At 70.4% G+C, this 112041-nt stretch carries 105 protein-coding genes and 7 tRNA genes (1 of these 112 only partly in view); 34 read left to right on the top strand and 78 right to left on the bottom strand.

What is annotated here, in order from left to right; translation table 11 throughout:
* From secD to pgsA, 12 genes are all read right to left on the bottom strand, one after another.
* Positions 1 to 421, bottom strand: partial view of a protein translocase subunit SecD gene (gene secD, locus ACFYXF_RS45915; protein ID WP_389359203.1) — the 5' portion only. 1340 nt of this gene lie to the left of the window's left edge; only the first 421 of its 1761 coding nucleotides appear in the window; it begins with the start codon at positions 419 to 421; its stop codon lies off the left edge, out of view.
* A 149-nt stretch (positions 422 to 570) separates the two neighbouring features.
* The gene (yajC, locus tag ACFYXF_RS45910) at positions 571 to 1074 is read right to left on the bottom strand and encodes a preprotein translocase subunit YajC (RefSeq protein ID WP_389359201.1); all 504 of its coding nucleotides are present in this window, start codon (positions 1072 to 1074) and stop codon (positions 571 to 573) included.
* A gap of 211 nt (positions 1075 to 1285) precedes the next feature.
* The gene (gene ruvB, locus ACFYXF_RS45905) at positions 1286 to 2359 is read right to left on the bottom strand and encodes a Holliday junction branch migration DNA helicase RuvB (protein ID WP_389359199.1); all 1074 of its coding nucleotides are present in this window, start codon (positions 2357 to 2359) and stop codon (positions 1286 to 1288) included.
* Positions 2360 to 2419: 60 nt separating this feature from the next.
* The gene (gene ruvA / locus ACFYXF_RS45900; RefSeq protein ID WP_389359197.1) at positions 2420 to 3025 is read right to left on the bottom strand and encodes a Holliday junction branch migration protein RuvA; all 606 of its coding nucleotides are present in this window, start codon (positions 3023 to 3025) and stop codon (positions 2420 to 2422) included.
* Positions 3022 to 3570 (bottom strand): crossover junction endodeoxyribonuclease RuvC, encoded by a 549-nt coding sequence (gene ruvC, locus ACFYXF_RS45895; RefSeq protein WP_389359195.1) that lies wholly within the window; start codon positions 3568 to 3570, stop codon positions 3022 to 3024. Before ruvC ends, ruvA begins: the two co-directional genes overlap by 4 nt.
* A 130-nt stretch (positions 3571 to 3700) precedes the next feature.
* Complete coding sequence (locus ACFYXF_RS45890) at positions 3701 to 4453, bottom strand: YebC/PmpR family DNA-binding transcriptional regulator (RefSeq protein ID WP_389359193.1); 753 nt, start codon at positions 4451 to 4453, stop codon at positions 3701 to 3703.
* A 48-nt stretch (positions 4454 to 4501) separates the two neighbouring features.
* A complete protein-coding gene (gene pdxT / locus ACFYXF_RS45885) occupies positions 4502 to 5152 on the bottom strand; it encodes a pyridoxal 5'-phosphate synthase glutaminase subunit PdxT (protein WP_389359191.1) in 651 nt (216 codons plus the stop codon).
* A 5-nt stretch (positions 5153 to 5157) separates the two neighbouring features.
* Positions 5158 to 6006 carry a pyridoxal 5'-phosphate synthase lyase subunit PdxS gene (pdxS, locus tag ACFYXF_RS45880; protein WP_241827248.1) on the bottom strand — a complete coding sequence of 283 codons (849 nt, stop codon included), beginning with the start codon at positions 6004 to 6006 and terminating at the stop codon, positions 5158 to 5160.
* A 346-nt stretch (positions 6007 to 6352) separates the two neighbouring features.
* Positions 6353 to 6898 carry a hypothetical protein gene (locus tag ACFYXF_RS45875; RefSeq protein WP_389359189.1) on the bottom strand — a complete coding sequence of 182 codons (546 nt, stop codon included), beginning with the start codon at positions 6896 to 6898 and terminating at the stop codon, positions 6353 to 6355.
* Between the two features lie 152 nt (positions 6899 to 7050).
* Positions 7051 to 8220: a glycosyltransferase family 4 protein gene (locus ACFYXF_RS45870; RefSeq protein WP_389359187.1), complete on the bottom strand. Its 1170-nt coding sequence runs from the start codon at positions 8218 to 8220 to the stop codon at positions 7051 to 7053.
* Positions 8217 to 9152: a phosphatidylinositol mannoside acyltransferase gene (locus ACFYXF_RS45865; RefSeq protein ID WP_389359185.1), complete on the bottom strand. Its 936-nt coding sequence runs from the start codon at positions 9150 to 9152 to the stop codon at positions 8217 to 8219. The genes ACFYXF_RS45870 and ACFYXF_RS45865 overlap by 4 nt, the downstream gene beginning before the upstream one ends.
* On the bottom strand, positions 9149 to 9883 hold the full coding sequence (gene pgsA, locus ACFYXF_RS45860; RefSeq protein WP_389359315.1) for a phosphatidylinositol phosphate synthase: 735 nt from the start codon (positions 9881 to 9883) through the stop codon (positions 9149 to 9151). Before pgsA ends, ACFYXF_RS45865 begins: the two co-directional genes overlap by 4 nt.
* Positions 9884 to 10148: 265 nt before the next feature.
* Here pgsA and ACFYXF_RS45855 point away from each other — a divergent pair, with 265 nt between their 5' ends.
* Positions 10149 to 12347, top strand: a complete 2199-nt coding sequence (locus tag ACFYXF_RS45855; RefSeq protein WP_389359183.1) for an elongation factor G-like protein EF-G2 — start codon at positions 10149 to 10151, stop codon at positions 12345 to 12347.
* Between the two features lie 220 nt (positions 12348 to 12567).
* Complete coding sequence (locus ACFYXF_RS45850; protein ID WP_389359181.1) at positions 12568 to 14235, top strand: hypothetical protein; 1668 nt, start codon at positions 12568 to 12570, stop codon at positions 14233 to 14235.
* A gap of 36 nt (positions 14236 to 14271) precedes the next feature.
* On the opposite strand, the gene ACFYXF_RS45845 is transcribed toward ACFYXF_RS45850, so the two are convergent.
* Complete coding sequence (locus ACFYXF_RS45845) at positions 14272 to 14844, bottom strand: HIT domain-containing protein (protein ID WP_369037458.1); 573 nt, start codon at positions 14842 to 14844, stop codon at positions 14272 to 14274.
* Between the two features lie 67 nt (positions 14845 to 14911).
* Between ACFYXF_RS45845 and ACFYXF_RS45840 the strand changes: the two genes are divergently transcribed.
* Positions 14912 to 15568: a potassium channel family protein gene (locus ACFYXF_RS45840; RefSeq protein WP_389359178.1), complete on the top strand. Its 657-nt coding sequence runs from the start codon at positions 14912 to 14914 to the stop codon at positions 15566 to 15568.
* Between the two features lie 29 nt (positions 15569 to 15597).
* Here ACFYXF_RS45840 and thrS read toward each other — a convergent pair whose 3' ends face one another.
* The 3 genes from thrS to ACFYXF_RS45825 all read right to left on the bottom strand — a co-directional run bounded on the left by thrS (position 15598) and on the right by ACFYXF_RS45825 (position 19481).
* Complete coding sequence (gene thrS / locus ACFYXF_RS45835) at positions 15598 to 17574, bottom strand: threonine--tRNA ligase (protein WP_389359176.1); 1977 nt, start codon at positions 17572 to 17574, stop codon at positions 15598 to 15600.
* A gap of 120 nt (positions 17575 to 17694) precedes the next feature.
* Positions 17695 to 18918, bottom strand: coding sequence for a hypothetical protein (locus tag ACFYXF_RS45830; RefSeq protein WP_389359174.1), 1224 nt, complete (start codon positions 18916 to 18918; stop codon positions 17695 to 17697).
* Positions 18915 to 19481 (bottom strand): DUF4365 domain-containing protein, encoded by a 567-nt coding sequence (locus tag ACFYXF_RS45825; RefSeq protein ID WP_389359172.1) that lies wholly within the window; start codon positions 19479 to 19481, stop codon positions 18915 to 18917. Before ACFYXF_RS45825 ends, ACFYXF_RS45830 begins: the two co-directional genes overlap by 4 nt.
* 167 nt (positions 19482 to 19648) lie before the next feature.
* Here ACFYXF_RS45825 and ACFYXF_RS45820 point away from each other — a divergent pair, with 167 nt between their 5' ends.
* Positions 19649 to 20374, top strand: coding sequence for a 3'-5' exonuclease (locus ACFYXF_RS45820; RefSeq protein ID WP_389359170.1), 726 nt, complete (start codon positions 19649 to 19651; stop codon positions 20372 to 20374).
* Positions 20375 to 20426: 52 nt separating this feature from the next.
* Here ACFYXF_RS45820 and ACFYXF_RS45815 read toward each other — a convergent pair.
* Both ACFYXF_RS45815 and ACFYXF_RS45810 read right to left on the bottom strand, forming a co-directional pair.
* Positions 20427 to 20498, bottom strand: a tRNA-Val gene (locus ACFYXF_RS45815).
* Positions 20499 to 20551: 53 nt separating this feature from the next.
* Positions 20552 to 20998, bottom strand: coding sequence for an SRPBCC family protein (locus ACFYXF_RS45810; protein WP_389359168.1), 447 nt, complete (start codon positions 20996 to 20998; stop codon positions 20552 to 20554).
* Positions 20999 to 21064: 66 nt separating this feature from the next.
* Between ACFYXF_RS45810 and ACFYXF_RS45805 the strand changes: the two genes are divergently transcribed.
* Positions 21065 to 23467, top strand: a complete 2403-nt coding sequence (locus ACFYXF_RS45805) for an SCO7613 C-terminal domain-containing membrane protein (protein WP_389359166.1) — start codon at positions 21065 to 21067, stop codon at positions 23465 to 23467.
* Between the two features lie 66 nt (positions 23468 to 23533).
* Here ACFYXF_RS45805 and ACFYXF_RS45800 read toward each other — a convergent pair whose 3' ends face one another.
* The 9 genes from ACFYXF_RS45800 to ACFYXF_RS45760 all read right to left on the bottom strand — a co-directional run bounded on the left by ACFYXF_RS45800 (position 23534) and on the right by ACFYXF_RS45760 (position 32497).
* On the bottom strand, positions 23534 to 26272 hold the full coding sequence (locus ACFYXF_RS45800) for a Tat pathway signal sequence domain protein (protein ID WP_389359164.1): 2739 nt from the start codon (positions 26270 to 26272) through the stop codon (positions 23534 to 23536).
* A gap of 122 nt (positions 26273 to 26394) precedes the next feature.
* Positions 26395 to 26994: a hypothetical protein gene (locus ACFYXF_RS45795; protein WP_389359162.1), complete on the bottom strand. Its 600-nt coding sequence runs from the start codon at positions 26992 to 26994 to the stop codon at positions 26395 to 26397.
* Between the two features lie 42 nt (positions 26995 to 27036).
* On the bottom strand, positions 27037 to 27909 hold the full coding sequence (locus ACFYXF_RS45790) for a carbohydrate ABC transporter permease (RefSeq protein WP_389359160.1): 873 nt from the start codon (positions 27907 to 27909) through the stop codon (positions 27037 to 27039).
* Entirely contained in the window at positions 27906 to 28862 is a 957-nt protein-coding gene (locus ACFYXF_RS45785) for a carbohydrate ABC transporter permease (protein WP_389359158.1), read from the bottom strand. The genes ACFYXF_RS45790 and ACFYXF_RS45785 overlap by 4 nt, the downstream gene beginning before the upstream one ends.
* Positions 28863 to 28876: 14 nt before the next feature.
* Entirely contained in the window at positions 28877 to 30163 is a 1287-nt protein-coding gene (locus tag ACFYXF_RS45780) for an ABC transporter substrate-binding protein (protein ID WP_389359156.1), read from the bottom strand.
* A 999-nt stretch (positions 30164 to 31162) separates the two neighbouring features.
* Positions 31163 to 31519, bottom strand: coding sequence for a hypothetical protein (locus ACFYXF_RS45775; protein ID WP_389359154.1), 357 nt, complete (start codon positions 31517 to 31519; stop codon positions 31163 to 31165).
* Positions 31506 to 31694, bottom strand: coding sequence for a hypothetical protein (locus tag ACFYXF_RS45770; protein ID WP_389359152.1), 189 nt, complete (start codon positions 31692 to 31694; stop codon positions 31506 to 31508). Before ACFYXF_RS45770 ends, ACFYXF_RS45775 begins: the two co-directional genes overlap by 14 nt.
* A 223-nt stretch (positions 31695 to 31917) precedes the next feature.
* Positions 31918 to 31989 (bottom strand) — tRNA-Val (locus ACFYXF_RS45765).
* Positions 31990 to 32044: 55 nt separating this feature from the next.
* Positions 32045 to 32497 carry a TIGR02611 family protein gene (locus ACFYXF_RS45760; protein WP_369034340.1) on the bottom strand — a complete coding sequence of 151 codons (453 nt, stop codon included), beginning with the start codon at positions 32495 to 32497 and terminating at the stop codon, positions 32045 to 32047.
* Positions 32498 to 32688: 191 nt separating this feature from the next.
* Between ACFYXF_RS45760 and ACFYXF_RS45755 the strand changes: the two genes are divergently transcribed.
* Positions 32689 to 33102: an SsgA family sporulation/cell division regulator gene (locus ACFYXF_RS45755; RefSeq protein WP_004002642.1), complete on the top strand. Its 414-nt coding sequence runs from the start codon at positions 32689 to 32691 to the stop codon at positions 33100 to 33102.
* A gap of 291 nt (positions 33103 to 33393) precedes the next feature.
* Positions 33394 to 33951 (top strand): CGNR zinc finger domain-containing protein, encoded by a 558-nt coding sequence (locus ACFYXF_RS45750; RefSeq protein WP_389359150.1) that lies wholly within the window; start codon positions 33394 to 33396, stop codon positions 33949 to 33951.
* Positions 33952 to 34031: 80 nt separating this feature from the next.
* Here the strand turns inward: ACFYXF_RS45750 and ACFYXF_RS45745 are convergent, their stop codons facing one another.
* Positions 34032 to 34184, bottom strand: a complete 153-nt coding sequence (locus ACFYXF_RS45745) for a hypothetical protein (RefSeq protein WP_369034270.1) — start codon at positions 34182 to 34184, stop codon at positions 34032 to 34034.
* A 181-nt stretch (positions 34185 to 34365) separates the two neighbouring features.
* Positions 34366 to 34821, bottom strand: a complete 456-nt coding sequence (locus ACFYXF_RS45740) for a hypothetical protein (RefSeq protein ID WP_389359148.1) — start codon at positions 34819 to 34821, stop codon at positions 34366 to 34368.
* Between the two features lie 199 nt (positions 34822 to 35020).
* Here ACFYXF_RS45740 and ACFYXF_RS45735 point away from each other — a divergent pair, with 199 nt between their 5' ends.
* On the top strand, positions 35021 to 35566 hold the full coding sequence (locus tag ACFYXF_RS45735; protein ID WP_389359146.1) for a DsbA family protein: 546 nt from the start codon (positions 35021 to 35023) through the stop codon (positions 35564 to 35566).
* A gap of 39 nt (positions 35567 to 35605) precedes the next feature.
* Here the strand turns inward: ACFYXF_RS45735 and ACFYXF_RS45730 are convergent, their stop codons facing one another.
* From ACFYXF_RS45730 to ACFYXF_RS45720, 3 genes are all read right to left on the bottom strand, one after another.
* The gene (locus ACFYXF_RS45730) at positions 35606 to 36430 is read right to left on the bottom strand and encodes a GNAT family N-acetyltransferase (RefSeq protein WP_389359144.1); all 825 of its coding nucleotides are present in this window, start codon (positions 36428 to 36430) and stop codon (positions 35606 to 35608) included.
* 74 nt (positions 36431 to 36504) lie between these two features.
* Positions 36505 to 37326, bottom strand: a complete 822-nt coding sequence (locus ACFYXF_RS45725) for an aminotransferase class IV (protein WP_389359142.1) — start codon at positions 37324 to 37326, stop codon at positions 36505 to 36507.
* On the bottom strand, positions 37323 to 38387 hold the full coding sequence (locus ACFYXF_RS45720) for a chorismate-binding protein (protein ID WP_389359140.1): 1065 nt from the start codon (positions 38385 to 38387) through the stop codon (positions 37323 to 37325). The genes ACFYXF_RS45725 and ACFYXF_RS45720 overlap by 4 nt, the downstream gene beginning before the upstream one ends.
* Positions 38388 to 38542: 155 nt before the next feature.
* On the opposite strand from ACFYXF_RS45720, the gene ACFYXF_RS45715 reads away from it, so the two are divergent.
* The 5 genes from ACFYXF_RS45715 (at position 38543) to ACFYXF_RS45695 (ending at position 39014) form a co-directional block, all read left to right on the top strand.
* A tRNA-Gly gene (locus ACFYXF_RS45715) sits at positions 38543 to 38615 on the top strand.
* A 39-nt stretch (positions 38616 to 38654) separates the two neighbouring features.
* Positions 38655 to 38728, top strand: a tRNA-Cys gene (locus ACFYXF_RS45710).
* 1 nt (position 38729) lies between these two features.
* A tRNA-Val gene (locus ACFYXF_RS45705) sits at positions 38730 to 38801 on the top strand.
* 35 nt (positions 38802 to 38836) lie between these two features.
* Positions 38837 to 38908 (top strand) — tRNA-Val (locus ACFYXF_RS45700).
* Between the two features lie 34 nt (positions 38909 to 38942).
* Positions 38943 to 39014, top strand: a tRNA-Val gene (locus ACFYXF_RS45695).
* A gap of 68 nt (positions 39015 to 39082) precedes the next feature.
* Here ACFYXF_RS45695 and ACFYXF_RS45690 read toward each other — a convergent pair.
* The 4 genes from ACFYXF_RS45690 to ACFYXF_RS45675 form a co-directional block, all read right to left on the bottom strand.
* Positions 39083 to 39382 (bottom strand): zf-TFIIB domain-containing protein, encoded by a 300-nt coding sequence (locus ACFYXF_RS45690; protein WP_389359138.1) that lies wholly within the window; start codon positions 39380 to 39382, stop codon positions 39083 to 39085.
* A gap of 129 nt (positions 39383 to 39511) precedes the next feature.
* Positions 39512 to 40474, bottom strand: coding sequence for an aminoglycoside phosphotransferase family protein (locus ACFYXF_RS45685; protein WP_389359136.1), 963 nt, complete (start codon positions 40472 to 40474; stop codon positions 39512 to 39514).
* A 328-nt stretch (positions 40475 to 40802) separates the two neighbouring features.
* A complete protein-coding gene (locus tag ACFYXF_RS45680; protein WP_053740242.1) occupies positions 40803 to 41012 on the bottom strand; it encodes a hypothetical protein in 210 nt (69 codons plus the stop codon).
* Positions 41013 to 41252: 240 nt separating this feature from the next.
* Positions 41253 to 41486, bottom strand: a complete 234-nt coding sequence (locus ACFYXF_RS45675; RefSeq protein WP_081223398.1) for a hypothetical protein — start codon at positions 41484 to 41486, stop codon at positions 41253 to 41255.
* Positions 41487 to 41682: 196 nt separating this feature from the next.
* Between ACFYXF_RS45675 and ACFYXF_RS45670 the strand changes: the two genes are divergently transcribed.
* Entirely contained in the window at positions 41683 to 43086 is a 1404-nt protein-coding gene (locus ACFYXF_RS45670) for a serine/threonine-protein kinase (RefSeq protein ID WP_389359133.1), read from the top strand.
* 71 nt (positions 43087 to 43157) lie between these two features.
* Here the strand turns inward: ACFYXF_RS45670 and ACFYXF_RS45665 are convergent, their stop codons facing one another.
* From ACFYXF_RS45665 to ACFYXF_RS45630, 8 genes are all read right to left on the bottom strand, one after another.
* Positions 43158 to 43976, bottom strand: a complete 819-nt coding sequence (locus ACFYXF_RS45665) for a TrmH family RNA methyltransferase (protein WP_369034278.1) — start codon at positions 43974 to 43976, stop codon at positions 43158 to 43160.
* A gap of 65 nt (positions 43977 to 44041) precedes the next feature.
* A complete protein-coding gene (gene cobA, locus ACFYXF_RS45660) occupies positions 44042 to 45274 on the bottom strand; it encodes a uroporphyrinogen-III C-methyltransferase (protein ID WP_389359131.1) in 1233 nt (410 codons plus the stop codon).
* Between the two features lie 199 nt (positions 45275 to 45473).
* Positions 45474 to 49142: a nicotinate-nucleotide--dimethylbenzimidazole phosphoribosyltransferase gene (gene cobT, locus ACFYXF_RS45655; RefSeq protein WP_389359129.1), complete on the bottom strand. Its 3669-nt coding sequence runs from the start codon at positions 49140 to 49142 to the stop codon at positions 45474 to 45476.
* Between the two features lie 386 nt (positions 49143 to 49528).
* Positions 49529 to 50746 carry a precorrin-6y C5,15-methyltransferase (decarboxylating) subunit CbiE gene (gene cbiE / locus ACFYXF_RS45650; RefSeq protein WP_389359127.1) on the bottom strand — a complete coding sequence of 406 codons (1218 nt, stop codon included), beginning with the start codon at positions 50744 to 50746 and terminating at the stop codon, positions 49529 to 49531.
* 130 nt (positions 50747 to 50876) lie between these two features.
* Positions 50877 to 51515 (bottom strand): GNAT family N-acetyltransferase, encoded by a 639-nt coding sequence (locus ACFYXF_RS45645; RefSeq protein ID WP_389359125.1) that lies wholly within the window; start codon positions 51513 to 51515, stop codon positions 50877 to 50879.
* A gap of 160 nt (positions 51516 to 51675) precedes the next feature.
* Positions 51676 to 52506: a MetQ/NlpA family ABC transporter substrate-binding protein gene (locus tag ACFYXF_RS45640; RefSeq protein ID WP_389359123.1), complete on the bottom strand. Its 831-nt coding sequence runs from the start codon at positions 52504 to 52506 to the stop codon at positions 51676 to 51678.
* 102 nt (positions 52507 to 52608) lie between these two features.
* Complete coding sequence (locus tag ACFYXF_RS45635; protein WP_389359121.1) at positions 52609 to 53334, bottom strand: methionine ABC transporter permease; 726 nt, start codon at positions 53332 to 53334, stop codon at positions 52609 to 52611.
* On the bottom strand, positions 53331 to 54362 hold the full coding sequence (locus tag ACFYXF_RS45630; RefSeq protein ID WP_389359119.1) for a methionine ABC transporter ATP-binding protein: 1032 nt from the start codon (positions 54360 to 54362) through the stop codon (positions 53331 to 53333). Before ACFYXF_RS45630 ends, ACFYXF_RS45635 begins: the two co-directional genes overlap by 4 nt.
* 548 nt (positions 54363 to 54910) lie before the next feature.
* Here ACFYXF_RS45630 and ACFYXF_RS45625 point away from each other — a divergent pair.
* Entirely contained in the window at positions 54911 to 55270 is a 360-nt protein-coding gene (locus ACFYXF_RS45625) for a hypothetical protein (RefSeq protein ID WP_389359117.1), read from the top strand.
* Entirely contained in the window at positions 55251 to 55691 is a 441-nt protein-coding gene (locus ACFYXF_RS45620) for a hypothetical protein (RefSeq protein ID WP_389359114.1), read from the top strand. Before ACFYXF_RS45625 ends, ACFYXF_RS45620 begins: the two co-directional genes overlap by 20 nt.
* 81 nt (positions 55692 to 55772) lie before the next feature.
* Here the strand turns inward: ACFYXF_RS45620 and ACFYXF_RS45615 are convergent, their stop codons facing one another.
* The 3 genes from ACFYXF_RS45615 to ACFYXF_RS45605 form a co-directional block, all read right to left on the bottom strand.
* Positions 55773 to 56270, bottom strand: a complete 498-nt coding sequence (locus ACFYXF_RS45615; protein ID WP_389359112.1) for a GNAT family N-acetyltransferase — start codon at positions 56268 to 56270, stop codon at positions 55773 to 55775.
* Between the two features lie 46 nt (positions 56271 to 56316).
* On the bottom strand, positions 56317 to 56823 hold the full coding sequence (locus ACFYXF_RS45610; protein WP_389359312.1) for a sigma-70 family RNA polymerase sigma factor: 507 nt from the start codon (positions 56821 to 56823) through the stop codon (positions 56317 to 56319).
* 96 nt (positions 56824 to 56919) lie between these two features.
* Complete coding sequence (locus tag ACFYXF_RS45605; RefSeq protein WP_389359110.1) at positions 56920 to 58116, bottom strand: glycerophosphodiester phosphodiesterase; 1197 nt, start codon at positions 58114 to 58116, stop codon at positions 56920 to 56922.
* Between the two features lie 353 nt (positions 58117 to 58469).
* Here ACFYXF_RS45605 and ACFYXF_RS45600 point away from each other — a divergent pair, with 353 nt between their 5' ends.
* Positions 58470 to 59141, top strand: a complete 672-nt coding sequence (locus tag ACFYXF_RS45600; RefSeq protein ID WP_389359310.1) for a lysophospholipid acyltransferase family protein — start codon at positions 58470 to 58472, stop codon at positions 59139 to 59141.
* Between the two features lie 90 nt (positions 59142 to 59231).
* Here ACFYXF_RS45600 and ACFYXF_RS45595 read toward each other — a convergent pair whose 3' ends face one another.
* From ACFYXF_RS45595 to ACFYXF_RS45575, 5 genes are all read right to left on the bottom strand, one after another.
* Positions 59232 to 60752, bottom strand: a complete 1521-nt coding sequence (locus ACFYXF_RS45595; RefSeq protein WP_389359108.1) for an MFS transporter — start codon at positions 60750 to 60752, stop codon at positions 59232 to 59234.
* Positions 60749 to 61300 carry a TetR/AcrR family transcriptional regulator gene (locus ACFYXF_RS45590; protein ID WP_389359106.1) on the bottom strand — a complete coding sequence of 184 codons (552 nt, stop codon included), beginning with the start codon at positions 61298 to 61300 and terminating at the stop codon, positions 60749 to 60751. The genes ACFYXF_RS45595 and ACFYXF_RS45590 overlap by 4 nt, the downstream gene beginning before the upstream one ends.
* Positions 61301 to 61386: 86 nt before the next feature.
* Positions 61387 to 62364 (bottom strand): aldo/keto reductase, encoded by a 978-nt coding sequence (locus ACFYXF_RS45585; protein ID WP_389359104.1) that lies wholly within the window; start codon positions 62362 to 62364, stop codon positions 61387 to 61389.
* 102 nt (positions 62365 to 62466) lie between these two features.
* A complete protein-coding gene (argH, locus tag ACFYXF_RS45580) occupies positions 62467 to 63897 on the bottom strand; it encodes an argininosuccinate lyase (RefSeq protein ID WP_389359102.1) in 1431 nt (476 codons plus the stop codon).
* Positions 63898 to 64003: 106 nt separating this feature from the next.
* A complete protein-coding gene (locus ACFYXF_RS45575) occupies positions 64004 to 65197 on the bottom strand; it encodes an argininosuccinate synthase (RefSeq protein ID WP_369034295.1) in 1194 nt (397 codons plus the stop codon).
* 208 nt (positions 65198 to 65405) lie between these two features.
* On the opposite strand from ACFYXF_RS45575, the gene ACFYXF_RS45570 reads away from it, so the two are divergent.
* The 6 genes from ACFYXF_RS45570 to ACFYXF_RS45545 all read left to right on the top strand — a co-directional run bounded on the left by ACFYXF_RS45570 (position 65406) and on the right by ACFYXF_RS45545 (position 71155).
* A complete protein-coding gene (locus ACFYXF_RS45570) occupies positions 65406 to 66263 on the top strand; it encodes a hypothetical protein (RefSeq protein WP_389359099.1) in 858 nt (285 codons plus the stop codon).
* 125 nt (positions 66264 to 66388) lie between these two features.
* Positions 66389 to 66976 (top strand): pyridoxamine 5'-phosphate oxidase family protein, encoded by a 588-nt coding sequence (locus tag ACFYXF_RS45565; protein ID WP_389359097.1) that lies wholly within the window; start codon positions 66389 to 66391, stop codon positions 66974 to 66976.
* A 3-nt stretch (positions 66977 to 66979) separates the two neighbouring features.
* Positions 66980 to 67684 (top strand): L,D-transpeptidase, encoded by a 705-nt coding sequence (locus tag ACFYXF_RS45560; protein WP_389359095.1) that lies wholly within the window; start codon positions 66980 to 66982, stop codon positions 67682 to 67684.
* Between the two features lie 151 nt (positions 67685 to 67835).
* The gene (locus ACFYXF_RS45555) at positions 67836 to 69218 is read left to right on the top strand and encodes a ferric reductase-like transmembrane domain-containing protein (RefSeq protein WP_389359093.1); all 1383 of its coding nucleotides are present in this window, start codon (positions 67836 to 67838) and stop codon (positions 69216 to 69218) included.
* A gap of 19 nt (positions 69219 to 69237) precedes the next feature.
* A complete protein-coding gene (locus ACFYXF_RS45550) occupies positions 69238 to 70374 on the top strand; it encodes an FMN-binding protein (protein WP_389359091.1) in 1137 nt (378 codons plus the stop codon).
* A 43-nt stretch (positions 70375 to 70417) separates the two neighbouring features.
* Positions 70418 to 71155 carry an FAD:protein FMN transferase gene (locus ACFYXF_RS45545; protein ID WP_389359089.1) on the top strand — a complete coding sequence of 246 codons (738 nt, stop codon included), beginning with the start codon at positions 70418 to 70420 and terminating at the stop codon, positions 71153 to 71155.
* 72 nt (positions 71156 to 71227) lie between these two features.
* Here the strand turns inward: ACFYXF_RS45545 and ACFYXF_RS45540 are convergent, their stop codons facing one another.
* Genes ACFYXF_RS45540 through argC form a run of 5 tightly spaced genes read right to left on the bottom strand, consistent with a single transcriptional unit; the run spans position 71228 to position 76078 of the window.
* Entirely contained in the window at positions 71228 to 71764 is a 537-nt protein-coding gene (locus tag ACFYXF_RS45540; protein WP_389359087.1) for an arginine repressor, read from the bottom strand.
* 21 nt (positions 71765 to 71785) lie between these two features.
* Positions 71786 to 72997 (bottom strand): acetylornithine transaminase, encoded by a 1212-nt coding sequence (locus ACFYXF_RS45535; RefSeq protein WP_389359085.1) that lies wholly within the window; start codon positions 72995 to 72997, stop codon positions 71786 to 71788.
* Entirely contained in the window at positions 72994 to 73905 is a 912-nt protein-coding gene (gene argB / locus ACFYXF_RS45530; RefSeq protein WP_389359083.1) for an acetylglutamate kinase, read from the bottom strand. The genes ACFYXF_RS45535 and argB overlap by 4 nt, the downstream gene beginning before the upstream one ends.
* Positions 73902 to 75053 carry a bifunctional glutamate N-acetyltransferase/amino-acid acetyltransferase ArgJ gene (argJ, locus tag ACFYXF_RS45525; RefSeq protein WP_389359081.1) on the bottom strand — a complete coding sequence of 384 codons (1152 nt, stop codon included), beginning with the start codon at positions 75051 to 75053 and terminating at the stop codon, positions 73902 to 73904. The genes argB and argJ overlap by 4 nt, the downstream gene beginning before the upstream one ends.
* Positions 75050 to 76078 carry an N-acetyl-gamma-glutamyl-phosphate reductase gene (gene argC / locus ACFYXF_RS45520; RefSeq protein WP_389359080.1) on the bottom strand — a complete coding sequence of 343 codons (1029 nt, stop codon included), beginning with the start codon at positions 76076 to 76078 and terminating at the stop codon, positions 75050 to 75052. The genes argJ and argC overlap by 4 nt, the downstream gene beginning before the upstream one ends.
* Before the next feature lie 130 nt (positions 76079 to 76208).
* On the opposite strand from argC, the gene ACFYXF_RS45515 reads away from it, so the two are divergent.
* A complete protein-coding gene (locus ACFYXF_RS45515) occupies positions 76209 to 76979 on the top strand; it encodes a 2-phosphosulfolactate phosphatase (RefSeq protein WP_389359079.1) in 771 nt (256 codons plus the stop codon).
* Positions 76980 to 77109: 130 nt separating this feature from the next.
* Here the strand turns inward: ACFYXF_RS45515 and ACFYXF_RS45510 are convergent, their stop codons facing one another.
* Complete coding sequence (locus tag ACFYXF_RS45510; RefSeq protein ID WP_389359078.1) at positions 77110 to 79584, bottom strand: alpha-L-arabinofuranosidase C-terminal domain-containing protein; 2475 nt, start codon at positions 79582 to 79584, stop codon at positions 77110 to 77112.
* A gap of 134 nt (positions 79585 to 79718) precedes the next feature.
* Here ACFYXF_RS45510 and ACFYXF_RS45505 point away from each other — a divergent pair, with 134 nt between their 5' ends.
* A complete protein-coding gene (locus ACFYXF_RS45505) occupies positions 79719 to 80183 on the top strand; it encodes a DUF6314 family protein (protein ID WP_389359077.1) in 465 nt (154 codons plus the stop codon).
* 11 nt (positions 80184 to 80194) lie between these two features.
* Here the strand turns inward: ACFYXF_RS45505 and ACFYXF_RS45500 are convergent, their stop codons facing one another.
* Both ACFYXF_RS45500 and ACFYXF_RS45495 read right to left on the bottom strand, forming a co-directional pair.
* Positions 80195 to 80773 (bottom strand): histidine phosphatase family protein, encoded by a 579-nt coding sequence (locus tag ACFYXF_RS45500; protein ID WP_389359076.1) that lies wholly within the window; start codon positions 80771 to 80773, stop codon positions 80195 to 80197.
* Positions 80774 to 80941: 168 nt separating this feature from the next.
* Complete coding sequence (locus ACFYXF_RS45495; RefSeq protein WP_389359074.1) at positions 80942 to 82375, bottom strand: PLP-dependent aminotransferase family protein; 1434 nt, start codon at positions 82373 to 82375, stop codon at positions 80942 to 80944.
* Between ACFYXF_RS45495 and ACFYXF_RS45490 the strand changes: the two genes are divergently transcribed.
* The gene (locus ACFYXF_RS45490) at positions 82374 to 83333 is read left to right on the top strand and encodes a DMT family transporter (protein WP_389359072.1); all 960 of its coding nucleotides are present in this window, start codon (positions 82374 to 82376) and stop codon (positions 83331 to 83333) included. The genes ACFYXF_RS45495 and ACFYXF_RS45490 overlap by 2 nt on opposite strands.
* 21 nt (positions 83334 to 83354) lie before the next feature.
* Complete coding sequence (locus ACFYXF_RS45485) at positions 83355 to 83549, top strand: DUF1918 domain-containing protein (protein WP_389359070.1); 195 nt, start codon at positions 83355 to 83357, stop codon at positions 83547 to 83549.
* Positions 83550 to 83652: 103 nt separating this feature from the next.
* Here the strand turns inward: ACFYXF_RS45485 and ACFYXF_RS45480 are convergent, their stop codons facing one another.
* Positions 83653 to 84927, bottom strand: coding sequence for a glycoside hydrolase family 10 protein (locus ACFYXF_RS45480; protein WP_389359068.1), 1275 nt, complete (start codon positions 84925 to 84927; stop codon positions 83653 to 83655).
* 147 nt (positions 84928 to 85074) lie between these two features.
* Here ACFYXF_RS45480 and ACFYXF_RS45475 point away from each other — a divergent pair, with 147 nt between their 5' ends.
* Together ACFYXF_RS45475 and ACFYXF_RS45470 are read left to right on the top strand one after the other, a co-directional pair.
* Positions 85075 to 85971 carry a 3-hydroxybutyryl-CoA dehydrogenase gene (locus ACFYXF_RS45475; RefSeq protein WP_389359066.1) on the top strand — a complete coding sequence of 299 codons (897 nt, stop codon included), beginning with the start codon at positions 85075 to 85077 and terminating at the stop codon, positions 85969 to 85971.
* Between the two features lie 182 nt (positions 85972 to 86153).
* The gene (locus ACFYXF_RS45470) at positions 86154 to 86411 is read left to right on the top strand and encodes a hypothetical protein (protein WP_369034318.1); all 258 of its coding nucleotides are present in this window, start codon (positions 86154 to 86156) and stop codon (positions 86409 to 86411) included.
* Positions 86412 to 86510: 99 nt separating this feature from the next.
* On the opposite strand, the gene ACFYXF_RS45465 is transcribed toward ACFYXF_RS45470, so the two are convergent.
* The 10 genes from ACFYXF_RS45465 to infC all read right to left on the bottom strand — a co-directional run bounded on the left by ACFYXF_RS45465 (position 86511) and on the right by infC (position 97744).
* On the bottom strand, positions 86511 to 87050 hold the full coding sequence (locus tag ACFYXF_RS45465; RefSeq protein WP_389359064.1) for an NUDIX hydrolase: 540 nt from the start codon (positions 87048 to 87050) through the stop codon (positions 86511 to 86513).
* A gap of 130 nt (positions 87051 to 87180) precedes the next feature.
* Positions 87181 to 88530 (bottom strand): transcriptional regulator, encoded by a 1350-nt coding sequence (locus ACFYXF_RS45460; RefSeq protein ID WP_389359062.1) that lies wholly within the window; start codon positions 88528 to 88530, stop codon positions 87181 to 87183.
* Positions 88531 to 88812: 282 nt separating this feature from the next.
* Positions 88813 to 89829 carry a PP2C family protein-serine/threonine phosphatase gene (locus ACFYXF_RS45455; protein WP_389359060.1) on the bottom strand — a complete coding sequence of 339 codons (1017 nt, stop codon included), beginning with the start codon at positions 89827 to 89829 and terminating at the stop codon, positions 88813 to 88815.
* Positions 89830 to 90067: 238 nt separating this feature from the next.
* On the bottom strand, positions 90068 to 92572 hold the full coding sequence (gene pheT, locus ACFYXF_RS45450) for a phenylalanine--tRNA ligase subunit beta (protein WP_389359058.1): 2505 nt from the start codon (positions 92570 to 92572) through the stop codon (positions 90068 to 90070).
* Positions 92572 to 93699 (bottom strand): phenylalanine--tRNA ligase subunit alpha, encoded by a 1128-nt coding sequence (gene pheS / locus ACFYXF_RS45445; RefSeq protein ID WP_389359056.1) that lies wholly within the window; start codon positions 93697 to 93699, stop codon positions 92572 to 92574. Before pheS ends, pheT begins: the two co-directional genes overlap by 1 nt.
* A gap of 146 nt (positions 93700 to 93845) precedes the next feature.
* Positions 93846 to 95027, bottom strand: a complete 1182-nt coding sequence (locus ACFYXF_RS45440; RefSeq protein ID WP_389359054.1) for an ATP-binding protein — start codon at positions 95025 to 95027, stop codon at positions 93846 to 93848.
* A gap of 54 nt (positions 95028 to 95081) precedes the next feature.
* Positions 95082 to 95930, bottom strand: coding sequence for a TrmH family RNA methyltransferase (locus ACFYXF_RS45435; protein ID WP_389359052.1), 849 nt, complete (start codon positions 95928 to 95930; stop codon positions 95082 to 95084).
* 307 nt (positions 95931 to 96237) lie between these two features.
* On the bottom strand, positions 96238 to 96621 hold the full coding sequence (gene rplT / locus ACFYXF_RS45430; protein ID WP_105974242.1) for a 50S ribosomal protein L20: 384 nt from the start codon (positions 96619 to 96621) through the stop codon (positions 96238 to 96240).
* Between the two features lie 102 nt (positions 96622 to 96723).
* Positions 96724 to 96918 carry a 50S ribosomal protein L35 gene (gene rpmI, locus ACFYXF_RS45425; RefSeq protein WP_003947156.1) on the bottom strand — a complete coding sequence of 65 codons (195 nt, stop codon included), beginning with the start codon at positions 96916 to 96918 and terminating at the stop codon, positions 96724 to 96726.
* Positions 96919 to 97024: 106 nt separating this feature from the next.
* On the bottom strand, positions 97025 to 97744 hold the full coding sequence (gene infC / locus ACFYXF_RS45420; RefSeq protein ID WP_389359050.1) for a translation initiation factor IF-3: 720 nt from the start codon (positions 97742 to 97744) through the stop codon (positions 97025 to 97027).
* A gap of 368 nt (positions 97745 to 98112) precedes the next feature.
* Here infC and ACFYXF_RS45415 point away from each other — a divergent pair, with 368 nt between their 5' ends.
* Positions 98113 to 98478 (top strand): DUF1844 domain-containing protein, encoded by a 366-nt coding sequence (locus ACFYXF_RS45415; protein ID WP_389359048.1) that lies wholly within the window; start codon positions 98113 to 98115, stop codon positions 98476 to 98478.
* Here the strand turns inward: ACFYXF_RS45415 and ACFYXF_RS45410 are convergent.
* A complete protein-coding gene (locus ACFYXF_RS45410; protein WP_389359046.1) occupies positions 98475 to 99206 on the bottom strand; it encodes an SseB family protein in 732 nt (243 codons plus the stop codon). The genes ACFYXF_RS45415 and ACFYXF_RS45410 overlap by 4 nt on opposite strands.
* 149 nt (positions 99207 to 99355) lie before the next feature.
* Between ACFYXF_RS45410 and ACFYXF_RS45405 the strand changes: the two genes are divergently transcribed.
* Positions 99356 to 100390, top strand: a complete 1035-nt coding sequence (locus ACFYXF_RS45405) for a serine hydrolase (protein ID WP_389359044.1) — start codon at positions 99356 to 99358, stop codon at positions 100388 to 100390.
* Between the two features lie 24 nt (positions 100391 to 100414).
* On the opposite strand, the gene mycP is transcribed toward ACFYXF_RS45405, so the two are convergent.
* Together mycP and ACFYXF_RS45395 are read right to left on the bottom strand one after the other, a co-directional pair.
* On the bottom strand, positions 100415 to 101626 hold the full coding sequence (gene mycP, locus ACFYXF_RS45400) for a type VII secretion-associated serine protease mycosin (RefSeq protein WP_389359042.1): 1212 nt from the start codon (positions 101624 to 101626) through the stop codon (positions 100415 to 100417).
* Positions 101623 to 104205, bottom strand: a complete 2583-nt coding sequence (locus tag ACFYXF_RS45395) for a hypothetical protein (RefSeq protein WP_389359040.1) — start codon at positions 104203 to 104205, stop codon at positions 101623 to 101625. Before ACFYXF_RS45395 ends, mycP begins: the two co-directional genes overlap by 4 nt.
* Positions 104206 to 104438: 233 nt before the next feature.
* Here ACFYXF_RS45395 and ACFYXF_RS45390 point away from each other — a divergent pair, with 233 nt between their 5' ends.
* Positions 104439 to 105641, top strand: a complete 1203-nt coding sequence (locus ACFYXF_RS45390; protein WP_389359038.1) for an amino acid deaminase/aldolase — start codon at positions 104439 to 104441, stop codon at positions 105639 to 105641.
* A gap of 32 nt (positions 105642 to 105673) precedes the next feature.
* Here ACFYXF_RS45390 and ACFYXF_RS45385 read toward each other — a convergent pair whose 3' ends face one another.
* Genes ACFYXF_RS45385 through ACFYXF_RS45370 form a run of 4 tightly spaced genes read right to left on the bottom strand, consistent with a single transcriptional unit; the run spans position 105674 to position 110193 of the window.
* Complete coding sequence (locus ACFYXF_RS45385; protein ID WP_389359036.1) at positions 105674 to 106573, bottom strand: DUF2510 domain-containing protein; 900 nt, start codon at positions 106571 to 106573, stop codon at positions 105674 to 105676.
* Positions 106574 to 106619: 46 nt separating this feature from the next.
* Positions 106620 to 107402, bottom strand: coding sequence for a 3-oxoacyl-ACP reductase (locus tag ACFYXF_RS45380; protein ID WP_389359034.1), 783 nt, complete (start codon positions 107400 to 107402; stop codon positions 106620 to 106622).
* Positions 107403 to 107428: 26 nt separating this feature from the next.
* A complete protein-coding gene (locus ACFYXF_RS45375; protein ID WP_389359032.1) occupies positions 107429 to 108796 on the bottom strand; it encodes an aldehyde dehydrogenase family protein in 1368 nt (455 codons plus the stop codon).
* Positions 108797 to 108822: 26 nt separating this feature from the next.
* Positions 108823 to 110193 carry a glutamine synthetase family protein gene (locus ACFYXF_RS45370; protein ID WP_389359030.1) on the bottom strand — a complete coding sequence of 457 codons (1371 nt, stop codon included), beginning with the start codon at positions 110191 to 110193 and terminating at the stop codon, positions 108823 to 108825.
* Between the two features lie 95 nt (positions 110194 to 110288).
* On the opposite strand from ACFYXF_RS45370, the gene ACFYXF_RS45365 reads away from it, so the two are divergent.
* Positions 110289 to 111029: a FadR/GntR family transcriptional regulator gene (locus tag ACFYXF_RS45365; protein WP_389359028.1), complete on the top strand. Its 741-nt coding sequence runs from the start codon at positions 110289 to 110291 to the stop codon at positions 111027 to 111029.
* Between the two features lie 147 nt (positions 111030 to 111176).
* On the top strand, positions 111177 to 111881 hold the full coding sequence (locus tag ACFYXF_RS45360) for a gamma-glutamyl-gamma-aminobutyrate hydrolase family protein (RefSeq protein ID WP_389359026.1): 705 nt from the start codon (positions 111177 to 111179) through the stop codon (positions 111879 to 111881).
* The last annotated feature ends 160 nt before the right edge of the window (positions 111882 to 112041 follow it).

Below are 112041 nucleotides of genomic sequence, written 5' to 3'. Positions count from 1 at the left end.
TGGCCGTCGCGGCGCCGCCCTGGACCTCCAGGGCCAGAACCGGACGGAAGTAGAGCTTGGCGGTGGTGCCGACCTGCTCCCGAGCCTGCTTGGAGTTCGTGCCCTTGGGGATGTTGACGATGATGTTTCGATCGCCCTGGGTCTGCACCTCGGCCTCGGAGACACCAAGACCGTTGACACGGCGGTTCATGATGTCGACCGCGGTGTCCATATTGGTCTTGTTGATCGCTGATTCCTGGCCGCTCTTGGCCTCAAGCGTGATGCTCGTACCACCGGCCAGGTCGATGCCGAGACGCGGAGTCGTGTGCCCGGAGAGGAACATGCCTCCGGTGAGCGCCACGATGGCGATCAGGATGAGGGCCAGCGAGCGTCCTGGCTTGCTCTGGGAGCTTGCGCTCCGGCCCTTCTTAGGTGCTGCCACCTTCTCGTACTCCCTCTCGGGCCACCTCGCGCCGGGTCAGCGCGGCCGGTGGCCATGACATGGTGTCGGGACTCCCTGCGAGAACCCGCCGTGCCGGGGGTACGAGACGCGAACGGATCGCGCCGCGCTCCTCCCCCGGAACGCGGCGGCTACTTCGCGTCGGTCTCGCCGTCGGTCTTCTTCGGCTCTTCTTCCGCCTTCGCCGCGGCGGCCTCGGTGTCGTCGGCCGGCTCGTCGGCCGCATCCTTCTTGCCGAGGTCGATGGGCTTGTCGTCGGAAGCGGCGGAAGCGTCGTCGGAGGGCTCGTCGGTCTCGGTGAGGGAGGAGGCGTCGTCCGGGACGACGGATTCGTCGGTCTTCAGGTCGTGCTCGATGCCGTGGACGATGCGGTTGTACTCGTCGTCGCTGAGGACGGCGCCGATGGAGTTCTTCGCGAAGAGAAGCTCCACACCCGGGCCCGCGTCGAGGAGAACCGTCTCCTCGTTGACTTCCTTGACCGTCGCGTACATGCCCCCGATCGTGCGGACACCGGTACCGGGCTGCATGTCGTTACGCATCTGCGCGGCGGCCTGCTGCTTGCGCTTGGCCGAGCGGGTCATCAGGAACATGGCCCCGATGAGCACGATGAACGGGAGGAGGGTCACGATATTCACGGGACGGAATTTCCTTCGCACTACCGCGTCGGTGAGCGGCCTGGTGGATGGGGGTGTGGTCGGCGCCACCTACAAAGCTACAAAGGCGGCATCGGCGGAGTCTAAGCGAGTCCGCACGCCATGAACAACGCTCAGCATCGCACCACGGTTCCTGACCCCGCGAGTACCCTCCCCCACTCTCGACTCCGCTCGACCGGGGGGACCCCCATCGTCACGCCCCGAACAGGTCCTGTTGTCCGGTTCCCCCCATTGTGGAACGGGGTGGCGTGAGCCCGAGATGCGCCCAGGCGGCCGGGGTCGCGACGCGTCCGCGCGGAGTTCGGGCCAGCAGGCCCTCCCGTACGAGGAAGGGCTCGGCGACCTCCTCGACGGTCTCGCGCTCCTCCCCCACCGCGACGGCCAGCGTGGAGAGCCCGACCGGGCCGCCGCCGAACAGCTTCAGCAGCGCTTCGAGGACACCGCGGTCGAGGCGGTCGAGACCCCGGGCGTCGACCTCGTAGACCTTCAGGGCCGCCTGCGCGATGTCACGGGTGATGACGCCGTCGGCCTTCACCTGCGCGTAGTCCCGGACGCGGCGCAGCAGGCGGTTGGCGATACGGGGGGTGCCGCGCGAGCGGCCGGCGATCTCGGCGGCGCCGTCGGTGTCGATCTCGACGTCTAGGAGGTTCGCGGAGCGGTGGATGACGCGCTCCAGCTCGGCCGGTTCGTAGAACTCCATGTGCGCGGTGAAGCCGAAGCGGTCGCGCAGCGGGGGCGGCAGCAGTCCCGCGCGCGTGGTGGCGCCGACCAGGGTGAACGGGGGCAGTTCGAGGGGGATGGCGGTCGCGCCGGGGCCCTTGCCGACGATCACGTCGACGCGGAAGTCCTCCATCGCCATGTAGAGCATCTCCTCGGCGGGCCGGGACATGCGGTGGATCTCGTCGAGGAAGAGGACCTCTCCCTCCTGGAGGGAGGAGAGGATCGCCGCGAGATCGCCGGCGTGCTGGATGGCGGGGCCGCTGGTGATGCGGATGGGGGCGCCCATCTCGGCCGCGATGATCATCGAGAGAGTGGTCTTGCCGAGGCCGGGGGCACCGGAGAGCAGCACATGGTCGGCGGTGGCACCACGCGCGCGTGCGGCGCGCAGGACGAGGTCGAGCTGCTCGCGGACCTTCTCCTGGCCGATGAACTCGTCCAGGTCCTTGGGACGCAGGGCGGCCTCGACGGCCTGGTCCTCACCGTCGGCGGACGCAGCGACGAGCCGCTCGGGGGCGGTGGTCTCGTCGGTGGTGTCGTCCCAGTTCATGCTTGAGCCTCGCGGTCGCGGTCGGTCTTGTGGGTCGTACGGCGGTGGGGGCGCCCTCGGTCAGCGGGCTCTGTTGAGCGTCTGGAGGGCCGCCTTCAGGAGCTGGCCGACCTGGGGGGTGCCCTCGGCGGCCTCGGCCTGGGGGGTCACCGCGGCCACCGCCTCGTCGGCCTCGCGGGTGGCGTACCCCAGGCCGATCAGAGCGGCGTGCAGCTGGTCACGCCAGCCCTGGGTGACCGGGGCGCCGATCGCGGCGGCGCCGACGGGCGCGCCCAAGCGGTCCTTGAACTCCAGCAACAGCTTCTGGGCGCCCCTCTTGCCGATGCCCGGAACCGCGACGAGTGCCTTCTCGTCGCCCGTGGCCACCGCCCGGCGCAGGGCATCGGGGGTGTGGACGGCCAGCATCGCCTGGGCCAGGCGGGGGCCTACGCCGCTGGCGGTCTGGAGCAGTTCGAAGATCTGGCGTTCGTCGTCGTCCACGAAGCCGTACAGGGTGAGGGAGTCCTCCCTCACGACGAGCGAGGTGGCCAGCTTGGCCGACTGTCCGAGCCGGAGCGTGGACAGGGTGTTCGGCGTGCACTGGACGGCCATGCCCACACCTCCCACCTCGACCACCGCGGCATCCGGAGCGAGTGCGGCGACGGTGCCGCTGACGAAGGCGATCATGCGAGGCGGCCTTTCGGTGCGTGTGCTGCCTTGGCCGTGTGCAGGGCCACGGCCTGTTGGAGCCGGTTCTGGGCGGGTGCGCGCCAGATGTGGCAGATGGCGAGCGCGAGGGCGTCGGCGGCGTCGGCGGGTTTGGGGGGCGCGTCGAGCCTGAGCAGCCGGGTCACCATGGCGCCGACCTGGGCCTTGTCCGCGCGTCCACTGCCGGTGACGGCGGCCTTGACCTCGCTGGGGGTGTGCAGGGCGACGGGGATGCCGCGCCGGGCGGCGCACAGCATCGCGACGGCGCTGGCCTGGGCCGTGCCCATCACCGTACGGACGTTGTGCTGGCTGAACACCCGCTCCACGGCGACGAATTCGGGCCGGTGTTCGTCCAGCCACTGCTCGATGCCCTGCTCGATCGCGACGAGCCGGAGCCCCAACTCGGCGTCCGCGGGCGTCCGTACGACACCGACGCCGAGCATGGTCAGCGGTCGGCCCGCGACTCCCTCGACGACGCCGACGCCGCAGCGCGTCAGTCCGGGGTCCACCCCGAGTACCCGCACGCGCCCTCCCTTCGATCGCCTGTTTGTGCAGGCTATCGGGTGCCACCGACAACGGCCGACACAGCGACGGGCCGACGGGGTGTGTCCCGTCGGCCCGTTGAGCCGTTCGTCCACTCAGCTCGCGGCAGCGCTACGCGTCGACCTTCTCCATGACCTCGTCGCTGACGTCGAAGTTGGCGAAGACGTTCTGCACGTCGTCGCTGTCCTCCAGCGCGTCGATCAGCTTGAAGATCTTCCTGGCGCCGTCCTCGTCCAGCTCGACCTGCATGGTCGGGACGAAGTTGGCGTCGGCGGAGTCGTAGTCGATACCGCCCTCCTGGAGCGCGGTGCGCACCGCGACCAGGTCGGTGGCCTCGGAGATGACCTCGAAGGACTCACCGAGGTCGTTGACCTCCTCCGCACCGGCGTCCAGCACGGCACCCAGGACGTCGTCCTCGGTCAGCTCACCCTTGGGCACGACGATGACGCCCTTGCGGTTGAACAGGTACGAGACGGAGCCGGGGTCGGCCATGTTGCCGCCGTTGCGGGTCATGGCGACGCGGACGTCCGAGGCGGCGCGGTTGCGGTTGTCGGTGAGGCACTCGATGAGCACCGCGACACCGTTGGGGCCGTAACCCTCGTACATGATCGTCTCGTAGTCGGCGCCACCGGCTTCGAGGCCGGCACCGCGCTTGACCGCGGAGTCGATGTTCTTGTTCGGGACCGAGCTCTTCTTGGCCTTCTGGATGGCGTCGAACAGCGTGGGGTTGCCGGCCGGGTCGGCGCCGCCCGTGCGGGCGGCGACCTCGATGTTCTTGATCATCTTCGCGAAGAGCTTGCCGCGCTTGGCGTCGATCACGGCCTTCTTGTGCTTCGTCGTAGCCCATTTAGAGTGGCCGGACATCTGCCTGTCTCCTTCGCGTAACCCATCTCTGTACGAACGCCAGAGATCCTACAAGGACTCCGCTGTACGGTCCGCGCCCACCGCACGTGCCATGTCGGCCCGGACGATGTCGACGAACAGGGAGTGCACGCGGTGGTCGCCGGTCAGTTCCGGGTGGAACGACGTGGCGAGCGCGTTGCCCTGACGTACAGCGACGATGTGACCGGCGTGCTCGGCGAGCACCTCGGCCTCGGCGCCCACGGACTCGACCCAGGGGGCACGGATGAAGACGCCCTCTACAGGATCGCCCTCGACGCCCTTCACGTCGACCGCCGCTTCGAAGGACTCGTTCTGGCGTCCGAAGGCGTTGCGGCGCACGATCATGTCGATACCGCCGACGGTCTCCTGGCCCGAACGCGGGTCGAGGATCTTGTCGGCAAGCATGATCATGCCGGCGCAGGTGCCGTATACGGGCATTCCGGCGCGCACGCGCGCGCGTAGGGGCTCCATCACGCCGAAGAGGACAGCGAGCTTGGAGATGGTCGTGGACTCGCCGCCGGGGATGATCAGGCCGTCCACCTCGGCGAGTTCCTCGGGGCGCCGCACCGGCCTGGCCAGGGCGTCCGCCTCGGCCAGGGCGATGAGGTGCTCCTGTACGTCGCCCTGGAGGGCCAGGACGCCGATGACAGGAGTGTCGTGCAGGGATGACCTGGGTGACATGGGTGCTACCAGCCCCGGTTCGCGTAGCGCTCGGCCTCGGGGAGGGTGTCGCAGTTGATGCCGACCATGGCCTCGCCGAGGTTGCGGGAGGCGTCCGCGATGATCTTCGGGTCGTCGTAGAAGGTGGTCGCCTTCACGATGGCGGCGGCGCGCTTGGCCGGGTCGCCGGACTTGAAGATGCCGGAGCCGACAAAGACGCCCTCGGCGCCGAGCTGGCGCATGAGCGCGGCGTCGGCGGGGGTGGCCACGCCACCGGCGGAGAACAGCACGACCGGGAGCTTGCCCAGCTCGGCGACCTCCTTGACGATCTCGTACGGGGCGCGCAGCTCCTTGGCGGCGGCGTACAGCTCGTTGTTGTCGTAGCCGCGCAGGCGGGCGATCTCGTTCTTGATCTGCCGCAGGTGGCGGACGGCCTCGACGACGTTGCCGGTGCCGGCCTCGCCCTTCGAGCGGATCATGGCCGCGCCCTCGGCTATGCGGCGCAGGGCCTCTCCGAGGTTGGTGGCGCCACAGACGAAGGGGGTCGTGAAGGCCCACTTGTCGGAGTGGTTGACCTCGTCGGCGGGGGTCAGCACCTCGGACTCGTCGATGTAGTCGACGCCGAGGGACTGGAGGACCTGGGCCTCGACGAAGTGGCCGATGCGGGACTTCGCCATGACCGGGATGGACACGGCCTCGATGATGCCCTCGATCATGTCCGGGTCGGACATCCGGGCCACGCCGCCGTCCTTGCGGATGTCCGCGGGGACGCGCTCCAGGGCCATGACGGCGACAGCGCCGGCATCCTCGGCGATCTTCGCCTGCTCGGCGTTGACCACGTCCATGATCACACCGCCCTTGAGCTGCTCGGCCATGCCGCGCTTCACGCGCGCGGTGCCGGTTTCGGGGGTGTGGGCGGAGTTGGAGAGCGTGCTGGACACGGTTCGACCTCACTCGATGGAAGAAGAGGGTTGCGGCAACACTGAGGAAACGGGAGCGGAGCAGTCCACTGCAAGGGCCAATGGGGACCCGGTGGATCGTTTTCGCCCCCGCCGCCCCTACCCGTCCCATCCTTCTGGGGCTCCGCCCCAGACCCCGCTCCTCAAACGCCGGAGGGGCTGGTTTGTCAGCCCGTCCGGCGTTTGAGGACAAAAGGGGGGTCTGGGGGCGCAGCCCCCAGGGATGGGACGGGTAGGGGCGGCGGGGGCGAGAAAAAGCCCCTTACGCCGGCGCCCGCTCCGCCAGTGCCGGTGGCGGCTCGTCGTCCATCTCGAAGGCATTCGGGAACGGCGCGTGCCCCGCGAGCCGGAACCACCGCACCTTCCGATGCCGCCGCAACGCCCGAGCCGCCCGCACCGCGTCATTGTGGAACCGCCGAGCCATCGGCACCCTCCGCACCGCCTCGGTCAGCTCCCCCGCCGCCGCCTCCCCGCCGGGGGCTTCCCGTACCGCCTCGACCTGCAGCGCCTCCGCGAAGACGGCCCGCAACGCCTGACTCAGCTCGCTCTCGGCAACCTCACGCTGCTCCTCCTCGGCCTGCCGCGCGGCATGCGCCGCCTCGTACAGCACGATCGACGCGGCGGGGTCGAGCACACCCGACGTGGCCAGTTCCTGGGCGACGGAGGCCCGGCGCAGCAACTGCGCGTCGAGGCCCGCGCGCGTGGCGTCGATACGGGCGTGCAGCCGGTCGAGCCGCCCGGCGGTCCAGCTCAGGTAGAGGCCGATCACGACGAGCCCGGCAAGGATCCAGATGAGGGTTGCGGTCACGGGCGGCAGGCTACAGGTGCGCACCGCCGGTTCTGCGGAGTCCCTCAGCGCGGCCGTCCTCCGGTGGCTGCCGCCCCCAGACTCCCGCTGTCGGCCTCAACCCGCCTCGTCCGAAAGCGCCGGACGGGGGCTGAGTGGTACCGCCGTCCCGATCAGTCCCGACCCGCCAGCCCCAGCCGCGCCAGCAACCCCGTAGCCGTCCGCTCGTCCGCCGCCACGGCCGTCGTACCGTCCGTCACCGTCTCGTACACGGACAGGATGTCCGCCCCCACCGTCGACCAGTCGAACCGCCGTACGTGGGCGCTCCCCCGCTCCCGCAGTTCGGCCCGGCGGGCCGGGTCGCCCAGCAGGCGTACGGCCGCCTCGGCCAGGGCGTCCGCGTCCTCGTTCGGGAACAGTTCGCCCGCCGCGCCCTGGTCCAGGACCTGGGTGAACGCGTCGAGGTCCGAGGCCAGCACCGGGGCCCCCGCCGACAGCGCCTCGACCAGGATGATCCCGAAGCTCTCGCCGCCGGTGTTGGGGGCGACGTACACGTCCACGCTGCGCAGCAGCCGTGCCTTGTCCTCGTCGCTGACCATGCCCAGGAACTCGACGCGCGAGCGCAGCTCAGTCGGCAGGCCCTCCAGTGCCTCCTCCTCGTCGCCGCGGCCCGCGACCAGCAGGCGCGTCGAGGGGCGGGCGGCGAGGATCTTCGGGAGCGCCTTCATCAGGACCGGCAGACCCTTGCGGGGTTCGTTGATGCGGCCGATGAAGCCGATCGTGTCGCCCTGCCACTCGGGCTTCGGCTTGGCCCCGGCGAAGGAGTCGACGTCGACGCCGTTCGGGATGACGACCGCGTCGCCGCCCAGGTGTTCCACCAGCGTGCGCCGGGCGTACTCACTCACCGCGATCCGGGCACTGATCTTCTCCAGGGCCGCCTGGAGGATCGAGTACGCGGCGATCATCGCCCGGGAGCGGGGGTTCGAGGTGTGGAAGGTGGCCACGATGGGCCCTTGCGCCGCCCAGCAGGCCAGCAGGCCCAGCGAGGGCGAGGCCGGCTCGTGGATGTGGATCACGTCGAACTCGCCGTCGTGCAGCCAGCGGCGTACCCGGGCCGCGGAGAGAAACCCGAAGTTCAGGCGGGCCACCGAGCCGTTGTACGGCACCGGGACCGCGCGGCCGGCCGAAACGACGTACGGCGGGAGCGGGGTGTCGTCGTCGGCGGGGGCGAGGACGGAGACCTCGTGGCCCAGGCGGATGAAGTACTCGGCCAGATCACGGATGTGGAACTGGACGCCGCCCGGTACGTCCCAGGAGTACGGGCAGACGATGCCGATCTTCACGGGGTCCCTTTCTCGGGAGCCTTCTCGGGAGCCTTGGCGGGGTCGAGATCCGCGAGCCACAGCCGCTGAAGCATGTGCCAGTCCTCCGGGTGGTCGGCGATTCCCGTGGCGAAGGCATCGGCCAGCGCCTGTGTCATGACAGACGTCTTCTCGGCCTTCGTACCTGTCTCGGGTACCTCGATCGGAGGATGAACACGCCCGCGCATGACCGGCGAGTCGTCGTACCACAGGGTCACGGGGAGGAGGAGTGCTCCCGTCTGCTGGGCCAGCAGGGCCGGGCCCGCCGGCATCCGGGCCGTGTCGCCGAAGAACTTCACCTCGACGCCCGAGGCGGACAGGTCCCGGTCGGCGACCAGGCAGACCAGGCCGCCGTCCCTCAGCCGTCGCGCCAGGGTGCCGAAGGCCGTCCCGCCGTTGTGCGGCAGGACCTCCATGCCGAGGCTCTCGCGATACGCGACGAAACGGTCGTACAGGGATTCGGGGTTCAGGCGCTCGGCGACCGTCGTGAAGGGCGTCTCCAGCTTGGTGGTGACCCAGGCGCCTGCCAGGTCCCAGTTGCCCAGGTGCGGAAGCGCCAGGATCACGCCCCGGTCCGAGGCGATCCCGTCGGTCAGGTGGTGGATGCCCTGCGCCTCGAAGCCCGCCTTCACCCGCTCCGGGCTCCACGCCGGGAGGCGGAAGGACTCCATCCAGTAGCGCAGGTACGAACGCATGCCCGCGCGGGACAGCTCCGCGAGGCGCTCCGGTGTCGCGTCGGGCACCACGCGCGCGTAGTTCGACTCGAGCCGTCGTACGCGCTCCCCGCGCCGCTTCCAGGCGAGGTCGGCGATGGTCCGGCCGAGCCGGACGGCGACGGGCTCCGGGAGCTTCTTGACGGCGCCCCAGCCCAGCGCGTACGCCCCGTCCGTCAGCCGTCCCCGCAGGTCGCTCACGACGGGGCCTCGCTGCTCTGGGCGGCGTTCCGGCTCGCGTCCGCCGCGTCCGCCTCCGCGGACTCCCGGCGGACCGTGACGACCCGCTGGATCAGCGTGACCAGGCTGCCCACGGCGACGATCCACAGGGCGATCGGCAGCAGGTACTGGATGCCGGGCACCCCGAACTTGTGCAGCCCCGCGAGACCGGCCGCGACCAGCGAGATCACCAGCCGCTCGGCACGCTCCACCAGCCCGTTGACGGCGACCGGCAGGCCGATCGACTCACCGCGCGCCTTGGTGTACGACACCACCTGGCCGCTCGTCAGACAGAAGATCGAGACCGCGCACAGGACGTTGTCGTCACCGCCGCCCGCGTACCAGAGGGCGAAGCCGCCGAAGATCGCGCCGTCGGCCACCCGGTCGAGGGTGGAGTCCAGGAAAGCCCCCCAACGGCTGGAACGGCCCAGCTGGCGGGCCATGTTGCCGTCGACGAGGTCGGAGAACACGAACAGCGTGATGACGATCGTGCCCCAGAACAGCTCTCCCCTGGGGTAGAAGACCAGCGCGCCCGCGATCACTCCGGCGGTACCGAGGAGCGTCACCGTGTCGGGACTGACGCCCCGGCGGATGAGAAACGCGGCGAACGGCGTGAGGACACGCGTGAAGAATGCACGCGCGTACTTGTTCAGCATGGCCTTCCCGAGGGTCGGTTTCGCCGCGCGGCCCCTACTGGCCACCGGCTGGCCCATCGTAGCCACGCGCGCGCGTGTGCGACGGTCGGGCACCCGCGCACCCGTGTCACGTCCTGACGGCATCCGGGTCACGGCAGCATGTCGGCGTCCCGGATCACCCCGCGTACAGGGTCCCGGCCGCGCGATCGCGTCCGCCGTATGGACGCACCGTGACGCGAGTGCAAAGCTCGAAAGCACCGCGGGCGTCATCGGAGCCGCCACCGCACGCGGATCCACCACGTCCGCGCCCACAGTGACCTCACCGTGCACGGGAGGCAGGACCATGGGCGACAAGGCGAACGCACACCCCGGAGCCGCCGGCAGGGCTACAGCGGCCGACCACCCCGCGTCCGTACGGAATGTGGTGCTGGTCGGCCACTCCGGATCGGGCAAGACGACACTGGTGGAGGCTCTCGCGCTGACCGCGGGGGCCGTCAACCGGGCGGGCCGGGTGGAGGACGGCGGCACCGTCTCCGACTACGACGAGATCGAACACCGGCAGCAGCGCTCGGTGCAGCTCTCCCTGGTACCCGTCGAATGGGGCGGATACAAGATCAATATTCTGGACACTCCCGGATACGCCGACTTCGTCGGGGAACTCAGGGCCGGTCTGCGAGCGGCGGACGCGGCCCTTTTCGTCGTCTCGGCCTCGGACGGGGTGGACGGCTCGACCCGGATGGTGTGGGAGGAGTGCGCGGCCGTCGGCATGCCGCGGGCCATCGTCGTCACGCATCTGGAGTCCGCGCGCGCGGACTTCGACGACATGACGCGGATCTGCGCGGAGGCCTTCGGCGCGGACGACCCCGACGCCGTACTGCCGCTCTACCTGCCCCTGCACGGCGCTGCCGGGCCGGACGGGCACGCCCCCGTGACCGGGCTGACCGGGCTGCTGTCGCAGAAGCTGTTCGACTACTCCTCCGGGGAGCGCAAGGAGTCAGAACCCAGCCCCGACCAGCTCCCGGCCATCGAGGAGGCCCGCAACAGGCTCATCGAGGGGATCATCGCCGAGAGCGAGGACGAGACCCTCATGGACCGCTATCTGGGCGGCGAGGAGATCGACCTCAAGACCCTGGTCGAGGACCTGGAACGGGCCGTCGCGCGCGGGACCTTCTTCCCCGTGCTCGCCGCCGCCCCCGCCGCCGACGGCGCCAAGCAGGGCCTCGGCACCGTCGAACTGCTGGAACTGGTCACCGGGGGCTTCCCGACCCCGCTGGAGCGCGAGGCACCCGGGGTCACGACGGTCGACGGCCGCCCGCGCGAGCTGAAGCTCTGCGATCCCGACGGCCCCCTGGTCGCGGAGGTCGTGAAGACGGCCAGCGACCCCTACGTGGGCCGGGTCTCCCTGGTCCGCGTCTTCTCCGGCACCCTGCGGCCCGACGCGACAGTGCATGTCTCGGGGCACGGCCTCGCCGACCGGGGCCACGAGGACCACGACGTGGACGAGCGCATCGGCGCCCTGTCCGCGCCCTTCGGCAAACAGCAGCGCGTCCTCAGCCACTGCATCGCCGGCGACCTGGCCTGTGTGGCCAAGCTGAGCCGCGCGGAGACCGGCGACACCCTGTCCGCGAAGGACGACCCGCTCCTGATGGAACCGTGGGAGATGCCGGACCCGTTGCTACCGCTGGCCATCCAGGCGCACAGCAAGGCCGACGAGGACAAGCTCTCCCAGGGGCTCGGCCGGCTCGTCGCCGAGGACCCCACCATGCGGCTCGAACAGAACCAGGACACCCACCAGGTGGTCCTGTGGTGCCTGGGCGAGGCCCACGCGGACGTCGCACTGGAACGGCTGCGCAACCGCTACGGCGTCCAGGTCGACGTCGTACCGCACAGGGTCTCCCTACGGGAGACGTTCGCCGGCCGTTCCGCGGGGCGCGGACGCCATGTGAAGCAGTCCGGCGGGCACGGGCAGTTCGCGATCTGCGCGATCGAGGTGGAGCCGCTGCCGGGCGGCTCGGGCATCGAGTTCGTCGACAAGGTCGTCGGCGGCGCCGTGCCCCGGCAGTTCATCCCGTCCGTCGAGAAGGGCGTACGCGCCCAGGCCGCCAAGGGGGTCGCCGCCGGCCATCCGCTCATCGACATACGGATCACCCTGCTCGACGGCAAGGCGCACTCTGTGGACTCCTCCGATGCCGCCTTCCAGACCGCCGGCGCGCTCGCACTGCGCGAGGCCGCCGCCGACGCGCAGATCCATCTCCTCGAACCCGTGGCCGAGGTGACGGTGCTCGTCGGCGACGACTACGTGGGCTCCGTGATGAGCGACCTGTCCGGCCGACGTGGCCGGGTCGTCGGCACCGAGCAGACCGCCGGCGGGCGGACCCTCGTACGCGCCGAGGTGCCCGAGATCGAGATCGGCCGGTACGCCGTCGATCTGCGCTCCCTCTCGCACGGCACCGCCCGCTTCGACCGCAGGTACGCACGGCACGAACCGATGCCGCCGCAGATCGCCGAAAGGGTCCGCGAACAGACCCGGGACACCGCGTAGTTGGTGCCCGGCGCCCGACAAGTGGCCCGTACGGAACGCTTTCCTCCACATCGGCGGACGGCTTCTGCCGTCCGCCGCCCCAATTGTCGGTGGCTGCGGATACGCTGATCACCTGATCAAGTTGTGACTCCAACAACGTGATGACCTGTTCAACAGGTGTGCGGAGCAAGGAAGTCGGGAAAGGCCGCAGAAGCGGGTACGGCGGCGAGGGGGCGGCAGAGTGGCGGACGACGGTTTCGATTTCAGCCCAGGGGCACAGGTGCCCCTGTCGGGCTCCGCGGGCCAGACGGCGGCGACCTTCGCGCTGGCCTCGGCGGCCTACCGGGAGGACGACGAGGTCACGAAGATCCTCGAAGCCGACAACGAGTGGCACCAGTCCACGGTCAAGCCGCCCCGGGGCGCCTGGGCCAAGATCTTCCGGCCCAAGCTCGGTGAGGCGTTCTCCCGCGCGGTGATCGACCGCATGCTGGGCGCCGGCCGCAAGCCGCTCATCCAGTCCTTCGGCACCGAACCGCAGGTCATCGTCGAGCACGCCCTCGCGGCCCACCGCATCCGGCGCGACCGCGACAACTGGCTCTCCGCGGTGATGGTGCTGTGCGGTGTGCTCTTCCTGCCCGGACTCCTGCTGTGGCTGGCGGTCTTCGCCGGCCGGGCGAACATCGCCAAGCGCGCGGACAAGCGGGCCTCCGCCCTCGCCACCACCCTCCTCGTCGCCGTCGGCGCCTTCGCCGTGATCTTCCTGATCAAGATGCCGTTCACCGGCTTCTGGGCCTGGTACGCACGCGCGTGCGTCGTCCTCCCGGTCGTCGGCTGGCTCTGGGCCAAGCAGATCTGCGAGCGCACCGCGAAGGACCTGCGCGAACGCTGGGGCGCCCTGCTCTCCGGCGGCGGCGTCGGCGCCAAGATCCCCGAGGCCGTCCCCGGCAGCCCCGGCGAGACCGCCGCCGAACACCTCCGCAAGGAACTGGCCAGGCTCAGCGCCGAACAGCAGTCCAACTCCGTCTTCTACGCCGGCCACAAGGGCATACTCGGCATGGGCACCCGATGGGGCACCTGGCAGCTGGCCGAGAACCTGGTCCCCCGCGACGCGGCCAAGGAGATCCACCCCTTCCGCAGCTGGGACGTCATACGCGCGATCCACGACCAGCTGCGCATGCTGGAACGCGGCCCTCTCAACACCGGCGGCTTCCCGAAGCCGACCCTGAAGCACTGGATCGTCTCGCCCGTCGGCGCGGGCGCCAAGGAGGTCTCCCGGCCCAGCGGCACGGACGTCGACGCCTACATGATCAAGAACCACGCGATACAGGACATCTGCAACAAGCAGCAGTTCGGCGACGGCCAGCGCCACTACCTCGGGGTCCAGTGGACGCTGTGGAGCGGGCAGTTGGTCATCACGATGCTCATCACGGTGACCGTGCTGCACGAGACCCTGCGCATCGAGCTGACCGGACACGCGCTCGGTCCGGTGCACTCCCTCTTCCTCAGCAAGCCCGGGGCCAAGGAGAAGGAAGTACAGAAGTCGGTACGGTTCTGGGAGACCCGGAAGGTGAAACTGCCGCTGGTCGACGCGGACGAGGTCGTACGGCTCGCCGCGCGCGCACCCCTCACCTGGTACCCGCCGCTGCTGAACTGGCTGGGCGGCTCACTGGGCCTGCCTGAACCCTTCGGCCTGCGGCACTCCTGGGCGGAGCAGCCGTGGCCGCACCGCTTCATGGCCGACGACGTCCTGCGGACGGCGACACCGGTGCTGCGGGTCGTCCACTCGGCGGCGATCAAGGTCCTGGAGGAGAACGGCGTGGACACCGAGAAGTTCGGCAACCGCTCGTCGTTCCTCAGCGGGCTGGTGCAGGACCCGACGCCCCGAAAGGCCGACGCCTACGACGCGTGATGTCCGGGGGCTCAGCCCCCGGACCCCCGTCGGTTCTCAGACACCGGAGGAACCGGCGGGCCACGCCTCCGCCAGCATCTTGCGCGTGTCCCCCAGCAACTGCGGCAGCACCTTCGTGTGACCCACCACCGGCATGAAGTTCGTGTCGCCGCCCCAGCGCGGAACGATGTGCTGGTGCAGATGGGCCGCGATGCCCGCACCCGCCACCGTGCCCTGGTTCATCCCGATGTTGAAGCCATGCGCACCGGACGCCGTCCGCAGGGCCGTCATCGCCTGCTTGGTCAGCTCGGCCAGCTCGGCGGTCTCGGAATCCGTCAGATCCGTGTAGTCGGCGACATGCCGGTACGGCACCACCATCAGATGCCCGCCCGTGTACGGATACAGATTCAGCACGGCGTAGACCTGCTCGCCACGCTGAAGGATGAGGCCGTCCTCGTCGGACTTGGCCGGGATCGAGCAGAAAGGACAGCCGTCGTCGGCACCGGGGCCGGTCGGTTTGTTCTCGCCCTGGATATATGCCATCCGGTGAGGCGTCCACAGGCGCTGAAACGCGTCCTGCGTCCCGACTCCGATCTGCTGCTCCGGCTCACTCGTCATGCCATGCAGCATATTGCTTCGCCCGTTCGCAGCGTGTCGCCGGGGTTGCGGCGAGTGCGTCCCGGGTCAAGCTGGGCCGATGGACGACGACAGTCTCGAGACCAGGTGGGAGCAGCGCACGGAGGTCCCTCTCTTCGTGGCGTCGTTGGTCTACCTCGCCGCATACGCGGTCCGCGTCCTCGCGCACGGACTGCCGGGCGGGCTGCGGGACCTCTGCCTCGCCGCGCTGTTCGGCGCCTGGGCGCTGTTCGCCGTCGACTACGCCGTGCGCTGGCGGCTGAGCGGGCAGCGGCTGCGGTTCGTACGGACGCACTGGCTGGACACCCTGGTGCTGGTGCTGCCGCTGCTGAGGCCGCTGCGCATCGTCCGGGTGTACGAGGCCGTGCAGCGGCGGCACGGCCAGCCACGACTCGCGCTGCACGCGCGCGTGATCGTGTACGCCGGGCTGTCCACCGTACTGCTCGGCTTCGCGGGCTCCCTGGCCGTCTACCAGCAGGAGCACACGGCCCCGGACGCGACGATGCGTACCTTCGGGGACGCCGTGTGGTGGGCCTGCGCGACCTTCTCGACCGTCGGCTATGGCGACATCGTCCCCGTGACTCCGCTGGGACGGCTGATCGCGGTCGGGATGATGGCGATCGGGCTGGCGTTGCTCGGCGCGGTGACGGGAACGTTCGCCTCCTGGCTGCTCCAGGTGTTCGGGCGGGAGGACGACGAGAGGCCCCCGGAGAGCTGAGCTCTCCGGGGGCCTCCATGGAGACAGGGTCAGACCTGTACCCGGTCCACCACGACCTGCTCGATCTTCGCGATGGCCTCGTCGAAGGCGATGCCGTTCTCCTGCGAGCCGTCCCGGTACCGGAAGGACACCGTGCCCGCGTTCATGTCCTCGTCGCCGACGATGACCATGAAGGGCACCTTCTGCTTCTGGGCGTTGCGGATCTTCTTCTGCATACGGTCGGACGACGAGTCGACCTCGACGCGCAGGCCCTTCTTCTTGGCCTCGGCCGCGAACTTCTGCAGGTACTCGACATGCCCGTCGCCGATCGGGATGCCGACCGCCTGAACGGGCGCCAGCCACGCCGGGAACGCCCCCGCGTAGTGCTCAAGAAGCACCGCGAAGAACCGCTCGATGGAGCCGAACAGGGCCCGGTGGATCATGACCGGCCGCTGCTTCGAGCCATCCGGACCCGTGTACTCCAGGTCGAACCGCTCGGGCAGGTTGAAGTCGAGCTGCACGGTCGACATCTGCCAGGTCCGGCCAATGGCGTCCTTGGTCTGGACGGAGATCTTCGGACCGTAGAACGCGGCACCACCCGGGTCCGGAACCAGCGGAAGCCCCTGCTTCTCGGCCACCTGCCGCAGCGTCTCCGTGGCCTCTTCCCAGACCTCGTCCGAGCCGACGAACTTCTCCGGATCCTTGGTGGACAGCTCCAGGTAGAAGTCGGTCAGGCCGTAGTCCCGCAGCAGGCCGAGGACGAAGGTGAGCGTCTTGTCGAGCTCCTCCGCCATCTGCTCCTTGGTGCAGTAGATGTGCGCGTCGTCCTGCGTGAAGCCACGCGCACGCGTAAGACCGTGCACGACGCCCGACTTCTCGTACCGGTACACGGTCCCGAACTCGAAGAGGCGCAACGGCAGTTCACGGTACGAACGGCCACGCGCGTCGAAGATCAGGTTGTGCATCGGGCAGTTCATGGGCTTGAGGTAGTAGTCCACGCCCTCGTCGAGCTGCATGGGCGGGTACATGCCGTCGGCGTACCAGTCCAGGTGGCCCGAGGTCTCGAAGAGCTTCCCCTTCGTGGCGTGCGGGGTGTAGACGAACTCGTACCCCTCCTCCTCGTGCCGACGGCGCGAGTAGTCCTCCATCACGCGGCGGATGATGCCGCCCTTGGGGTGGAAGACGGCGAGGCCGGAGCCGATCTGGTCCGGGATGGAGAACAGGTCCAGCTCGCTGCCGAGCTTGCGGTGGTCGCGCTTCTCGGCCTCGATGAGGAAGTCGAGGTGGGCCTTCAGCTCCTCCTTGGAGGGCCAGGCGGTGCCGTAGATGCGCTGGAGCATCGGGTTCTTCTCGCTGCCCCGCCAGTACGCGGCGGCGTTGCGCATCAGCTTGAACGCCGGGATGTTCCGGGTGGTGGGCAGGTGGGGACCGCGACAGAGGTCCTTCCAGCACAGGTCACCGGTCTTGGCGTCGAGGTTGTCGTAGATCGTCAGCTCGCCGGAGCCGACCTCGACGTTCGCGCCGTCGTCGGTCGAGGCGGAGCCCTTGATGCCGATCAGCTCCAGCTTGTACGGCTCCGACGCCAGCTCCTCGCGGGCCGCCTCGTCGGTCACCACACGGCGGGAGAAGCGCTGGCCGCGCTTCTGGATCTCCTGCATCTTCTTCTCGATGGCCTTGAGATCCTCGGGCGTGAACGGCTTCTCGACGTCGAAGTCGTAGTAGAAGCCGTCCTTGACCGGCGGGCCGATGCCGAGCTTGGCCTCGGGGAACAGCTCCTGCACGGCCTGGGCCATGACGTGGGCGGTGGAGTGGCGGAGGATGTTGAGGCCGTCCTCGGAGGAGATCTCGACGGGCTCGACCTCCTCGCCGTCCGCCACCGCGTACGCGAGGTCCTTGAGTTCCCCGCCCACGCGCGCGGCGACGATCGTACGTTCGCCGGCGAAGAGGTCGGCGGCCGTAGTCCCCGTCGTCACCACGCGCTCTTCCCGCTCGGAATCGCGTTGGATGATCACACGGACGTCTGACACCGGTCTCTCCTGACTGAAGGTGGGTGCGGCGCGATACGGGAGCGCGCGCAAGTAGGGATCGTACCGACCCGGGCGCACCCACCGCGAAACAGATAACCGAAGCCCTCGCCCGCGACCCCCTCAGTCGTCCCCGCTGCACGCCTCCTCGAAGAAGTCGAGGTTCTCCTGGAGGGACTTCATCAGCCGGTCCCGCTCCGCGTCGTCGACCTGGACGGGTACGACCTCGGAGGCCTGGGTCAGCCTGCGGAAGCCGCCCCGGCTCTCCAGGCGGCCGTGCACGCGCACCGGCAGCCCGACGAGGTGCGCCTGCCCGGCGATCCGGTACGCCTCCTCGTCCAGCGTCATCCGGACGTGCGGGATCTCGGCGCCGGCCAGCACGCGCAGCCGTACGGCGCCTTCGCCGCGCGGCCCCGACCGGCGCATCCGTACCACCGTGCCGGTGATCCGGACCGGCACCGACGGTTCCTCGCGCAGGTACCGGGTGCCGGCCGCGCGCAGGACGGGCAGGTCGCCGGGCGAGAACTCGACGGGTTCGGTGGTGGCCGAGCAGCCCTCGGGGACCTCGGCGCCGGGTGCCCACTCGACGACGACCCGGGCGCCCTCCGTACCGCGCACGAGGGCGACGAGGGCCTCCGTCAGCTCGTGGCTGACGCCTGCCTCGACGGCACCGTCGAAGGCGTCCATGCCGCCGGTGGCCCGGTGGTAGTCGATGGCCTCGCGGGCCGCGTACAGGGCCTGGTGGAGGCGTACGGCGAGGGGGCGGCCGGTGCCGACGGGGACGAAGGCGGTGAGGCTGCGCCCTCCGGGGGCGGCGCCGACGAGGACGTGTTCGAGGAGCGCGGCGGCGGTCCGGCGGTGGCGGGCGCCGTAGTAGCCGGCACGCGCGCGCGTGGCGAGTGCTCCGGCGAGCATCATGCGGCGGGCGGCCGAGCGCAGTTGTTCCTCGACGGGCCAGGAGGCGACGCCTGCGGGGCCGGTCGGGACGTCCCGCCACCAGCGGATCTCGTCGCTGGGCACGGCGAGGCCGACGAGCACTTCGCGGGCGGCGGGCGATCCGCTGCGGGCGAGGGCGACGAGGGCCTCGCCGAGGAGGTCGTCGCTGTCGGGGTAGGCCCGGCTCTCGGGCACGAGGAGGCTCGTGCCGCTGCCGCCGGGCCCGGGTGGGGTCCAGCGGCCGTACCGTCCGACGGCTCCCCCGCGGCGTTGCCAGCCGTGCCGGCGCAGGAGGGCGCCGAGGACGGCGGGGTCGACCTGTTCGGGCGGGGGCGGGTCGTCGTGCCAGGGGGTGTCGACGGGGTGCGGCCGGACGGGCCGCAGGGGCTCCTCGGTGGGGCGGTGCGTCACGGTCTGCCTCCCGTCCCGACCCGCGTCATGATCTCGCAGAGCGCGCGGTCGTCGAAGATGCGTGAGGTCGGTATCCGCACGGTGGTCCGGTGCCGGCCGGTTATTCGCTGCCCTGCGAGGTTGACCCAGTAGCAGCAGTGGCGCAGGTCGAGGCGGTCGTGGCTGGCTCTCAGCCAGTCGTCCTGCGCGCGCGGTACGAGCATCACGACCAGGATCTTGTGCACGGAGACCGGGGTGCGGGCGAGCTTCGCCAGGTGGGCGTTGTCGAGCGTGAAGGAGAAGTAGGGGCCCGGCGGGTTCGGTGCGACCTGGTACGTGGCCTTCAGCTGGACCTTGATGGTGACCTCGTCGTCGACCGTGTGCCCGGGTGAGCCGTGGCTGACGTGCCAGTCGATGCCGTTGTCGGGGAACGGCTGGGACAGCGAGCAGCCGGCCGCCGCCGCGACCGCGTGCAGATAGCCCACCTGCAGTGTCTCCATGCAGGCGGTGGTGGCGAGGGTGCCTCGATGGGGTGCCGTGCGCTCGGGCAGCAGCCCGCCCCGTTCGGGCTGCGCTATCGCCATGACCAAGTGCCTTCCAAACCGGGTGAATTCCATGACAGGCCGCTGAAGTGCGTAAACCTGTACCTCTGTTGTCTCCTTCCGGCGTACGGCGCAAACAGCCCGGGTATCACCAAACAGGCAGAAGACGGTACGTCAGCTGCCGTGGGTGAACGAGGAGTTGCATAGGTATGACGTGCTGGTACGAGGGCCCCTTGGCCGCGTTCGACACGGAGACCACGGGTGTGGACGTCGAGACCGACCGGATCGTGTCGGCTTCCGTCGTGGTCCAGGAAAGTCCGGCCATCCGACCGCGGATCAGCCGCTGGCTGATCAACCCGGGTGTGCCGGTGCCCGCTTCGGCGACGGCGGTGCATGGGCTGACGGACGAACATCTGCAGCGCAACGGCCGCTGGCCGTCCCCCGTGATGGAGGAGATAGCCCGGGCGCTGGCCGAGCAGGCGGCGGCCGGCCGGCCGCTGGTCATCATGAACGCGCCCTTCGATCTGACCATGCTGGACCGGGAGTTGCGCCGCCATCGCGCCTCGTCGCTCGACCACTGGTTCGAGTCGGCCCCGCTGGTGGTGCTGGACCCCCGGGTCCTGGACAAACACCTGGACCGCTACCGCAAGGGCCGCCGCACCCTGACGGACCTGTGCGCGCACTACGGCGTCACGCTGGAGGGCGCCCATGACGCGGCGGCGGACGCGATGGCCTCGCTGGAGGTCGTACGGGCGGTGGGGCGCCGTTTCGCGACCCGGCTGGAGCGCCTGTCCCCCGCCGAACTGCACACGCTCCAGGCGGTGTGGCACGCGGCGCAGGCGCGGGGCCTGCAGGCGTGGTTCGCGAAGAGCGGTTCGCCGGAGGCGGTGGATCCGGCGTGGCCGCTGCGTCCGGAGATGCCTGCGGCGGCATGACCGTACACACAAAAAAGGCCGGTCCATCAACGACGGACCGGCCTCTTCCCGGTGGGCGATACTGGGTTCGAACCAGTGACCTCTTCGGTGTGAACGAAGCGCTCTCCCACTGAGCTAATCGCCCGGGAACGGACTGAACAATACAGGTCCGGACGGGCTTGGTTCAAACCGCTTGGGTCAGGCCGCCCGGAGGTGGGCGGCCAGTCCGCGCCGACCCGCGCGCATCATCAGGGCGTGGTTCGCGCGGAAGAGAGGCCGTCCCGGTACAGCGAGGAGGCGCATCAGCGGCTTGGTGACGTCGACTTCCTGGTCGTAGCGGGCGAGGGTGCCGGAGCCAGCCGTGGTGAGTGTCCAGCGGGCCCAGCCGTCGAGGTCGCCGGTCATGGCGATCTCCAGGATTCCGGCGGCCGGGTCGCGGCGTACCTCGCGGGCGGTGAAAGTCAGGTCGTACGGCAGCAGGGAGCGGATGCGGATGATTCCGCTGGTGTCGTCGATGCGGTCGACCTCGCGTACCTGTGGCCACCAGCGGGGGTAGTCCTCGGCCTGCGCCAGGGCGTCGTACACCGTGGCGAGTGGCGCGGTGAGGGTCCAGCGGGTGTGGAAGCGGTAATGGCTCCAGTCCATGGGGCGAGTGTGCCCGCCCCACGGCCCGTCGGGCGGGATCTGAGTACGTTCTGAGTACGCACGCTCATGCCGTACGACGTGACCCAGCCCACACTTCAGGGCATGACGAACATCCCGCCCCCGGCCGAGGAGTTGCGGCTCCTCGACTCGGAGCTGTGGCAACTCGACGCCCGCCGGGCCCAGTTGCTGGCCCGCCGGGCCTGGCTGGTCGCCGCGCTCCAGCCGCCGAGGCCGGCCCCGGCCCCGGCCGCCGCCGCCCGGCCCCGCCCGGAGACCGGCGCGTCCGGCGTGCAGAATCTTCTCCTGCTGCTCGGCGGTGTGCTGCTCACCATCGCGGCGGCGGTGTTCACGCTGGTCAGCTGGGGGCACCTGGGGATCGCCGGGCGGGCCCTGGTGCTCGGCGCGGTCACCTTGGCCACGCTCGGCGCGCCCGTGTTCCTGCTGAAGCGCGGGCTGCGTTCGACGGCCGAGTCGGTGGCGGGCCTGGGTCTTGCCCTGACGGTGCTGGACGCGTACGCGTTGTGGCAGGTCGCCTTCACCGGGACGGGCGGCGCCGGATACACGGCGGTCGCGTCGGCGCTGCTGGCGGCGCTCTGGACGGCGTACGGCCTGCTGCCGCGTACGACTGAGCTGCGGCTGCCCGTGCCCTGCGCGCTGGTCGCGGCCCAACTCCCGCTGTTCTTCTGGGCGATGGAGTCGGACGCGAGCTCGTACGTCGTCACGGCCGCACTCCTGGCGACGGCCGCGTTCGACACGGCTGTGACGCTCCGGGTGACCGCAAAGTCCGTACGCTTCGTCGGCGCGGTCGGCGCGTACGGTCTGGGCTCCTCGGGCGTACTGACGGCCGGCTGGCTGTCCTGGACGGCCTCCGGTCCGGGCGCCGCCGCCCGTGCGGCGGCGCTTCTCCTCCTTGCCACGGCGATCGCGCTGGTCGCCGCGTGGCAGGGGGCTGGCGAGAAGCACGCCTTCGGCCTGGCGATCGCCTCCGGGCTGCTCACGGTCGCCGCACTCGGCGGTCTGGCGCGCTCGGTACTGCCGGAACTGTGGACGGTTCCGGCCCATCTGGCTTGCGGAGTGGCTCTGCTGGCGGCGGTCAGGGTCAGTCGGCTGCCGGACGCGGTGCGACGCGGGACGGTTTGGGCCTCGGGAGCCGTACAGGCGCTGGCCGTGCTGTGGGCGCTGCCCGTCGTGGGTCTGGTGCTGCTGGCACCGGTCGGCTGGATCTCGCGGGCGTGGACCGCCGCGCCGCCGGACTCCCGTGCCGCGCTGACGGTCGACGCGCCCTGGCCCCCGCACGCGGCGGCGGTTCCGGGCGTCCTGGCGGCCGTGGGAGCCGTGCTCGTCCTGGTGGTACGGGGCGAGGTCTGGCGCCCCAGGGCTCTGGCCGGCGCGCTGGGCCTGGCCTGGGGCACGGCCCTCGTGCTTCCGGCGGTGCTCGAACTCCCCTACTCCGTCGGCCTGTTGATCCAGGGGTCCACGACGGTCGCGGTCGTCGCGGCAGCGGCGTTCCTACGGGAGACCGCGCCCCGGTTCACAGCGCTCGCGCTCGCTCTGGTCACGTCCCTGAGTCTCGCGTTCCTCTCCCTCGCCACCCAGGCGGCGACCCTCACCGTGCTCGCCGCCCTGGTCGCGCTGTTCGCATCGGCCTCGTGGCAGTCCCGGCTCGCGCCCTTCACTGCTCCGGCCGCGCTCGCGTACGCCGCTGCGCTGGCCTGTGCGGTCGGCGCGGCCCTGGGCTGGCAGCCCGCGTACAGCGCCCTGCTCGTCCTGGCGGTGCCCGTGGCCGCGGCCCTGCTCGCGCCACGAGCGGGTTCCCCGGCCACCGTGCCCGTCGAGGTGACCGGAGCGGCCGCGGCTGTGCTCGCGATCGGACTCGCGGTCACGGACCTGCCCCTGCTCGCCCTGGTCCTCGCGCTGTGCGGAGTGATCACCGCGGGCACGGCGATCCGCCCGGACCGCCACTCCGTCGGCTACGCGGCCGCGGTGCTGTTCGTCCTGGCCACCTGGGTCCGCCTCGCCGCCTGGGACGTCGGGACGCCCGAGGCGTACACCGTCCCGGTGACCGTCCCGGCGCTGCTCGTCGGCCACCTGCGCAGACGCCGCGATCCTCGGACCTCGTCCTGGACGGCGTACGGCCCCGGGCTCGCCGCCACCCTCCTGCCGAGCCTCGTCGCGGCCTGGGGCGACGCCCACTGGACACGCCCCCTGCTGCTGGGCATGGCAGCGCTGTCGATCACGCTGCTGGGCGGCGGGCACAGCCTCCAGGCACCGCTCGTCCTGGGCGGAACGGTCCTGACCCTGGACGCGCTGCACGAACTCGCCCCCTACCTGATCCAGGCGGCGGACGCCCTCCCCCGCTGGGTGCCGCCCGCCCTGGCCGGCCTGCTCCTCCTGGCCCTGGGAGCGACGTACGAACAACGCCTCAGGGACGCCCGAAAAATGCGGGATTTCTTGGGCAACCTCCACTGACCCCACATAGGGGCGCGGGGAACTGCGCGACCAGCCACAACGGACCCGCAGCTCCCCACGAACCTGCTACGGCATCCTGTCCCCGAGCAGCGCCAGGTTCTCGATAGCGGCAAGCCCGTACAACGCGGTGTCATTCGTGGACACCCAGGCGGCCTCCCTGCCCGGCACAAGCGTCACCGGACCGCTCAACTCCTCCGTCTTCCAAGGCGCCGACTCCTTGTACCCGTCGGAGTTGTAGAACTTCTCCCACGCGCGAGCGGCAAGCTTCGCGTCCCCCGTCCGCACAGCCGCGTACGCGTCGAGCCGCGAGTGTCCCTGGAACAACAGCAGCGTCCCGAAGTTGGAGCCGTACCGCGCCGCTTGCTCGGCCTTGGTGGCGTTGAAGTAGCGGCAGTAGTCGAAGTAGGCCTCGTTGAATGCCGGCATGTCGACGAGATCGATCAGCTCGGCGCACAACTCGTTGAGCCCGAAGACGGCGGAGAGGTGCGAGACGCCGACCACGGGCGACGCGGCGACCGCGAACTTCCCCGTGTCGAGGTCGTACAGCCCGCTGCCCTGCACGAAGCCGTTGGGCTGGGCGGCGATCGTCTCCATGGTCGAGAGCACCCGCGCCTTGGCCTTCTCCCACTTGGGGCCCTTGCGCTCCCACTCGGTGAGCCAGGCGGAGACGAGCCCGCTCCAGTCCGTGCCGAAGCCGATCGACAGGGCGTGCCGGTCGGGGGTGTAGGGCTCGGTGCGGATCTTGCGCAGCGGGTCGAGGGCGAGGAAGGTCTCGTCGCTGTCGACGTTGGCGTGCATGAGGTCGCCGACGCGTTCGTCGCCGGTGAGGAAGTAGTAGTAGCGGCGGTAGGTGGTGTTGGCGATGCGCTGCTGCTTGGCGCTGTCGGCGTAGTGCTGGACGCCGTGCCGGGTGCCGAGACCGGCCCACTGGCCGAGGTGGTAGACGTCGACTTCGCCCGTATGACGGGTCATCGCCTCGGCGAAGCGGAAGATGTCGGCGCGGCCGGAGCGGAGGTAGGCGAACCAGAGCCAGAGGTCGGGCGAGAGTTCGGAGTTGTCCCAGGCGTAGCCGCCGACGTCGTACCGCCACTGGTGTCTGGCGGTGTCGTACGAGTGCATGATGTCGCCGTAGTCCCAGAAGCCGTACCAACGGCGTTGCTCCACCTGGTCCTTGTAGTAGGTGAAGAGGAAGTCGAGGTGGTCCTCGATCTTGGCCTTGGCGGGTGTCGAGCGGTCGGGCTCGGAGTACAGCCCCGGGCCGAAGACCTGAGCCTTGATCAGTTGCCTGGGCTGGGCCGCGAGTTGGGGCAACACCCTTACGGCCTCGACCTGTTGGGCCAGTACCGCCGGTGACGGCGTCGACTCGTTGGCCCAGAAGAGGAGTTCGGAGGTGCGGGCGATGCCGTACGGGGTGCCGAAGCCGGGTTCGTAGTCCTCGTAGGTGATGTTGAGGCCTTCGAGCTGCTTGGCGTACGTGTCCTGGCCCATGCCGTCGTGGTAGAAGCGCAGGTCCATGGGCTGGGCCTCGGGCGACCAGAGCCAGAGGGTGACCTCGGCCTCGTCGGTGTGGGCGTCGCGGATGTCGAGCTGGGCGGGGTGCTTCTCCCAGAAGTCCCGTAGCCCGAAGGAGAATCCGCCGCTCGCGCCGCCGACATAGCCGAACCCGGAGGCCCGCTTGCCGCCGCCGGCGCCGATCCAGCCGTACCCCTTCTTGGTGCGCTTGCGGAGAGTGAAGCCGTCGGCGGAGAGCTGGGAGAGGGTGTAGTCGCCCCACTCGGGGATGTACTGCAACCTGGTCGTCACCCGCTGGTCCCAGGTCGACGGGTCGGGCAGCTTCTCCCCCTCGAACTGGGCCGCCTGTACGGCCGCTCCGGGGTCGCGCCGCTGTCCGGTGATGCCCTTGACCGCCTCGCGGAGCAGTCCGGTGCCGTCGCCGCCGATCCGGATGTGGCGGTCGTACGAGGCGTCCCGCATCGGCACGGTGAAGCGAACCCCGAGGCCGCGGATGAAGTCGCCGCTGGCCTTGCCGGGTTCCTGTGTGCCGTCGTACGTGATCGTGTGGACCATGCGGAAGGAGTCGGCGCCCGCGTAGAAGTACAGGCGGATCGAGAACGGGAGCCAACTGCGGCTGCCCTTGCGGTGCTTGCCGTCGATGCGGACAACTGCCCTTACGGGACCGTCCTGTTCGACCTCGACCTCGCTGATGGCGCTCTCGAAGCGCTCGAACTTGGTGGCGCCCTGGTCCTCGTCCTCGATCTCGGGCTGGCGGATGAGGACGAGCCGCCCGTTCTTCGCGATCTCGGTGGAGCCGCGTGTCACCGACTTCACCAGCGTGGAGCCGGACTTGCCGATGCGGGCGGTGATGACTCCGGTCGATATGTCGATGGTCCCGCCGCGTTTGTCGACGGTGACCTTGGCGGTGGGGGCCTCGGGGGCTCCGGCGGCGAGGGTCAGTTGCCCGGCGCCGCCCGAACTCACTGCGTGCGCGGTCCACTTGAGGGTGCCGTCGGGCCAGTAGGCGAGCGGCCAGGACTGTACGGGTACGGCCTTGCCGTCGGCGTCGGTGAGCGCGAAGGTCTGGTCCGCGTCGTAGGTGCCCTTGGGCCAGGGCACGCCGACGGTGGAGCCGGGGGCGGCACCGAGGCCGCCGTCCTCCAGCCAGTCCAGGGTCACGGGGTCGGTGGCGGCCTCGGCGGCTCTGGGTGCGGCCTGCGCGTCCTTCGCCCCCAGGGCCCAGCTGAACTGGGCGGCGGCTCCGGCGACTGCGGCGGCCTTGAGGAGGGACCTGCGAGGGATGGGAGACATGGGAGACCAGCCTTTCCTTTCCGTGCGGGTGCGGGGGCCTTGCAAGTACAGGGAGTAGTCAGGGGCATGACAGAGAGAGGTACGTCGCCCAGGGCGCCGACCTTGTACGAGGGCACCGCCCGTCAGCGGCGCCGGTACCGCTCCTCCACGGCGACGGCCGCCGCCGCGACGGCCCCGAGGACGGGAACCGCCAGCGGCGGCAGGAACCCCGCGGACAGCGCCACGACGGCCAGTCCGCAGACGACCAGGAAGGACCCGGCGGGATCGCGCACGGTCCGGCGACCGGCGTCCGCGAGCAGCGCCCACCAGGAGGCACCCGGCGTCCAGACGGCAGCCGCCCGCAGCAGGGCCACGGCAGCGCCGATCAGCGCGAAGATGCCGACGGCCCCGACGAACGGCCCGCCGGGAATCCCGGCCCGTGCCGCCAGGACGTCCACCCAGACCGCGGCGGCCGCCACCCAGCCGACGAGCCCGACGATCCACCCGCCGCGCACGGCCGCCCGGAAGTCCGCGACGAACTCCCGCCAACCACCGGCCTCGTGGGCCGTACGACGCCGTAGATGCCGTGCGCCGGCGGCGAAGGCGGCGGGGTAGGTGACGACCCCGAGCGAGGCCACGGCGATCCACACCCCGGTGAGCAGACACTCGGCGAAGACCGCGAAGCGCTCGCCGAACATGGACTCCCTGCGCCGGGAGCGGGCCTTCACACGTGCTTCCGCCATGGTGACCGACTCAGCCTTTCTGCATACGTCGGTCCGGACTGCTCACTTCAGTCCGGACGTCGCCATACCGTCGATGAGATAGCGCTGGAAGGCCATGAAGAAGGCGACGACCGGCACCAGCGCCACCAGCGACATGGCGATCATGCTGCCGTAGTTGGAGATGCCCTCCTGGTCGCGGAACATCATCAGGCCGAGCGAAACGGTGTACTTGGAGGGGGTGTTGAGGTAGATCAACGGCCCCATGAAGTCGTTCCAGGCGTTGATGAAGGTGAAGATGGCACTGGTGATGATGGCGGGGCGGCTCAGCGGCAGCACGATGGACCAGTAGGTCCTCAGGTGTCCGCAGCCGTCAAGTTTGGCGGCCTCGTCCAGCTCGCGCGGCAGCCCGCGCATGAACTGCACCATCAGGAAGACGAAGAACGCCTCCGTGGCCAGGAACTTGCCCGCGACGAGCGGCACGAGCGTGTCGATGTAGCCGAGGTTGCGGAACAGCACGTACTGCGGGATGAGCAGCACGTGGTACGGCAGCAGCAGGGTGCCGATCATCAGTGTGAACAGCAGGTTCCGCCCGGCGAAGCGGATCTTGGCGAAGGCGTACGCGGTCAGCGAGCTGGAGATCACCACACCGACGACGGCCAGGCCCGCGTACATCAGCGAGTTGGTGAAGAAGCTGGTGATGGAGATGCCCGAGATGCCGTCGGCGAGGCCGGAGAAGTTCGCCCAGACCGGCTTGGTGGGCAGCAGGTCGAGGCTGGCGATGATGTCCTTGCTCGGCTTGAACGAGGCGCCGAGCACCCAGACCACCGGGTAGAGGACGACCGCGAGCACGACAAGCGCGCCCACGTGCCAGGCGAGGGATCCGATGCGCTTCCGGTCGTTCGTGGTGGGCACAACGGGTGTGGTGGCAGTGGTCACTTGGCGGCCTCCTCGTAGTGCACCCACTTCTTCTGCGACCAGAACAGGACCGCCGTGACGAGCGCCACCGCGATCACCAGCGTCCAGGCCATCGCGGAGGCGAAGCCCATCTGGGCCTCCTTGAAGCCCTTCTGGTAGAGGTAACAGGTGTAGACGAGGGTGGCGTCGGCGGGCCCGCACCGGGTGTCGGAGACGACGTAGGCGGAGCCGAACACCTGGAACGCGTGGATGGACTCCAGCAGCACGTTGAAGAACAGCACCGGGGAGATCATCGGCAGCGTGATGTTCCAGAACCGCCGGAAGGGACCGGCTCCGTCCACCTCGGCGGCCTCGTAGAGTTCCCGCGGCACCTGCTTCAGCCCCGCCAGGAAGATGACCATCGGCGCACCGAACTGCCAGATGCTCAGCGCCACCAGGGCGTACAGGACATAGTCCGGGTTGCCGATCCAGCCGCCGACGTCGAGCCCGAAGACCTTCTGCGTACGGTCGACGACGGCGTCGTCGGAGAACAGCGCCCGCCATACGAAGCCCACGGAGACGCTGGCGCCGATGAGCGACGGCATGTAGAAGGCGGCCCGGTACAGGGCCTGTCCGCGCCGCTTCTGCGCGAGCAGCAGCGCCACGCCGAGCGCTAGGAGCAGCTTCAGCGGGGTGGCCACGACGACGTACTTCAGGGTGACCTCGACCGACTTCTGCCAGCGCGGGTCCTGGAACATCGTCGTGAAGTTGTCCAGCCCGACCCACTGGGGCGGTGTGAAGAGGTTGTAGCTGGTGAACGCGTAGTACAGCGAGGCGATCATCGGTCCTGCCGTGAGCAGCAGGAAACCCGCGATCCACGGCGACATGAAGAGATAGCCGGCGAGGTTCTCGCGGCGCCGCCCGCGCCGCCCGGGGGCGGGAGCGGCGGACCGCTTCCCGGCCGGGCGCACGGGCGCTTCCTTGACGAGCGTCATGGTCGTACGTCCCCTCAGCCCGCGAACGCGGCCTTGGCCTCGCTGAACAGCGCTTTCGCACCGTCGGCCGGCTTGGTCTTGCCCTGGGCGATCTCACCGCCGATACGCAGGAAGGCCGCCTCGATGACGTCCGCGCCGGAGGGGTGCGGGGTGATCTTCCCGAGGACGCCGGCCTTGGCGACCTCGTCCTCGTAGGCCGCGACGCCCTTGTTGTTGGGGTCGGTCGGCTTGAAGGCGGCGTACTGCTCGGTGGTGGCGAGGATGCCTCGGTCGTAGCCCATGATCTTGCCGACCTCGGGGTCGTGGACCATGAAGTCGATGAACTGGGCGACCTCCTTGGGGTGCTTGGTCCCGGAGAAGCCGCTGAGCATCAGCGAACCGAGGTACTGGCCGGTGTCCTTGCCGTCCGTGGTGGGGATCGGCGCGAGCCCGTAGTCGGACTCTCCCTCGCCCTCATAGCGGATGGAGAAGTTGTCCCAGGTGAATTCGGACGCGGCGAGCCCCGCGGACAGGCCGGACTTGGGCTTGACCTGCTCGATCTTCTTGGGGTCGGCGACTAGTCCGGACTTCACGCGCTTGTAGCCGTCCGCCCACCACTGCGTCAGATCGTCCTCGGTGAAGCCGAGGTCGGAGTCGGTGAAGAAGGCTTTGCCGTTCTGGCGCAGATAGAGGTCGTAGAGGTACATGATGGAGAAGTAGCCGGTGTCACCGGCGATCTTCAGCTTGTCCTGGATGGTCTGCAGCGCGGCGAAGTAGTCGTCCCAGGTCCAGCCGAACTTCGCCTCCACGCCCGCCTTCTCGAAGGCCTTGGTGTCGATGACGAGTGCCATGGTGTTGGCGCCGACGGGTATGCCGATCTGCTTTCCGTCGACCTGACCGTTCGCCAGAACTCCGTTGCGGAAGTCCTCCAGGCTCAGATTCCCGGCGTCCGCCTGCGTCTTGAGATCCATCAGAACACCGCGCTTGTCGTACTTGCGCAGGAAACCGACCGCATTCTGGAAAACGTCCGGGGGATTACCGCCGGAGGCCTGGGTCTGGAACTTCTCCCAGAATGCTTCGTAGTCGGTGAATTCGGGCTTGATCTTAATCTTCGGGTACTTCTTCTCGAAGAGCGCGATCGTCTTCTTGATGGCGATGGTGCGCGGTTCGCCGCCCCACCACGCATAACGGAGCGTCACATTCCCGTCCCCGGCCCCGCTGTCGCCACCGCACCCGGTCGTCGCCGCGAGCCCCAGCGCGGCCGCCGAGGCTCCGGCCACCTTCAGGATCGTCCGTCTCTCAACATTCCCGTTCTTAGGCACAGTCGGGCCCTCCCCGCGACGTCGTTGGCGCCTGCGTGAATCGTTTCAAGTAAGCGCTTGCTGGCACAAGTTACGGAGGGGCTCGGAGTGCGTCAATGATTCGGACAGGAATTTTCTGTGAGCGGGCTGCGCGGGGTCGGGGCGCGAGTCGACTCGCGCCCCGGGCAAGGGGGTTGATGTCGCAGGTGAGGCGGGTGGGGTCGGCGGGTCGAACATCGGCGGGTGGCCGATGTTTATTTGGGGCGGGGCCTAAATGCGCCTACCGGGTGGGGAGTTGGCGTCGGAGGGGGGTGACTGTCGAAGGGAGGTGGGTTGTGGATCGACGGGGGTGGGTGGGGGGCTGTCGGAGGGGTCGGGGTGGGCCTGATGAGAGGTTCGGAGGGGTTCTGGTGAGGGGCCAGGTGGGGGCTGGCGGAGACCTGGCGGGGGTCGCCAAGGGGGGCGAGGGGTGTACGGAGGGTTCCGAGGATGGTGACGGGATGTGCTGGGGCGGTACCGGGGGTGAGGCGTGGTCGGGGGCTGGGGGTGGTACCGGGGGCGGGGCATGGTGGGGTGCTGGGGCCGGCCCGGGGGCCGTGCACGGCGGGGTGCCGAGACGACCGCGGGGACGGGGCGTGGCCGGGTGCGGGGACAACCCCGGGGACGGCGCACGAGAGCCTGCCCGGGCGGGTGTCGGAACAGCCGCGAGGACAGTGCACGAGAGCGTGCCCGGGCGGGTCCCAGGGGCGGTGCGCTGGAGAGCACCAGCATGCCTTCGCCGCCGCGCAGGCCGCCTAGGAGGCGGCGGAGCAGGGCAGGTGGCAGGCATGGCTGTACGTCGAGGCCGCGCTCCGGAGGAGGCGTGGGGCGGAGCCGGGAAGGGGTGCGTGGGGCGCAGCTGGACAGGCAGGCGCGGGCCGAGCCGGAGCGGGCGCGCGGGCGAAGCCGGTCGGGGATTCACAGGTGGGACAGCCAGGATTTCGCGGGTGGTGTCGATCGAGGACTCGCTGGCGACGCCGGTCAGGGCTTCGCAGGAGCCGCCAGCCAAGGCTCACTGGCCACGCCTGTCAGGGCTTCGCGGGTGGCGTCGACCGAGAACTCGCAGGTGAAACCGGTCAGAGCTTCGCAGGCGCCACCGACCGAAGACTCACTAGCGAAGCCGCCCAGAGCTTCGCAGGCGCCACCTACCGAGAACTCGCAGGTGAAACCGGTCAGAGCTACGCAGCCGCCACCGACCAAGGACTCACTGGCCACGCCGGTCAGGGCTTCGCGGGTGAGGTCGACCGAGAACTCACAGGTGAAACCGGTCAAGGCTACGCAGACGCCACCGACCAAGTACGCCTGGGCTCCGCCCATCAGGGATTCAGGCACCACCAACCGAGGACTCTCCGGCGGAGCCGGTCAGGGTTACACGCGTACCGCCGATCGAGGACGCCCAGGTGCCGCCCATCAGGGCTTCGCAGGAGCCGCCGCCCCAAGGGTGCGCCAACCAGTCCCACCAGCACCGGAACCGCTCCAGGGCGGCCCCCGGGCCCACCAGGAGGCGAAGCACCCGGGCCTCCGACCGGCGGCCAGTCACCGGTCGCCGGTGACGCTCAGCCACAAGTCCCCCGAGACGCCCGACGATGCCCACGCCGGACACCCGGCCCGCAGCCCGCAGCCCGCAGCCCGCAGCCCGCAGCCCGCAGCCCGCAGCCCGCGCGGGAACGACCCGCGGAAACGACAAATGCGGTCCGTGGCCACGTTTTCGTGGACACGGACCGCACTCGATCCGGTGGGCGATACTGGGTTCGAACCAGTGACCTCTTCGGTGTGAACGAAGCGCTCTCCCACTGAGCTAATCGCCCGGACGCAGGGAGAACATTACCCCATGTCACGGGGTGCGCCGGACATGGAGCCGGATCACTGGTCCTTGATCTTCCAGGGCATTTCCAGCCCGAACTTCCATACGTAGATCCCGACGAGAACCGCGATGATCACGAGACCGATCGTCGTCAGGATGATGTTGCGGCGGCGCACCTTGGGGTCGAGCGCACGCTGTGTCGCCTCGGTGACCTTGCGCTTCGTCCAGCGCAGCACCAGCTGGGCCCAGACGAACTCGGTCGCCCAGATCGCCATACCGCCGAAGATCACCAGCCAGCCCGGCCCGGGCAGCGGCAGCATGACCACGCCGGCACCCACCACGGCGAGGCCCACGACGAATACGCCGACCTGCCAGCTCATGTGCAGCATGCGGCGTGCTTTGACGAATTCCGGCGCTCTCGAACCCAGCTCCCGCTCGGCCGCGGTCTCACCGGCCCCGGTCTCATCTGGTGCCACGGCAACCTCGCCAGGCTTGTCACTCCCCGTATTCATACGACCAAACCCTACCCGACGGAAACCGGTCACCGGAATGGTCGTAGCCGACGAACCGGTTCTCGGCCGGAAGAGTTACGTAAAGACACGCAAAACACTCAGAGGGGTTTACAACGGCACCGTAGGTGGCATGTCGATTTCGCCGACGTGCGAATCCCCGAGCGCACACTGAGCGAAAGGCCTTGGCGCTTATGAACACCACGGTCAGCTGCGAGCTGCACCTGCGCCTCGTTGTGTCGAGCGAGTCCTCACTGCCCGTTCCCGCAGGACTGCGGTATGACACGGCCGATCCCTACGCCGTGCACGCCACCTTCCACACCGGAGCCGAGGAAACCGTCGAGTGGGTGTTCGCCCGCGACCTGCTCGCGGAGGGCCTCCACCGGCCCACCGGCACCGGTGACGTCCGAGTCTGGCCGTCCCGGAGCCACGGTCAGGGCGTTGTCTGCATCGCCCTCAGCTCCCCGGAGGGCGAGGCCCTGCTCGAAGCCCCCGCACGAGCCCTGGAGTCCTTCCTGAAGCGAACGGACGCCGCTGTGCCACCCGGCACAGAACACCGCCACTTCGACCTCGACCAGGAGCTGTCCCACATCCTGGCGGAAAGCTAGGACGAGGCCCCCACAGAGCCGCCCGGCGCCGTCCACTCGGGGAGACGGCTCGGGTCAGGACAACCGCATATGGCACACCGCCGCCGCCCCGCGGGTCATCCGTGGGGCGGCGGCGGTGCGTCTGCCTGCCCTTTCATTGCCCTTTCACAGGCGACCACTCCGACCTCCCCGCCCCTCCCCCGCCCCTCCCCCAAGGCCGACGGCCACCTCCGTCGCTGTGAGCCATTACCATCGGCCAGCATCGGCGGGCGGGTGCCCGCCCGACCGCCCAGGCAGGCCAGGGAGAGCAACGTGCTGATCACCCACGACACCCGGTGCGCCCTCGACACCGTGGTCGATCTGGTGAACACCGTGCCGGACGACGACACGACGGACGGGCTGCCCGATGTCGACGCGCTCGCAGATTTCGTACGAAAGCACGACATAAGCGAAGTCGGCACACTCTCGGAGATCGATCTCGCCGCCGTGCGCAGGATCCGTGGCCGGTTCGCCGGAGTCTTCGCGGCCCAGGACGCCCGGACCGCCGCCGCGCTCATCAACGAGCTGGTCGCCGCCGCGGGCACCACGCCCCGGCTCACCGACCACGACGGCTACGACTGGCATGTGCACTACTTCGCCCCCGGCGCGTCCATCGCCGACCACCTCGCCGCCGACTGCGGGATGGCTCTCGCGTTCTTCGTGGTCGCCGGTGAGCAGGAACGGCTGCGGCGCTGCGAGGCCCCGGACTGCCGGCGCGCCTTCGTCGACGTCTCCCGCAACCGGTCCCGGCGGTACTGCGACAGCCGCACCTGCGGAAACCGGCTCCATGTGGCCGCCTACCGGGCGCGCCGCAAGGAGTCGACGGGCTGACGGGCCCCGAAATCCAAGTGCGGAAAGTCTGGTGCTGACGCAGCCCCCGGCGGGTGACGCCGGGGACTGGCGTGTACAGCTCACAGCAACAGCAGATCATGCAACGAAGCCATGAGCAGCAGACACCCGATCACCGCAAGGAAGATCATCAGCGGTGGCTGGGAAAGGGCGAAGAGGCACCCGCGCGGCTCGTCATTCGGCGGCGCGGCCTCGCTCTGTGTTGTGTCCAGCATCTCGTCGCGATGATGACGCAGCCGAGACCCTCTACGCGATCAACACACCCGGAATGTGCGGTAGTTCGCCGAATTCCGTAATGTCCGCAGCGCGTCATGATCACTTCCGAGCGACCTCCGTCGCCTCCCGGCCGATTGTGTCGTTTCAGTACGCCATCACTGCGTCAGTCGCCGCGCTTCGTCATATGCCGTGCTTCTTGAGGATCGCCTCGATGTCGCTGAAGTCGTCCCCCGCGCCACCGCCGCGCTGCTTGGCCGCGGGCGGGGCCGCCGGGCGGGAGGCCTTGCCCCGCGCCTGCCCCAGCGAGGGCGCCGAGGCCGCCGGAGCCACCGCCTCACGCTGCGCGGCCCGCGCTTCTCTGCGTTCCTGTCGGCCGCCGCCCCTGCGCCGCTCCACCGCGCGCGTGGTCACGAAGAGCAGCCAGGCGCCGCCGAGCACAACGAAGCCCGCCCAGGCGGTGGGGCTGAAGGCGGTGTCGGCCAGCCAGCCGACCACCCCGGTCATCACCAGGCCGACAGGCACCAGTGAGTAGGCGGCGATACGGGCGGCCGCGAGAAAACGCTTGCGGTACGCCGTGACCACCGCGATGCCCAGGCCGGCCGCGGAGACGGCGGAACAGACGGTCTCGGCAATCATCCGGTCCTCCAGGCAGGGTTCGGTCGCACGGATGCGCGGTTCGCTCGCACAGGTGCGCTTCGTCCCTTCCATCCTGCACCGCCCGGACCCCCGGATGCCATGCCCCGGCCCGACATCAGGGACATCTCCGGGTCGCCTCCTCCACAGGTCCCGGTCCCCTCGTACGACGGCCACGGTCACGGCTGGGAAACTGGTGCCCATGAGCGACTCCTCCCCCGTGCCCGCCGGCACTCCTGCCCCAGCCTCCGCCCCCGTCCTCGAGGTCTGGTGCGAGCTCCAGTGCCCGGACTGCCGCAGCGCCCTGGACGACGTACGCGCCCTGCGGGCCCGCTACGGCGACCGACTGGAGCTGCGGCTGCGGCACTTCCCGCTGGAGAGGCACAAGCACGCCTTCGCCGCCGCGCAGGCCGCCGAGGAGGCGGCGGAGCAGGGGCAGGCGTGGCCGTACGTCGAGGCCGTGCTCGGCCGGGTCGAGGAGCTGGACCGTAGGGGCGAACCCTTCCTGGTCGAGGTGGCCGGTGAACTCGGGCTCGACGCCGAGGAGTTCGACACCGCGCTGATCGACGGCCGGCACATCCTGATCGTCGACGCCGACCAGGCCGAGGGCAAGGCCATCGGTGTGACCGGCACGCCGACGTACGTCATCGCCGGTGAGCGGCTCGACGGCGGCAAGAGCCAGGAGGGGCTGCGGGAGCGGATCGAGGAGATCGTGGACCGGCTGCTGGCTGGGCAGACGGAGGCCTGACACCCACGCCCGTCGAATCTCCCCCGCCTGGGCGTCGGCCTACAGCAGGTCCTTGTACATGTGGTGGGTGATGGTCTCGTAGCCCAACGACTCGTAGAGCCGTTCCGCCGGGGTGTTGCCCGCGAAGACGTTCAGGGAGATGGCCTGCCGGCCCGCCTCGATCGACTGGGCCTCCGCCAGGAGCATGAGGGTGCGGCCGTGGCCTCTGCCCCGGTGTTCCGCGTCGGCCTCGACCTTGTAGACGAAGGCCCGGCCGTCGCGCGAGCCCAGCCACAGGGTGCCGACCCGGGTGCCCTCGTGTTCCAGGACGCTGAGTGTCACGCCCTCGCTGGCCACGCCGTGCGGCAGCATCCCCTCGTGGTCCCGCTTCGCCTTGGCGTGCGCCTCCGCCTCGGGCACTCCGCGCTGGATCCAGCTCTCCGCATAGTCCAGCCTGCCCGCCGCCTCCCACACCACGAACTCGGCCTCCGTCATGGGCCGGCCACGGCTCCCGGCGGGCAGTTCGGGCGGAGTGGTGCCGAGCGCCTTGTCCATCCGGCGGTTGCGCAGCACATAGCCGAGCGCGGTCGCGAGCCGGAGCGCCGCCGGTACGTCGCCGGGGACCGACACCTCCATGCGCCGACAGCCCCAGCCGCGCGCCACCTCCTCCGCGGCGAGCGCCGCCACCGTGGCCCGACCGCGCCGACGGTCGCGTTCGTCGATACGGAGGTCCAGGATCTTCCCCACCGAGTCCCCGAAAGCGGGATCGGTGCCGAGGTGTACCGCACCGACGGGACGGCTGTTCACGCACACCTGGTAACGGCGTGAACACGCCCCGTCGGCCTCGCGCTGCAGCGGCTCGGTCGGCCGCAGGGTGGTTGTCATCAGGGGTGTTCTACCCGCTCACGAGGCCCACCGTCAGCCTCATTAATGCGGCTTTCCTTGATCCTGCGCCTCGCTCAGGGGTCGAGGTCGTCGCCTGCCCGCTCGTCGAAGACCCGCATCGCCTTGGCCGTCACCGGGCCCGGTACGCCCGGGAGTTGGCGGTCATCGACACGGTGCACGGCCTGTACGTCCCTCAGGGTGGACGTCAGGAAGATCTCGTCGGCGCTTCGGAGGACGTCCAGCGGCAGGTCGGTCTCCTTGGCGCCCGTCCACTCGACGACGAGTGCGCGTGTGATGCCGGCCAGGCAGCCGGAGGCGAGCGGCGGGGTGTGGATCTCGCCGTCCAGGACGACGAAGACGTTCGACCCCGTCCCCTCGCACAGCTGGCCGACCGTGTTGCCGAACAGCGCCTCGGACGCGCCCTGTTCGCGCGCCCTGGCGAGGGCGACGACGTTCTCGGCGTACGAGGTCGTCTTCAGTCCGGTGACGGCGCCGCGTTCGTTGCGCGTCCACGGGACCGTGATCACGGCGGTCGAGTCGGGGCGCCGGGCGGACTCGCCTACGGCGACGACCAGGGTCGTGCCGTGCTCGCCGCGGTCGGAACCGAGGGGGCCGTGGCCGCCGGTGTACGTGATGCGCAGTCGGCCGAGCGGCATCGGACTGGCGTCGAGTACAGCCGTACAGGCGCGGCGGACCTCGTCCAGGTCGGGGTCGGGCAAGCCGAGGCCGCGGGCCGAGCGGGTCAGCCGGTCCAGGTGGCGGGTGAGCGCGAACGGGCGGCCATGGACCGCCTTCACGGTCTCGAAGATGCCGTCGCCCACGGTCAGCCCGTGGTCGAACACAGAGACGCGGGCGGTCTCGATGTCCTGCAGCCCGCCGTCGAGCCAAAGCTTCACGTCAACGATTCCTCTCCACTTCCACTACCGCTCACCTCGTACTCTCCCGACGCTATCGCGAGCAGCCGGGACGCCTTCAGTTCGGTCTCGTGCCACTCCGCCTCGGGGTCCGAACCCCAGGTGATGCCCGCCCCGGTGCCGAAGCGCAGCATGCCGTCGGCCCGGTCGATCCAGAACGTGCGGATACCGACCGCGAGTTCGCCCGTGCCCCGGTCCGCGTCGACCCAGCCGATGCCGCCGCAGTACGGGCCCCGGGGTGCCGTCTCCAGGGCGTCGATGATCCGCAGGGCGCTCGACTTGGGCGCACCGGTGACCGAGCCGGGCGGAAAGGCCGCCGCCAGCAGCTCCGGCCAGCCGGCCCCCGGGCGCAGTTCGCCCCGTACCGTCGACACGAGGTGGACCAGCCCCGGGTGCTTCTCGACGACGCACAGTTCGGGGACGGTCACCGAGCCGGTCGCGCAGACACGTCCGATGTCGTTGCGGACCAGGTCGACGATCATCACGTTCTCGGCGTAGTCCTTCTCCAGGAGATCGGCCTCGGTGCGTCCGGTGCCCTTGATCGGGCCCGATTCGACGGTCCGGCCGCCCCGGCGAAGGAAGAGTTCGGGGGACGCGGTGGCGATCTCGACGCCGTGCGCGGGCAGGCGGATCGTTCCTGCGTACGGTGCCGGGTTGCCGCGGGCGAGCAGCGCGGTGAGGGCGTCCACATCGGCGTCGGGGGCGACGGGCGCGGACAGTACGCGGCAGAGGTTCGCCTGATAGACCTCGCCGGCCGCGATGTGCTCACGGATCCGGCGTACCCCCGCCGTGTACGCGGCGCGGTCGAGGGACGACGTCCAGTCACCGGCGGCCGGGCCACGCCACTTCGCCGGTGCCGGGGTCTGCGCGGGTGCCGGTTCCTCTCGTACGTCCTGGAAGCGGGCGCAGGTCAGGCGGCCCTCGTAGTCCGCGCACACCGCCCAGAAACCGGTGGAGTCGAGAGCCTCGGGGTCGCTGGTGACATCGAGGAGGCCAGTGGCGACGAGGCCGCCGAAGCGGGCGAGAGGAGCGAGATCGGACACACCGCCGAGTCTATGGCGGGTGTCCTGCGGGTGCCCTGACCATGTCTTCGAGCAGGCACACCGCAGCACGCTGCACAAACGCGTTTTTGTACTGGCCCCGGAATCCGCTAGAGTTCAACTCGTCGCCGGGACGCGAGAGCGCACCGAAACGACATGCGGACGTAGCTCAGTTGGTAGAGCGCAACCTTGCCAAGGTTGAGGTCGCCAGTTCGAACCTGGTCGTCCGCTCGCAGGAAGAGGGGGATCTTCCCGAACCCCCGCACTCCTGGTGGAGTGGCCGAGAGGCGAGGCAACGGCCTGCAAAGCCGTCTACACGGGTTCAAATCCCGTCTCCACCTCCAAGGACGATTAGCTCAGCGGGAGAGCGCTTCCCTGACACGGAAGAGGTCACTGGTTCAATCCCAGTATCGTCCACTGGTCCGCAAGGGCCTTGATCCGCAAGGGTCTCCGCGCGATTAGCTCAGCGGGAGAGCGCTTCCCTGACACGGAAGAGGTCACTGGTTCAATCCCAGTATCGCGCACGCAGTAGTCGCGGCTCCTGAGCCGTGGTGCCGAGGACGATTAGCTCAGCGGGAGAGCGCTTCCCTGACACGGAAGAGGTCACTGGTTCAATCCCAGTATCGTCCACATACCGGAAGCCCCCGGCCGTCTCGTACGGTCGGGGGCTTCTTCGTGCTTCCAGCGGCTGGTTCCGGTCAGCTGGAGAACAGCATGTGGCCGAAGCTCTTGTGGCGCTTGCCGCCGTAGTGACCGCCATGGCCGCCGCCGTGGTGACCGCCGTGCGGGGCGCCCCAGGCGGGTGCGGGAGCCGCCGGGTAGGCCTGCGGGGCCTGGGGCGGCGGCGCTGCGGGGCCCGACCACTGGGACTCCACCCGGGTCAGCGCCTCCAGCTCGCCGTAGTCGAGGAATATCCCCCGGCAGCCGCTGCACTGCTCGATCTGGACTCCGTTGCGGTTGTACGTGTGCATCGGGGCGTGGCACTTCGGACACTGCATGCTCGGCTCAACTCCTGCCGGTCGGTGCTGCTTCTAGTTCTGCTTCTGCTTCTCGGTTCTACTTCTGCTTCTTGATCCTGATTCGCTTCTCGCCTGGACAGACTCTGTCCGGCTCCGTGCGGTTGCACCCTACTTCGCGTATTCGTGGGCCAACTCGGGCGGTACGGAACCCATCCGGGCACACGCGTCGACGACGGCCTGCTGTACGTCGTCCAGTGGGCGGTTCGCCGCCGTCGCCTTGACGACGGCCAAGGCCGCCGTCTGCACGGTGAGTGCGCGGGCCGCGATGTCCAGGGCGGGCCAGGGGTCGCCTTCGGCGGGTACGGCCGGGCCGCCCGCCGTGCGGTAGGCGGTCAGGAAGCGGGTCCACTCGTCGGGCGGGAGCAGTCCGCAGGCGTACCAGGCGGCCGGGCGGGCGAGGTCCCAGGTGGGGGTGCCGATCCCGAGGTCGTCCACGTCTATGAGCAGCCAGGGGCCGTTCGGGGCGGGGTGGCGTACCAGTTGGCCCAGGTGGAGGTCGCCGTGGCAGAGGGTTGTGTGGGCGGCTGGTTGGCCTGGGAGGGCCGGCATGGGGGCTTCGTCCTTCGCCCAGGCAGGTAGGGCTGCCCATGCGTGCAGGACTGGTTCGGCGGCCGGCTGAGGGGCGGTGGCCCGGAGGCGGGCGATCGCCCGGGCCGCCTTGGCCGGGCCTCGCATCGGCGGCAGGCCGGGTGGGGCGGGGGTTCGGTGGAGGCGGGCCAGGAGGGTGGCGGCCTCCTCCCAGGGGGCCGCGTCCGGGTCCTCCGGGTCCACCGGGGTGCCGTACGGCCAGAACGTCACGAGTCTGCCGTGCAGGGTGACGGGGGTCGGGGTGAGTGGGGGCAGGAGGATGTCGGGGAGGTGGGTGGCGGTGGTGAGGCGGGTGGTGAGTTCGGTGGGGGTGGTGTCTTGGGCGTGGGCCTTTGCGACGGTGTCGGCGTGGCGGACGACTGTGCCGTCGGGGCGGTCGGCGAGGGTGTCTGCTCCGCAGGGGCAGGTGTCGGTGGGCTTGCGCGTGTGGGCCTTTGCCTTGGCTCGTGCGGTGAGGGCGGAGAGCAAGGGGGTGGCTGTCACGGGGCTCCCTGGGCGCGGTGCGGGTCTGGTCGTGAGGGTACGGCGTTGGGTGCGGGGGGTGTTTTTTCGCCCCCGCCGCCCCTACCCGTCCCATCCCTGGGGGCTGCGCCCCCAGACCCCCGCTGTCGGCCTGAACGGCCTCGTCCTCAAACGCCGGACGGGCTCAAAGATCAAGCCCCGGCCGGGGTTCTGAAAGCAGGCAAAGCAATGCCCGCGCAGCTCCCCAGCTGCGCGGGCATTTTTTGCCGTCCGCCGCACCCCCGTCCCCACGGGGTTTCATGGGTGGATGTCCCCGCCCGGACCGCTCTTCCGGGCCTGGGGTCGCCGCTCAGCGCCCCAGCATCACTCCCACGGACGACGCTTGTGTGACCACTGCTTCCCAGCCGCCGAAGACGACCACGAGCAGGGCTGCCAGGGGAAGGACCATCGCTGTCGCCACCAGGGGGTGGCGCTGGCCCTGTCGGCGCGGGCGGAACGCGGCTACGTACGCCTTGCGTCCCTGGGTGCGGAGCGCCGTCCGCGATGCCGTGTGGGCCATGGTCCCTCTCCTGACCGTTCTCTTGTTGGTTGGCAGCGGCGGGTGTCTGACCTCGGGGGACGAGTGCTGCACCCGCCGCTTGACCTCAAATCTAGGCGGCCGACGGGTACCGGTCGTCATGCCCTCGTACCGATTGCCGGGCCTCCCGGAGGATGACCCGTGACCTGCGGAGTACTCCCCTGGGTGGAGACGGAGTCCTAGGTCTCAGGGTCTTCCCGGAAGGGGTGCCCGGTGTGTCCCCTACTGTTCCGAGCTGTCCTCTCGCGGCACCGGCTGCTCGACCAGTGCCAGGACTCGGGTCGCCATGAAGCGGGCCGTGCGGACGACCGATCCGCTGCGGGTGACTTCGCTCACTTCCACCACACCCCGGCGGACCGCCGTCTCCACCCGACGGCCCGCCCTGCTGGCCACCACCTCATACGTACGTGTCGTGTCCCCGGCATCCACGACTATCTCCACGCGGTCACCCTTCACGGGTCCAATCCCCCTTCTGTGATGGGTGGTTGGGATCACACGCTCCGTCAAGCCGCCCTGTTCGCGCGCTCCCTGACCACCTTTCAAGTCTCCCACCCGGCACTGACAATCCATCGGGACGAGAGGGCGCGGCCTCTGCGCGCACCCGGCCGGGGAAACGTAAGCTGTCGCTCGTCAAACGGACCGGGCAGCGGGGATGAACATGGCGATGATGCGCCTGAGGCGCGAGGACCCGCGCGTCGTCGGCTCGTTCAGGCTTCACAGACGGCTCGGCGCCGGCGGGATGGGCGTTGTCTACCTGGGCTCCGACAAGCGGGGGCAGCGGGTCGCGCTGAAGGTGATCCGGCCCGATCTGGCGGAGGATCAGGAGTTTCGGTCCCGTTTCGCGCGTGAGGTGTCGGCGGCTCGGCGGATCCGGGGTGGTTGCACGGCACGGCTCGTCGCCGCCGATCTCGACGCCGACCGGCCTTGGTTCGCCACGCAGTACGTGCCCGGGCCCTCCCTGCACGACAAGGTGGTCGACGAGGGGCCCCTCACCGCCGCCGACGTCGCTTCGATCGGTGCGGCCCTCTCCGAGGGGCTCGTCGCCGTGCACGAGGCCGGGGTCGTCCATCGGGATCTCAAGCCGTCCAACATTCTGTTGTCCCCCAAGGGGCCTCGGATCATCGACTTCGGTATCGCCTGGGCCACCGGGGCCTCGACGCTGACCCATGTTGGTACTGCGGTCGGCTCGCCCGGCTTTCTCGCGCCCGAACAGGTGCGCGGGGCCGCCGTCACTCCGGCCACCGACGTGTTCTCGCTGGGGGCCACCCTCGCGTATGCCTCGATGGCCGACTCGCCCTTCGGGCACGGCAGTTCCGAGGTGATGCTGTACCGCGTGGTGCACGAGGAGGCCCATCTCCAGGGTGTTCCGGATGCCCTTGCACCCCTCGTACGAGCCTGTCTGGCCAAGGATCCGGAAGAGCGGCCCAGCACGCTCCAACTGTCCTTGCGGCTCAAGGAGATCGCGGCGCGCGAGGCGCAGGGCATGGCTGACGTGCGGCCGCCCGCGCCGCGTTCCGCCGAGGCGGAGCGGCCGACCGGACGACTCACCGAGAGCTATCCGGATCAGCGGCCTCCGTATCACCATCAGACTCAGCCCCACTCGCAGTCGCAGGCCCCTTCCCAGCAGCCTCAGCAGCCTCAGCGGCGTCCGCAGGGGCCTGCCTCGGGGGCTCGTGGGGCTGTGCCGTCGCGGGGTGGTGGCGGGGCTCCTCGGGGGGACAGTCCGTCGCGCAGTGGTGGGGTTTCGCGCGGTGGTGTCTCCTCGTCCTCGTCCCGTTCCGGGGCTCGGCCTGTTCCCGGCTCGCGGAACACGAACCGTCCCGGACCGCGCAGTGGTACGGGGCGGCCGGCGCCGCGTGGCACGGGGACCGGGCGGCGGCCCGCCAATCCTCGGCTGTTGCGGCAGCGGTTGTTCGTGTTCGTTGTCGTCACGCTGCTGGTGGCTCTGGGGATCGCTGCGGCTCAGGGGTGTCAGGGGCCCAGTCGTGGGCTTGGGGACGACGGTGGCCGTGGCGGGATCGGGCAGCGGCATGAGCAGCCGCACTCCGCTGGATAGGCAGTTGTTTGGCTGCCGGCCGGTGGGGGCTTGTCGCGCGGTTCCCCGCGCCCCTTAAGGGGCGCGTCGGCTCAGGGTTGGGGGCGGCCCGTTGCCACCGCGTAGAAGGCGACCGCTGCCGCTGCGCCCACGTTGAGGGAGTCGACTCCGTGGGCCATGGGGATGCGGACCCATTCGTCGGCCGCCACCAGGGCCTGGGTGGAGAGGCCGTCGCCCTCCGCGCCGAGCATCAGGGCTACGCGGTCCATCTTGTGCGGGGCGGTCTCGTCGAGGGTCTTGGCCTTCTCGTCGGGGGTGAGGGCCAGGAGGGTGAAGCCCGCCTCGCGGACCGAGTCCAGGCTCTTGGGCCAGGTGTCCAGGCGGGCGTACGGGACGGAGAAGACCGCGCCCATCGAGACCTTGACGCTGCGTCGGTAGAGGGGGTCCGCGCAGTCCGGGGAGAGCAGGACCGCGTCCATGCCCAGGGCGGCCGCGCTGCGGAAGATCGCGCCGATGTTGGTGTGGTCGTTGACCGACTCCATGACCACCACCCGGCGTGCGGTCTGGAGGAGTTCGTCCGGCGTGGGGAGCGGTTTGCGCTGCATCGAGGCCAGGGCGCCTCGGTGCACGTGGTAGCCGGTGACGCGTTCCGCCAGCTCCGGGCTGACCGCGTACACCGGGGCCGGGAGTTCGTCGATGACGTCGCGCATGACGTCGACCCACTTCGCGGACAGGAGCATCGAGCGCATCTCGTAACCGGCGTCTTTGGCGCGTCTGATGACCTTCTCGCCCTCGGCGATGAAAAGGCCCTCCGCGGGCTCGCGTTTGCGGCGCAGTTCGACGTCGGTCAGGCCCGTGTAGTCGCGCAGGCGCGGGTCGTCGGGGTCCTCGACGGTGATGAGATCGGCCACAGGGGTGATACTGCCTTGTCCTGGGTGCGGTGCCAACGGCTGGGAACGGGTTGTGTTACCGGGGGTTACGTCAACTCCGCGGGGCCTACGTTCACGACCGCGCCGATCACGATCACCGCGGGCGGCTTCACGTCCTGCTTACGGACCGTTTCGGCGACCGTGGCCAGGGTCGCGTCGACCCGGCGCTGGGCCGCCGTCGTGCCCTCCTGGACCAGGGCGACCGGGGTGTCCGGGGACTTGCCGTGCGCGACCAGGGTCTCCGCGATCCGGCCGATCTTGTCGACGCCCATGAGGACGACGAGCGTGCCGGTCAGCTTCGCGAGGGACGGCCAGTCGACGAGGGAGCGTTCGTCGTCCGGGGCGACATGGCCGCTGACCACCGTGAACTCGTGGGCGACTCCGCGGTGTGTGACCGGGATGCCGGCGGCACCCGGGACCGAGATCGAGCTGGAGATGCCGGGGACGACCGTGCAGGCGATGCCCGCCTCGGCCAGCGCCTGGACCTCCTCCATGCCCCGGCCGTAGACGTAGGGGTCGCCGCCCTTCAGCCGTACGACCCTCTTGCCCTGCCTGGCGTGTTCGATCAGCGCGTTGTTGATGGCCTCCTGGGCCATGAAACGGCCGTACGGGATCTTCGCCGCGTCGATCACCTCGACGTGCGGGGGCAGTTCGGCGAGGAGGTCGCGGGGGCCCAGGCGGTCCGCGATGACCACGTCCGCCTCGGCGAGGAGGCGGCGGCCCCTGACCGTGATCAGGTCCGGGTCGCCGGGGCCGCCGCCGACCAGGGCGACGCCGGGGGCGCGGGTGCGGTGGTGGGGTGCGACGAGCGTGCCGTCGCGCAGGCCCTCGACGACCGCGTCGCGGATGGCGGCGGTGTGGCGGGGGTCGCGGCCCTTGGCGTCCGTGGTCAGGACGGCGACCGTGACGCCCTCGCTGTGGCCGGTGGCCGGGGTCCAGGCCGTCGCCGCGTCGGCGTCGTCGGAGCGGACGCACCACACGCGGTGCCGTTCCGCTTCGGCGGAGGCCTGGGCGTTGGCCTGCGTGTCGCTGGTCGCGATCAGGGCGTACCAGGCGTCCGCGAGGTCGCCGTCCGCGTAGGGGCGGCGCTCCCAGGTGAGTTCGCCCGCGTCCGCCATCGCCTCCACGGAGGGGGTTGCCTCCGGGGAGACGAGGAGGATGTCCGCGCCCGCCGCGATGAGGGCGGGGAGGCGGCGCTGGGCCACCTGGCCTGCGCCCAGGACCACCACTCGGCGGCCGGTGAGGCGGAGGCCTACGGGGTAGGCGGGGTGTTCGGCCATGGGGGTGCGGCTCCCTCTTGCGGGTGGTTCTGATCAGGGGCCTGGGGGTTTGGTGTGGGCCCTGACGTGCGCATTTTACGGTGCGGGTAGGTGGGGGCTGGGGTGGGGTTTCTTCTTCCCCAAGCCCACCCCTTCCCGAAACCGGGGGCTTCGCCCCCGGACCCCCTTGTGCGTGCCGGTTCGTGGTCGGCTGTGCCCCCTACTTTTCGGTGACCCCTGCCGAGTCGAACGTCGCCACCTCGTGCATCGCCCTCGCCGTGCTCTGGACCAGGGGCAGGGCCAGCAGGGCGCCCGTGCCCTCGCCGAGGCGGAGGTCCAGGTCGACCAGGGGGCGCAGGCCGAGCTTGTTCAGGGCCGCCACGTGGCCCGGTTCCGCGCTGCGGTGGCCCGCGATGCACGCGGCCAGGACCTCGGGGGCGATCGCGCGGGCCACCAGGGCGGCGGCACCGGCGCTGACGCCGTCCAGGATCACCGGCGTACGGAGTGAGGCACCGCCGAGGAGGAGGCCGACCATCGCCGCGTGTTCGAAGCCGCCGATGGCCGCCAGGACGCCGATCGGGTCGGCCGGGTCCGGCTGGTGGAGGTCGATGGCGCGGCGGACGACCTCGGTCTTGCGGGCGAGGGTCTCGTCGTTGATGCCGGTGCCCCGGCCCGTGACCTCGGCGGGGTCCGTGTCCGTGAAGACCGAGATCAGGGCCGCCGACGCCGTGGTGTTGGCGATGCCCATCTCACCCGTGAGCAGGGCCTTGTTGCCGGCCGCCACCAGGTCGCGGGCCGTCTCGATGCCCACCTCGATGGCCGCCTTGGCCTCCTCGCGGGTCATCGCGGGGCCGGTCGTCATGTCGGACGTGCCCGCGCGGATCTTGCGCGGCAGCAGACCGGGAGTGGCGGGCAGGTCCGAGGCCACGCCCACGTCGATGACGCAGACCTCGGCGCCCACCTGACTGGCGAAGGCGTTGCAGACCGCGCCGCCGCCGAGGAAGTTGGCGACCATCTGGGCCGTCACCTCCTGCGGCCAGGGGGTGACGCCCTGGGCGTGCACTCCGTGGTCGCCCGCGAAGATCGCGACCGCCGCGGGTTCCGGGATCGGCGGGGGGCACATGCGGGAAAGGCCCGACAGCTGCGCGGAGATGATCTCCAGCATGCCCAGCGCGCCCGCCGGCTTCGTCATGCGCTTCTGCCGCTCCCACGCCTCGCCGAGCGCCTTGGCGTCCAGCGGGCGGATGTTGGCGACGGTCTCGGAGAGCAGGTCGTGCGGCTCCTCGCCGGGCAGCGCGCGACGGCCGTACGTCTCCTCGTGCACGACCCACGACAGCGGACGGCGCTTGGACCAGCCCGACTGCATCAGCTCGGGCTCCTCCGGGAACTCGTCGACGTAGCCGACGCAGAGGTAAGCGACCACTTCGAGGTGTTCGGGGAGGCCCAGCGCGCGGACCATCTCCCGCTCGTCGAAGAAGCTGACCCAGCCGACGCCGATGCCCTCGGCGCGGGCCGCGAGCCACAGGTTCTCGACCGCGAGCGCGGAGGAGTACGGGGCCATCTGCGGCTGTGTGTGGCGGCCGAGGGTGTGGCGGCCGCCCCGGGTCGGGTCGGCGGTGACGACGATGTTCACCGGGGTGTCGAGGATCGCCTCGATCTTCAGTTCCTTGAACTGCTTGGCCCGGCCCTTGGGGAGCGACTTGGCGTACGCCTCGCGCTGCCGCGCGGCCAGTTCGTGCATCGTGGCGCGGGTCTCCGCCGAGCGGATCACGACGAAGTCCCACGGCTGCGAGTGGCCGACGGAGGGCGCGGTGTGGGCCGCCTCCAGGATGCGCAGCAGTACGTCGTGCGGGATCGGGTCGCTGCGGAAGCCGTTGCGGATGTCCCGGCGCTCGCGCATCACCTTGAGCACGGCCTCGCGCTCGGCGTCGTCGTAGCCGGGAGCGGCCGGGCCGGTGGACTCTCGTACGTCTTCCACCACGGCCGTGCCCTCTGCGCTCTCTTCGCCCTCTTCCTGGTCGGCGGCCCGCGTCTCCAGGTCCTCCGCTTGCTGTGCCGGCTGTCCGGCATCCGGGTCGGGGGGGGTTTCGGGCTCGTCTGCCACGACCGCGAGTGCCACCGCCGGTTCGGGAGCCAGGGCTTCCGGGGTCTCGGGCTCGGTGGGCTGCTCCGGTTCCGGTTCCGGTTCCGCTTCCGGTTGCGGCTGCGGAGCCTGGAGAACGGGCTCGGGCACGGGTGTGAGCACCGGTTCGTTCTCCTGCGGGAGGACGAGGGGGTGCGGGGGTGTCGGGGCCAGGTGCGGGGTCGTGGGCACCATGCCGTCCACGGGGACGAAGTGGCCCACTGGCTCAGCCGGCGGCTGCGGCTCGGCGAACGGGGTGGGCTCCTCGGCGAGGGCTGTCACGGGCTCCGGCGCGGGGGGCAGGGGCACGATCGGTGCGGCTACGGCTTCGGGTGCCTCGGGGGCACCTGCCTGTACGTCCGCTACATCCGCTGCATCCGCGACTGCGGCCACGGCGGGCTGCGGCTCGGCGAGGGGTTGTTCGGCGTACTCCGGGAGGAGCGCGGGCGCCTCCGCCGGTACGGCCTCGTACTGGGGTTCTGCGGGCGGTGCGGCCTCGGGCACCTGGGCGGCGGCGTCCGTCAGTTGAGACGCCGGGTCCGCGAGGTGGACGACCGGGGGCTCCTCCACGAAGGGCGCGGGCGCGAACTCCTCCACGGGGACACTCGGGGGCACGACGGGAGCACCCGCCTCCACCGCCTGCGGCTCGCTCTCGGGAACGGCCTGCGGGGCGATGAGCGGGGCCGGCATCTGGTGGGCCTCGGGGGCGAACTGTGCCTCCGGCACCATCGGGGGGTCCGGCACGATCTGCGCGTCCGCGACAGCCTGGATGTCCGGTACGACTTGCGCGTCCGGTGCGGGTTCCGCCTCCGGTACGGCTGTCTGGGCGCCCTCGGTCTCCAGCGGGGCCTGCACCGCTTCGGGGGCGATCGGGGCCGCCGGGAGGACGCCACCGACCTCAGGGGTCTCGGCGACGGGGGGTGCCACGGGGGGCTCCGGGAGCGGCGGGACCTCGAAGGCGTACGCGGCGGGCTCGGTGTTCTCGAAGCCCTCGGGGCCCTGACCGGCGTACGCGTCCTCCGGCGAGTGGGCCGGGTGGGCGGCGGGCTCGGGCGTCTCGTACGCGGCCTCCGGAGTTGCCTCCTGGGGTGTCGGTACGGCGTCCGGGGTCTCGGGCAGGGGCTCCGGGGTCGGGGCGGGGATGTCGGACAGAAGCGGAATAACCGTTTCCGCAGGGTGCGCCCCCTCGCTCACCTGCGGGACCGGCGCGGCCTGGACCGCCGTGTGGGTCTGGGTCTGGGCCTGGGCGCCCCAGGGAGCGGCGCCCTGCGGGGCCGGGTCGGCGAGCAGCGGAGGCGCGTCGAGGTACTCGGGGCCGGGAGCCTGCACCGGCGTACCGAACTGGCGTACGGGTGCGGGCATGCCCGCCGGGCCTCGGTCGGCGAGGGAGCGGACCGGACTCGCGGAGGCGTCGGGGGTCGGCGGGCCGAGGTGCAGCGGGCGGCGGGGCGGGATCGGTGCCGTCGCCTGGGCGGTGGTGGCCTGGGTCGCGAGGCGGACGGCGCTCAGGTCGACCGAGCCGCTGTCGCGGCCGCCGGTCTCGTGCGGGCCGGGCTCGTGCACGGCCTCGACGACGGGCGCGGGGGCGGGCGGGGCGACCTCGTTGCCCCAGGCGCTCTGGGCGCCCGGGAGCAGCAGGAGGTCTTCGTCCTCGGCGGTGGTCTCGGAGAGGTAGGTGTACGCACCGTGCGCGGGAACGCCCGGCTGTTCCACCATGCCTGCGTTCTCCGGCAGTCCCTCGGCCGGGACCTGGCCGGTGTCGGTCATGCGAACCCCTCGCCCATCGGTTAGTGCTTCTACGACCAGCTCACCCGGAACGGCGCACCGATCGCCCCGTAGTGAAGAACGAGCATGCGTGCCCAGCGGCACGAACGACCCGCCCCAGAAAGGCGACAAAGCCACTGACTGGCATTGTCGCCATCAACAGGCATTCTTGCGGTCGTTCCGCCGTAGCAGCAGCTTGATCCGCCACGGCCCGCTGTGGACTGCGCCACGTTGCGCGCCCTACCGGTTCCGCCGTACCACACTCACCCCAAAACGGGTGTGCTTTCCGGACATTGGGCTACGAAGTGCCGGGCCACCGAGTGCAGTGCAACGGTCGGCCAGCCTACCGCGCGCAGTACGACAACAGGATCACGGGACGGCAATCGGCGTCAGCGCGCACGGTCGGGCAGAACTCCGCTGAGCAGGAACGCGACGTTCCGTTCCTTCTCCGTCCAGGCCCGGGTGTCCAGCTCGACGGACTGGAGGAGGGCGCATTCGACGTCGTAACCGTGTTCGGTCAGGTCGCGGCCGATGAGTTCGGCGGCGTCGCGGGTCGCCGCGTGCGTGACGATGCGCTGCGGGCGCCGGTCGGCGACCGCGGAGACCACCGCCGCTCCCCCGCCGCCGACGCGGACGACGTCGGGCTCGGGGAGGTTCTCCAGGATGTACGGGGCCTGGCCGCGCACGATCTGGAGCTGGACGCCGAAGCGGCGGGCGGCGGAATCGGTGCGGGCGCAGGCCTCCACGTTCCGGTCGACGGCGATGACGGCGGCGCCGCTGCGGGCCGCGTCGACGGCGAAGGCGCCGCTGCCGCAGCCGATGTCCCAGACGAGGTCGCCCACGCGCGGCCCCAGACGGGCGAGTTGGGCGGCCCGCAGCAGCTCCGTCTCGCCCTCGGCGTATTCGATGGCGCCGTGGCCGTACGCCTCGGTGGGCAGCGCCCAGCCGCGCGGGCCCGCCGCCGGGTCGCGGCCGGCGATCCAGCCGCCGTCGCCGCTCGCGGCCGGGCCGCCGATGACGATGACGACGTTCGGGTTCCGCCAGGCGCGGTCGGCGGCCTTGTCGGAGGTGAGGACCGTGATCTGCTCGCGCTCGGTGCCCAGTTCCTCGCAGATGACGAAGGTGCGGTGGACCCCGTCGAGGAGCAGGCCGAGTTCGGCGGGGCCGGCGCCGGGCGAGGTGAGGACGGCGACCTTGGTGTGGGCGCGGCACACGTTGACCGCGCGGCGCAGGGTGCGGCGGTGGGCGACGACGACCTCGGCGTCGTCCCAGGGCATGCCCGCGCGGGCGAACGCGGCGGCCACCGAGGACACGGCGGGGACGACCTCGACCTCCAGGCCGAACTCGGGGTCGCGCAGGGTGCGTACGACGCCGAAGAAGCCGGGGTCCCCGTCGGCGAGGACGACGGCGGTGCCACGATGGCCGGCGATGCGGCGGGCGGCGAGGGCGACGCTGCCGAGGCGGATGCGTTCGGCGGCCGGGGGGACTTCGGGGAGCGCCAGATGGTGGGCCGCGCCTGCCACCAGCGTGGCGGCGCCGAGGGCGGAGCGTGCCGTGGCGGTGAGGGGCGAGCCGTCCCAGCCGATCACCGTGACCCGGTCGGCCATCGTCGTCAGTCTCCAGAGGGTGCGCGCGGGTCTTCGGGGAGCACGGTCTCGTCCTGTACGGAGTCGGCCGTCTCGGGGCTCCGTGAGGGTACCCCGGTGTGCCCGGCGTGTCCGGTGGCGTCCCCTCGGTTCAGTTCCAGTCGGAGTAGGACGTGAAACCGCTGTTGTCGGCCAGTTCCTCACCGGCTCCTTCGAGGTCCTCGGGCAGCAGGCTCCAGACGATGAAATCGGTGCGTACGTCGGTCCAGGCGCCGTCGTCGGTGCGGACGTGCGCTATGCAGGCGCCCCGCAGGACGCCCTCGCTGATGCAGCCGATCTTCTGGGCGACCTGCTGGGAGGCGGTGTTGTCGGCGGCCGTGCGCAGCTCGACGCGCTCGAACTTCTGGTCGCCGAGCACCCATTGGGAGGTGGCGAGCGCGGCCTCGGAGGCGTAGCCCTCACCGCGTGCCCAGGGGGCGATGATGTACGACAGCTCGGTGGACCGGATGTGCCAGTCCGTCTTGGTGAGCTGGACGACGCCGACCAGGCGCTGGGTGAGGAACTCGGTGACGGCGAAGTCGAGGCCGCGGCCCGCGGTGCGTTCGGCGGGCGCGTACTCGGTGATCCAGGTGTGGGCCGCGTCCTCGGTGAAGGGCTGGGGGACGTCGGTCCAGGCGGCGACCTGTTCGTCGTTCATCATCTCGGCGAGCGCGGGGATGTCGTCCTCGTCGAGAGGGCGCAGTACCAACCGGTCCGTGCTGATGGAGATGTTGGGGAAGGTGCTCGTCATGCGCCGCTCCATAGCCTTCGAAAACCTGCGAACCTTCAAACCCGCACGGCCTGTTGAACTGCCCAGCATGCAGCATGCGGCCCCGGAACCGCATCACGGGGTCCACGCCCGGTGAGGGAGCGGACCCCGTACGTGTCGGTAAGTACCGGCGGAACGACCGTCAGAAGGACGCGATCACGGAACCCTCGTACTTGTCCTCGATGAACTTCTTGACGTCGGCGGAGGTGAGGAGCTTGGCGAGCTTCGCGACCCGGGGGTCGTCCTCGTTGCTCTTCTTCACGGCGAGGAAGTTGCCGTACGGGTTGTCCTTGGGGGACTCCGAGACAAGGGCGTCCTTCGCCGGCGAGAGGTCGGCCTCCAGGGCGTAGTTGCCGTTGATCACCGCGGCGTCGACGTCGTCCAGGGAGCGCGGGGTCTGGGCCGCCTCCAGCTCCTTGAACTCGATGTTCTTGGGGTTCTCGGCGATGTCCTTGGGGGTCGCGTCGTTGCCGACGCCGTCCTTGAGAGTGATGATCCCGTTGGCGTCGAGGAGCTTGAGGGCCCGTGCCTCGTTGACCGTGTCGTTCGGGACGGCGATGGTGGCGCCGCTCTTCAGCTCGTCGGCGCTCTTGAGCTTCTTCGAGTAGAGGCCGAGCGGCTCCAGGTGGACCGTCACGACCGGCACGATGTCGGTGCCGTTCTTCTCGTTGAACTCGTCGAGGTAGGGCTGGTTCTGGAAGTAGTTGGCGTCGACGGAGCCGTCCTCGGTCGCCGGGTTCAGCGTGGCGTAGTCGCTGAACTCCTTGACCTCCAGGTCGAGTCCCGCCTTCTGCGCCAGGTTCTCCTTGATGTGGTTCAGGATCTCGGCGTGCGGGACGGTGCTCGCGCCGACGACCAGCGGGCCGCTGGTGTCGGAGGCGGAGTCCGAGTCGGACGAGCCGCAGGCGGTGAGACCCAGGGTGAGGGCTCCGGCTGCGAGGGCGGCGACGGTGAACTTTGTGGCGTTACGCACGAAAAGTGCCTTTCCATGTGGGTGTGACTGTCCCCGTGATGGGTGGTACGGGGAAATCTGCGGGTGGGTGTGGGGGTGGTGAGAGGGGGTGGGCGGCTGCGCTCAGGCGGCCTTGCCGAGCTTGGGCCTGGCCTTCAGCAATCGGAGCCTGGGCTCCGCGCCGGAGCCGCCGCCACGCCGGTGCAGCCCGCGGGCCGCGTAGTCACCGGCGAACTGGATGACCGAGATGACGACCGCGAGGATCGCGACGGTGATCCACATCAGCTCGGTCTCGAAGCGCTGATAGCCGTAGCGGATGGCGATGTCGCCGAGGCCGCCCGCGCCGACGGTGCCGGCCATCGCGGAGTAGCCGATGAGGGCGACGATCGTGGTGGTGGTGCTGGCGATCAGCGAGGGCAGGGACTCGGGGACGAGGACCTTGCGGACGATGGTCCAGGTGCTGCCGCCCATCGACTGCACGGCCTCGACGAGCCCGCCGTCCACTTCACGGACAGCCGTCTCGACCAGACGGGCGAAGAAGGGGATCGCGCCGATGGCGAGCGGCACGATGGCGGCCTCGCGGCCGATGGTCGTCCCGGTGATGGAGCGGGTGAAGCCCATCAGAGCGACCATCAGGATGATGAACGGCATCGAGCGGGCGATGTTCACGACCTGCCCGATGACCTTGTTCGCGACGACGTTCTGGAGCAGTCCGCCGCGGTCGGTGAGGACGAGCAGGATGCCGAGCGGGAGTCCGCCGACGACGGCGATGACGGTGGACCAGCCGACCATGTAGAGGGTGTCCCAACACGCCTGCTCCAGCAGGGGCTGCATCTCTGACCAGGTCACTTGGCACCGTCCTTGACCAGTTCGCGCTCACCGACGACATCGATCTGGAGACCCTGTTCGCGCAGGAAGCCGACCGGCACAACGTTGTCCTCGTAGCGGCCGGGGAGTTCGATGCGCATCCGGCCGACCTGCCTGCCCCCGACGGTGTCCATCGCGGCGCCGAGGATCGAGATGTCGATGTTGTACGTGCGCGAGAGCTGCGAGATGACGGGCCGGGTCGCCGCGTCGCCCTGGAAGGTGACGTCGATGACCGTGCGGTCGTCCCCGGAGGCGTCGCCGCTCACCGGGAAGAGCGCGGCGGCAAGTTCGGAGCCGGGGGTGGCGAGCAGCTCGCTGACGGTGCCGGACTCGACGATCCGGCCGTTCTCCATCAGAGCGGCGGAGTCGCAGATGGACTTGACGACGTCCATCTCGTGCGTGATGAGCAGCACGGTGAGCCCCAGTTGCCGGTTCAGGTCGCGCAGCAGCTGGAGGATGGAACGGGTGGTCTCCGGGTCGAGGGCGCTGGTGGCCTCGTCGGAGAGCAACACCTTGGGGTCGCCGGCGAGGGCGCGGGCGATGCCGACGCGCTGCTTCTGGCCGCCGGAGAGCTGGGCCGGGTAGGCCTTGGCCTGGTCGGAGAGGCCGACGAGGTCGAGCAGCTCGAGCGCCTTGCGGGATCGTTCCTTCCCCGCCGTACCGAGGATTTCGAGCGGCAGCTCGACGTTGTCCTGGACGGTCCGCGAGGAGAGCAGGTTGAAGTGCTGGAAGACCATGCCGATCCGGCTGCGCGCCCGGCGCAGTTCCCGGCCCGCCCGGGGTCCGCGTCCGGCCAGGGCGGTGAGGTCGTGGCCGTCGACGCTCACGGTGCCCGCGGTGGGGCGTTCCAGGAGGTTGACGCAGCGGATGAGCGAGGACTTGCCGGCGCCGGACTGGCCGATGACGCCGTACACCTCGCCTTCGCGGACATGCAGGTCGACGCCGTCGAGGGCGGTGACTTCACGACCGCGCGAGCGGTAGACCTTCGTGAGGCCGGACGTGGTGATCACAGGGGTTTCCGTCACTGTCGAGTGCGCGGGCGTGGGTGTGCCCGGGACACGGGGAGAGGCTGTGCGCGGCTCGGGTCCGTCACGTACGTGCTGGGCGCCTGCATGAACTCGTAGGAGTCATACGGCTGCGGCTGCGTACGGACATGCCACGGCGGCTCGCTTCGGGGCGCGAGGCTCAGGGGGTGGTGCGGGGGCCCTCTAGAAAGAGCACATTCGACACATACAACGAGCACCGGGCGTCAGGGTCGCCTCGGTCGCAAGGGTGCGGCTGCTCGTAGTGGTCATGCGATCAGTAAAGCAGACGTATGGACACGGCCAAGAACGTCCGTCCACGTCCGTCCGGAATATGGACAGGCGTGGACGTGTATCAGCCACGTATCCGGATCTCCACAGCGTCGCCGCTGACCAGGGGCGACAGGGCCGGGAGATCGCCGGCAGCCGGATCGGCGGTCGGTTCACGTACTGCGCGGGCTGTGGTCAACGCCACGGTGGTCATCCCCACGGGGCCGACGGCACCTGCCCTTTTGGGCCGTAATAGGGTCGGCGGCATGCTTGATGCCCTGACGGTCGCCACGTCCGTCGCCGCTCTCGCGCTCGCCGCCTGGTGCGGCTGGGCCGCGTACCGCGATCAGCCCACCAAGGACTGGCACTTCATCGGCATGGGTGTGGTCACCCTGCTCACCGTGGTCCAGCTGGTGGTCGGCATCGTCCAGCTCGCCCGGGGCGAGAAGCCGGAGCAGGGTACGACGATCTTCGTGGCGTATCTGCTGGGCGCGCTGGCGTGTGTGCCGGTGACGGGGTTCATGTCGCTGGCGGAGCGCACGCGGTGGGGCTCGGTGACGGTTGCCGCCGGCGGGGTGGTGCTGGCCGTGCTGGAGGTGCGGCTCTATGACATCTGGGGAGGGTGAGATGGCCACGGCGGAGAGGTCGCGGCTGATCAGTGGGCCGGGCACGTTGCTCGTGTGGCTCTACGGCGTGATGGTGGTCGGGGCGGTGTCGCGGTCGGCCGTGCAGATCTCCACCGAGTTCGGGCATGCGCCGCTTGCCTACTCGCTGTCGGCTGTCGCCGGGGTGGTGTACGGGTTCATCACGTACTCGCTGGTGCGGGGTGGGGAGAGGGCGCGTAGGGCGGCGTTCGTCTGCTGCGCCGCCGAACTTGCCGGTGTGCTGATCGTGGGTACGTGGACCTTGGTCGAACCGTCCGCGTTTCCCGACTCGACCGTGTGGTCCGACTTCGGGATGGGGTACTTGTTCATCCCTGTACTGCTGCCGATCTCCGCAATGTACTGGTTGCGTCGGGCTCGTTCGCCCAAGGGGGAGGTTGGCTGACGGTTCTGCGCGACTGCGGGCCCGTTGTGGCTTGTCGCGCAGTTCCCCGCGCCCCTATCGGGGCGCTCCTGTCACCCTCGTTCAAGCAGTTGCCGCGTATGTTCCCGCCGGCTTTTCCAGGACGATCATCGGTACGCCGTCGTTGCCCTTGTCGGTGCCTACCGTTTCGTAGCCGACTCGGCGGTAGAGGCGCAGGCCCGCGTCGCTGCGGTGGCCCGCGCTGAGGCGGAACCTCTTCGCGCCGCGTTCCTCCGCGAGGGCCGACTCGGCGGCGCGCAGGAGGCGGGCACCGATGCCGTGGCCCTGGAGGCGGGGGTGGACGCAGAGTTTGCCGATGGACGCCGTGCCGTCGGGGTTCGGGGTGCCACGCACCGAGCCGACCACCTCCTCGCCCAGCCGCGCCACGAAGACGCAGTCCGCGCCGACTTCCTCCCGCACGGAGTCCAGGGTCTGGACCAGCGGATCGATCCGGTAGTTGCCGTACAGAGCGGCCTCGCTCTGGAAGCACAGGTACTGCAGCCGGAAGATCTGCTCCGCGTCCCGTTCGGTCGCCACCGAGATGGTCACGCTCATGCCCATGTGTGCACGCCTCCCGCTCACCTGTTCAGTCGTTTGTTCCTCACTCCTATCCCCGTGCTTCGCGGGCCGCAACCTCCGGCGTCAGCAATCGGCGGAGACATCCCAGGCATCTGGAACGTTCCGGACCAAGACTGCCCTGTGAGATACCCAACTCCCCCGCGATTTCCCTGTATGTAAGGTCCTTCGGCGACAGCAGGGCCTCCAGCAGACTCGGGCAGCGGCCGGGCAGCCGGCGCACCGCCTCACGCAGGGCACGATGCCGGGCGGCGGTGAGGGCGAGCTGCTCGGGGCCCGGGCGGTCGTCGGCCGCGTGCTGGTCGCCGTACGGCCGTTCGATGCGGGCGGTACGGCGGTTGCGGCGAGCCTCGGAGCGGACGGCCCGGCGGAGCCAGTTGTGCGGGTCGGCCGGCGGGTCGTCGGAGTCGAGGCGTTCCAGGAGGCGGAGCCAGACGGCCTGTTCCAGGTCGCTCGGCTCGGCGCCGTAGGCATATGCCTCCGCCGAGGCCTCGGCGGCGAGCAGCGGGCGCAGGGCGGAAACCATGTCGTGGGTCATATGCGGCACGACGCGGCCGCTCCGGCGGGAGGTTGCCGGAGCGGCCGGTTGTCACCCCAATCGGGGCCGGGTGCTCATTCGTTGACGAGTGACTCGTCAGCTGTTCAGGAAGTCCGCGCGAGCCAGTACGCCCGTGTCCGGGTTGTCCGTGAAGACGCCGTCGATGCCCGTCGCGAAGTACGTGCGGTACGCGCCGAAGGGGTCTCCGTAGGCGTCCGCGTCCGTGCCCTTGCGGAAGTTCGTCGGCAGGAAGGGGTTCTCGTTGCGCATGGTGTACGGGTGCAGGATCAGGCCCGCCGCGTGCGCGTCCGCGACCAGGGTGGTCGGTGAGGTGAGCGCGCCCGTCGAGTCCTTCGGGATGACCAGGTCGAGGGTCGGGCCGATGCCCTGCGCGTACGAGGCGATCTCCCGCAGACCGGCCGGCTTGACCAGGTCGGCGACCGTGCGCGGGTCGCCGGTCGTGATGAAGTCCCAGGGGCGGGTGTTCGCGGCCGAGAGCAGGACGACGAGCGGGTTGCCGACGAGCCGGTTGAGGCGCTGGATGCTGGTCGGCTCGAAGGACTGGAGGATGACCGGCGAGCTCTTCTTGTCCTTGCCGTGCTTCTTCAGCAGCTTCGCGACCCGCTCCTCCAGGCCCAGGCCGAGCGCCCGGAAGTAGGTGGGGTGCTTGGTCTCGGGGTAGATCCAGACCTGCTTGCCGCGCTTGCGGGTCTGCTCGTCCTGCCAGCGCAGGACCTCTTCGAAGGTGGGGATCTCCCAGCGGCCGTTGTAGAGGGTGTTGTGCGGGCGGTTGGCCGGAATGCGCTCGATCGCGCGCAGCGTCTTCAGCTCAGCGAGCGTGAAGTCCTCGGTGAACCAGCCGGTGAGGGAGACACCGTCCAGGACCTTGGTGACCTTGCGGCTCGCGAACTCCGGGTGGTCGGCGACGTCCGTCGTGCCGCCGATCTCGGGCTCGTGGCGGCAGACGATGTGACCGTCCTTGGTGGGGACCAGGTCACCGGCCTCCACGATGTCCGCACCCAGATCGAGGGCCAGCTGGTACGACCCGAGGGTGTGCTCGGGTCGGTAGCCGCTGGCACCCCGGTGGCCGATGATCGTCGGTACGGGCAGGCCCTTCAAGCCACCACCTCCGTGCTTCGCGTCCTGTCCGGTCTGCTGGGCGTCGGCTCTCGCCGCGCCGGGCAGTCCCAGGACCGCTCCGCCCGCACCCAGCATCGCGGCTCCGAGCAGCGTCCGCCGCCCCGTCCCCGTCGAGTCCCCCTGCGCATGTCCGTTCGACCCCAGCGTGCCCATGAGCGCCCCTCCTGCCGCACCGTCATCTGTCCAAACGGACCGATCGTAGGTGTGTGTACATGGCGACAGGGAGGCCTCGGGCGGAACACGCGGACGACAACGGATAACACCGGATGTCGGAATCGAACGGGGCTCGATGGGTAGGCGCACAGTGTGTCCGGTACGGGCGACACGCGATCTCCGTCACATTCGTGGCGGTCCGTCACCCGCCCGCAACAGTGCGCCACCGCAGGTAAACGCGGGTCAACAGTGCGTAAGCACTCGGTGAACCCGATGTGCACTACCCCCTGAGGCGCGAGTATCGTCCTCACCTGCACAGACTTATACCGAATACCTTGACACCGGAGGGCCCGTTGTCCCGCTTCGCGCTCATCAAGGCACTGCTCGGACCGATCATGCGCCTGATGTTCCGCCCACGGGTGGAGGGCATGGAGCACATCCCGGGGGACGGTCCGGTGATCCTGGCCGGCAACCACCTCACGTTCATCGACTCGATGATCCTGCCGCTGGTCTGCGACCGGCAGGTCGTCTTCATCGGCAAGGACGAGTACGTCACCGGCGAGGGCCTCAAGGGCCGCCTCATGGCCTGGTTCTTCACCGGCGTCGGCATGATCCCGGTGGACCGGGACGGGGCCAACGGCGGTGTCGCGGCGCTGATGACGGGGCGCCGGGTGCTGGAGGAGGGGCGCATGTTCGGGATCTACCCCGAGGGCACGCGCTCGCCCGACGGGCGGCTCTACCGGGGGCGTACGGGGATCGCGCGGCTGACTCTGATGACGGGGGCGCCTGTTGTGCCGTTCGCGATGATCGGCACGGACAAGTTGCAGCCGGGTGGGGCGGGGATGCCTCGGCCTGGGCGGGTGACTGTGCGGTTCGGTGCGGCGATGGAGTTCTCTCGGTACGAGGGGATGGATCGGGATCGGTATGTGCTGCGGGCCGTGACGGACTCTGTGATGACTGAGGTCATGCGGTTGTCGGGGCAGGAGTACGTGGATATGTACGCGACGAAGGCCAAGGCTGCGTAGGGGTTTCTGGGGTTGTTTTTTGGCTGCGGGTGCTTCGTCGCTTGTCGCGCAGTTCCCCGCGCCCCTAAAAGCACTCCGCACCCGGCGCCATCAATGTCCCGCCAGCTTTTGTTCCCTCAGCAATACCCAGGCCGCTCCCGCTGCTGCCAGTAGCACCACCGCTCCTGCGCCCGCCGCCAGTGCGATGCCCTCTGTGAAGGCCTCGCGGGCCGCGTTCAGCAACGCCTCTGCCGTCGGCGCCGGTAGGCCCGCTGCTGTTTCCATCGCGCCGCCCAGGGATTCGTGGGCCTCGGCGGGTGTGCCCGTCGGGGCGGGGAAGTTCCTGTAGACGCCCGTGACGATCGAGCCGAGCAGGGCGATGCCGAGGGCTGCGCCCAGTTCGTACGCTGTTTCCGATACCGCCGCTGCCGCGCCCGCCTGTTCCTTGGGGACGCTCGCCAGGATCACGTCGGAGGTCACGGTGAACGAGAGGCCCGCGCCCACGCCGACGACCAGCAGGGCGGTGCCGAGCAGCGGATAGCCCGTGGACTGGTCCACGACGGTGAGCGCGGCCAGGGCCAGGCCTATGGCCGCGAGGCCGCCCGTGACCACGGCTCGTACCGAGTAGCGCCGGGCCGCCGCACCGGCGAGCAGGCCCGCCACCACCGCGCCGATGGCCGCGGGCAGTTCGGCGAGGCCCGCCTCCAACGGCCCCCGGCCCTGCACCAGTTGCAGATACTGCGACAGGAAGAACACCAGCCCGGACAGGCCGAGGATGGTCAGGAGGTCCGCGAGTACCGCTCCGCTGAAACCCCGGTCGCGGAACAGGCGCATGTCCAACAGGGGTGTGGGGAGGGTCAGTTGGCGGCGCACGAAAGCGTGCAGGGCTGCGGCGCCCAACGCTGCCGCGCCCAGCGCCGGCCACGAGAAGCCGTGTGACGCGGCCTCCTTGATGCCGTAGACGATGCCGACCATGCCGACGAGCGACAGGACGACACTGCGCAGGTCCCAGGGGCCCGGCGCGGGGTTGCGGGACTCGGGGAGCAGCTTGATGCCGACCAGGACGAGGACCACCATCACGGGCAGGTTGATCAGGAAGACCGAGCCCCACCAGAAGTGTTCGAGCAGGAAACCGCCGACCACCGGGCCAACTGCGGTGCCTGCCGAGGCGGTTGCGCCCCAGATGCCGATGGCGAGGCTGCGTTCGCGCGGGTCGTGGAAGAGGTTGCGGATCAGGGCGAGCGTGGCCGGCATCAGGGTCGCGCCCGCGACACCGAGGAGCGCCCGCGCCAGGATCATCAACTCCGGTGTCGTGGCGTAGGCGTTGAGGACCGACACCAGCCCGAACGCGGTCGCACCGATGAGCAGCAGCCGCTTGCGGCCGATGCGGTCGCCCAGGCTGCCCATGGAGACGAGCAGGCCCGCGATGACGAACGAGTAGACGTCGCCTATCCACAGCAACTGCGTGCCGGACGGCTTCAGGTCCTCGCTGATGTAGGGGGTCGCGAGACCGAGAACGGTCGCGTCGACGGCCACCAGCAGCACGGCCAGCACGAGGACGGACAGCGCGAGCCAGCGGCCCGGACGCGTCCCTTCCTCCGTCGCGTGGGCCGGCTGCAGGGTGCTGGTCATGATTCCTCTCTCCGTAGCGCACCGCCGAGCAACAGCTCGACGATCATGTGGTTGAAGTCCTTGGCCGCGACCCGGCCCTCGCTCACGGCCCAGGCGCCCGAGGCCATCAGCCCGTAGAGCGCCTCGGTGAGCCAGGCCGGGGTGAGGTCGATGCGGAACTCGCCGCTCTGCTGGCCACGCCGGAACAGGGCGGCGATCGCGGCGTCGATCCTGGCCCAGCCCTCGTTCTGCTCCTCGCCCTCGAACAGCTGGTTCTCGGTGTAGAGGAACGCGAGCAGTCCGGCGGCGGGTTCGAGTGCCCCGACCATGCGGCGGACGGCCTCCTGAGCGGTGCCGTCACTGAGCCGCGCGGCCGCCAGCGCCGCCTCGCACTCCTCGATGCCCAGCTCTTCGAGGGCTCGTACGAGCACGTCCCGCCCGGCGAAGTGCCGGTGCAGCGTGGCCCGGCTGATCCCGGCCGCCTTGGCGACCTCGTCCATGGTGGACGTGGATTTGCGGGTGAGGAGGGCGGCTGCGCTGCGCAGCAGGTGTTCACGGTCGACGGCCATGAGACAAACATAGACCATATGAGACATCATTGTCTCATCGGAGGCGTGTGTGTAGCGTCGCTATCTGCTCGACAGTCGCTTCTGTGTCAGTGCCAGGGCAGCTGGCCGCGTCGCTCCCAGTAGGCGCGCGGCTCCTCCACCAGTGCGGCCAGGCGGGACAGCTGGTCCTCGTCCAGGTCCACGACCGCCGCGTGCAGGTTCGAGGCGAGCTGGGCCGCCGTGGCCGCGCCGGAGAGTACGACTCCGGCCCATGACTGCCTCAGCACCAGGGCGAGGGCGACTGCGTCCGCGCCCAGGCCCGTCTCCTCGGCGATCGTCCGTACGGCGTCCGGGGCCTGCCCTGCGGCCAGGCGGCCGTTGGCCATGCCCTCCTTGACGATCACCGTCAGGCCGGCGTCGTGGGCCTCGGCCAGGGCGGGGCCTGCGGAGGTCTCCAGGGCGTTGTACGTCGACTGGACCGTGCGGAAGAGGGGCTCGCCGTCGGCCGTGATCGCGAGGGCGGCGCGGATCGTGTCGGCCTGGTCGGGGCCGCTGGTCGAGAAGCCGACGGTCAGGCCCTCGGCCGCGGCCTCCGCCAGGCGGGCGTGGAGTTCCTTGTCCGACAGGGCCGGGCTCTCGGGGGTCAGCGAGTGGATCTGGTAGAGGTCCAGGTGGGCGCCGAGCAGGTGGTCGGTTTCGGCGCGCTGACGCTCGTACGTCGGGAGGCTGTGGTCCTTGACCTCGTGCTGCTCGGCGTCGGTGGTCCAGTCGGCGGTGTAGGTGTAGCCCCACTTGCTGCCGATGACTACGTCGTTTCGGCCGGGGGTCTTGTTGAGCCAGTCCGCGAGGAACTCCTCCGAGCGGCCGTAGGAGCGGGCCGCGTCGAAGTAACGGACGCCTTGGGCGTAGGCGGCGTCGAGGAGTTCGTGAGTGCGGGTGCGGAGCGCTTCTACCGTGCGGTGCTCTGCGAGGCCCAGGTCGTGGTCTCGGCCCAGGGTGATGTAGCCGGGGCGGGCGACTGCGGCGAGGCCCAGGCCGATGTGGCAGGTGGGGGTGGTGGCGGTGGCGAGTCGGGCGAAGGGCATGCCGACAACGTAGCGCGGGATGCCCTTCGCCTCAGGGATGGGTTGTGCGGTGGTTTGGCGGATGCGGCGCCGTCGTGGCTGGTCGCGCAGTTCCCCGCGCCCCTAAAGCCCCTTCGCCTGAGCCCATTCGTGCTGGGCCGCCACGTTCTGCTTCACCTCTGCCAGCTGGATCGCCACCGCGCTCGGGGCCGTGCCACCCCTGGCGTTGCGGGAGGCCAGAGCGCCGGGGACGTTCAGGACCGTGCGGACCTCGGGGGTGAGGTGGGCGCTGATCTTGGCGAACTGGTCGTCCGTGAGGCCGTCCAGTTCCACGCCGTCCGCCTCGGCGGCCTTGACGCACTCGCCCGCCACCTCGTGGGCCACCCGGAACGGGACGCCCTGCTTGACCAGCCACTCCGCGATGTCCGTGGCCAGGGAGAAGCCTGCGGGGGCCAGTTCCTCCATGCGGTCGCGGTGGATCGTGAGGGTGGCCATCATGCCCGTGAAGGCCGGGAGGAGGACCTCAAGCTGGTCGCAGGAGTCGAAGACCGGCTCCTTGTCCTCCTGGAGGTCTCGGTTGTAGGCCAGGGGCAGGGCCTTGAGGGTGGCCAGGAGGCCCGTCAGGTTGCCGATCAGGCGGCCGGACTTGCCGCGCGCCAGCTCCGCGATGTCCGGGTTCTTCTTCTGCGGCATGATCGACGAGCCCGTCGAGAACGCGTCGTGCAGGGTCACGAAGGAGAACTCCTTCGTGTTCCAGATGATGATCTCCTCGGCGATCCGGGAGAGGTTGATCCCGATCATCGCCGTGATGAACGCGAACTCCGCCACGAAGTCGCGGGACGCCGTGCCGTCGATGGAGTTCCCGACGCTGCCGTTCTCGAAGCCGAGGTCCTTCGCCACCGATTCCGGGTCCAGGCCGAGGCTGCTGCCCGCCAGGGCTCCCGAGCCGTACGGGGACACCGCCGTGCGCTCGTCCCACTGGCGCAGGCGTTCCGCGTCCCGGGACAGGGGCTGGACGTGGGCCAGGACATGGTGGGCGAACAGGACCGGCTGGGCGTGCTGGAGGTGGGTGCGGCCGGGCATCGCCACGTCCGGGTGGGCCTCCGCCAGGCCGATCAGCGCGTCCTGGAGGTCCGCGATCAGACCGCCGATGATGCGGGCGTGGTCCCGCAGGTACATACGGAAGAGGGTGGCCACCTGGTCGTTGCGGGAGCGGCCGGCGCGGAGCTTGCCGCCGAGGTCCGGGCCGAGGATCTCCAACAGGCCGCGTTCCAGGGCCGTGTGGATGTCCTCGTCGGCCATCGTGGGGACGAGGGTGCCGTCGGCGAGGTTCGCTTCGAGCTGGTCGAGGCCCGCCAGCATGCGGGTCAGCTCGTCGTCCGTGAGCAGGCCCGCCTTGTGCAGCACGCGCGCGTGGGCACGCGATCCGGCGATGTCGTAGGGCGCGAGCCGCCAGTCGAAGTGGACGGACGCGGACAGCTTGGCCAGGGCCTCGGCGGGACCGTCGGCGAAACGGCCGCCCCAGAGCCGTACGTCACCGCTGTTGCTGCTCACTTGCGTTGCTCCTAGAAGGCAGGTCTGAAGGCAGGGGGTGGATGTGCGACCGCCTCCCCACCCGTACGGAGGGGAGGCGGTGACAACAACCGTATCGGTTACGCGGTTACGCCTGGTCGCGCTTCGCCGCGATCTTCGACGACAGGCTGTAGATGTCGATGAAGCCCTTGGCCGCGGCCTGGTCGAAGGTGTCGCCCGTGTCGTACGTGGCCAGGTTGAAGTCGTAGAGGGAAGTGTCGGAACGCCGGCCCGTGACCACCGCGCGACCGCCGTGCAGGGTCATGCGGACATCGCCGTTGACGTGCTGGTTGGCCTCGTTGATGAAGCCGTCCAGGGCGCGCTTCAGCGGGGAGAACCACTGGCCGTCGTAGACCAGCTCGCCCCAGCGCTGCTCGACCTGCCGCTTGTAGCGGGCGAGTTCACGCTCGACCGTGACGTTCTCCAGCTCCTGGTGGGCCGTGATCAGGGCGATCGCGCCCGGAGCCTCGTACACCTCACGGGACTTGATGCCGACGAGACGGTCCTCGACCATGTCGATCCGGCCGATGCCCTGGGCGCCGGCGCGCTCGTTGAGCTGCTGGATGGCCTGGAGGACGGTGACGGGCTTGCCGTCGATCGCGACCGGGACGCCCTCCTTGAAGGAGACGATGACCTCGTCGGCGTCGCGCTGCTCGGCCGGGTTCGAGGTGTACTCGTAGATGTCCTCGATCGGGGCGTTCCAGATGTCCTCCAGGAAGCCCGTCTCGACCGCGCGCCCGAAGACGTTCTGGTCGATGGAGTACGGGGACTTCTTGGTGGTGGCGATCGGGAGCTGCTTCTCCTCGCAGAAGGCGATCGCCTTGTCGCGGGTCATCGCGTAGTCACGGACCGGGGCGATGCACTTGAGGTCGGGGGCGAGGGCCACGATGCCGGCCTCGAAGCGGACCTGGTCGTTGCCCTTGCCCGTGCAGCCGTGGGCGACCGTGGTGGCGCCGTGCTTCTGGGCGGCGGCGACGAGGTGCTTGACGATCGTCGGCCGGGAGAGGGCGGAGACCAGCGGGTAGCGGTCCATGTAGAGGGCGTTTGCCTTGATCGCCGGGAGGCAGTACTCCTCGGCGAACTCGTCCTTGGCGTCCGCGACCTCGGCCTCGACGGCGCCGCACGCGAGGGCGCGCTTGCGGATGACGTCCAGGTCCTCGCCGCCCTGGCCGACATCGACCGCGACCGCGATGACCTCGGCGCCCGTCTCCTCGGCGATCCAGCCGATGGCGACGGAGGTGTCCAGTCCGCCTGAGTAGGCGAGTACGACGCGCTCGGTCACGGGTTTTCTCCTCACAGTGCATTCGCTGACATGCATGAGTATGCAGCACTCCGCATGGTTCGTCAATCTCGAAAAATTTTCCCGTGGATGTTTGACGAGCCCTTGAACGCACGAAACCGCTTACCCGTACCTCTCCCCGACGCAGGCGCCGCGTCTGTAAAGCGAGTGGAACCACGCAGCCACCCCCTGACCCGAGTGAGGCATCCGCATGTCCAGGGCTCTTCCGAAGTACAACAAGCGTCGTGTGGGCATCATCGGCGGCGCCGCCGCGGTGGCGATTTCCGGTGCGATCGTCGCCGGCTCCGCCCTTGCCGGGGAAACGTCCAAGAGCAACACCACGGTGCAGGCGACCACCAAGGCCGCCGTCCCGACGGTGAACTGCCCGGCGGTCGCGAACAGACTGCCCGCGATCCCCGCGTCGGCGAAGGCCGAGGTCGACCGCAACCTCGCCCTCCTCAACACGCAGATCGCCGAGGCCAACAAGCGCATCGTCGACACCCAGGGCCAGGGCGGCCCCAACTTCATCCAGAACGCGATCACCGGCCCGCTCAAGGACAAGCGCGTGGCGACCATCAACCGCATCGCCACCGCCATCGGCCGTACGGCCGCCAAGCCGGTCGGCCTCGACGCGCTGGCGCCCTGCACCCTCAACGCGGCCGGGGCAGCGGCGCCCGCCGCGACTCCGAGCGCGACGGCGACCCAGCAGGCGGGTGGCAACACCGGTAACACGGGGAATGCCGGCAACACGGGTAACGCGGGCAACAACAACGGCGCCGGCACCATCAGCTGCCCGGACGTGGCCTCGAAGCTGCCCGCGATCCCGGCGTCGGCGAAGGCGGAGGTCGACCGCAACCTCGCCCTGCTGAACACGCAGATCCAGGAGGCCAACACGCGCCTGGCGAACACGGTCGGCCAGGGCGGTGCGAACTTCGTCCAGAACGCGATCCTCACCCCGCTCCAGGGCAAGCGCTCGTCGACCATCGACCGCATCGCCATCTCGATCGGCCGTACGGCCGCCAAGCCGACCGGTCTCGACTCCCTGGCTGCCTGCACGCTCACCAAGTGACGTGACAGGCACTGCGGCCGCCCCGTTGCAAGCGCCGGCCGGGGCGGCCGTGGTCCTGTCCAGCCACTGGACAGGACTGACAAAACCTTAGACAGGCGAACGACTTTCCCCGACAATAGTTAGTCATGGGAAAGACTTACGAGCGCATAGACGGCCGGCTGCGTACGTTCATCGAGGCGCAGCCCCTCTTCTTCACCGCGTCCGCCCCGCTGTCCGGCGACGGCACGGTCAACCTCTCCCCCAAGGGCCTCAAGGGCTCCTTCGTGATCCTCGACGAGCTGACCGTCGCGTATCTCGACTTCGCGGGCAGCAACGCCGAGACCGTCGCCCATCTCCGCGAGAACGGCCGGATCACGCTCATGTGGTGCGCCTTCGAGGGCCCGCCGAACATCGTCCGGGTGCACGGCCGCGGTGAACCGGTCTTCCGTGACGACCCGCGCTTCCCCGAACTCCTCGCCCGCTTCCCGGACATCGACCCCACCGATCACGGGCTGCGGGCGATCATCGTCGTACGGGCCGAACTCGTCCGGGACAGCTGCGGCTACTCGGTGCCCCTCATGTCGTACGACGGCGACCGCGATCTGCACGGCAGGCGGTTCGCGCGCGAGGACGACGCCTCGCTGAGCGCCTACTTCGAGAAGAAGGACCACATCGCGACGAGCCTGGACGGACTACCGGGGCTGCCGTTGCCGCTCCCGCCCAGTACGGTCTGAGCCATGCGCCCCGGAGCCGCCGTCGTCCTCGCGTCCGTGTCCCTGCTCGTGCTCGCCGCCGGTGTCCCTCCCACGGCCGCGCCGCCGCTGCCCGCGCGGATGGCCGACACCGGCGGCGGCACGCAGCTGATCACCGCTCAGGCGCCGAGCGCCGGGGCGACCTCGGGCACGGTCACCTGGTGGGACCTGCGCGACGGGACCTGGACGAAGGCCGGTTCCGCGGCGGCCCGTTTCGGTGCGAACGGGCTCGTCGAGGGCGGCTCCCGGAAGCAGGGCACCAACACCACTCCCACCGGGCTGTACGACCTCCCGTACGCGTTCGGCATCAAGCCGGCGCCGGGCGGTACCGAGGTCACGTACCGGCCCGTGCGGCAGAATTCCTGGTGGTGCCAGGACAACGACTCGCGCTCCTACAACCGCTGGACCGAGCCCCGCCCCGCCGACTGCCGCGCCGCCGAGTCCGAGCACCTGATCTCGTACACGCAGCAGTACGCGCACGCGTATGTCATCGGGTTCAACTACGCCCAGCCGGTGCGCAAGCGCGGTGCGGGGATCTTCCTGCACGTCAACGGGCGTGGGGCGACGGCCGGTTGTGTGTCCGTGCCCGTGGACGCGATGCGGGCGATCCTGGCGTGGGCCGAGCCGGGCCGCCGACCGCACATCGCGATCGGGACGGCGAGCGGGCCGACGGCGATCACCAGGTACTGAGCCCGGCAGGGGAGCCCGGCGGCGGATGTTACCTGCCGTCACACCTGTTGTCTGTGGACTCGGTGCATCACTGAACACTCAGCGGTCGTGGCACGTATGGAAGGGCCAAGGGGCCAAGCCTCTCGACTAGACCCCGTCCCACGGAGGAACCGTGACCACCACGATCGCAGGCGGACGTGCCGCGCGGCGCCAGACGATGCGCCGCATCCGACCTCGTCGCTCCCCCGCCGTCCCGCTGCTGCTCGCCGTCGCGGCGGGCGCGGCCGGAGTGATCTGGCTGTGGTGGAGCAACACCCCGTCCCTCGCCGACACCACGGCCCAGTTCATCGCGGCCGGCCGGATCACGGGGCTGCTCGCCGGTTACCTGATGGCACTGGTGGTGCTCCAGATGGCCCGGGTGCCCGCGCTGGAGCGCCGGGTCGGCTCGGACCGGGTGGCGCGCTGGCACGCGATGAGCGGCCGGTACACGCTCTGTCTGGTCGTGGCGCACGTCGTCCTGATCATGTACGGGTACGCCCTCCAGGCCGGGAAGACGTTCGGCGACATCGTCCAGCAGACGGTCGACTCGGTGAACCAGCTGCCCGACATGGGCAAGGCGGCGATCGGCACGGGTCTGCTGGTGTTCATCGGGCTCATCTCGATCGGCCCGGTCCGGCGCATGATCCCGTACGACCTCTGGTACCACATTCACCTGCTGACGTACGCGGCGACGTTCCTGACGTTCTGGCACCAGCTGTCCACGGGCAACGAGTTCGTCGTGGAACCGGCCGCGAAGACCGCCTGGTACGCGCTGTACGGCTCGGTGACCGCGCTGGTCGTCTGGTATCGCGTCATCACGCCGGTCCGGCTGAACATGCGGCACCGGCTGCGGGTCGAGGCGGTCATCGAGGAGACCCCGGGCATCGTGTCCGTGCTGATGAGCGGCCGGAAGCTGCACCGGATGGGCGCGGAGGCGGGCCAGTTCTTCCGCTGGCGCTTCCTGGCCCCCGGGATGCGGTTCAGCTCGCACCCGTACTCGCTGTCGGCGGCCCCCCGCCCCAACATGCTGCGGATCACCGTGAAGGCGATCGGCGACCACAGCTCGGCCCTGCGCGAGCTGGAGCCCGGTACCCGTGTGTGGGCAGAGGGCCCGTACGGCGCCCTGACCGCCGCCAAGCGCAGCAAGGGCAAGGTGCTGCTGGTCGCGGGCGGTGTCGGCATCACCCCGATGCGCGCCCTGTTCGAGACCCTGCCCGGCGCGGCAGGCGACCTGACCCTTCTCTACCGGGCCAACAGCACCCAGGACCTGGCCCTGTGGGACGAGCTGGCGATCATCGCCAACGAGCGCGGCGCCCGTCTCATGTACGCCGTCAACAGCCCCGACGGAGAGCGCCCGGACATCTCGCCGGAGTCGCTGCGCCGGAAGCTGCCGGACATCGACGAGCACGACGTCTTCATGTGCGGGCCGCCCGGCTTCGCGCAGGGGGTCTACGAGGCACTGCGCGGCGCGGGTGTTCCGGCGCGCCGTATCCACCACGAGTCGTTCGAGATGTGAGCGACGGGAGCCAGGAGCGATGAAGAAGAGTCACCCCTTTCGGCGGATCATGCTCGCGAGCGCCGCCACAGTCTCCGGAATCGTGCTGCTGCTGACGCTGAAGCCGTCGTCGGACCCAGGGTCCGCACAGGCGGCCGGCGCTCTGCCCCAACAGAGCTCCGCGGCCCAGGAATCGGCCCAGGGAGGTGCGACCGCCAAGGACGGCACCTTCACCGGCGACGTGGTCGACACGCAGTACGGCGAGGTCCAGGTCCGCATCACGGTCGCCGGCGGCAAGATCACCAAGGCGGAGGCCGTCAAGGCCCCCAGCGGCGGCCAGAGCACCGCCATCTCCGGCAACGCCATCCCCAAGCTCAACGCGGAAGCGGTCGCCGCGAGCACCGCCGACATCGACGCCATCTCGGGCGCCTCCTACACCAGCGCCGGCTACGGGAAGTCCCTCCAGTCGGCCCTGGACAAGGCCAGCGCGGGCACGGGCGCCGCCGCGGGCGGTGGCACGGCGCAGGCCGCCACGGTGATCGGCGACGCGGTCGACACGCAGTACGGCCAGGTCCAGGTCCGCATCACGGTCGCCGGCGGCAAGATCACCAAGGCGGAGGCCGTCAAGGCCCCCAGCGGCGGCCAGAGCACCACGATCTCCGGCAACGCCATCCCCAAGCTCAACGCGGAAGCGGTCGCCGCCGGTACCGCGGACATCGACGCCATCTCGGGCGCCTCCTACACCAGCGCCGGGTACAAGACGTCCCTCCAGTCCGCCCTGGACAAGGTTCCCGCGGAAGCTGACGCGGGAGCGGGCGCGGCGGAGAGCAGTGCCCCGCCGGCCGCCGAGACCAGTGCCCCTCCCGCGGACGCGGCGGCGGGCGGCGGAGCGACCTCCAACGGCGGCGGTACGTTCACCGGAAGCGTCGTCCAGACCGAGTACGGCCCGGTCCAGGTCCGGGTCACCCTGACCAACGGCAAGATCACGTCGGCGTCGGCGGTCCAGGCGCCCAGCGGCGGCCGGAGCGACCAGATCTCCGGCAACGCGATCCCGAAGCTCAACGACGAGGCGCTGGCCGCGGGCGACGCCGACATCGACGCGGTGTCCGGCGCCAGCTACACCAGCGCGGGCTACAAGGAGTCCCTGCAGTCGGCCCTGGACCAGGCCGGTGGTTGATCCCGCCGAAGCTCCCGCCGCGGTGCGTCATGCGGAGGAGGTCATGGGGACCGTCTTCTCTTTCGACGTCCGCGGCGGGGACCCCCGTGCGGTCGAGCTGGCGCTGGCTTCGGCCGTGGCCGGACTGCACAAGGTCAACGAAGTGTTCAGCACCTACCGGGAGAACAGCCAGATCTCCCGGCTCGCCCGCGGTGAGATCACCGTCGCCGACTGCGACCCGGAGGTCGCCGAGGTCCTCGACCTGTGCGCCGAGGCGGAGCGGGTCAGCGAGGGGTGGTTCAGCCACACCTACCAGGGCCAGATCGACCCGACCGGCCTGGTCAAGGGCTGGGCGGCGGAACGCGCGGCCAGAAGCCTGATGGCGGTCGGCGTGAGCGGCGTCAGCGTCAACGGCGCCGGCGACGTCCAGCTCTGCGGCTCACCGGGCCCCCAACGCCCTTGGCGCGTAGGCGTGTCGGACCCCCTCCGCCCGGGCGGTCTGGCGGCCGTGGTCTCGGCGGCGGGCACCGACGAACTGGCGGTGGCCACCTCCGGCACCGCCGAACGCGGCACCCACATAGTCGACCCCCGCACCGGCAAGTCAGCGGTGACGGATCTGGTCGCGGTGACGGTGGTGGCCCCGGAACTGACCTGGGCGGACGCCTGGGCGACGGCGGCTTTCGCGATGGGTTCGAGGCAGGCGCTCAGGTGGCTGGAGTCCCTGCCGGACGTAGAGGCGTTGCTGATCACGGCAGGCGACGAGGTCAGGTGCACAGGGGGCCTAGCAAGAAGACTGGGCTGAGGTGGTTTTGCCTTTAGGGGCGCGGGGAACTGCGCGACAAGCCACAGCGGACCCGCACCCAACCCACAACCGTCAATGGTTCTTCTGAGCCAACGCCAACAAGTGATCAGCCAAAGCCTGACCCCCCAGAGGATCACGACTGATCAACAGCAACGTGTCGTCCCCCGCGATTGTCCCCAAAATATCGTGCAGCTCAGCCTGATCAATCGCCGAGGCCAAGAACTGCGCAGCCCCCGGAGGGGTCCGCAGAACCACGAGATTCGCAGAAACCTCCGCGGAGATCAGCAACTCCGCGGACAGCCTCCGCATCCGCTCCTCCTTCGCCGACTCCCCCAGCGGAGCGCGCGGCGTACGAAACCCGCCCTCACTGGGCACCGCGTAGATGAGATCGCCGTCGTTGTTACGGATCTTCACCGCGTTCAGTTCGTCCAGGTCCCTGGACAGCGTCGCCTGAGTGACGGTCAGCCCGTCATCGGCGAGCAGCTTCGCCAACTGACTCTGCGACCGCACCGGTTGCCGGTTGAGGATGTCCACGATCCGGCGGTGGCGTGCGGTGCGGGTCTGCGGTACGGCAGGCCCCGCGTGGTCGTGATCCTGCGCCTGCGTCATCGTCGTCGTCTCATTCCCCGGCTAGTCCTTCCCGTCAACGGCAACCCCGTCGAGAACTCCGGGAAGTGCCTGGAGGAACGCGTCCACCTCGGCGTCACCGATGTTCAACGGCGGCATGAGCCGTACGACATCGGGAGCGGGCGCGTTCACCAGGAACCCGGCGTCCTGAGCCGCCTGCTGCACCTGGGGCGCGAGGGGCTTCGTGAGCACGATACCCAGGAGGAGGCCCGCTCCTCGGACATAATCGATCAACGAGTGGCCCGCACCCTCGATTCCGTCCCGCAACTTCTCGCTCTGCCGCTTGACGTTCTCCAGCAACCCGTCGTTCGCGATGGTGTCGAGTACGGCGAGTCCGGCGGCGCAGGCGACCGGGTTGCCGCCGAACGTCGTACCGTGCTGGCCGGGCTGGAGCAGCTCGGCGGCGCGTCCGAAGGCGACCGTAGCGCCCAGCGGCAGCCCGCCGCCGAGGCCCTTCGCCAGCGTCACGACGTCCGGCAGGACACCGTCGTGGGCCTGGTACTCGAACCAGTGCCCGGTACGGCCGACGCCGGTCTGCACCTCGTCGAGGACGAGCAGGGCACCCGTGGCGGCGGTGATGGCGCGCGCGGCCTTGAGATAGCCGGCGGGCGGGACCACGACCCCGTTCTCGCCCTGGATCGGCTCGATGATGACGAGGGCCGTCTCGTCGGTGACGGCGGCGGCCAGCGCCTGCGCGTCGCCGTACGGGACGTACGTGACGTCACCGGGCAGCGGCACGAAGGGCTCCCGCTTTCCGGGCTGGCCGGTGAGCGAGAGGGCGCCCATGGTCCGCCCGTGGAAGCCGCCCTCGGTGGCGACCATGTGCTTGCGGCCGGTCAGCCGGCCGATCTTGAAGGCGCCCTCGTTGGCCTCGGCGCCCGAGTTGCAGAAGAACACCTTGCCGTCCCGGCCGAAGCGCTGGATCAGCTGTTCGGCGAGCGCGACGGGCGGTTCGGCGACGAAGAGGTTGGAGACATGGCCGAGGGAGGCGATCTGGGTGGAGACAGCCTCGACGATCGCCGGGTGGGCGTGGCCGAGCGCGTTGACGGCGATACCGCCCACGAAGTCGACGTACGCCTGGCCGTCGGCGTCCCACACGGTGCTGCCGGCGCCACGGACGAGGGGCAGCCGGGGGGTGCCGTAGTTGTTCATGAGCGCGCCCTGCCAGCGCGCGGTCAGTTCCTGATTGGCGGTCGGTTCCTGGTCGGCGCTCATACCGCGTCCCCCTCTTCCGCATCGGGCACGACCATCGTGCCGATGCCTTCGTCCGTGAAGATCTCCAGCAGGATCGAGTGCTGGACCCGGCCGTCGATGACCCGGGCGGTGGTGACGCCGTTGCGCACGGCGTGCAGACAGCCCTCCATCTTCGGCACCATGCCGGAGCTCAACTCCGGCAGCAGCTTCTCCAGTTGGGAAGCGGTGAGGCGGCTGATCACCTCGTCGGAGTTGGGCCAGTCCTCGTAGAGGCCCTCGACGTCCGTGAGGACCATGAGGGTCTCGGCGCCAAGAGCAGCAGCGAGTGCCGCAGCCGCCGTATCAGCATTGACGTTGTAGACATGTCCGTCGTCCTGGCTACGGGCGATCGACGAGACGACCGGGATACGGCCGTCGGCGAGCAGTGCCTCGATCGCGCCCGTGTCGATCGCGGTGATCTCGCCCACCCGCCCGATGTCGACCAACTCCCCGTCGATCTCGGGCTGGTGCTTGGTGGCGGTGATGGTGTGCGCGTCCTCGCCGGTCAACCCGACGGCAAGCGGCCCGTGTTGGTTGAGCAGCCCGACCAGCTCCCGCTGGACCTGCCCGGCCAGCACCATGCGTACGACGTCCATGGCGTCCTCGGTGGTGACCCTGAGGCCCGCCTTGAACTCGCTGACGATGCCGTGCTTGTCGAGGGCGGCGCTGATCTGCGGGCCGCCGCCGTGCACGACGACGGGCTTGAGGCCCGCCTGGCGCAGGAAGACGACGTCCTGGGCGAAGGCGCTCTTCAACTCCTCGTTCACCATGGCGTTTCCGCCGAACTTGATGACGACGACCTTGCCGTTGTGGCGGGTCAGCCAGGGCAGCGCTTCGATGAGGATCCTGGCCTTGGGAAGGGCGGTGTGCTTCCGCGTCACATTGCTCATGACGAGTACGCGCTGTTCTCGTGGACGTAGTCCGCGGTGAGGTCGTTGGTCCAGATGGTGGCGGTCTCGGTGCCGGCGGCGAGGTCGGCGACGATGTGGACCTCGCGGTAGCGCATGTCGACAAGGTCGCGGTCCTCGCCGACTCCGCCGTTCTTGCAGACCCAGACACCGTTGATGGCGACGTTCAACTGGTCCGGTTCGAAGGCCGCTCGGGTCGTGCCGATGGCGGAGAGGACGCGGCCCCAGTTGGGGTCCTCGCCGTGGATGGCGCACTTGAGGAGGTTGTTGCGGGCGATGGAACGCCCCACCTCGACGGCGTCGTCCTCGCTGGCCGCGTTCACGACCTCGACCTTGATGTCCTTGCTGGCACCCTCGGCGTCCCGGATCAGCTGCTGCCCGAGGTCGTCGCAGACGGCCCGTACGGCCTCCGCGAACTCCTCGTAGCCGGGGGCGACTTGGGAGGCGCCGGAGGCGAGCAGCAGCACGGTGTCGTTGGTGGACATACAGCCGTCCGAGTCGACCCGGTCGAAGGTGGTGCGGGTGGCGGCCCGAAGCGCCTTGTCCAGTACGTCACTTTCGACGTCCGCGTCCGTGGTGAGGACGACGAGCATGGTGGCGAGGCCGGGGGCGAGCATGCCCGCACCCTTGGCCATACCGCCCACGGTCCAGTCGCCCTTGCTGACGACGGCCGTCTTGTGGACGGAGTCGGTGGTCTTGATGGCGATGGCGGCCTTCTCCCCGCCGTGCTCGGAGAGTTGACCGGCGGCGGCCTCGACTCCGGGGAGCAGCTTGTCCATTGGCAGCAGGAGGCCGATCAGCCCCGTGGAAGCGACGGCCACCTCCCCCGCGTTCAGCCCGAGAGTGTCCGCGACCTTCTCGGCGGTGGCGTGGGTGTCCTGGAACCCCTTGGGCCCCGTACAGGCGTTGGCGCCACCGGAGTTGAGAACGACGGCGGAGACGATGCCACCCTTCAAGACCTGCTCGGACCACAGCACCGGCGCGGCCTTGACGCGGTTGGAGGTGAAGACGCCGGCGGCGGCGAGGCGGGGCCCGTTGTTGACCACGAGGGCCAGGTCCGGGTTGCCGTTCTCCTTGATCCCGGCGGCGATACCCGCCGCCGTGAACCCCTTGGCTGCCGTGACACTCACGGTGCGACTCCGATCGTGGAAAGCCCAGTCGTCTCGTCGAGTCCGAGGGCGATGTTCATGCTCTGGACGGCACCGCCCGCGGTGCCCTTGGTCAGGTTGTCGATGGCGCTGATCGCGATGATGCGGCGCACGGACTCGTCGTACGCGACCTGTACCTGAACGGCGTTGGAACCGTAGACGGACGCCGTGGCGGGCCACTGCCCCTCCGGGAGGAGGTGAACGAACGGTTCGTCGGCGAACGCCTTCTCGTAGACGGCGCGCACGGACTCGGCGGTGACACCGGGCTTGGCGGTCGCGGTGCAGGTGGCGAGGATGCCGCGGGACATCGGGGCGAGGGTGGGCGTGAAGGAGACGGCGACGGGCGAGCCCGCGGCCCCGCTCAGGTTCTGGACGATCTCGGGCGTGTGCCGATGCCCGCCACCCACGCCGTACGGCGACATGGACCCCATGACCTCACTGCCCAGCAGATGCGTCTTGGCGGCCTTGCCCGCGCCGGAGGTCCCGGAGGCGGCGACGATCACGGCCTCGGCCTCGGCGATCCCGGCGGCGTACGCCGGGAAGAGGGCGAGCGAGACGGCGGTCGGGTAGCAACCGGGCACCGCGACGCGCTTGGACCCCTCCAACGCGGCGCGGGCGCCCGGCAGTTCGGGGAGACCGTAGGGCCAGGTCCCGGCATGCGCGGAGCCGTAGAACCTCTCCCAGTCGGCCGCGTCGTGGAGCCGGAAGTCGGCGCCCATGTCGACGACGAGGACCTCCGGCCCGAGCTGCTCGGCGACGGCGGCGGACTGCCCGTGCGGCAGCGCGAGGAAGACGACATCGTGCCCGGCGAGCACATCGGGGGTGGTCTCCTGGAGCACACGGCCGGCCAGCGGCAGCAGGTGCGGCTGCAGTGCGCCGAGCCGCTGCCCGGCGTTGGAGTTGCCGGTCAGGGCGCCGATCTCCACCTCGGGGTGGACGAGGAGCAGACGCAGCAGTTCCCCGCCCGCGTACCCACTCGCTCCGGCCACCGCCACACGTACTGCCATGAAACCCTCCTCCTTGATGGCATGACTATACGTTTCGCTGCACGTTTATGCAATACCGTGGATCAGTATGCGGAGCCGGGCGGACCGGTACGGGCAACAGGTCGATCATGCCCATGGCACGATCATCGGTATGCGTGAGGACTTTCTCCAGTCCGGATTCGGGGTCCGCTTCGAGTGGGGGCCGACGGGGGCCCGGCACCTCGTCCGGGAGGTGTCCTGCCTGGTCGTCGTGGATGTCCTGTCCTTCACGACCTCGGTCTCGGTCGCCGTCGAGGCCGGTACCCGCGTCTTCCCCTACCCGTGGCGCGACAGCACGGCCACCGCCTTCGCCGAGCGGCAGGACGCCCGGCTCGCCGTCGGCCGTCGCTCGGTGAGCCCCGACACACCCTGGTCGCTCTCCCCGGCAGCACTGCGCCGGGCGCCCTTCGCCGCGCGCCTGGTGCTGCCCTCACCCAACGGCTCGGCCATCTCGGCGGCGGCCGACGGCACGACGACGGTCGTGGTGGCCGCGTGTCTGCGCAACGGCACCGCCGTCGGCGCCTGGCTCGCCGAGCAGGGGTACGGCACCGCCGAGCGGCCGGTCGGCGTGATCGCCGCCGGCGAGCGCTGGCCGGACGGCAGCCTGCGACCGGCCCTGGAGGACCTGCTGGGGGCGGGCGCGGTGATCGCCTCACTGGACGGCCACCACAACGGTCGTACGCCCCTCTCGCCCGAGGCCGGCACGGTCGCCACCGCCTTCACCACCTCCCCGGACGTCGCCGCCGACGTGCTGACGAGCGCCTCGGGGCGGGAGCTGATCGACGGGGGCTTCCCGGAGGACGTGGCGATCGCGACGGAGGTGGACGCGAGCGTGGTGGTGCCGGTCCTCGTCGGTGGGGCGTTCGTGGCGGCGAGTGGCTGACTGGGTCGGTGGATCGGTGGATGGGTGGCCGACTGGCCGAACCATACGGGCGGCCCAGGCACCCCTCGGCACCCGAACCGCCCGTCCGATCAGCCGTTCCTCTCAGTCCGTCCCGCCACCCCTCTCCCCCTCACCCCTTCTTGATCCGCAGAAAGGTGACCGAGTTCGCCGGGAACGTGTACGTGAACTTGCTCGCCACGCCCGTGAAGGTCGACCTCACCGGCGCGACCGGTGTCGCCGTCTCGCTGTTCACCGCGTCCGGCGCGGCGGCCAGTGTCGTCACCGTCGCCTTGGAGTTCACCTTCGTGCGGCCGAGGTCGATCGTCGTACGGGCCTGTGCCGCCTGGGCGTTGACGACCTTGACGATCAGGTCGCCGGTCTTGGCGTCCTTCGTGACGATCTGGCGGAATGGCTCGGCCGGCTTGGAGTCGGTGAAGCCGCCCCACTCCTGGCCGTCGAGGTAGAGGGTGACCTGTCGGCCCCGCACCTTGACGTCGATGTCGTAGGCGCGGCCCGTCTCGATCGAGCCCGCCTTGGACACCAGCGTCGACTTGCCGCCGTCCGAGGCCTGTTCGACGGCGTTCAGGGTGTTGTTCCAGCCGCCCAGGTTCCACCAGTAGTAGTTCCCGGTGTCCTTGACGCCGAAGGCGACGAGGAAGCCCTCCTTGCCGGACTTCTTGGTGGCCTTCACGTGGAGGTCGTAGTCGTGCCAGGCGGGGTCACCGGCGGAGACCATGGTGTTCTCGGCGGCGACATCCGTCTGGACGTACTGACCGTCCTGGACCGCCCAACTCCCGCCCCCTGTATGGGTCCACTGGGAGGCGTCACCCGAGAAGTCGTCGCTCAGCAGCGCCGTGCCGTCCGCGCCGGTGACCTTCACGTCGTCGTACGCCGCCGTGGTCGCCCACGTCGACAGGCCGACGGCACCGGAGATCGGGCCGCTCACCGAGGGCGTGCTGGTGGCGGTGGTGGGGACGACCCGGTCGCCGACATTGGTCATGAACAGCTTCTGCACCTCGTACGAGGCCGAGCCCCAGGACACGTGGTTGTTGAACCAGATCATGTCCGGGCGCCACTGCACCGCGTCCTCGTTGGCGAGCAGCGGGGCGTACGAGGCGAGTTTGACGACGTCCGCGTTGCGCTCCAGGCCCGTCATGAACGCGGCCTCGGACAGGGCGTTCTTGAAGGTGTTGCCGCCGGACGCGTACTCACCGAGGAAGACCTTGGGGCCGTTCCTGTCGTACGAGTCGTAGCGGTCGTTGTTCTGGAGGAACCAGTTGGTGCTGTTGTAGTAGTGCTCGTCGACCATGTCGACGTTCGCGTCCCGGTTGAGCTTCCAGGCGGTGTCGAAGGTCGAACCGCTGTCGTCCGGACCGGAGTTGGAGATGATCGTGATGTCCGGGTACTTGGCCTCGATGGCGGTCCGGAACTCGGTGAAGCGGGCGAAGAACTCGTTGGGCAGGTTCTCCTCGTTGCCCACCTCGATGTGCGTGAGGTGGAAGGGCTTCGGGTGGCCCATCTGCGCCCGCTTCCGCCCCCACTCACTGGTCACCGGCCCGTTGGCGAACTCGATGAGGTCGAGGGTGTCCTGGATGTGCCGCTTGAGCAGCGCATCGTCGACGACAGCCTTGTTCTGCCCGCAGCCGGTGACCAGCGCCGGGACGACGGGCAGCGGCATCGCGCCCATGTCCTCCGAGAACTGGAAGTACTCGTAGTAGCCGAGCCCGTAACTCTGGTTGTAGCCCCAGAAGTTGGAGTTGGTCGCGCGCTCCTCGACCGGCCCGATGGTGTCCTTCCACTGGTACGAGCGCTTGCGCTCCCAGTTCGAGGCCTCGCTGTAGTCCTGCATGGAACCGGTGTTGACCAGGCAGCCGCCCGGGAAGCGCACGAAGCCGGGGTCGAGTGCGGCGATCTTCTGGGCGAGGTCCTTGCGCAGGCCGTGGCCCTTGTAGGTGTCCCGGGGCAGCAGCGAAATCATGTCCAGGGCAACGGAGTTGTCGGTCGCGACCGTGAGCCGACCGGTGGTGCTGGTACGGGTCGCGGTGAACCGCGCCTTGTACTTGGCCCAGCCGCCCTTCACCTCGACCTGGTGGGCCTCGGCGAGGACGCCCCCGGCGTCGGTGAGGGACACGGTGAGCGTGCCGGCCTGGTCGGCGCGGGCCCAGACGGAGAAGTCGTACTTCTTGCCGTCCTCGACCCTGATCCCGGTGTTGTAGCCGGAGTTGGTGACGGAGGAGGCGGCGCCCAGGGAGAGGTAGGTGCGGTTACGGGCGTTCAGGCGCCCGTCGTCGTTCAGTGCCGTCGCCGTACCGCCGACCGCCCAGGAGGTGAGGGGCGTGTAGGAGCGGTTGTCGGCGGTGGAGTACTCGAAGGATCGGTTCTGCACGAGTTCGGCGTACAGACCGCCGTCGGCGGCGCGGTTGATGTCCTCGAAGAAGACGCCGTACATCGTGTCGTCGATCTTGGCGCCCTTGGTCGCCGGGTCCACGGTGATGGCGTAGTCGGTGACGTCCTCGGCGTTGGCCGGGGCGGGGACGACCGCCGAGACCACCAGGAGTGCGGTGGCCGTGAGACCTAGTCTCCAGCGGGTGCGTGTGCGTGACATGGATACTCCGCGGCTCTGTCGATACAGTTCGGGATATCGGACAACGATCAGCACTTCGAACGGCAAGATAGGTATGTGACTGAAGTGCGTCAATGGATCGCACGGAACTCGGCGTTCGGGGGGAGGGTGTTGGCGTGGGCGAGTTCCGGCCAGTAGCCGATGTGCTGCTTTATCTGGCGGGGAGCTGGCGAGCGGAGCGGACGGTGCGGGATCTCGCGGGCATGGACGAGGGCACGTTCACCGGCACCACGCTGTTCAGCCCGCTGGACGACGGAGGCCTGCTGCACCACGAGTCCGGCACGTTCGTCTGGCAGGGCGTCGCCCGCCCCGCCGAGCGGACGCTCCGCTTCCTCCCCGGCACCGCCCCCGGCACGGCAGACGTGCGGTTCTCGGACGGCCGCCCGTTCCACGACCTGGACCTGACCTCGGGCCAATGGGTCACCGACCACCCCTGCGCGGCCGATCTCTACCGGGGCGAGTTCACGGTCCTGGACGCGGACCACTGGCGGACGGTGTGGCGGGTGGCGGGCCCGGCCAAGGACCTGATCCTCACGACCGACTACACCCGCACGGCCGACGACACCCGCGACAGACCCTAACCGCACCCTGCCTAGGAGAGCACGCCCTCGAAGCGAAGGTTCCAGCGGCCCGTACGGCCCGTGACGACGGTCGTGGACAAGGGGCGGACGTCAAGGTTCCAGTAGGTCGAGGGCGGGGCCTTCAGCGCGTAGACGAGGGCCGCCCGGACGACCGAGGGCTCGGCCACGGCGACGATCCGGCCGCCGTCGTCCACGGGCCGGGTGTCGAGCCAGTCGCCCACGCGCGAGATGAAGTCCAGCAGCGACTCGCCGCCATGGGGCGTGGCGCGCGGATCGGCGAGCCAGGCGTCCACCGCCTCGGGCTCCCGGGCCATGGCCTCGCCGAGGGTGAGCCCGCGCCAGCGGCCCATGTCGCAGTCACGCAGGGCGAGCTGGACGAGCGGCCCGTAGCCGAGGGCGTCCCCGGTGGCGCGGCTGCGGGGCGTCGGCGAGCAGTAGCGCAGCTCGGCCGCCGCCAGCGGCACCAGCTCGTGGGCGGCGCGCTGCACCTCGTCCCAGCCGGCCTGGTCCAGCGGCCGGTCGTCGTCGAAGCGCTCGGCGAGCAGCGGGGCGCTGCGCGCGGCGGCGACGAAGGTGACCCGAAGTTGCATGCGGCGATGGTCTGCCGGGAAAGAACGCAGGTCAAGGGGTGTTACTCAGGAGTTATCGAGGGTACGCGCCGACCGCCGCCCGATCCCCACAGAGGCTTTACGCCGACTCCACGAGGGCTTCACTCGCGGCTCGCCCCCGGCAGCGGAGCGCCCCCTCGGAACCCCACCTCAGAGCACCTCGTCACAGGCCTTCCGCAGCCTCCGTACCCCCTCCTCGATCTCCCCGACCCCCGCGACCGCCGCGAAGCTCAACCGCACATGGGCCGCCGGGGGTTCGGCGCTGAAGTAGGGGCGGCCGGGGGTGAGCGCGACGCCCGCGCGCAGGGCGGCGGCGACGAGGGCGCCCTCGTCCGTGCCGTCGGGAAGGCGGAGCCAGAGGTGGTAGCCGCCCGACGGGATGTGGGGCAGGGACAGTTGGGGGAGAGTGCTCAGCAGCGCGGAGGTCATGGCGTCCCGGCGGGCCCTCAACTCCGTTGACACCGCCCGCAGATGGCGGGGCCAGGCCGGGGAGCCCACTAGTTCGAGGGCCGCCTCCTGCAAGGGGCGCGGGACGAAGAAGGTGTCGACGATCTGGATGGCGCGCAGCCGTTCCAGTACCGGGCCCCGGGCCGCGAGCGCGCTCACCCGGAAGCTCGGCGAGGTCGCCTTGGTGAGCGAGCCGACGTGGACGACGACACCGTCGGGGTCCTCCGCCGCGAGCGGACGCGGCAGCGGCGCCGCGTCCTCGTGCACCAGCCGTCGTACGAAGTCGTCCTCGATCACGAAGGCGCCGGCCTCGCGGGCGATCCGCAGGACCTCTCCGCGCCGTTCGGGCGCGAGGACGGCCCCGGTCGGGTTCTGGAACAGGGGCTGGCAGACGAACACCCGGGCGCCGGTCGCGCGGAACGCGTCGGCCAGCAGCGGCGGGCGTACGCCGTCGGCGTCCACCGGGACCGGTACCGGGCGCAGTCCGGCCGCGCGGGCGATGGCCAGCATGCCCGGGTAGGTGGGCGACTCGACCAGGACCGGCGCACCGGGCGGGGCGAGGGCGCGCAGGGTTGTGGTCAGGGCCGCCTGGCCGCCCGCCGTGATCAGCACCTCGGCCGCCGTGACGGCACCGCCGATGCCCCGCGCGAACCATTCGCGCAGCTCCGGCAGCCCGTCCAGGGGCGGCCTGCCCCACGCCCCGGGACGGCGTCCGGCCCGTGAGAGGGCCGCCGCCATCGCCCGCTCGGGCTGGAGCGAGGGGTGTAGATAGCCGCCGTTGAACTCGATCACTCCGGGAGGCGGCGCGGCGAGCGAGATGACGACACCCGAGGCGTTCACCGTGCGCGGTACGAGGTCGGCGGCGCCGTCCGCGCTCAGGGCGACCTCCTGCCAGGAGGTGTCCCCGGCGGGGGTGGACCTGGGGCGGGGCTCCGCGCGGTACGCGCCCGCCCCCGGGCGGGTCACGACCAGGCCCTCGGCGGCCAGTTGCGCGAGCGCCCTGGAGACGGTCACCGGGCTCACGCGGTAGCGCTCGACCAGGACGCGGCTCGACGGCAGCTTTCCACCTGGAGAGTAGCGGTTCAGCTCCTGCCGCAGCCTGTTCGCCAGTTCACCGACACTGCTACGCTCTTCCATGAGAGCACAGGATAGCGCTACCGCATCGACTCCGATAGCGGTCAACGGCCCCACAACCAGGCGAGCGCCAGCCCCCGGTCCCCCGCCCGAGAAGCCCACCGCCCGCCGCCTGGGCACCCTGCAGGCCGCCCTCGGCGTCATCGCCTTCTCGCTCACCTTCCCGGCCACCGCCTGGGGCCTGGAAGGCTTCGGCCCGTGGTCGCTGGTGGCCGTACGGACCGTCCTCGCCGCACTGATCGCGGGCGGCTGTCTGCTGGCGCTGCGTGTGCCGCTGCCGGCCCGCCGGCACTGGGCGGGGCTCGCGGTCGTCGCCGCCGGAGTCGTCCTCGGCTTTCCGCTTCTCACCACGCTCGCCCTCCAGACCTCGACCACCTCGCACGCCGCCGTCGTGATCGGCCTGCTGCCGCTGACGACGGCCCTCTGCTCGGCGCTGCGCATGGGCTCCCGCCCCTCGCGCGCCTTCTGGGCGGCGGCCCTGGCGGGCGCGGCGGCCGTCCTCGCGTTCACCGTCCAGCAGAGCGGCGGCGCCCTGACCAGCGCCGACGCCTATCTCTTCGGCGCCCTGCTGGTCTGCGCGGCCGGCTACACCGAGGGCGGGCGGCTGGCCCGGGTCATGCCGGGCTGGCAGGTCATCGGCTGGGCGCTGGTGCTGAGCCTGCCGCTCACCGCGCCCGCCGCCGCGCTGGCACTGACGTACGAGCCCGTGCACCTCACCGCGCACAGTGTGATCGGGCTGCTGTGGGTGGCGGCGGGGTCGCAGTTCCTCGGCCTGGTCGTCTGGTACCGGGGCATGGCGGCCATCGGCATTCCGAAGGCCAGCCAGTTGCAGTTGGCGCAGCCCCTGCTCACACTGGTGTGGTCGGTCCTGCTGCTGAGCGAGCAGCTGACGCCGGCCGCTCCGCTCACGGCGGCGGCCGTCCTCGTCTGTATCGCCGTCACCCAGCGGGCCCGCGGCTGAGAGCCGAGAGGAGACCCGCAGATGCGCGCAACCGTGGGCGACCAGCTTGTCCAGCACGGCAGGGTGGTCGGCCAGCACGACCAGGTATCGGAAGTCGTCGAGGTCATGGGCCAGGAGGGCACTCCCCCGTACCGCGTCCGTTTCCCGGACGGGCACGAGGCAGTGATGTCACCGGGCCCCGACTGCGAGGTCCGCCACAAGGACAAGGACGCTTAGCGCTCCGCTTGAAATAGCGCGATGTGTTTTCCGTCGTCTGCGGCGCCGTCGTGGCTGGTCGCGCAGTTCCCCGCGCCCCTAGGGGGGCGGGGCGAGCCGAGGCTCAGCGCGGTGGCGTCGCCGGCTGCTGGTAGTGGTCGGCGACCACCCGTGCCATGGCGCCGATCTTGTCGGTGCCGACCTCCTTGGCGGAGAAGAAGACGTGCCCCCGCGACTCGGGGTAGTTCCGGGCGAGGGTCAGATGCCGGGACAGCTCGGCCGGGTCCTGCCAGGCCGCGGGCTGCGCCGGGTCGCCCGCCTTGTACAGCGCCTCACCGACGTACAGCTTCGTGCCCGTGCCCTTCGCGGTCTCGGCCCACCAGGGCAGCAGCTTGGCGTAGTCGGCGGCGGCGAAGCCGATGTTCCAGTAGATCTGCGGGCAGATGTAGTCGATCCAGTTCTGCCGCACCCATTTCCTGGTGTCCGCGAACAGATCGTCGTACGTCTGCACACCCGCCTTCGTGTCCGAGCCGAGCGGGTCGGTCGCCACGTTGCGCCACACCCCGAAGGGGCTGATCCCGAAGTCGGCGCCGGGGCGTACGGCCTTGATGCGGGCGGCCGTCTCCAGTACCAGCTTGTCGATGTTGTCGCGCCGCCAGGAGGCCCGGTCGGGGAAGGAGCCGCCGTACTTCGCGTACTCGGCGTCGTCGTCGAAGGTCTGGCCCGCGACCGGGTACGGGTAGAAGTAGTCGTCCCAGTGGACGCCGTCGACGTCGTACTTCGCCACCGCGTCGAGCATCGCGTCCTGGACGAAGCGGCGGACCTCCGGCAGACCGGGGTTGTAGTACAGCTTGCCGCCGTACGGCACCACCCAGTCCGGGTTCTTGCGCGCCGGGTGGGAGGCGACCAGCTTGGTGGGGTCGGTGTGGTTGGCGATGCGGTACGGGTTGAACCAGGCATGGAGTTCGAGGCCTCGGGCGTGTGCCTCCTGGACCGCCGTGCCCAGCGGGTCCCAGCCGGGATCCTTGCCCTGGGTTCCGGTGAGGACCTGCGACCAGGGCTCGTACGGCGAGGGCCACAGCGCGTCGGCGGTCGGGCGGACCTGGAGGAACACCGCGTTGAGGCGCCGGTTCACCGCCGTGTCGAGGTGGGTGATCAGCTCGGCGCGCTGCTGGGAGGCGGTCAGGCCCTGCTTCGAAGGCCAGTCGCGGTTGGTGACCGTGGCCAGCCACATGCCCCGCAGCTCGCCCGTCGCCCGCTTGCCGCCACGCTTCGACGCGCTCGGCTCCGCACCGGCCAGCGCGGCTCCCGTCACCGCCCCGCCCACCACGAGCGTCGACAGGGCGGTCACCGCGAACGCCCGCCGTGACATGCGCGCGTGCCGCGCCTTCCCACTCATTTCCGTACCTCCGGTGTGCGCTGTGTCGGACAAGTCACAGACCGTCCTCGCCCGTCCCGGGCCAGACTCCCATGGGAGGCCCGGACAATTGAGCAATGGCCGCCGAAGGTAACGTGCAGGTTTGGCACAGGCCGGACGGCCGTGCAGATGATCAGTGAAAGGGACGATGTGACGGACAGCCCAGCGGGAGAGATCTCGCGCGTCGGAGTTGTGGGCTGCGGCCAGATGGGAGCGGGCATCGCCGAGGTGTGCGCCCGCTCCGGGCTGGACGTGAAGGTCGCCGAGACCACCGGCGAAGCCCTGGAGTTCGGCCGTACCCGGCTGTTCAACTCCCTCTCCAAGGCGGCCGAGCGCGGCAAGATCTCCGAGGAGGAGCGGGACGAGACGCTGGCGCGGCTCAGCTTCACGACCGACCTCGGCGAGTTCGCGGACCGCGATCTGGTGATCGAGGCCGTCGTCGAGAACGAGCAGGTGAAGACCGAGATCTTCCAGGTGCTCGACCAGGTGGTGACCCGCCCGGACGCGATCCTCGCCTCCAACACCTCCTCGATCCCCCTGGTGAGGCTGGCCGTCGCCACCTCCCGGCCGGACCAGGTCGTCGGCATCCACTTCTTCAACCCGGCCCCGGTGCAGAAGCTCGTCGAGCTGATCCCGGCGCTCACCACCTCCGAGGGAACGCTCGCCCGCGCCCAGTCGTTCGCCGAGAAGCTTCTCGGCAAGCACGCGATCCGCGCCCAGGACCGCTCGGGCTTCGTGGTGAACGCCCTGCTGATCCCGTATCTGCTCTCCGCCATCCGGATGTTCGAGTCGGGCATGGCCAGCCGCGAGGACATCGACAACGGCATGGAGATGGGCTGCGCCCACCCGATGGGCCCCCTGAAGCTGTCCGACCTGATCGGCCTGGACACGGTCGCCTCGGTCGCGTTCAGCATGTACGAGGAGTACAAGGAGCCCTTGTACGCCGCTCCCCCGCTGCTCCAGCGCATGGTCGACGCGGGCCGGCTGGGCCGGAAGTCGGGCTCGGGGTTCTACACGTACGCGTAGACATCACCCAGCGTCACACTCGGGCCCGGCACCCTTCCAGGTGCCGGGCCCGCGGTATTCACACACCGTGTGCGTGCCGGACACGCATATGCCCCTCGCACACTCTCCCCACGCGCCCACCAGGCGAGTTGACTCATCATGCGCATGCAAGGGATGTGACGACTACGGAAAGGAGCGGACACGTGACCGCCGACCCCGAGCATCCCGTGGCTCATGGAGAACTCGCAGAGTTACGCCGCCGCCTCGATGTCGCGTACGCGCGCGTCGAGGGAGGGCTGAACCTGCTCAGTCATCGTACGAAGGAGACGGACAAGGAAGTCGACGACCTGAACAACCGGGTCGTCCACCTCGAACACGCCCGATGGCCGTTGCCGGCCGTCGCGGCCCTCACGGCCCTCGGGGCACTGGCCGTGACGATCTGGCAGGCCATGGGCCGCTGACACGCGTGCGGGACCCGCGCCCCGAAAGGGGCGCGGGGAACCGCGCGACCAGCCCCCACCGGCCGGCGGCGAAGGACGACCGCGAACCCAGCGGAGCGCTCAGCTGTCCTCGCCCAGCCTGAGATGGTGCAACAGCAGTAGCGCGGCCGCCATGTTGGCGGCCGGGACCTCCCCGCGGGCGACCAGGTCGGGGACGAGCTTGAGGGGGATCCACTCCCTGCGATCCGACTCGAAGTCGTCCACGGGGTGCCCGATGTACTCACCCTCCTCGGCCCAGTAGATGTGGTGCCGGGCGTCGGTGAGCCCGTTGGACGGCTCGACGCTCATGAGGTGCCGCAGGGGTCCCGGCCGCCAGCCCGTCTCCTCCTCCAGTTCCCTGGCGGCCGCGAAGGCGATGTCCTCGCCGTCCTCCACGACCCCGGCCGCGAGTTCCCACCCCCAGCTGTCGGTGATGAACCGGTGCCGCCACAGCAGGAGTACCTCGTTGGCCTCGTTCACCACTGTGGCCACGGCGACGGGCCTCAGCCGTATCAGGAAGTGGTCGAGATGCCGCCCGTTCGGCAACTCGACATCTGCGAGATTGACCTGGAACCAGCGGTTTTCATACACAGTTTGTTCGTTCTGTTTCGTCCACTGCACGGTTCTGCCACCTTCCGCCGAGTAGATGGCAATATGGCAGCAGGAGCCTCCTGACAGCAGGCGCACAGAATGCGACTCACCGCGCGCCTACCCGAGAAGCCGCGCGCCAAAGGTGTCCCGTGAGAGGTGTCTAGAGCGGTACGCGCAGTGCCCCGTCGATCAGTTCGGCTGCCTCGGCCGTGCCCGCGCAGCCGTTGCGCACCAGGTGTTCGCGTACCGCCCGGAGTCTGTCGCGCAGGCGCTGGGACTCCATTCCGCGCGCCTGCTCGGCCATCTGGACCGCGGTGGCCACCGCCTTGTCGGCGTTGCCCCGGCGCAGTTCGATCTGGCTGAGCATCGCGAGCCGGTGCACTCTGCCCCGGTCGTGCGCCGGGTTGTCCACGGCGGCTGTCGCGTGCTCCCCCGCCGCCGTGAGATCGCCGAGGCTCAGCAGCGCCTCCGCCACCTGGACGTTGACCAACCCCGGCTGGACATAGCCGGTTTCGTCGGGTTCGTATCCGCGCCGGATGCGTTCGGCGGCCTGCTCGGCCCGTCGGATGCAGGAGAGCGCGCTGCTGCCGTCGCCCAGGTGTGCGTACGCCTTGGCCTGCATCGCGTAGAGGTCGGAGGCGAGCGCGGGCGTGATGTGCTTGCCCGCGGCACGCAGCGCGGCCTCCGCGAAAGCGACGGCCTGCCGGTACTCCCGCATGAACAAAGCCTGGTTGACGAGCAGCGCGATGACATACGCCCCAAGTCCCTGGTCCCCGCTGGCCTTCGCGAGCCGCAGCGCCTGATGGAAATACCGCTGGGCGAGACCGTGGGCATCGGAGTCGTACGCGCAGATCCCGGCGATCGCCACCAACCCGCCCGTGGCCCGGTGCAGTTGGCGGCCGGTGGCGTCGGTGTAGCTGCCGCGCAGCAGGGGCGCGGTCTCGGCGTTCAGGAAGCCGACGATCCGGGTGCGGGTCGCTATGCCGCCGGCCTTGCGGTACATCTGCTCGTAGTGGGCGCGGGCGGAGCGGAGCATCTCGATGTCGGCCATGCTGACCCGATGCCGCCCGCCGCGCGACACGTCGACGTCCTCGGGCGGGTTCTCCCACTCCCACACCGGCATCACGGCGGGTGTACCGGTGACGGCCGGGGCGCCGAGGATGTGCGGGCGTTGCTGTTCGTCGGAGCGCCACAGGGCGGTCGCCCGCTCGACGAACCCGGACAGCGAGGTACCGGCCGAGCCGAGCGGGCCGGCGGTGTCGCCGGACACTCCGAGGCCGATGTCGTCCAGCCTGACGGCACGGTGCAGCCGGGCGGCGAGCACCTCGCAGATCAGGTCGGGCACCTGACCCCTGGGCCGCTGGCCCTTCAACCACCGTGCCACGGCGGTGTGTTCGTACCTCAGGGCGAGTCCCCGCGCCCGGCCCGCCTGGTTGACGTGGGCGGCGAGTCCCGCGTGCGAGATGCCCGCCTCGTCGAGGATCGCGTCGAGCAGGGTGTTGGGCTGCATGTGCCCTCCGGTGGCTCTCGGTGCCTGCCGTGTGCGTCAGCGTAATGTGTCCGCCTTCACACGGGGTGTGATGGGAGTACGTGAATTCGTAGCGTGCGCGCGCTGTTGCGGAGAGTGTCTGTCCGGTTGAATGAAATGCCTCGTGAGAGGTCGCCGGGCCGCCGGCTCCCCCTCGTACAGTGCGGCGGCTCGGCCCGTTCAGCGGGGATGTGCGGTTGTGTTTTGGCTGCGGGTGCGTGGGGGCTTGTCGCGCAGTTCCCCGCGCGCCTAAGGGCATCCAGCTCACGTGACTTGATGGGCTACCGAGGGTTCCTGTTGCCGCGTCGGTACGGGGCGGCGGTCATTTCTCAGTACCAGTACGGCCACGTCGTCCGTCGGGGGGCCGCCTGTGTGTCGCAGTAGGCGGGTGAAGATGGCCCGTAGCACCGCTTGTGGGGAGATCGGCTGGGTGCGGACCGCCTCTGCCAGTACCGCCGGCAGGGGAAAGAAACGGCCGTTCGCATCCCGCGCATCCTCTACGCCGTCCGTGTGGAGCAACAGGGACTCCCCGGGGAGGAGTTGGCCGTAGTGTTCGGCGGACAGTTCGGCCGGGAGCGGGAACGGGCCCAGCGGGGGCAGGGGTTCGCCGGACGTGAGTACGTCGGCCCGGTCGCCGCTCAGCAGATACGGTGCCGGATGCCCGCAGTTGAAGGCCCGCACCTCGCCGTCCCCGCCGATCTCCAGGAGCAGTACGGTGACGAACTCCTCGGCGACCGGACTGTCGGGGTCGAGCTCGCCCAGGTGACGAGCCAGCGCCCGCTCCAACCGCCGCAGTACGCTGCCGAGTTCGGCCTCGTCGTGCACGGCCTCGCGGAAGCTGCCGAGAACGGCGGCGACGGTCCCGATGGCACCGATGCCGTGTCCACGCACGTCACCCATGACCACCCGTACGCCATGCTCGGTGGCGATGACCTCGTACAGGTCACCGCCGACCACGGCGCCCCGGTCGGCGGACAGCTGGGCGGCGGCGACCCGCAGACCGTCGATGCGCTGCGGCAACGGACGCAGCAGCACGCTCTGCGCGGCCCCGGCGACCTGCCGGGCGAGCCTCAACTCGCGTAGCAGCGCCCAGCGGACGTGGAATATGAGCCCGGTCCCGACGGCGAAGAAGACGGCACTGGTGACGATCCGCGCCCCCAGCCCCTCCTGTTGGGCGAGCGGACAGGCCAGCTTGTACGTGATCGCCGTGGCACCCCACGCGGTGGGCAGCGCGAGCGACAGCACCCGCCGACGCCGCACACCAGCCTTGATACGGATCACGACGGCCCCCCAGTCAGGCCCTGAGAACACAAATCGGACCGGCCCCGAAAGACCGGTCCGATTCTGTCGACCACATGCCCCGAAGGGACCACTTCGCCCGAACTTGCCACCCGAATGAGTGAAGTGACCGATGGGGGGAGGGGGGTAGGGGCGCAGCCCCACCCCCCTCCAGGGGCGCGGGGAACTGCGCGACCAGCCACGACGGCGCAGCAGCCGAAAACCGCCCACCCCAACGCCACTAGCTACGCAACACCGCTCCCGTCCGCTCCCCCGCGAGAGCAACAGCCGCATCCCGCGCAGCCGAAGCCTCATCAACGGTCAGCGTCCGATCAGCAGCCCGGAACCGCAACGCATACGCGAGAGACTTCCGCCCCTCCCCCAACTGCTCGCTGCTCTCGTACACATCGAACAACCGCAGAGACTCCAACAGAGCCCCCGCCCCTTCCCGCAGCGCCGCCTCGACATCCGCATGCGGAACCTCACGCGCGACGACCAGAGCGACATCCTGCGTGGCGACCGGGAACGTCGAGATCTTCGGCCCCTTCGGGACGCCAGAACTCGCTGCCTCCAGCTTGTCCAGGTTCAGCTCCATCGCACAGGTGCGCGCGGGCAACCCGAGCGCCTTCAGGACGCGCGGGTGCAGCTCACCGGCGTACCCGATGACCTGCTCGGCGCCGTCGACCACGACGGCCAGCGACGCACAACGCCCGGGGTGCCACGGCCCGTACTGGCCGGCCCGGACGACGAGTTCGGTGCCCGCCTCCGCCGCCAGGCTCCGCGCCGCCTCGATCGCGTCGGCCCAGTCGGCCGGGCGGCCCTTGCCCCACCAGCCGGCCTGCTCGCGGGCGCCCGCGAGGACGACGGCGGCGTGCCGGGGCTGGACGGGGAGCGCGGCCGTGAGCGACGCGATCTCCTCGTCGGTGGGACGACGGTCGACCGGGAGACGCCCGGCGATCAGCAGCTCGTCCTGGGGGTGGAACACCAGGCCCGTCTCAAACAGGGCCAGGTCGTGGCTGCCCCGCCCGTCGTTCCGCCGCAGCGCGCCGAGCAGACCCGGCAACAGCGTCGTACGGAGTGCGGGCTCCTCGTCCGACAGCGGGTTGGCCAGCTTGACGACCTTGCGCTTCGGGTCGTCGGCGGCCAGGCCCAGCTGGTCGAAGACGTGCTCGCCGATGAACGGGTAGTTCAGCGCCTCGACATAGCCCGCTCCGGCCAGTGCGCGGCCGACGCGGCGGTGCAGGCGCTGCCGGTCGGTGAGGCCGCGGCCCGCGGGGGGCTTGGGCAGGGTGGAGGGCAGGTTCTCGTAGCCCTCCAGGCGGATGACCTCTTCGGCGAGGTCGTTCGGGTCCGTCAGGTCGGGGCGCCAGGACGGGACGGTGACGATCAGCTCGTCCTGCCCGTACACGTCGCAGCCGACCTCCTGGAGACGGCGTACGACGGTCTCGCGGCCGTACTCGACGCCCGCGACCATGTCCGGGTGGTTCGCCGGGATCGAGATCGTGCGCGGCGCGGACGGGGCGATGACCTCGGTGACGCCCGCGTCGGCGGTGCCGCCGGCGAGGAGGACCAGGAGGTCGACCGTGCGCTGGGCGGCGGCCGCGGCGGCCTGCGGGTCGACCCCGCGCTCGAAGCGCTTGGACGCCTCGGAGGCCAGCTTGTGACGGCGGGCCGTGCGCGCGATGGTGATCGCGTCGAAGTGGGCGGCCTCGATGACGACCTCGGTGGTGGTGCCCTCGGTGTCGTCGATCTCGGTGTTGGCACCGCCCATGACGCCCGCGAGGCCGATGGCACCCCGGTCGTCGGTGATGAGCAGATCCTCGGGGTCCAGCGTGCGCGTGACACCGTCGAGGGTGGTGAGCTTCTCGCCCGGCTCGGCCCGGCGCACACCGATCGCACCCTGGACGCGGGAGCGGTCGTACGCGTGCAGGGGCTGGCCCAGTTCCAGCATCACGTAGTTGGTGATGTCGACGGCGAGCGAGATCGGGCGCATGCCCGCCTTTTGGAGGCGGCGCCTGAGCCAGATCGGGGACTGCGCGTCCGGGTCGAGCCCGGTCACCGTGCGGGCGGTGAAGCGGTCGCAGGCGAACGGGTCGGAGACCTCGACCGGGTAGCCGTACGCGTTCGGGGCCGGTACGTCGAGCAGGGCCGGGTCGCGCAGCGGGAGGCCGTAGGCGATGGCCGTCTCGCGGGCGATGCCGCGCAGGGACAGGGCGTAGCCGCGGTCGGGCGTGACGGCGATGTCGAGGACCTCGTCGACGAGCTGGAGCAGCTCGATCGCGTCCGTACCGACCTCGTGCTCCGGCGTCAGGACGATGATGCCGCCGCTGCCGTCGTCGCCCATGCCCAGCTCGTCGCCCGAGCAGATCATGCCGTGCGAGGTGTGGCCGTACGTCTTGCGCGCGGCGATCGCGAAGTCGCCGGGCAGGACGGCGCCCGGGAGGACCACGACGACCTTGTCGCCGACGGCGAAGTTGCGGGCGCCGCAGACGATCTCCTGGGGCTCGCCGGTGCCGTTGGCGGTACCGACGTCGACCGTGCAGAAGCGGATCGGCTTCTTGAAGCCCTCCAGCTCCTCGATGGTCAGCACCTGGCCGACGACCAGCGGACCCTTGAGGCCCGCGCCGACCTGCTCGACGGTCTCGACCTCGAGGCCGACCGAGATGAGCTTCTCCTGGACATCTCGGCCGGTCTGAGTCGCCGGCAGGTCGACGTACTCCCGCAGCCAAGAAAGCGGGACCCGCATCAGATCTCCATCCCGAACGGCCGGGTGAACCGGACGTCACCCTCGACCATGTCTCGCATGTCTTCGACGTTGTGGCGGAACATCAGCATCCGCTCGATGCCGAACCCGAAGGCGAATCCGCTGTACTTCTCGGGGTCGACACCGCACGCGACGAGCACGCGCGGGTTGACCATGCCGCAGCCGCCCAGCTCGATCCAGCCCTCGCTGGAGCAGGTCCGGCAGGGGCGGTCGGGGTTGCCGACGGAGGTGCCCTTGCAGACGTAGCAGAGCATGTCCATCTCGGCGGACGGCTCGGTGAAGGGGAAGTAGTTGGGCCGCAGCCGCGTCTTCATGTCCGAGCCGAAGAGCGACTGGACCATGTGGTCCATGGTGCCCTTGAGGTCGGCCATGGTCAGGCCCTCGTCGATGGCGAGGAGCTCGATCTGGTGGAAGACGGGGGTGTGCGTGGCGTCCAGCTCGTCCGTGCGGTACACGCGGCCGGGGCACACGATGTAGACCGGCGGCTCGCGGTCGAGCATGGAGCGGGCCTGCACGGGCGAGGTGTGCGTGCGCAGCACGACACCGGACTCGTCGCCCTCGGTCCCCTTGGGGCCCTGGACGAAGAAGGTGTCCTGCATCTGCCGGGCCGGGTGGTCCGGGGTGAAGTTCAGGGCGTCGAAGTTGAACCACTCCGCCTCGACCTCGGGGCCCTCGGCGACCTCGTACCCCATGGAGACGAAGACGTCCGCGACGCGCTCCATGAACGTGGTCAGCGGGTGGCGGGCGCCGGCCGGTACGCGGTCGTACGGCAGGGTGACGTCCACCGCCTCCTCGACCAGCACGCGGGCGTCCCGCTCGGCCTCCAGCTCGGTCTGGCGGGCGGCGAGCGCCTTGTTGACGGCGCCCCGGGCCTGGCCGACGAGCTTGCCCGCGGCGGCCTTGGCCTGCGGGGGCAGCGCGCCGATCTCGCGGTTGGCGAGGGCCAGCGGCGAGGTGCCGCCGGTGTGGGCGACCTTGGCCTCCTGGAGCGCGTCGAGGGAGTCCGCGGCGGCGAAGGCGGCGAGCGCCTCGTCCCGCATGCGCTCGATCTCTTCGGGTTTCAGGGCCTCGACCTCTACAGGGTCGTACGACTTGTTCGGTGCCGACATCTCTTCCCGTGCTTCCGGTTGGCTGGCGGATGGTCCCCGTCGCGACTCTGGGAACGCCTCGTCCCTGAAACGGGGACGCAAAGGTGCCAAAGGCCGAGTCTAACGGGGGTGAGGTGTTCGAACGCGCCCGTGGGGCCTCGTCGGCGTTACTGGAGGTACGCCGGGGTGCTCACGGGCAACATAAATCGGAACTCGGCGCCGCCGCCGGGGGCGCGGCCGACCGTGATGGAGCCGCCGTGGGCCTCGACGATGCCCTTGACGATGTACAGCCCGAGGCCGGTGCCGCCGCGCTTGCTGCCCCGCCAGAAGCGGGTGAAGACGCGGTTCATGGACTCCTCCGGGATGCCGGGCCCCTCGTCGCTCACCGTGACCGACGTGGCCGTGTTCTGGTCGGCGTCCCCCTCACGCGGGGACAGCGCGGCCGTGACATCGATGGTGACGGTTCCCTCGCCGTGGCGCACGGCATTTTCCAGCAGGTTGCTGAGCACCTGGTCGACCTTGTCGGGGTCCGCCCAGAGGGCCGGCAGGGGCTGCTCTATGCGGAGCAGGAACCGGTCGGCGGGCTGCCCTGCGGCCACGTACGCCTGGATGTGGCGGCCGACGGCGGCGCCCATGTCGACGGGCTGGCGGCGCAGTTCGAGCCGGCCGGAGTCGATGCGCGAGATGTCGAGCAGTTCGGCGATGAGCCGGGTGACGCGGTTGGCGTCGGCGTCGACGGTCTCCAGCATCAGTTTCTTCTGGTCGTCGGTGAACCGTTCCCACTTCGCGAGCAGGGTCGCGGTGAAGCCCTTGACGGAGGTGAGCGGCGAGCGCAGTTCGTGGGCGACGATGGCGATCAGCTCGGCGTGGCTGCGCTCGGTACGGCGGCGGGCCTCGGTGTCGCGCAGGGAGACGACCACGCGGCGGATCGGCCCGGTGGGACGCGTCCGCAGATAACGCGCCGAGACGAGCACCTCACGCCCGCCGGGCAGCAGCAGATTCCGCTCGGGCTGGCCGTTCCTGATCGCGAGCCCGCCGTAAGGGTCGGTCAGCTGCCACCAGCGCCGCCCTTCGAGGTCTTCTAACGGAAGGGCACGGTCGAGCCCGAGGCCCAGGGCATCAGCGGCACGAACGGCGGTGATGCGTGCGGCGGCGGCGTTGAAGCAGATCACCCGGCCGTGCTCGTCGGCGACGACGAGACCGTCGGGCAGGTCGTCGGGGTCGATGCCCAGGTCGGCTCCGAATCCCGCTCCGGACCCGGGACCGGGCCGGGCGGGATCACCGTGCCGGGAGGCGGGTTCACTCCGCAATTCCCGTGCCCCCAGTGTTCCGCTCGTGCCGACAGTCATCCCCGTACCCCACCTCTCGGACTGGCGCAGTGGGCCCCCGAGCCCGTCACCCTACTAGCTCTCGGTGACGGAGCGGCACCCTCCGGAGGCGCGCTGTGCACGGGCGGACGCGTAGAGACATACGGCGGCGGCGGTCGCCAGGTTCAGGCTTTCCGCCTTTCCGTGAATGGGAACACGCACGACGGCGTCGGCCAGCGCGCGCGTCTCCTCCGGGAGCCCCCAGGCCTCGTTGCCGAACACCCAGGCGGTGGGCCCGCCCATGGTCCCCTTGTCCAGCTCGTCGTCGAGGTCGTCGGCGCCCACGCCGTCGGCGGCCAGAATCCGTACGCCGACGCCCTTGAGCCCGGCCACGGCCTCCTCGACGGGCACCCCGACGGCCACGGGCAGATGGAACAGGGAGCCCACGGAGGCGCGTACGGCCTTGGGATTGTAGAGATCCACAGACGCATCGGTGAGTACGACGGCCTCGGCCCCGGCGGCGTCCGCGCACCGCAGGACGGTGCCGGCGTTGCCCGGGTCGCGGACGTTCGCGAGGACGGCGACCAGCTTGGGCCGCGCCTTGAGGATGTCCTCGAACGGGGTGTCGATGAACCGGCAGACCCCGACGAGGCCCTGCGGGGTGACGGTGGTGGAGATGTCGGCGATGACGTCGTCATCGGCGAGGTGGAGGCGTGCGCCGCTGTTCTCGGCCTCCCCGATGATGTCGGCGTACCGCTCGGCGGCGTCGACGGTGGCGAACAGCTCGACGAGCGTCCCCTTGCCGTACCCGGCCGCTTCCCGCACGGCCTGCGGCCCCTCCGCGAGGAACAGCCGCTCCTTCCCCCGGAAGTTCCGCCGGGCAAGCCGCCGCGCGGCGGCGACGCGGGCGGAACGCGGGGAGATCAACTCGGGGGCGGGGGGCATGTGGGCACCTTCGAGGTCGGGTCGGGTGAGGCGAGCGCCTGAGGGGGTGGGTGCATCGGTTGCGTGGCCGGTGCGGGCCGGTGGGGCTTCTCGCGCAGTTCCCCGCGCCCCTGAAAGGCGGGGGCTGCGCCCCTCGCCTTTCGGCCCGCAGGGCCGGGTCTTTTGCTTTTAGGGGCGCGGGGAACTGCGCGAGAAGCCCCACCGGACCCGCACCCGACAACGCACCCAAAAAAAGCCCGGGCCCGCAGGCGGCGAACGCCTGCGGGCCCGGGGTCACATCACACGCGGCTCAAGGCCAGCGCGAGCGTCACGCGGCCTTGGGCGCGTTGACGTCCGCCGGAAGAGCCTTCTGCGCGACCTCGACCAGCGCGGCGAACGCACCGGCGTCGTTCACGGCCAGCTCGGCCAGGATCTTGCGGTCCACCTCGATGTTCGCGGCGTTCAGACCCTGGATGAAGCGGTTGTACGTGATGCCGTTGGCGCGGGCAGCGGCGTTGATGCGCTGGATCCACAGCCGACGGAAGTCACCCTTGCGCTTCTTGCGGTCGTTGTAGTTGTAGACCAGCGAGTGGGTGACCTGCTCCTTGGCCTTGCGGTACAGACGCGAACGCTGACCGCGGTAGCCGGAGGCGGCTTCGAGGATCGCCCGGCGCTTCTTGTGGGCGTTTACTGCCCGCTTGACGCGTGCCACTTTTTAACTCCTTGTAGCGGGGCCGTGGTTGTTGTCACACAGCCCGGATTTCGACAGGGTCCCGGTCTTCAGACGTACGTACGGCGCGCGGGCGCCGGTACGTCACTTGCCGAGAAGCTTCTTGATCTTCTTGGCGTCGCCCGGGGCCATCTCGGCGTTGCCGGTGAGGCGACGCGTCAGACGGGACGACTTGTGCTCGAGCAGGTGGCGCTTGCCGGCGCGCTCGCGGAGCACCTTGCCGGAGCCGGTGATCTTGAAGCGCTTGCTGGCACCGCTGTGCGACTTGTTCTTCGGCATAGCGCCGTTCTCTCCTCGTCAGTGGCGTTCCGGTGCCCGGTCGTGAAACCGGGCACGGTGGAACGTCATATGTATGGGTTGGCATCCCAGGGCGTGAGCCCCGGGATCAGACCTCGGCGGATGCCTCGGCCTGAGCCTCGACGGTCTCGGCCTCGGCGGTGGCGGCGTCATCGACGATGTCCTCGTCGACCTCGTCGCTCTCCGCGGCGTTCTGCGACTTGCCCGGGTTGGCCTTCGCTTCCGCCTTGCGCGCCGCCTGGGCCTCACGGGCCTCGGCCATCGCCTCGGTCTTCTTCTTGTGCGGACCGAGAACCATGATCATGTTCCGGCCGTCCTGCTTCGGGTTCGACTCGATGAACCCGAGGTCCTCGACGTCCGACGCGAGCCGCTGCAGCAGTCGGTAGCCCAGCTCGGGCCGGGACTGCTCGCGACCACGGAACATGATCGTGATCTTGACCTTGTCGCCCTGCTTGAGGAACCGGACGACGTGACCCTTTTTGGTGTCGTAGTCGTGCGGATCGATCTTCGGCCGGAGCTTCATTTCCTTGATGACCGTGTGCGCCTGGTTCTTGCGCGCCTCACGGGCCTTCATGGCCGACTCGTACTTGAACTTCCCGTAGTCCATGAGCTTGCAGACCGGCGGGCGAGCGCTCGCCGCCACCTCGACCAGGTCGAGGTCGTACTCCTGCGCAAGCTCCAGGGCCTTGGCAAGCGGAACAATCCCGACCTGCTCGCCGCTGGGACCGACAAGTCGCACTTCGGGAACGCGAATCCGGTCGTTGATGCGGGGCTCGGTGCTGATGGATCCTCCTCGGTAGCACCACACGGCGGTCTGGCGGACAACCGCGTATGTCTCTGATGACGTTGGGACCAACCACCGGGCCACATGAAAAATGCCCCGACGGGACACAGGCGGGGCTCCAAAGGAATACCGGAGCACCGCCGCGGTCAACCGCGGGGCGCACATCGGGCGACTCCATCGTCCGTACGGAACGATGGTGGCCGCCTGACCGGGTGACCCGCCGTCCGTGAGGATGGCCGGGTGGGAGATCGGAGCCTCCACTTGTGGGCCGGGCACGCAAGTGTCCAGCCGGTCGTTACAAAAGGTTAGCACCAAGTAGGGACTGGTGCGAACCGGCGGGTACCCGGCGCCCGCACAAAGGGGCGCGATCCCCGGGGCCTATCGTGTGGGCCATGAGTGAGACCCCTCCCCAGAGTCCCCAGAACGCCGACTTCGACGCCATGACCCGCGACATCGCCGAGGTTCCGGCGGTCGAGGTGATCGTCACGGTCGCCGTGAACCTGATGAGCGCCGCCGCCGTGAAGCTCGGTCTGACCGACGAGGGCGACAAGTACAAGGACCTGGACGAGGCCCGCAAGCTGGTGCACGCCCTCGCCGGCCTGCTCGACGCGTCCACGACGGAGATCAGCTCCTTCCACGCGGCCCCGCTGCGCGACGGCCTGAAGTCGCTCCAGCTGGCGTTCCGCGAGGCGTCCCTCGTCCCGGACGAACCGGGCCAGGGCCCCGGCGAGAAGTACACGGGCCCGATCTACGGCTAGGGACGTGTGTAAAGGGGCTCGCCGGGAGGCACCGCCCCGGCCGGCAGCAGTGCCAGGTCGAGGCCGCGCACCAGGCGGGCCCTGAGCGTCTCGTCGGCGGCGAGGCGTCCGGCGACCGCGCGGGCCGCGTCGGCGGGGGGTGCGGCCGGGTCAAGTACGAGCGCGAGGGTGCCGTCGGCCTGTCCCGGGCCCAGGTGGGCGCGGACCACGGCGGGCTCGGCGGCCACGGCGGCCCGTACGGCGTCGACCACGGCGGGATCGGCGAGCGGATCGGCCGTCGTACGCCCCTCGGCGAGCGCGCGCAGCGCGGGTCCGGTCAGCTCGTACGGCACCGGACCGGCCAGGTCGAGCACGATCGTGTCGGCCTTCTCGTGCACGGCGGCCTGGATGGCCTGGTGGAGGGGTACGGCGACGGGGCGGGCGGCCGGGTCCCAGCGGGCGAGGGAGTCGGTGGACGTGAAGGCGGGCAGCGCGGTCCGGTTCCCTGCCCTCAGGGTCGGTACGGCCATGTCGCTGGTCTTCTCGTGGCGCAGCCCGTTCTCGTCCTCCTCGACCTCCCCGAGCACCGCGACGACGGGGACGAGCAGCCGGGCGCCCTTGAGCGCGGCCAGCACCGGTCCGACGGCGCCCCGGTCCTCGGCCCAGGCGGCCAGCGCGGCGCTCAGCCGGGGGTCGGCGGTGCCGTCGTCGTCGGGGAAGCCGGAGTCGGGAATGTTCTTGTTCGCCACGGTGACCGACCCTATCGGGGGATCGCTCCTGGGCTTTCGCCGCCCCGGAAACCCACTGTTTACCGGACTCACGAGATTCTCAGTCAGCGCTGACACACATCTAACATTCGCCTAATCCACCGCACAGTCAGGGCCGCCAGCATCGCGGCATGGCCTCTGAGAGAGCTCCCCGGCGTCGGTCGATCGTCCACATCGTGCTCGCCGCCGCGATCGTCATGGGCGGTACGGGGGTGGGTACCGCGTATGTGAAGGCACAGGCGCACGCGGGCCGCGTATCGTCGGCGTCGCCGGCCTCTCCCTCGCCCTCCACGTCGGCGTCGGCGTCGAGTTCGGCTTCGGCTTCGGTGAGCGAGGAGGCGTCGGTGGAACCCCAGGCGGATCCCACGGTGGATCCGGACACGCTGCTGTCCGAGGCGATGAAGCGGGTGACGGCCGCGGCCGAGAACGGGGCCGAGGTGTCCGTGGCCGTGCTCGACGTAGAGTCGGGCGACAGCGCCACGTACGGGGACGGGGCCTTCGACACGGCGAGCATCGTCAAGGTGGACATCCTGGCGACGCTGCTGCTCCAGGCGCAGGACGAGAAGCGGAGTCTCACGGCGCAGGAGAAGCGGTACGCCACCGCGATGATCGAGCTCAGCGACAACGCCTCGGCGTCGGCGCTGTGGACGGCGATCGGCAAGGCGAAGGGGCTCGCCGCCGCCAACAAGCGCTTCGGGCTGACGGACACCGAGGGCGGCACGGGCATGCTGTGGGGCCTGACCCAGACCACGGCGGCCGATCAACTCACCCTGCTCCGGCAGGTGTTCGCGGAGAACGGGGAGTCGTCGCGGCTGAGCGAGGCGTCCCGGACGTATCTCCAGGGCCTGATGGGCTCCATAGCCGTGGACCAGGACTGGGGGGTGTCGGCCGCGGCTGACGGAGGCACCAAAGGCGCCCGATTCGCCCTGAAGAACGGCTGGTTGCCGCGTACGGCGACCGGACTGTGGGACATCAACAGCGTCGGGCGGGTCACGGCGACGGACGGGCGCGAGTACCTCGTCGCGGTGGTGTCGAACGGCAACACGACGAAGGCGAAGGGGATTTCGCTGGTGGAGTCGGCGGCGCGGGCGGCGGTCTCGGTGTTCGCGAGCGCGGACACGGGGGCGACGACGGCCACGAAATCCGGTACCACCACCGGGTCCTGACGGACGATCAGGTCACCGGATCAGTCACCGGGGGAAGTCGTCGTCGTACGAGTCGTGGGCGGGTTGGACGACCGTTCTGCGGCGACCGCGCCACAGTGTGACCGCCGCGATGAGGAGCAGGGCACCGAGGCCGCCCGCGACGGGGCCGGCCCAGCCTGCGGAGTCGTCCTTCTTGGGGGCCGCGTCGGGGCCCGTACCGAAGTACTCCTTGCCGTACTCGGCCGACTTGAGCTGTTCCGGCTTGAGCTTGCCCGCCGCCTTGATGGCCGCAGCGGGGTCGATGAAGCCGTAGCCACGGGAGTCGTCCCGGCCGCCGTCGGGCGAGTTGCGGGCCGTGTCCTCCAGGAGCTTCTTGATCTGGGCCGGGGTCAGTCCGGGGTGGGCGGCCTTGATGAGGGCGACGGCGCCGGAGACGAAGGCGGCGGCGGCGCTCGTGCCCCAGCCCTCGTAGTAGCGCTCGTCGGGAGCGGCGATGACGACGTCGACGCCGGGGGCGCTGACCGTGGCGTACCAGCGGCGGGTGGAGAAGAAGGCGCGGGTGCCGTACTTGTCGACGGCGGTCGCGGCGATCACGCCGGGGTAGGCGGCCGGGTAGGAGATGTGGTCGCCCTTGTCGCCGCCGTTGCCCGCCGAGGCGACGACGACGGCGCCCTTCTCCAGGGCGTACTGGACGGCCTCGTCCTCGGCGGGTTCGGGGTGGGCGGACTTGGAGTCGTCGCCGAGGGAGAGGTTGATGACGTCGGCGCCCTGGTCGGTGGCCCAGCGGATGCCTTCGGCGAGGGCGTTGCCGCGGGTGTTGCGGGCCTTGCCGCGGGCCGAGTCGCCGTCCTCGAGGATCACGCGGACGGGGAGGATCTTCGCCTCGGGGGCGATGCCCATGACTCCGTCGTCGTTGTCGTAGCCATGGCCGTGACCAGCGATGATGCCGGCCATGGCGGTGCCGTGCCTGGCCCAGGCGGCGTCGCCCCGGCTCGCGCCGAAGCCGACCATGTCCTTGCCTGCCAGGACATTGCCGACGAGGTCGGGGTGGTCGGCCTCGACGCCGGTGTCCAGCACGGCGACCGTGATGCCCTTGCCCTTGGTCGTACGCCAGGCCTCCTGCGTGTGCATGGCGTCGAGGGCCCACTGCTGGGCCCGGATGCCGTCGGCGTACGCGCTGGTGGCGGGCAGGAGGGAGAGCGAGCCGGCCAGGAGGAGGACGAGGAGCCCGCTGCGGGCTGTGCGGGTCCGGATCATGACTGCTGCTTCGCGGCCGAGCCGACGGTCTTGCGCAGGGCCCGTTCCACGCGGTCGGCCAGGCCCTTCGCCTCGTGGCCGAGGCCCGCCTGGGCGGGGGCGGTGGTGGCGCCGGTGGCCATGGCCGCGTCGGCGGGCTGCGGGGAGTCGACCTTCCGACCATCGGCCCAGCCGGAGACGGCGTATGTGACGACGGGGGCGTCGGTGAGGACGGAGATGGTCCAGGAGGCGCGCTGGGCGTCCGTGAAGCCGGCGGCGAGGGTGTTCTTCGCGGCGTAGGGCCGGGGCATCAGGTCGGCCCGCTGGTCGAGTTTCTCGTTGCTGAAGCGGGTGCGCAGGGCGCGCATCGCGGTGGCGTCGGCCTTGGTGAAGAGGAGGCCGACGGTGGTGACGTAGCTCTGGGTCTCGTCGGTGTAGGTGGCGCGCAGGAGGCGCTGGCAGCCGACGGGCGCGAGGGCTTTGAGCAGCAGCGGGTCGAAGGCATCGGCACAACCGCTGTCCGGGGCGACGGCGATCCTGGTCCAGGTCCGGTCGGCGCCACCGGGCCCGGCCCCGTCGCCGTCGATGGTGGGCGGAAACAACTCGTCCACGGGAACGCTGTGCCAGAGACCGGCGGCGGCGGTGAACGCGGTACGCGCACCGGCGTCCCCCGACCCGTCCCCGGTGAGCCAACTCCCGGTCAGCGCACCCCCGATGAGCCCGAGCCCGACCACGGCACAGACAGCGGCGAGCAACACCCGCCCGCTGAAGGAGCGGTACCGCCCCCCGATCCCGTACACATCGGGCTCGGCAAGCGACACAACGGGCCGCCCGGACCCACCGACACCGGAGTCACCGCCGTAGGGGGCGTTCCAGGAGAGCGCGGGGTCGGGCATGCCGGGTGCGGGGCGCGGGGGGTCGACGGGGGGCGGGGGCATCTCGGCGGCGCCGGGACGGCCGTTGGGCGCCTGGGGCTGGTCGGACACCTGCGGGTACGGCCGACCGACCGGGCCGGAGGACGCGCTCGCCGGAGGCACCTGCGCGACGCCAGGACGGCCGCCCGATCTCTGGCGCGGGTCGGGCGCCGGCGAGTACGACGGGGCGGAGGACGCGTTCGTCGGGGGCATCTCAGCGGCGCCTGGACGCCCGTTGGACGCCTGGAGCGGGTCCGGCACCTGCGCGTTCGGCAGATACGGGCGGCCGACCGGGGCGGAAGGCGCGCTCGCCGGGGCGTTCCCGGCGGCGCGGGAACCGCTGCCCGGCGTGTCAGGCCGGTCGGGCACGGACGGGTTCGAGACAGACGGGCGGCCGGAGGGCACGTTCACCGGGGGCATCTCGGTGGCGCCGGGACGGTTGCTCGACGTCTGAGGCGGGCCGGTCTCGGACGGAGCCGAGAGATACGGCCGACCGGCCGGGGCGGAAGGCCCACTCCCGGCGGTGCCGGGACGGTTGCCCGGCGCCTGGGGCGGGTCGGTCGCGGACGGGTCCGAGAGGTACGGGCGGCCGCCGGGGGCCGAGGGACCGCTTGTCGGGCGCGGGGGATCTGCGGGCGCCGGAGGATCGGTTGCGGGCCTGCCCATGGGGTACGGGCGGGCGGCTGGGGCCGAAGGCCTGTTTATCGGGCGCAGCGGATCAGCAGGCGCAGGAGAGCCGGCCACAGGCCCGCCCGTGAGGTACGGGCGACCGGCCGGGGCCGAAGGCGCACCCGCCGGGCGTGGAGGGTCGGCCGGCGCCGGAGGCATCTCGGCGGCGCCCGATGCCTGGGACCGGTCGGACGGGTCCGGGAGGTACGAGCGGCCACCGGGGGCGAAGGGCCGGTCAGGCGTGCGGGGTGTGTCTGTGGAGCGCGGCTGAGGGCCTGTGCCGGGACGGCCGTTGGGGCTGGGGGGCGTCTCGCCCGTGCGCGGCTGGGCGGTCGGCGGGGCCTTGCGGAGGCGCCGGGTCGTCTCCGGGTCGGTCTCGGTGAGCGCGGTCGGGCGCCAGGGTGCCACGGGCGGCTGGTGGGTCGGGCGCGGCGGCAGGTCGGGCCGGGGGCGCGGTGCCGCCGGGGCACGGCCGACGGGCGGCCCGTCGGGGAGCCGCGCCGAGGAGCGCGGCGGCGGAGGCGGGGCTATGGGGTCGGTGCCCTCGCGGGAGGGGGCACGCAGGTGCGGGAAGCGGGGCGTACCAGTGGTGCCGGGTGTACGCCCGGACGTCGTGGTCGTCGCCTCGTCGGGCGCGCCGGGCCTGCCGGCCATGCGCCCCGCATCGGTCCGGTCGCCTGCGCCAGGCTGGTCGCCCGTGCTGCCCGCACCGCCCGCACCGCCCGCACCGCCCGCACCGCCCGCACCGCCCGCACCGGGCAAATCTGCCGTGGCGCCCTCGCTGCCCCCACCGGGCCGCTCGCCCGTGGTGCCCGCGCTGTTCCAGCCAGGCGTGCTGCCCGCGCCGTTGCGGCCGACCGTCGGGGCGTCCGTCGACGGCCGCGGTCCGGGCGGGCCGGAAGTCGGCGGGCGGTGCGCGCCGTCCGGCGTGCTCCTCCCGTCCTCCGCGGTCTCGTCCGTGTCCGGCGGAGTGGTCGGACGTGGAGGGATGGAGGCGCGGCGCGCTTCCGTACTCATGCCACCCCCCGTTCCAAAATCCGTGCGGCGCGGGACGCGGCCGTCCCGGGCACGCATACCCGCGCGGGCGTGCCGCCATCCGGGCGCGTACCTTCGCGCGCGGTGGCTCCTCCCTGCGTGAAGCGTCACTCTACGGGTTGACACCCACCGAGCGGGAACCAGTCCGCGGCACCGTGGCTTCTGCCCGGATCGTCCCCCTACCCTGCGGTAATCGTGTCTGGCAGGCTTCGTTCATGACTGCCCGCGCCGCTGACCGGGCCCGTTACGACCGGGCCACCGCTCACCTCGACGCACCGCTCGCGATCGTCGATCTGGAGGCCTTCGACGCCAACGCCGACGACCTCGTGCGGCGGGCCGCGGGCAAGCCGATCCGGGTCGCCAGCAAGTCCGTACGCTGCCGGGCCCTGCTCGAACGCGTGCTGGCCCGGGAGGGCTTCGCGGGCATCATGTCGTTCACCCTCGGCGAGTCCCTCTGGCTCGCGCGGTCGGGGTTCGACGACATCCTGCTCGCCTATCCGTCGGCGGACCGCAAGGCCTTCGCCGAGCTGGCCTCGGATCCGAAACTCGCCGCCGCCGTGACCGTCATGGTCGACGATCCGGCCCAGCTCGGGTTCATCGACGACGCCCGGGGCGGCGGGCGCGAAGTCGTGCGTGTCTGCCTGGAGTTGGACACCTCGCTGCAACTGCTCGGGGGGCGGGTGCGCGTCGGGGCCCGGCGGTCGCCGTTGCGCTCCCCCGGCCAACTCGCCGATCTGGCCCGGGTGATCGCCCGGCGGCCCGGTTTCCGGCTCGTGGGGATCATGGCGTACGAAGGGCACATCGCCGGGGTCGGTGACGCGATCCCGGGACGGCCGGTGCGGTCGCGGGCGATCCGGCTGATGCAGGCCACGGCCCGGCGCGAACTCGTCGAGCGGCGCGCGGCGGTCGTACGGGCGGTGCGGGCCGTCGTGCCCGACCTGGAGTTCGTCAACGGCGGCGGTACGGGCAGCGTGCAGACGACGGCCGCCGAGGACGCGGTCACCGAGATCGCCGCCGGGTCCGGGCTCTACGTACCGCGGCTCTTCGACAACTACACGTCGTTCAGGGGGCGTCCGGCCGCGCTGTTCGCCCTGCCCGTCGTGCGCCGGCCGGGGGTCGGGGTCGTCACGGTGCTGGGCGGCGGCTATCCGGCGTCCGGCGCGGCGGGGGCGGACCGGCTGCCGGTGCCGTATCTGCCGGAGGGGCTGCGGTACGACGCCCAGGAGGGCCCGGGTGAGGTGCAGACGCCGTTGCTCGGCTCGCCGGCCGACGATCTGCTCGTCGGCGACAAGGTGTGGTTCCGGCACGCGAAGGCCGGTGAGCTGTGCGAACGGTTCGAGGTGCTGCGGCTGGTGGCGGGCGACACGGTGACGGCGACGGTCCCGACGTACCGGGGAGAGGGCCACACCTTCCTGTAGCGCACCTCTGTAGCGCGCCGGAACATGTCCGCTCAGTCCGACGGGCCGATGCTGCTGCCCACTCCCCCGCCGGTGTCCGCGTCGCCGATCGGCCGGATGCCCTCGGTGATCCTGTCGAGGTCGGTCAGCGGCGGCCCGTCCGGACCCGCGTCGACGGCGAAGCGGACGACGACCGGTGCCCCCGTACCGACGCTGGACGGGAAGGCGAGCGACTGGACGTAACCGCCGGGCCCGGCCTCGGTGGTGACCCGCCAGCGGACGAAGTACCCGGCGCGGCCCGCGACGGCGACCGTGCCCGAGCCGACGACCCGGTGCCCCGTGATCCCGCCGAAGGGCCGGCTGCCGATGCGGTCGCGGTCGTACGCGTCGTCGGCCGCGTCCGCGATGTCCGCCCTGGCCAGAGCCTCGGGCGAGGTCTCGGCGTTCTCGGTGACCGTGCGCGAGACGACCCGGCCGTGGTGGCAGACACCGGGGTCGCCGGGGCAGTCGTAGGTGCCGTCGGTGGTCATGACGAGGTCGTCCTCGGTGACGAACTCGGGCCTGACCCAGCCGTCGAGGAGTGGGAAGGTGATCCCGTTCAGCTCGTCGGCCACCAGGGCGGGGGCTGAGGTGGCGGCTGGGGGCGGGGTGTCCGCGACGGTCGGGCCCGTACCCGTACTCGCCCCCGAACTCGTCCCCGTACTCACCGTCGTACCCGTGTCCTCGCCGCCGCTCAGGACGAGCGCGCCCGCGACGATCGCCGCGACCAGGACCCCTGCCGCCGCCGCGAGGACGGTCGCCTTGGCCCGGCCCCCGCCCCCGCCGGGCTGCGGCGGGGGCGGGGGCGCTTCGGGCGTGCGCCAGTGGTCGGTCCAGGCCGTGCCGCCCCACCAGCGCTCCGTGTGCGGGGCGGCCGGGTCGCGGTACCAGCCGGGCGGTGGCGTCGTGCTCATTCCGGCACTGTAGGGGCGCACCCCTGGCCGACGTACGGCTGTCGCCCTACACGGGAGTGACGTACGCGCCCGCGATGCCGCCGTCCACCAGGAAGTCGGTGGCGTTGACGAAGGACGAGTCGTCGCTGGCCAGGAAGGCGACGGCGGCGGCGATCTCGTCGGCCTCGGCGAAGCGGCCGACCGGGATGTGGACGAGCCGGCGGGCGGCCCGCTCGGGGTCCTTGGCGAACAGTTCCTGGAGGAGCGGGGTGTTGACCGGGCCGGGGCAGAGGGCGTTGACGCGGATGCCCTCGCGGGCGAACTGGACGCCCAGTTCACGGGTCATGGCGAGGACGCCGCCCTTGGAGGCCGTGTACGAGATCTGGGACGTCGCGGCGCCCATCCTCGCCACGAACGACGCCGTGTTGATGATCGAGCCCTTGCCCTGGCGCCGCATGTAGGGGATCGCGGCCTTGCAGCACAGGAAGACGGAGGTGAGGTTGACCTCCTGGACGCGCTTCCAGGCCTCCAGCCCTGTCTCCAGGATGGAGTCGTCGTCGGGCGGTGAGATACCGGCGTTGTTGAACGCGATGTCGACGCTGCCGTAGGTGTCGTACGCCGTCTTGAAGAGCGCCTCGACCTGCTCGGGGTCGGTGACGTCGACCTTGACGAAGATCCCGCCGATCTCCTCGGCGGCGGCCTTGCCGCGTGTCTCGTCGACGTCGCCGCAGACGACGTGGGCGCCCTCGGAGGCGAGCCTGCGCGCGGTGGCGAGGCCGATGCCGCTGCCGGCACCGGTGATGACGGCGGTACGGCCGACGAGACGCCTGCAAATGCTCTCTGCGGTCACTGTGCGGGCCTTCCGTGCTAGATGGTCTAGATGGTGCTGATGAAGACGTTCTTGGTTTCGGTGAAGGCGGTGAGGGCGTCCGGGCCCAGCTCGCGGCCGATCCCGGACTGCTTGAATCCGCCGAAGGGGGTCCAATAGCGCACGCTGGAGTGCGAGTTGACGGACAGGTTGCCCGCCCGGACGGCCTGCGAGACGCGCAGGGCGCGGCCGACGTCCCGGGTCCAGATGGAGCCGGAGAGGCCGTAGTCCGTGCCGTTGGCCAGCTGGATCGCCTCCGCCTCGTCCGCGAAGGGGAGGACGACGGCGACGGGGCCGAAGACCTCCTCGACGGCCACGCGCGCGTGCGGGTCGACGTCGGTGAGGACGGTCGGCGGGAACCAGAAGCCGGGGCCCGCGGGCGCCTCGCCCCGGATGCCGGCCAGGTCGTCGGTGACGTACCCGCGTACGCGGTCCAGTTGGGCCCTGGAGATCAGTGGGCCCATCTGGGTCTTCTCGTCGGCCGGGTCGCCGACGAGGACGGACTCGACGGCGGGGGCGAGGAGTTCGAGGAAGCGGTCGTACACGGAGCGCTGGACGAGGATGCGGGTGCGGGCGCAGCAGTCCTGGCCGGAGTTGTCGAGGAAGGACATGGGGGCGGCGGCTGCCGCGGCCTCGATGTCCGCGTCGGCGAAGACGATGTTGGGGCTCTTGCCGCCGAGTTCGAGGGTGACACGCTTGAGGAGCGCCGACCCTTTCGCCAGCACCTGCTTGCCCACGCCGGTCGATCCGGTGAAGACGATCTTCGCTACGCCCGGGTGTTCGACGAGCGCGTTGCCCGCGACGGGGCCGTGACCGGGCAGCACCTGGAACAGCCCCTCGGGAAGGCCTGCCTCCAGGGCGAGTTCGGCCAGCCGGAGGGCGGTCAGCGGAGTCGTCTCGGCGGGTTTGAGGATGACCGCGTTGCCGGCGGCGAGCGCGGGGGCTGTCCCCCAAGCCGCAATGGGCATCGGGAAGTTCCAGGGCGCGATGACCCCGACGACGCCGAGCGGTTCGAGGATCGTGATGTCGAGACCGCCGGCGACCGGGATTTGACGACCCGTCAGCCGCTCGACACCCCCCGCCGCGTAGTCGAGGAGATCGCGGACGTTGCCGGCCTCCCAGCGCGCGTTGCCGATGACGTGTCCAGCCTCGCGCACCTCCAACTGGGCCAGTTCTTCGAGGTGTTCGTCGACGGTGGCGGCGAAGCGGCGCAGCAGCCGGGCGCGGTCGGCGGGCGCGAGGGCGGCCCAGCGGGCCTGGGCGTGCGTGGCCCGTACGACGGCCGCGTCGACGTCCTCGCGGGTGGCGGCGGGGACGGTGGCGACGACGTCCTCGGTGGCGGGATTGAGGACGCGCAGCTCATGCTCGTACGACAAGGAAGGACCTCTCACGGAAGTTCGAATCACAGACGTTCGAAGGAGCGGCGAAGCTCCCAGTCGGTCACCGCGGCGTCGAAGGCGTCGAGTTCGACGCGGGCCATGTTGCGGTAGTGGGCGACCACCTCGTCACCGAAGGCGGCCTTGGCGACGGGGCTGTTCTCCCACAGCTCGGCGGCCTCGCGCAGGGTGGTGGGGACATGGGCGTACTCGCCGGTGTAGGCGTTGCCCGTGCACGCCTCGGGCAGTTCCAGCTTCTGCTCGATGCCGTACAGCCCGGCGGCGACCAGCCCGGCGACCGCGAGGTACGGATTGACGTCACCACCGGGCAGCCGGTTCTCGAACCGCATGGACCGCCCGTGGCCGACGACCCGCAGCGCGCAGGTGCGGTTGTCGTAGCCCCAGGCGACGGCGGTCGGCGCGAAGGAACCGGGCTGGAATCTCTTGTACGAGTTGATGTTGGGCGCGTAGAGGAGTGAGAAGTCCCGGAGCGCGGCGAGCTGCCCGGCGAGGAAGTACCGCATGACCTCGGACATGCCACCGGGATCGGCGGCGGTACCGGCCATGACGTTGGACCCGTCCGAGTCGGCCAACGACAGGTGGATGTGACAGGAGTTGCCCTCGCGCTCGTTGTACTTGGCCATGAAGGTGAGCGAGTAGCCCTCCTGGCTGGCGATCTCCTTGGCGCCGGTCTTGTAGACGGCGTGCTGGTCGCAGGTGACGAGGGCGTCGTCGTACTTGAAGGCGATCTCGTGCTGGCCCGGGTTGCACTCGCCCTTGGCGGACTCGACGATCAGCCCGGCGCCCGTCATCTCGTTCCGGATGCGGCGCAGCAGGGGCTCGATGCGCCCGGTGCCGAGCACCGAGTAGTCGATGTTGTACTGATTCGCCGGGGTCAGGTCGCGGTAGTGGGCGTCCCAGGCCTGCTCGTACGTGTCCTTGAAGACGATGAACTCAAGCTCGGTGCCGACCTTCGCGGTGAACCCGTGCTCGGCGAGCCGTTCCAGCTGGCGGCGGAGGATCTGGCGGGGCGCGGCGACGACCGGGGAGCCGTCGTTCCAGGCGAGGTCGGCGACGAGGAAGGCCGTACCGGTGTTCCAGGGCAGCCGCCGGAGCGTGGAGAGGTCCGGGTGCATGGCGAAGTCGCCGTACCCCCGCTCCCAAGAGGACATCTCGTACCCATCAACGGTGTTCATCTCGGTGTCGACGGCGAGGAGGTAGTTGCAGCCCTCGGTGCCGTGCTCCAGGACGTCGTCGAGGAAGAAGCGGGCGGCGAACCGCTTGCCCTGGAGCCGCCCTTGCATGTCGGGGAAGGCCAGGACGACAGTGTCGATCTCACCGCTCGCGACGAGGGCGTGCAGTTCGTCGACGCTCAGCGGGGGTGTGCGGTCTGCCACGGGAAAGCTCCTTCGGCTTCTGCGCGTTTTTTCAGCCGGGCCGGAAGCCATAAGGTATTGCGGAGAACCATTGCTTGGGAAGGGGGCACGGCCAGATGGCGCTGGACGCTGAGGGCGGCCTGGAGGACCGGTTGACGCCGGTGCTGCGGCCGGTGCGTGCGGGCAACGGTTTCGAGGAGGCGCTGGAACAGATTCTGCAGGTCGTACGGCTGGGCCTGGTACCGGGCGGCGAGCGATTGCCGGCCGAGCGGGAGCTCGCGGAGCGGCTCGGGATCAGCCGGGTGACGCTGCGCGAGGTGCTGAAGGTGCTCCAGGACCAGGGACTGGTGGAGTCGCGGCGCGGCCGGTACGGCGGAACGTTCGTGCTGCCGCGCGCCGACGCCGGCGCGGGTGGCGAGGACGAGCTGCGGCGGCGGATCAGCGCGGTCGACATCGAGGACGTGCTGCGCTTCCGGGAGGTGCTGGAGGTGGGTGCGGCGGGTTTGTGCGCGCAGCACGGACTGTCGGCCGAGCAGGCGGGGCGACTGCGGGAGGCGCTGGCGCGCACGCAGGACGCGCCCCTGTCGGACTACCGCCGCCTGGACACGCTCCTCCATCTCACCCTGGCCGAACTGTGCGGCTCCCCGACGCTGACCTCGCAGTACGCGGCGGTACGGGCGACGGTGAACGACCTGCTGGACTGCATCCCGCTGCTGGTACGGAACCTGGAGCACTCGCAGCGCCAGCACGCGGCGCTGGTGGACGCGGTGCTCGACGGGGACGCGGACGGGGCGCGGGAGATGATGCGGGAGCACTGCTCGGGGACGGCGGCGCTGTTGCGGGGGTTCTTGGCGTAGCGGGCGCGGGGGATGTTCGGCGGGTGAGACGCGGGTTGCCTCATGGGGTGAGGGTCGGCAAAGGTATGGCGGTACGCCATTGGAAGCCCAATCGGAAGCCCAATCGGAGCCCCATTGGATGCCCCGTTGCCTGCCAGGGAGGCCCTCGTGACGACCGCCGGACGACGACCGCTGATCGGCGTCAGCACCTACCTGGAGTCCGGCGCGCGCTGGGGTGCGTGGGAGTTGCCCGCGGCGCTGCTGCCTGCCGGGTATCCGCGGCTCGTGCAGCGGGCCGGGGGCATCGCCGCGATGCTGCCGCCGGACGATCCGGCGCACGCCGCCGCGACGGTCGCCCGGCTCGACGGGGTCGTGATCGCGGGCGGGCCGGACGTCGATCCGGCCCGGTACGGAGCGGATCGCGACCCGCGTAGCGGGCCGCCCGCCGAGGCGCGGGACGCGTGGGAACTGGCGCTGATCGAGGCCGCGTTGGCGTCCGGGACGCCGCTGCTGGGGATCTGCCGGGGCATGCAGCTGCTGAACGTGGCCCTGGGCGGCACGTTGGTGCAGCACATCGACGGGCACGCGGTGACTCCGGGGGTCTTCGGCGAACACACCGTGAAGCCGGTGCCGGGCACGCGGTACGCGGAGGCGGTACCGGAGGCGACGTCGGTGCCGACGTTCCATCACCAGGCGGTGGACCGTCTGGGGAGGGGGCTGGTGGCGTCGGCGTACGCGGAGGACGGGACGGTGGAGGCGGTGGAGCCGGGGGTTGGGGGTGCTGGTTCCGGGTGGGTGTTGGGGGTGCAGTGGCATCCGGAGATGGGGGAGGACTTGCGGGTGATGGGGGCGTTGGTGGGGGTGGCGGGGTAGGGGGTTTTCTTCGCCCCCGCCGCCCCTACCCGTCCCATCCTTGGGGGGGGGGGGGGGCCCCCCCCCCCCCCCCCCCCCCCCCCCCCCCCGGGCGGGGGCCGCCCCCCCCCCCCCCCCAAAAAAAAAAAAAAACCCCCCCCCCCCCCCCCACACACCCCAC

This window comes from Streptomyces sp. NPDC002680 (assembly GCF_042889145.1).
Classification (GTDB): Bacteria; Actinomycetota; Actinomycetes; order Streptomycetales; family Streptomycetaceae; genus Streptomyces; species Streptomyces adonidis.
Note: the sequence above shows the minus strand (reverse complement) of the source record. Positions and strands in the feature narration are given on the sequence as shown.

Bases quoted from the DNA above. Each gene is read 5' to 3' on its own strand.
- ACFYXF_RS45625 (WP_389359117.1), top strand. From the start codon at position 54,911: ATGCTTGATGCCCTGACGGTCGCCACGTCCGTCGCCGCTCTCGCGCTC.
- ruvA (WP_389359197.1), bottom strand. From the start codon at position 3,025: ATGATCGCCTTCGTCAGCGGCACCGTCGCCGCACTCGCTCCGGATGCC.
- ACFYXF_RS45545 (WP_389359089.1), top strand. From the start codon at position 70,418: ATGGGGACCGTCTTCTCTTTCGACGTCCGCGGCGGGGACCCCCGTGCG.
- ACFYXF_RS45680 (WP_053740242.1), bottom strand. From the start codon at position 41,012: ATGGCCCACACGGCATCGCGGACGGCGCTCCGCACCCAGGGACGCAAG.
- ACFYXF_RS45395 (WP_389359040.1), bottom strand. From the start codon at position 104,205: ATGAGTACGGAAGCGCGCCGCGCCTCCATCCCTCCACGTCCGACCACT.
- ACFYXF_RS45515 (WP_389359079.1), top strand. From the start codon at position 76,209: ATGCGTGAGGACTTTCTCCAGTCCGGATTCGGGGTCCGCTTCGAGTGG.
- ACFYXF_RS45495 (WP_389359074.1), bottom strand. From the start codon at position 82,375: ATGGAAGAGCGTAGCAGTGTCGGTGAACTGGCGAACAGGCTGCGGCAG.
- ACFYXF_RS45390 (WP_389359038.1), top strand. From the start codon at position 104,439: ATGACTGCCCGCGCCGCTGACCGGGCCCGTTACGACCGGGCCACCGCT.
- ACFYXF_RS45670 (WP_389359133.1), top strand. From the start codon at position 41,683: ATGAACATGGCGATGATGCGCCTGAGGCGCGAGGACCCGCGCGTCGTC.
- ACFYXF_RS45540 (WP_389359087.1), bottom strand. From the start codon at position 71,764: ATGACGCAGGCGCAGGATCACGACCACGCGGGGCCTGCCGTACCGCAG.
- argC (WP_389359080.1), bottom strand. From the start codon at position 76,078: ATGGCAGTACGTGTGGCGGTGGCCGGAGCGAGTGGGTACGCGGGCGGG.
- ACFYXF_RS45760 (WP_369034340.1), bottom strand. From the start codon at position 32,497: ATGAATACGGGGAGTGACAAGCCTGGCGAGGTTGCCGTGGCACCAGAT.
- mycP (WP_389359042.1), bottom strand. From the start codon at position 101,626: ATGATCCGGACCCGCACAGCCCGCAGCGGGCTCCTCGTCCTCCTCCTG.
- ACFYXF_RS45615 (WP_389359112.1), bottom strand. From the start codon at position 56,270: ATGGGCATGAGCGTGACCATCTCGGTGGCGACCGAACGGGACGCGGAG.
- ACFYXF_RS45550 (WP_389359091.1), top strand. From the start codon at position 69,238: ATGAAGAAGAGTCACCCCTTTCGGCGGATCATGCTCGCGAGCGCCGCC.
- pdxS (WP_241827248.1), bottom strand. From the start codon at position 6,006: ATGGCCGAGCAGCTCAAGGGCGGTGTGATCATGGACGTGGTCAACGCC.
- ACFYXF_RS45590 (WP_389359106.1), bottom strand. From the start codon at position 61,300: ATGGCCGTCGACCGTGAACACCTGCTGCGCAGCGCAGCCGCCCTCCTC.
- pdxT (WP_389359191.1), bottom strand. From the start codon at position 5,152: ATGTCACCCAGGTCATCCCTGCACGACACTCCTGTCATCGGCGTCCTG.
- argB (WP_389359083.1), bottom strand. From the start codon at position 73,905: ATGAGCAATGTGACGCGGAAGCACACCGCCCTTCCCAAGGCCAGGATC.
- ACFYXF_RS45890 (WP_389359193.1), bottom strand. From the start codon at position 4,453: ATGTCCGGCCACTCTAAATGGGCTACGACGAAGCACAAGAAGGCCGTG.
- pheT (WP_389359058.1), bottom strand. From the start codon at position 92,572: ATGCGGGTCCCGCTTTCTTGGCTGCGGGAGTACGTCGACCTGCCGGCG.
- ACFYXF_RS45745 (WP_369034270.1), bottom strand. From the start codon at position 34,184: ATGCTGGACACAACACAGAGCGAGGCCGCGCCGCCGAATGACGAGCCG.
- ACFYXF_RS45735 (WP_389359146.1), top strand. From the start codon at position 35,021: ATGAGCGACTCCTCCCCCGTGCCCGCCGGCACTCCTGCCCCAGCCTCC.
- ACFYXF_RS45415 (WP_389359048.1), top strand. From the start codon at position 98,113: ATGAGTGAGACCCCTCCCCAGAGTCCCCAGAACGCCGACTTCGACGCC.
- ACFYXF_RS45825 (WP_389359172.1), bottom strand. From the start codon at position 19,481: ATGGCGATAGCGCAGCCCGAACGGGGCGGGCTGCTGCCCGAGCGCACG.
- cobA (WP_389359131.1), bottom strand. From the start codon at position 45,274: ATGGCCGAACACCCCGCCTACCCCGTAGGCCTCCGCCTCACCGGCCGC.
- ACFYXF_RS45405 (WP_389359044.1), top strand. From the start codon at position 99,356: ATGGCCTCTGAGAGAGCTCCCCGGCGTCGGTCGATCGTCCACATCGTG.
- ACFYXF_RS45795 (WP_389359162.1), bottom strand. From the start codon at position 26,994: ATGGCGGAAGCACGTGTGAAGGCCCGCTCCCGGCGCAGGGAGTCCATG.
- ACFYXF_RS45490 (WP_389359072.1), top strand. From the start codon at position 82,374: ATGAGAGCACAGGATAGCGCTACCGCATCGACTCCGATAGCGGTCAAC.
- ACFYXF_RS45440 (WP_389359054.1), bottom strand. From the start codon at position 95,027: ATGACTGTCGGCACGAGCGGAACACTGGGGGCACGGGAATTGCGGAGT.
- ACFYXF_RS45595 (WP_389359108.1), bottom strand. From the start codon at position 60,752: ATGACCAGCACCCTGCAGCCGGCCCACGCGACGGAGGAAGGGACGCGT.
- ACFYXF_RS45620 (WP_389359114.1), top strand. From the start codon at position 55,251: ATGACATCTGGGGAGGGTGAGATGGCCACGGCGGAGAGGTCGCGGCTG.
- ACFYXF_RS45800 (WP_389359164.1), bottom strand. From the start codon at position 26,272: ATGTCTCCCATCCCTCGCAGGTCCCTCCTCAAGGCCGCCGCAGTCGCC.
- ACFYXF_RS45535 (WP_389359085.1), bottom strand. From the start codon at position 72,997: ATGAGCGCCGACCAGGAACCGACCGCCAATCAGGAACTGACCGCGCGC.
- ACFYXF_RS45610 (WP_389359312.1), bottom strand. From the start codon at position 56,823: ATGACCCACGACATGGTTTCCGCCCTGCGCCCGCTGCTCGCCGCCGAG.
- rpmI (WP_003947156.1), bottom strand. From the start codon at position 96,918: ATGCCGAAGAACAAGTCGCACAGCGGTGCCAGCAAGCGCTTCAAGATC.
- pheS (WP_389359056.1), bottom strand. From the start codon at position 93,699: ATGTCGGCACCGAACAAGTCGTACGACCCTGTAGAGGTCGAGGCCCTG.
- ACFYXF_RS45820 (WP_389359170.1), top strand. From the start codon at position 19,649: ATGACGTGCTGGTACGAGGGCCCCTTGGCCGCGTTCGACACGGAGACC.
- ACFYXF_RS45475 (WP_389359066.1), top strand. From the start codon at position 85,075: ATGATCAGTGAAAGGGACGATGTGACGGACAGCCCAGCGGGAGAGATC.
- ACFYXF_RS45855 (WP_389359183.1), top strand. From the start codon at position 10,149: ATGGGCGACAAGGCGAACGCACACCCCGGAGCCGCCGGCAGGGCTACA.
- ACFYXF_RS45605 (WP_389359110.1), bottom strand. From the start codon at position 58,116: ATGGGCACGCTGGGGTCGAACGGACATGCGCAGGGGGACTCGACGGGG.
- ACFYXF_RS45480 (WP_389359068.1), bottom strand. From the start codon at position 84,927: ATGAGTGGGAAGGCGCGGCACGCGCGCATGTCACGGCGGGCGTTCGCG.
- ACFYXF_RS45645 (WP_389359125.1), bottom strand. From the start codon at position 51,515: ATGACGAGCACCTTCCCCAACATCTCCATCAGCACGGACCGGTTGGTA.
- ACFYXF_RS45365 (WP_389359028.1), top strand. From the start codon at position 110,289: ATGGCGCTGGACGCTGAGGGCGGCCTGGAGGACCGGTTGACGCCGGTG.
- cobT (WP_389359129.1), bottom strand. From the start codon at position 49,142: ATGACCGACACCGGCCAGGTCCCGGCCGAGGGACTGCCGGAGAACGCA.
- ACFYXF_RS45785 (WP_389359158.1), bottom strand. From the start codon at position 28,862: ATGACGCTCGTCAAGGAAGCGCCCGTGCGCCCGGCCGGGAAGCGGTCC.
- pgsA (WP_389359315.1), bottom strand. From the start codon at position 9,883: ATGGGCCAGCCGGTGGCCAGTAGGGGCCGCGCGGCGAAACCGACCCTC.
- ACFYXF_RS45570 (WP_389359099.1), top strand. From the start codon at position 65,406: ATGTCCAGGGCTCTTCCGAAGTACAACAAGCGTCGTGTGGGCATCATC.
- ruvB (WP_389359199.1), bottom strand. From the start codon at position 2,359: ATGAACTGGGACGACACCACCGACGAGACCACCGCCCCCGAGCGGCTC.
- ACFYXF_RS45385 (WP_389359036.1), bottom strand. From the start codon at position 106,573: ATGAGCACGACGCCACCGCCCGGCTGGTACCGCGACCCGGCCGCCCCG.
- ACFYXF_RS45560 (WP_389359095.1), top strand. From the start codon at position 66,980: ATGCGCCCCGGAGCCGCCGTCGTCCTCGCGTCCGTGTCCCTGCTCGTG.
- ACFYXF_RS45585 (WP_389359104.1), bottom strand. From the start codon at position 62,364: ATGCCCTTCGCCCGACTCGCCACCGCCACCACCCCCACCTGCCACATC.
- ACFYXF_RS45485 (WP_389359070.1), top strand. From the start codon at position 83,355: ATGCGCGCAACCGTGGGCGACCAGCTTGTCCAGCACGGCAGGGTGGTC.
- ACFYXF_RS45840 (WP_389359178.1), top strand. From the start codon at position 14,912: ATGGACGACGACAGTCTCGAGACCAGGTGGGAGCAGCGCACGGAGGTC.
- ACFYXF_RS45565 (WP_389359097.1), top strand. From the start codon at position 66,389: ATGGGAAAGACTTACGAGCGCATAGACGGCCGGCTGCGTACGTTCATC.
- cbiE (WP_389359127.1), bottom strand. From the start codon at position 50,746: ATGGCCGACCGGGTCACGGTGATCGGCTGGGACGGCTCGCCCCTCACC.
- ACFYXF_RS45740 (WP_389359148.1), bottom strand. From the start codon at position 34,821: ATGATTGCCGAGACCGTCTGTTCCGCCGTCTCCGCGGCCGGCCTGGGC.
- ACFYXF_RS45510 (WP_389359078.1), bottom strand. From the start codon at position 79,584: ATGTCACGCACACGCACCCGCTGGAGACTAGGTCTCACGGCCACCGCA.
- ACFYXF_RS45435 (WP_389359052.1), bottom strand. From the start codon at position 95,930: ATGCCCCCCGCCCCCGAGTTGATCTCCCCGCGTTCCGCCCGCGTCGCC.
- ACFYXF_RS45755 (WP_004002642.1), top strand. From the start codon at position 32,689: ATGAACACCACGGTCAGCTGCGAGCTGCACCTGCGCCTCGTTGTGTCG.
- ACFYXF_RS45845 (WP_369037458.1), bottom strand. From the start codon at position 14,844: ATGCTGCATGGCATGACGAGTGAGCCGGAGCAGCAGATCGGAGTCGGG.
- ACFYXF_RS45810 (WP_389359168.1), bottom strand. From the start codon at position 20,998: ATGGACTGGAGCCATTACCGCTTCCACACCCGCTGGACCCTCACCGCG.
- ACFYXF_RS45500 (WP_389359076.1), bottom strand. From the start codon at position 80,773: ATGCAACTTCGGGTCACCTTCGTCGCCGCCGCGCGCAGCGCCCCGCTG.
- ACFYXF_RS45805 (WP_389359166.1), top strand. From the start codon at position 21,065: ATGCCGTACGACGTGACCCAGCCCACACTTCAGGGCATGACGAACATC.
- ACFYXF_RS45730 (WP_389359144.1), bottom strand. From the start codon at position 36,430: ATGACAACCACCCTGCGGCCGACCGAGCCGCTGCAGCGCGAGGCCGAC.
- ACFYXF_RS45460 (WP_389359062.1), bottom strand. From the start codon at position 88,530: ATGCAGCCCAACACCCTGCTCGACGCGATCCTCGACGAGGCGGGCATC.
- ACFYXF_RS45690 (WP_389359138.1), bottom strand. From the start codon at position 39,382: ATGCAGTGTCCGAAGTGCCACGCCCCGATGCACACGTACAACCGCAAC.